This is a genomic window from Paenarthrobacter sp. JL.01a (genome assembly GCF_025452095.1).
In the GTDB taxonomy this organism is placed as follows: domain Bacteria; phylum Actinomycetota; class Actinomycetes; order Actinomycetales; family Micrococcaceae; genus Arthrobacter.
In genome coordinates this window covers 4,219,827-4,331,562 of sequence record NZ_CP104877.1, presented here as the reverse complement: position 1 = coordinate 4,331,562, position 111,736 = coordinate 4,219,827, and the positions used below count along the sequence as shown (strand labels likewise).

The 111,736-nt window shown below is 63.2% G+C and carries 117 protein-coding genes and 1 pseudogene (2 of these 118 only partly in view); 76 read left to right on the top strand and 42 right to left on the bottom strand.

Annotated features, from left to right (window positions below):
• On the bottom strand, positions 1 to 825 hold the 5' portion of the coding sequence (locus N5P29_RS20645; RefSeq protein ID WP_262276630.1) for a sugar phosphate isomerase/epimerase family protein. It extends 18 nt beyond the left edge of the window; 825 of the gene's 843 nt are visible here — the first part of the coding sequence; the start codon lies at positions 823 to 825; its stop codon lies off the left edge, out of view.
• A 204-nt stretch (positions 826 to 1,029) separates the two neighbouring features.
• Between N5P29_RS20645 and N5P29_RS20640 the strand changes: the two genes are divergently transcribed.
• The 5 genes from N5P29_RS20640 (at position 1,030) to N5P29_RS20620 (ending at position 5,957) form a co-directional block, all read left to right on the top strand.
• Positions 1,030 to 2,367: an MFS transporter gene (locus N5P29_RS20640; RefSeq protein WP_262276629.1), complete on the top strand. Its 1,338-nt coding sequence runs from the start codon at positions 1,030 to 1,032 to the stop codon at positions 2,365 to 2,367.
• Between the two features lie 63 nt (positions 2,368 to 2,430).
• Entirely contained in the window at positions 2,431 to 3,321 is an 891-nt protein-coding gene (locus N5P29_RS20635) for a transketolase (protein ID WP_262276628.1), read from the top strand.
• Positions 3,318 to 4,313 carry a transketolase family protein gene (locus N5P29_RS20630; RefSeq protein ID WP_144660415.1) on the top strand — a complete coding sequence of 332 codons (996 nt, stop codon included), beginning with the start codon at positions 3,318 to 3,320 and terminating at the stop codon, positions 4,311 to 4,313. The genes N5P29_RS20635 and N5P29_RS20630 overlap by 4 nt, the downstream gene beginning before the upstream one ends.
• A gap of 136 nt (positions 4,314 to 4,449) precedes the next feature.
• Entirely contained in the window at positions 4,450 to 5,106 is a 657-nt protein-coding gene (locus N5P29_RS20625; protein ID WP_262276627.1) for a GntR family transcriptional regulator, read from the top strand.
• A gap of 113 nt (positions 5,107 to 5,219) precedes the next feature.
• A complete protein-coding gene (locus N5P29_RS20620; RefSeq protein WP_262276626.1) occupies positions 5,220 to 5,957 on the top strand; it encodes a VOC family protein in 738 nt (245 codons plus the stop codon).
• 22 nt (positions 5,958 to 5,979) lie between these two features.
• Here the strand turns inward: N5P29_RS20620 and N5P29_RS20615 are convergent, their stop codons facing one another.
• Positions 5,980 to 6,954 (bottom strand): acyl-CoA thioesterase, encoded by a 975-nt coding sequence (locus N5P29_RS20615; protein ID WP_262276625.1) that lies wholly within the window; start codon positions 6,952 to 6,954, stop codon positions 5,980 to 5,982.
• Between the two features lie 110 nt (positions 6,955 to 7,064).
• Between N5P29_RS20615 and aztD the strand changes: the two genes are divergently transcribed.
• Positions 7,065 to 8,378 (top strand): zinc metallochaperone AztD, encoded by a 1,314-nt coding sequence (gene aztD, locus N5P29_RS20610; protein WP_262276624.1) that lies wholly within the window; start codon positions 7,065 to 7,067, stop codon positions 8,376 to 8,378.
• 8 nt (positions 8,379 to 8,386) lie between these two features.
• On the opposite strand, the gene N5P29_RS20605 is transcribed toward aztD, so the two are convergent.
• Complete coding sequence (locus N5P29_RS20605; RefSeq protein ID WP_262276623.1) at positions 8,387 to 9,328, bottom strand: sugar-binding transcriptional regulator; 942 nt, start codon at positions 9,326 to 9,328, stop codon at positions 8,387 to 8,389.
• A 145-nt stretch (positions 9,329 to 9,473) separates the two neighbouring features.
• On the opposite strand from N5P29_RS20605, the gene N5P29_RS20600 reads away from it, so the two are divergent.
• From N5P29_RS20600 to N5P29_RS20580, 5 genes are all read left to right on the top strand, one after another.
• Complete coding sequence (locus N5P29_RS20600) at positions 9,474 to 10,808, top strand: ABC transporter substrate-binding protein (protein WP_262276622.1); 1,335 nt, start codon at positions 9,474 to 9,476, stop codon at positions 10,806 to 10,808.
• Positions 10,809 to 10,889: 81 nt separating this feature from the next.
• Entirely contained in the window at positions 10,890 to 11,750 is an 861-nt protein-coding gene (locus N5P29_RS20595) for a carbohydrate ABC transporter permease (RefSeq protein ID WP_262276621.1), read from the top strand.
• Complete coding sequence (locus N5P29_RS20590) at positions 11,747 to 12,643, top strand: carbohydrate ABC transporter permease (protein ID WP_262276620.1); 897 nt, start codon at positions 11,747 to 11,749, stop codon at positions 12,641 to 12,643. Before N5P29_RS20595 ends, N5P29_RS20590 begins: the two co-directional genes overlap by 4 nt.
• A 28-nt stretch (positions 12,644 to 12,671) precedes the next feature.
• Positions 12,672 to 13,715, top strand: coding sequence for an NAD(P)-dependent alcohol dehydrogenase (locus N5P29_RS20585; RefSeq protein ID WP_262276619.1), 1,044 nt, complete (start codon positions 12,672 to 12,674; stop codon positions 13,713 to 13,715).
• Positions 13,716 to 13,728: 13 nt separating this feature from the next.
• A complete protein-coding gene (locus N5P29_RS20580) occupies positions 13,729 to 14,430 on the top strand; it encodes an HAD family hydrolase (RefSeq protein WP_262276618.1) in 702 nt (233 codons plus the stop codon).
• A 76-nt stretch (positions 14,431 to 14,506) separates the two neighbouring features.
• Here the strand turns inward: N5P29_RS20580 and N5P29_RS20575 are convergent, their stop codons facing one another.
• On the bottom strand, positions 14,507 to 14,941 hold the full coding sequence (locus N5P29_RS20575) for a DoxX family protein (protein WP_262276617.1): 435 nt from the start codon (positions 14,939 to 14,941) through the stop codon (positions 14,507 to 14,509).
• A 68-nt stretch (positions 14,942 to 15,009) separates the two neighbouring features.
• Positions 15,010 to 15,576, bottom strand: coding sequence for an antibiotic biosynthesis monooxygenase (locus N5P29_RS20570; protein ID WP_262276616.1), 567 nt, complete (start codon positions 15,574 to 15,576; stop codon positions 15,010 to 15,012).
• A gap of 41 nt (positions 15,577 to 15,617) precedes the next feature.
• Here N5P29_RS20570 and N5P29_RS20565 point away from each other — a divergent pair, with 41 nt between their 5' ends.
• The 3 genes from N5P29_RS20565 (at position 15,618) to N5P29_RS20555 (ending at position 17,956) form a co-directional block, all read left to right on the top strand.
• Positions 15,618 to 16,958, top strand: a complete 1,341-nt coding sequence (locus N5P29_RS20565) for an MATE family efflux transporter (RefSeq protein ID WP_262276615.1) — start codon at positions 15,618 to 15,620, stop codon at positions 16,956 to 16,958.
• A 9-nt stretch (positions 16,959 to 16,967) separates the two neighbouring features.
• On the top strand, positions 16,968 to 17,540 hold the full coding sequence (locus N5P29_RS20560) for a hypothetical protein (RefSeq protein ID WP_262276614.1): 573 nt from the start codon (positions 16,968 to 16,970) through the stop codon (positions 17,538 to 17,540).
• 68 nt (positions 17,541 to 17,608) lie between these two features.
• Positions 17,609 to 17,956, top strand: coding sequence for a hypothetical protein (locus tag N5P29_RS20555; RefSeq protein WP_144660441.1), 348 nt, complete (start codon positions 17,609 to 17,611; stop codon positions 17,954 to 17,956).
• On the opposite strand, the gene N5P29_RS20550 is transcribed toward N5P29_RS20555, so the two are convergent.
• From N5P29_RS20550 to N5P29_RS20535, 4 genes are all read right to left on the bottom strand, one after another.
• Positions 17,953 to 18,297: a hypothetical protein gene (locus tag N5P29_RS20550; protein WP_262276613.1), complete on the bottom strand. Its 345-nt coding sequence runs from the start codon at positions 18,295 to 18,297 to the stop codon at positions 17,953 to 17,955. The genes N5P29_RS20555 and N5P29_RS20550 overlap by 4 nt on opposite strands.
• A gap of 158 nt (positions 18,298 to 18,455) precedes the next feature.
• On the bottom strand, positions 18,456 to 19,097 hold the full coding sequence (locus N5P29_RS20545; protein ID WP_262276612.1) for a hypothetical protein: 642 nt from the start codon (positions 19,095 to 19,097) through the stop codon (positions 18,456 to 18,458).
• 144 nt (positions 19,098 to 19,241) lie between these two features.
• Positions 19,242 to 19,970: a DUF3592 domain-containing protein gene (locus tag N5P29_RS20540; RefSeq protein WP_262278625.1), complete on the bottom strand. Its 729-nt coding sequence runs from the start codon at positions 19,968 to 19,970 to the stop codon at positions 19,242 to 19,244.
• Positions 19,971 to 20,495: 525 nt separating this feature from the next.
• The gene (locus N5P29_RS20535) at positions 20,496 to 21,044 is read right to left on the bottom strand and encodes a CGNR zinc finger domain-containing protein (RefSeq protein WP_262276611.1); all 549 of its coding nucleotides are present in this window, start codon (positions 21,042 to 21,044) and stop codon (positions 20,496 to 20,498) included.
• A 71-nt stretch (positions 21,045 to 21,115) separates the two neighbouring features.
• On the opposite strand from N5P29_RS20535, the gene N5P29_RS20530 reads away from it, so the two are divergent.
• Entirely contained in the window at positions 21,116 to 22,141 is a 1,026-nt protein-coding gene (locus N5P29_RS20530) for an EamA family transporter (RefSeq protein WP_262276610.1), read from the top strand.
• Positions 22,142 to 22,208: 67 nt separating this feature from the next.
• Here the strand turns inward: N5P29_RS20530 and N5P29_RS20525 are convergent, their stop codons facing one another.
• Positions 22,209 to 22,472 carry a WXG100 family type VII secretion target gene (locus N5P29_RS20525; protein WP_144660457.1) on the bottom strand — a complete coding sequence of 88 codons (264 nt, stop codon included), beginning with the start codon at positions 22,470 to 22,472 and terminating at the stop codon, positions 22,209 to 22,211.
• 158 nt (positions 22,473 to 22,630) lie between these two features.
• On the opposite strand from N5P29_RS20525, the gene N5P29_RS20520 reads away from it, so the two are divergent.
• Positions 22,631 to 22,903, top strand: coding sequence for a DUF2277 domain-containing protein (locus N5P29_RS20520; RefSeq protein WP_262276609.1), 273 nt, complete (start codon positions 22,631 to 22,633; stop codon positions 22,901 to 22,903).
• 21 nt (positions 22,904 to 22,924) lie between these two features.
• Here N5P29_RS20520 and N5P29_RS20515 read toward each other — a convergent pair whose 3' ends face one another.
• The 3 genes from N5P29_RS20515 to N5P29_RS20505 are packed head-to-tail and all read right to left on the bottom strand — an operon-like array spanning position 22,925 to position 25,931.
• Positions 22,925 to 25,267 carry a heavy metal translocating P-type ATPase gene (locus N5P29_RS20515; protein ID WP_262276608.1) on the bottom strand — a complete coding sequence of 781 codons (2,343 nt, stop codon included), beginning with the start codon at positions 25,265 to 25,267 and terminating at the stop codon, positions 22,925 to 22,927.
• A 9-nt stretch (positions 25,268 to 25,276) separates the two neighbouring features.
• Positions 25,277 to 25,510, bottom strand: coding sequence for a heavy-metal-associated domain-containing protein (locus tag N5P29_RS20510; RefSeq protein WP_260842389.1), 234 nt, complete (start codon positions 25,508 to 25,510; stop codon positions 25,277 to 25,279).
• 55 nt (positions 25,511 to 25,565) lie between these two features.
• Positions 25,566 to 25,931: a metal-sensitive transcriptional regulator gene (locus tag N5P29_RS20505; RefSeq protein ID WP_262276607.1), complete on the bottom strand. Its 366-nt coding sequence runs from the start codon at positions 25,929 to 25,931 to the stop codon at positions 25,566 to 25,568.
• Positions 25,932 to 26,154: 223 nt separating this feature from the next.
• Between N5P29_RS20505 and N5P29_RS20500 the strand changes: the two genes are divergently transcribed.
• The 8 genes from N5P29_RS20500 to N5P29_RS20465 are packed head-to-tail and all read left to right on the top strand — an operon-like array spanning position 26,155 to position 33,932.
• Positions 26,155 to 27,447: an extracellular solute-binding protein gene (locus N5P29_RS20500; RefSeq protein WP_262276606.1), complete on the top strand. Its 1,293-nt coding sequence runs from the start codon at positions 26,155 to 26,157 to the stop codon at positions 27,445 to 27,447.
• Between the two features lie 34 nt (positions 27,448 to 27,481).
• Complete coding sequence (locus N5P29_RS20495; RefSeq protein ID WP_262276605.1) at positions 27,482 to 28,462, top strand: carbohydrate ABC transporter permease; 981 nt, start codon at positions 27,482 to 27,484, stop codon at positions 28,460 to 28,462.
• Positions 28,459 to 29,367 (top strand): carbohydrate ABC transporter permease, encoded by a 909-nt coding sequence (locus N5P29_RS20490; protein ID WP_262276604.1) that lies wholly within the window; start codon positions 28,459 to 28,461, stop codon positions 29,365 to 29,367. The genes N5P29_RS20495 and N5P29_RS20490 overlap by 4 nt, the downstream gene beginning before the upstream one ends.
• Entirely contained in the window at positions 29,364 to 30,980 is a 1,617-nt protein-coding gene (locus tag N5P29_RS20485; RefSeq protein WP_262276603.1) for a beta-N-acetylhexosaminidase, read from the top strand. The genes N5P29_RS20490 and N5P29_RS20485 overlap by 4 nt, the downstream gene beginning before the upstream one ends.
• On the top strand, positions 30,981 to 31,796 hold the full coding sequence (locus N5P29_RS20480) for an IclR family transcriptional regulator (protein ID WP_262276602.1): 816 nt from the start codon (positions 30,981 to 30,983) through the stop codon (positions 31,794 to 31,796).
• The gene (locus N5P29_RS20475; RefSeq protein ID WP_410007888.1) at positions 31,793 to 32,197 is read left to right on the top strand and encodes a rhodanese-like domain-containing protein; all 405 of its coding nucleotides are present in this window, start codon (positions 31,793 to 31,795) and stop codon (positions 32,195 to 32,197) included. Before N5P29_RS20480 ends, N5P29_RS20475 begins: the two co-directional genes overlap by 4 nt.
• Positions 32,198 to 32,212: 15 nt before the next feature.
• Positions 32,213 to 32,863 (top strand): alpha/beta fold hydrolase, encoded by a 651-nt coding sequence (locus N5P29_RS20470; protein ID WP_262276600.1) that lies wholly within the window; start codon positions 32,213 to 32,215, stop codon positions 32,861 to 32,863.
• A gap of 58 nt (positions 32,864 to 32,921) precedes the next feature.
• The gene (locus tag N5P29_RS20465; protein ID WP_262276599.1) at positions 32,922 to 33,932 is read left to right on the top strand and encodes a YdcF family protein; all 1,011 of its coding nucleotides are present in this window, start codon (positions 32,922 to 32,924) and stop codon (positions 33,930 to 33,932) included.
• A gap of 44 nt (positions 33,933 to 33,976) precedes the next feature.
• Here N5P29_RS20465 and N5P29_RS20460 read toward each other — a convergent pair whose 3' ends face one another.
• The 4 genes from N5P29_RS20460 to N5P29_RS20445 form a co-directional block, all read right to left on the bottom strand.
• Positions 33,977 to 35,155 carry an MFS transporter gene (locus tag N5P29_RS20460; RefSeq protein ID WP_262276598.1) on the bottom strand — a complete coding sequence of 393 codons (1,179 nt, stop codon included), beginning with the start codon at positions 35,153 to 35,155 and terminating at the stop codon, positions 33,977 to 33,979.
• Between the two features lie 46 nt (positions 35,156 to 35,201).
• Positions 35,202 to 35,747 carry a hypothetical protein gene (locus tag N5P29_RS20455; RefSeq protein ID WP_262276597.1) on the bottom strand — a complete coding sequence of 182 codons (546 nt, stop codon included), beginning with the start codon at positions 35,745 to 35,747 and terminating at the stop codon, positions 35,202 to 35,204.
• Between the two features lie 256 nt (positions 35,748 to 36,003).
• Positions 36,004 to 36,372 carry a hypothetical protein gene (locus N5P29_RS20450; RefSeq protein ID WP_262276596.1) on the bottom strand — a complete coding sequence of 123 codons (369 nt, stop codon included), beginning with the start codon at positions 36,370 to 36,372 and terminating at the stop codon, positions 36,004 to 36,006.
• A gap of 100 nt (positions 36,373 to 36,472) precedes the next feature.
• Positions 36,473 to 37,468 (bottom strand): TOMM precursor leader peptide-binding protein, encoded by a 996-nt coding sequence (locus N5P29_RS20445; protein WP_262276595.1) that lies wholly within the window; start codon positions 37,466 to 37,468, stop codon positions 36,473 to 36,475.
• A 307-nt stretch (positions 37,469 to 37,775) separates the two neighbouring features.
• On the opposite strand from N5P29_RS20445, the gene N5P29_RS20440 reads away from it, so the two are divergent.
• The 4 genes from N5P29_RS20440 to N5P29_RS20425 all read left to right on the top strand — a co-directional run bounded on the left by N5P29_RS20440 (position 37,776) and on the right by N5P29_RS20425 (position 40,662).
• The gene (locus N5P29_RS20440; RefSeq protein ID WP_262276594.1) at positions 37,776 to 38,312 is read left to right on the top strand and encodes a GNAT family N-acetyltransferase; all 537 of its coding nucleotides are present in this window, start codon (positions 37,776 to 37,778) and stop codon (positions 38,310 to 38,312) included.
• A 75-nt stretch (positions 38,313 to 38,387) separates the two neighbouring features.
• Positions 38,388 to 39,323, top strand: coding sequence for a polyphosphate kinase 2 (gene ppk2 / locus N5P29_RS20435; protein WP_144660491.1), 936 nt, complete (start codon positions 38,388 to 38,390; stop codon positions 39,321 to 39,323).
• 141 nt (positions 39,324 to 39,464) lie between these two features.
• Complete coding sequence (locus N5P29_RS20430) at positions 39,465 to 39,965, top strand: RNA polymerase sigma factor (protein ID WP_262276593.1); 501 nt, start codon at positions 39,465 to 39,467, stop codon at positions 39,963 to 39,965.
• Entirely contained in the window at positions 39,955 to 40,662 is a 708-nt protein-coding gene (locus tag N5P29_RS20425) for a hypothetical protein (RefSeq protein WP_262276592.1), read from the top strand. The genes N5P29_RS20430 and N5P29_RS20425 overlap by 11 nt, the downstream gene beginning before the upstream one ends.
• A 77-nt stretch (positions 40,663 to 40,739) precedes the next feature.
• Here the strand turns inward: N5P29_RS20425 and treS are convergent, their stop codons facing one another.
• Both treS and N5P29_RS20415 read right to left on the bottom strand, forming a co-directional pair.
• Positions 40,740 to 43,037, bottom strand: a complete 2,298-nt coding sequence (gene treS / locus N5P29_RS20420) for a maltose alpha-D-glucosyltransferase (protein ID WP_262276591.1) — start codon at positions 43,035 to 43,037, stop codon at positions 40,740 to 40,742.
• A gap of 172 nt (positions 43,038 to 43,209) precedes the next feature.
• On the bottom strand, positions 43,210 to 44,010 hold the full coding sequence (locus N5P29_RS20415; protein ID WP_262276590.1) for an IclR family transcriptional regulator: 801 nt from the start codon (positions 44,008 to 44,010) through the stop codon (positions 43,210 to 43,212).
• 137 nt (positions 44,011 to 44,147) lie between these two features.
• Between N5P29_RS20415 and N5P29_RS20410 the strand changes: the two genes are divergently transcribed.
• The 11 genes from N5P29_RS20410 (at position 44,148) to N5P29_RS20360 (ending at position 54,697) form a co-directional block, all read left to right on the top strand.
• Positions 44,148 to 44,651 (top strand): tripartite tricarboxylate transporter TctB family protein, encoded by a 504-nt coding sequence (locus tag N5P29_RS20410; protein WP_262276589.1) that lies wholly within the window; start codon positions 44,148 to 44,150, stop codon positions 44,649 to 44,651.
• A gap of 2 nt (positions 44,652 to 44,653) precedes the next feature.
• A complete protein-coding gene (locus tag N5P29_RS20405) occupies positions 44,654 to 46,156 on the top strand; it encodes a tripartite tricarboxylate transporter permease (protein ID WP_144660505.1) in 1,503 nt (500 codons plus the stop codon).
• A gap of 46 nt (positions 46,157 to 46,202) precedes the next feature.
• Complete coding sequence (locus tag N5P29_RS20400) at positions 46,203 to 47,204, top strand: tripartite tricarboxylate transporter substrate binding protein (RefSeq protein ID WP_262276588.1); 1,002 nt, start codon at positions 46,203 to 46,205, stop codon at positions 47,202 to 47,204.
• Between the two features lie 33 nt (positions 47,205 to 47,237).
• On the top strand, positions 47,238 to 47,870 hold the full coding sequence (locus N5P29_RS20395) for an RraA family protein (protein WP_262276587.1): 633 nt from the start codon (positions 47,238 to 47,240) through the stop codon (positions 47,868 to 47,870).
• A 108-nt stretch (positions 47,871 to 47,978) separates the two neighbouring features.
• Positions 47,979 to 48,770: an NAD(P)-dependent oxidoreductase gene (locus N5P29_RS20390; protein ID WP_262276586.1), complete on the top strand. Its 792-nt coding sequence runs from the start codon at positions 47,979 to 47,981 to the stop codon at positions 48,768 to 48,770.
• Positions 48,771 to 48,867: 97 nt separating this feature from the next.
• Positions 48,868 to 50,205 carry a TRAP transporter large permease subunit gene (locus N5P29_RS20385; RefSeq protein WP_262276585.1) on the top strand — a complete coding sequence of 446 codons (1,338 nt, stop codon included), beginning with the start codon at positions 48,868 to 48,870 and terminating at the stop codon, positions 50,203 to 50,205.
• Positions 50,206 to 50,215: 10 nt separating this feature from the next.
• Entirely contained in the window at positions 50,216 to 50,470 is a 255-nt protein-coding gene (locus tag N5P29_RS20380; protein WP_262276584.1) for a hypothetical protein, read from the top strand.
• Entirely contained in the window at positions 50,467 to 51,435 is a 969-nt protein-coding gene (locus tag N5P29_RS20375; protein ID WP_262276583.1) for a cyclase family protein, read from the top strand. Before N5P29_RS20380 ends, N5P29_RS20375 begins: the two co-directional genes overlap by 4 nt.
• A 58-nt stretch (positions 51,436 to 51,493) precedes the next feature.
• Entirely contained in the window at positions 51,494 to 52,462 is a 969-nt protein-coding gene (locus N5P29_RS20370) for an NAD-dependent epimerase/dehydratase family protein (protein WP_262276582.1), read from the top strand.
• Positions 52,463 to 52,466: 4 nt separating this feature from the next.
• Positions 52,467 to 53,780, top strand: a complete 1,314-nt coding sequence (locus N5P29_RS20365) for an LssY C-terminal domain-containing protein (protein WP_262276581.1) — start codon at positions 52,467 to 52,469, stop codon at positions 53,778 to 53,780.
• Between the two features lie 158 nt (positions 53,781 to 53,938).
• On the top strand, positions 53,939 to 54,697 hold the full coding sequence (locus N5P29_RS20360) for a polyprenol monophosphomannose synthase (protein ID WP_262276580.1): 759 nt from the start codon (positions 53,939 to 53,941) through the stop codon (positions 54,695 to 54,697).
• A 159-nt stretch (positions 54,698 to 54,856) separates the two neighbouring features.
• Here N5P29_RS20360 and N5P29_RS20355 read toward each other — a convergent pair whose 3' ends face one another.
• Genes N5P29_RS20355 through N5P29_RS20345 form a run of 3 tightly spaced genes read right to left on the bottom strand, consistent with a single transcriptional unit; the run spans position 54,857 to position 57,029 of the window.
• Positions 54,857 to 55,261: a RidA family protein gene (locus N5P29_RS20355; protein ID WP_262276579.1), complete on the bottom strand. Its 405-nt coding sequence runs from the start codon at positions 55,259 to 55,261 to the stop codon at positions 54,857 to 54,859.
• Positions 55,258 to 56,019, bottom strand: coding sequence for an IclR family transcriptional regulator (locus N5P29_RS20350; protein WP_262276578.1), 762 nt, complete (start codon positions 56,017 to 56,019; stop codon positions 55,258 to 55,260). Before N5P29_RS20350 ends, N5P29_RS20355 begins: the two co-directional genes overlap by 4 nt.
• On the bottom strand, positions 56,016 to 57,029 hold the full coding sequence (locus N5P29_RS20345) for a sugar kinase (RefSeq protein ID WP_262276577.1): 1,014 nt from the start codon (positions 57,027 to 57,029) through the stop codon (positions 56,016 to 56,018). Before N5P29_RS20345 ends, N5P29_RS20350 begins: the two co-directional genes overlap by 4 nt.
• 168 nt (positions 57,030 to 57,197) lie before the next feature.
• Here N5P29_RS20345 and N5P29_RS20340 point away from each other — a divergent pair, with 168 nt between their 5' ends.
• Genes N5P29_RS20340 through N5P29_RS20325 form a run of 4 tightly spaced genes read left to right on the top strand, consistent with a single transcriptional unit; the run spans position 57,198 to position 62,195 of the window.
• Positions 57,198 to 58,496 carry an alanine racemase gene (locus N5P29_RS20340; RefSeq protein WP_262276576.1) on the top strand — a complete coding sequence of 433 codons (1,299 nt, stop codon included), beginning with the start codon at positions 57,198 to 57,200 and terminating at the stop codon, positions 58,494 to 58,496.
• A gap of 8 nt (positions 58,497 to 58,504) precedes the next feature.
• On the top strand, positions 58,505 to 60,148 hold the full coding sequence (locus N5P29_RS20335; protein WP_262276575.1) for an N-acyl-D-amino-acid deacylase family protein: 1,644 nt from the start codon (positions 58,505 to 58,507) through the stop codon (positions 60,146 to 60,148).
• Positions 60,145 to 60,780 carry a bifunctional 4-hydroxy-2-oxoglutarate aldolase/2-dehydro-3-deoxy-phosphogluconate aldolase gene (locus N5P29_RS20330; RefSeq protein ID WP_262276574.1) on the top strand — a complete coding sequence of 212 codons (636 nt, stop codon included), beginning with the start codon at positions 60,145 to 60,147 and terminating at the stop codon, positions 60,778 to 60,780. The genes N5P29_RS20335 and N5P29_RS20330 overlap by 4 nt, the downstream gene beginning before the upstream one ends.
• Positions 60,781 to 60,803: 23 nt before the next feature.
• Positions 60,804 to 62,195, top strand: a complete 1,392-nt coding sequence (locus tag N5P29_RS20325; protein ID WP_262276573.1) for a GntP family permease — start codon at positions 60,804 to 60,806, stop codon at positions 62,193 to 62,195.
• A gap of 294 nt (positions 62,196 to 62,489) precedes the next feature.
• Here the strand turns inward: N5P29_RS20325 and N5P29_RS20320 are convergent, their stop codons facing one another.
• The 3 genes from N5P29_RS20320 to N5P29_RS20310 form a co-directional block, all read right to left on the bottom strand.
• The gene (locus tag N5P29_RS20320; RefSeq protein WP_262276572.1) at positions 62,490 to 62,996 is read right to left on the bottom strand and encodes a universal stress protein; all 507 of its coding nucleotides are present in this window, start codon (positions 62,994 to 62,996) and stop codon (positions 62,490 to 62,492) included.
• 104 nt (positions 62,997 to 63,100) lie between these two features.
• The gene (locus tag N5P29_RS20315; RefSeq protein WP_262276571.1) at positions 63,101 to 63,454 is read right to left on the bottom strand and encodes a CU044_2847 family protein; all 354 of its coding nucleotides are present in this window, start codon (positions 63,452 to 63,454) and stop codon (positions 63,101 to 63,103) included.
• Positions 63,451 to 65,931 (bottom strand): CHAT domain-containing protein, encoded by a 2,481-nt coding sequence (locus N5P29_RS20310; RefSeq protein WP_262276570.1) that lies wholly within the window; start codon positions 65,929 to 65,931, stop codon positions 63,451 to 63,453. The genes N5P29_RS20315 and N5P29_RS20310 overlap by 4 nt, the downstream gene beginning before the upstream one ends.
• A gap of 174 nt (positions 65,932 to 66,105) precedes the next feature.
• Here N5P29_RS20310 and N5P29_RS20305 point away from each other — a divergent pair, with 174 nt between their 5' ends.
• On the top strand, positions 66,106 to 66,306 hold the full coding sequence (locus tag N5P29_RS20305) for a hypothetical protein (RefSeq protein ID WP_144660559.1): 201 nt from the start codon (positions 66,106 to 66,108) through the stop codon (positions 66,304 to 66,306).
• A gap of 6 nt (positions 66,307 to 66,312) precedes the next feature.
• Here the strand turns inward: N5P29_RS20305 and N5P29_RS20300 are convergent, their stop codons facing one another.
• Both N5P29_RS20300 and N5P29_RS20295 read right to left on the bottom strand, forming a co-directional pair.
• Positions 66,313 to 67,347, bottom strand: a complete 1,035-nt coding sequence (locus N5P29_RS20300; protein WP_262276569.1) for an LLM class flavin-dependent oxidoreductase — start codon at positions 67,345 to 67,347, stop codon at positions 66,313 to 66,315.
• Between the two features lie 106 nt (positions 67,348 to 67,453).
• Entirely contained in the window at positions 67,454 to 67,801 is a 348-nt protein-coding gene (locus N5P29_RS20295; RefSeq protein ID WP_144660563.1) for a CBU_0592 family membrane protein, read from the bottom strand.
• A gap of 190 nt (positions 67,802 to 67,991) precedes the next feature.
• On the opposite strand from N5P29_RS20295, the gene N5P29_RS20290 reads away from it, so the two are divergent.
• Positions 67,992 to 68,915 carry a LysR family transcriptional regulator gene (locus tag N5P29_RS20290; RefSeq protein ID WP_262276568.1) on the top strand — a complete coding sequence of 308 codons (924 nt, stop codon included), beginning with the start codon at positions 67,992 to 67,994 and terminating at the stop codon, positions 68,913 to 68,915.
• Between the two features lie 396 nt (positions 68,916 to 69,311).
• Here N5P29_RS20290 and N5P29_RS20285 read toward each other — a convergent pair whose 3' ends face one another.
• Positions 69,312 to 70,091, bottom strand: a complete 780-nt coding sequence (locus tag N5P29_RS20285; RefSeq protein WP_262276567.1) for an isocitrate lyase/PEP mutase family protein — start codon at positions 70,089 to 70,091, stop codon at positions 69,312 to 69,314.
• An 11-nt stretch (positions 70,092 to 70,102) separates the two neighbouring features.
• The gene (locus N5P29_RS20280) at positions 70,103 to 71,335 is read right to left on the bottom strand and encodes an MFS transporter (protein WP_262276566.1); all 1,233 of its coding nucleotides are present in this window, start codon (positions 71,333 to 71,335) and stop codon (positions 70,103 to 70,105) included.
• 128 nt (positions 71,336 to 71,463) lie between these two features.
• On the opposite strand from N5P29_RS20280, the gene N5P29_RS20275 reads away from it, so the two are divergent.
• Genes N5P29_RS20275 through N5P29_RS20260 form a run of 4 tightly spaced genes read left to right on the top strand, consistent with a single transcriptional unit; the run spans position 71,464 to position 73,869 of the window.
• Positions 71,464 to 72,336 (top strand): helix-turn-helix transcriptional regulator, encoded by an 873-nt coding sequence (locus N5P29_RS20275; RefSeq protein ID WP_262276565.1) that lies wholly within the window; start codon positions 71,464 to 71,466, stop codon positions 72,334 to 72,336.
• A gap of 8 nt (positions 72,337 to 72,344) precedes the next feature.
• On the top strand, positions 72,345 to 72,740 hold the full coding sequence (locus N5P29_RS20270) for a (R)-mandelonitrile lyase (protein ID WP_262276564.1): 396 nt from the start codon (positions 72,345 to 72,347) through the stop codon (positions 72,738 to 72,740).
• A 45-nt stretch (positions 72,741 to 72,785) separates the two neighbouring features.
• Complete coding sequence (locus tag N5P29_RS20265) at positions 72,786 to 73,316, top strand: class IV adenylate cyclase (protein ID WP_262276563.1); 531 nt, start codon at positions 72,786 to 72,788, stop codon at positions 73,314 to 73,316.
• 52 nt (positions 73,317 to 73,368) lie between these two features.
• On the top strand, positions 73,369 to 73,869 hold the full coding sequence (locus N5P29_RS20260) for a GNAT family N-acetyltransferase (protein WP_262276562.1): 501 nt from the start codon (positions 73,369 to 73,371) through the stop codon (positions 73,867 to 73,869).
• A gap of 23 nt (positions 73,870 to 73,892) precedes the next feature.
• On the opposite strand, the gene N5P29_RS20255 is transcribed toward N5P29_RS20260, so the two are convergent.
• Positions 73,893 to 74,282, bottom strand: a complete 390-nt coding sequence (locus N5P29_RS20255; RefSeq protein WP_262276561.1) for a tautomerase family protein — start codon at positions 74,280 to 74,282, stop codon at positions 73,893 to 73,895.
• 163 nt (positions 74,283 to 74,445) lie between these two features.
• Between N5P29_RS20255 and N5P29_RS20250 the strand changes: the two genes are divergently transcribed.
• The gene (locus N5P29_RS20250; protein WP_262276560.1) at positions 74,446 to 75,612 is read left to right on the top strand and encodes a diguanylate cyclase; all 1,167 of its coding nucleotides are present in this window, start codon (positions 74,446 to 74,448) and stop codon (positions 75,610 to 75,612) included.
• 110 nt (positions 75,613 to 75,722) lie between these two features.
• Positions 75,723 to 76,928, top strand: a complete 1,206-nt coding sequence (locus tag N5P29_RS20245) for a multidrug effflux MFS transporter (RefSeq protein WP_262276559.1) — start codon at positions 75,723 to 75,725, stop codon at positions 76,926 to 76,928.
• Here the strand turns inward: N5P29_RS20245 and N5P29_RS20240 are convergent.
• From N5P29_RS20240 to N5P29_RS20230, 3 genes and pseudogenes are all read right to left on the bottom strand, one after another.
• Positions 76,864 to 77,646, bottom strand: a complete 783-nt coding sequence (locus N5P29_RS20240) for a LacI family DNA-binding transcriptional regulator (RefSeq protein ID WP_262276558.1) — start codon at positions 77,644 to 77,646, stop codon at positions 76,864 to 76,866. The two genes, N5P29_RS20245 and N5P29_RS20240, sit on opposite strands and share 65 nt — an antisense overlap.
• Positions 77,647 to 77,689: 43 nt before the next feature.
• Positions 77,690 to 78,430: pseudogene (locus tag N5P29_RS20235) on the bottom strand (L-serine ammonia-lyase); the annotation flags it as partial.
• 1 nt (position 78,431) lies between these two features.
• The gene (locus N5P29_RS20230) at positions 78,432 to 78,617 is read right to left on the bottom strand and encodes a LysR substrate-binding domain-containing protein (protein WP_262276557.1); all 186 of its coding nucleotides are present in this window, start codon (positions 78,615 to 78,617) and stop codon (positions 78,432 to 78,434) included.
• Here N5P29_RS20230 and N5P29_RS20225 point away from each other — a divergent pair.
• Positions 78,595 to 78,870: a hypothetical protein gene (locus N5P29_RS20225; protein WP_262276556.1), complete on the top strand. Its 276-nt coding sequence runs from the start codon at positions 78,595 to 78,597 to the stop codon at positions 78,868 to 78,870. The two genes, N5P29_RS20230 and N5P29_RS20225, sit on opposite strands and share 23 nt — an antisense overlap.
• 48 nt (positions 78,871 to 78,918) lie before the next feature.
• Here the strand turns inward: N5P29_RS20225 and N5P29_RS20220 are convergent, their stop codons facing one another.
• Both N5P29_RS20220 and N5P29_RS20215 read right to left on the bottom strand, forming a co-directional pair.
• A complete protein-coding gene (locus N5P29_RS20220; RefSeq protein WP_262276555.1) occupies positions 78,919 to 80,241 on the bottom strand; it encodes an MFS transporter in 1,323 nt (440 codons plus the stop codon).
• A 69-nt stretch (positions 80,242 to 80,310) separates the two neighbouring features.
• On the bottom strand, positions 80,311 to 81,057 hold the full coding sequence (locus N5P29_RS20215) for an aspartate dehydrogenase domain-containing protein (RefSeq protein ID WP_262276554.1): 747 nt from the start codon (positions 81,055 to 81,057) through the stop codon (positions 80,311 to 80,313).
• Between the two features lie 131 nt (positions 81,058 to 81,188).
• Between N5P29_RS20215 and N5P29_RS20210 the strand changes: the two genes are divergently transcribed.
• The 3 genes from N5P29_RS20210 (at position 81,189) to N5P29_RS20200 (ending at position 83,494) form a co-directional block, all read left to right on the top strand.
• The gene (locus N5P29_RS20210; RefSeq protein WP_262276553.1) at positions 81,189 to 81,956 is read left to right on the top strand and encodes an IclR family transcriptional regulator; all 768 of its coding nucleotides are present in this window, start codon (positions 81,189 to 81,191) and stop codon (positions 81,954 to 81,956) included.
• Between the two features lie 82 nt (positions 81,957 to 82,038).
• Complete coding sequence (locus N5P29_RS20205; RefSeq protein WP_262276552.1) at positions 82,039 to 83,199, top strand: WD40/YVTN/BNR-like repeat-containing protein; 1,161 nt, start codon at positions 82,039 to 82,041, stop codon at positions 83,197 to 83,199.
• Between the two features lie 7 nt (positions 83,200 to 83,206).
• A complete protein-coding gene (locus N5P29_RS20200) occupies positions 83,207 to 83,494 on the top strand; it encodes a MoaD/ThiS family protein (RefSeq protein ID WP_144660593.1) in 288 nt (95 codons plus the stop codon).
• Between the two features lie 41 nt (positions 83,495 to 83,535).
• Here the strand turns inward: N5P29_RS20200 and N5P29_RS20195 are convergent, their stop codons facing one another.
• Positions 83,536 to 83,772, bottom strand: coding sequence for a hypothetical protein (locus N5P29_RS20195; RefSeq protein ID WP_144660595.1), 237 nt, complete (start codon positions 83,770 to 83,772; stop codon positions 83,536 to 83,538).
• 234 nt (positions 83,773 to 84,006) lie between these two features.
• On the opposite strand from N5P29_RS20195, the gene N5P29_RS20190 reads away from it, so the two are divergent.
• Positions 84,007 to 86,730 carry an FG-GAP-like repeat-containing protein gene (locus N5P29_RS20190; RefSeq protein ID WP_262276551.1) on the top strand — a complete coding sequence of 908 codons (2,724 nt, stop codon included), beginning with the start codon at positions 84,007 to 84,009 and terminating at the stop codon, positions 86,728 to 86,730.
• A gap of 150 nt (positions 86,731 to 86,880) precedes the next feature.
• Here N5P29_RS20190 and N5P29_RS20185 read toward each other — a convergent pair whose 3' ends face one another.
• A complete protein-coding gene (locus N5P29_RS20185) occupies positions 86,881 to 88,203 on the bottom strand; it encodes an MFS transporter (RefSeq protein ID WP_262276550.1) in 1,323 nt (440 codons plus the stop codon).
• A gap of 200 nt (positions 88,204 to 88,403) precedes the next feature.
• Here N5P29_RS20185 and N5P29_RS20180 point away from each other — a divergent pair, with 200 nt between their 5' ends.
• The 12 genes from N5P29_RS20180 to N5P29_RS20125 all read left to right on the top strand — a co-directional run bounded on the left by N5P29_RS20180 (position 88,404) and on the right by N5P29_RS20125 (position 99,865).
• The gene (locus tag N5P29_RS20180) at positions 88,404 to 89,174 is read left to right on the top strand and encodes an IclR family transcriptional regulator (RefSeq protein ID WP_262276549.1); all 771 of its coding nucleotides are present in this window, start codon (positions 88,404 to 88,406) and stop codon (positions 89,172 to 89,174) included.
• A gap of 210 nt (positions 89,175 to 89,384) precedes the next feature.
• Positions 89,385 to 90,302 carry a shikimate dehydrogenase gene (locus N5P29_RS20175; RefSeq protein ID WP_262276548.1) on the top strand — a complete coding sequence of 306 codons (918 nt, stop codon included), beginning with the start codon at positions 89,385 to 89,387 and terminating at the stop codon, positions 90,300 to 90,302.
• Complete coding sequence (locus tag N5P29_RS20170; protein WP_262276547.1) at positions 90,302 to 92,173, top strand: bifunctional sugar phosphate isomerase/epimerase/4-hydroxyphenylpyruvate dioxygenase family protein; 1,872 nt, start codon at positions 90,302 to 90,304, stop codon at positions 92,171 to 92,173. The genes N5P29_RS20175 and N5P29_RS20170 overlap by 1 nt, the downstream gene beginning before the upstream one ends.
• A 41-nt stretch (positions 92,174 to 92,214) precedes the next feature.
• Positions 92,215 to 93,084: a protocatechuate 3,4-dioxygenase subunit beta gene (pcaH, locus tag N5P29_RS20165; protein WP_262276546.1), complete on the top strand. Its 870-nt coding sequence runs from the start codon at positions 92,215 to 92,217 to the stop codon at positions 93,082 to 93,084.
• Positions 93,085 to 93,088: 4 nt separating this feature from the next.
• Positions 93,089 to 93,688, top strand: a complete 600-nt coding sequence (gene pcaG, locus N5P29_RS20160; RefSeq protein WP_262276545.1) for a protocatechuate 3,4-dioxygenase subunit alpha — start codon at positions 93,089 to 93,091, stop codon at positions 93,686 to 93,688.
• A complete protein-coding gene (locus N5P29_RS20155; protein ID WP_262276544.1) occupies positions 93,685 to 95,103 on the top strand; it encodes a lyase family protein in 1,419 nt (472 codons plus the stop codon). Before pcaG ends, N5P29_RS20155 begins: the two co-directional genes overlap by 4 nt.
• The gene (locus N5P29_RS20150) at positions 95,096 to 95,899 is read left to right on the top strand and encodes an alpha/beta fold hydrolase (protein WP_262276543.1); all 804 of its coding nucleotides are present in this window, start codon (positions 95,096 to 95,098) and stop codon (positions 95,897 to 95,899) included. The genes N5P29_RS20155 and N5P29_RS20150 overlap by 8 nt, the downstream gene beginning before the upstream one ends.
• Positions 95,896 to 96,345 carry a 4-carboxymuconolactone decarboxylase gene (gene pcaC / locus N5P29_RS20145; RefSeq protein WP_262276542.1) on the top strand — a complete coding sequence of 150 codons (450 nt, stop codon included), beginning with the start codon at positions 95,896 to 95,898 and terminating at the stop codon, positions 96,343 to 96,345. Before N5P29_RS20150 ends, pcaC begins: the two co-directional genes overlap by 4 nt.
• A 99-nt stretch (positions 96,346 to 96,444) precedes the next feature.
• A complete protein-coding gene (locus N5P29_RS20140) occupies positions 96,445 to 97,662 on the top strand; it encodes a thiolase family protein (protein ID WP_262276541.1) in 1,218 nt (405 codons plus the stop codon).
• A gap of 5 nt (positions 97,663 to 97,667) precedes the next feature.
• Positions 97,668 to 98,372, top strand: coding sequence for a 3-oxoacid CoA-transferase subunit A (locus tag N5P29_RS20135; RefSeq protein WP_262276540.1), 705 nt, complete (start codon positions 97,668 to 97,670; stop codon positions 98,370 to 98,372).
• 2 nt (positions 98,373 to 98,374) lie between these two features.
• Entirely contained in the window at positions 98,375 to 99,043 is a 669-nt protein-coding gene (locus N5P29_RS20130) for a 3-oxoacid CoA-transferase subunit B (protein ID WP_262276539.1), read from the top strand.
• 24 nt (positions 99,044 to 99,067) lie between these two features.
• A complete protein-coding gene (locus tag N5P29_RS20125) occupies positions 99,068 to 99,865 on the top strand; it encodes an IclR family transcriptional regulator domain-containing protein (RefSeq protein ID WP_262276538.1) in 798 nt (265 codons plus the stop codon).
• A gap of 58 nt (positions 99,866 to 99,923) precedes the next feature.
• On the opposite strand, the gene N5P29_RS20120 is transcribed toward N5P29_RS20125, so the two are convergent.
• Positions 99,924 to 100,268, bottom strand: a complete 345-nt coding sequence (locus N5P29_RS20120) for an iron chaperone (RefSeq protein WP_262276537.1) — start codon at positions 100,266 to 100,268, stop codon at positions 99,924 to 99,926.
• A 101-nt stretch (positions 100,269 to 100,369) separates the two neighbouring features.
• On the bottom strand, positions 100,370 to 100,768 hold the full coding sequence (locus N5P29_RS20115) for a RidA family protein (RefSeq protein WP_144660636.1): 399 nt from the start codon (positions 100,766 to 100,768) through the stop codon (positions 100,370 to 100,372).
• A gap of 137 nt (positions 100,769 to 100,905) precedes the next feature.
• Here N5P29_RS20115 and N5P29_RS20110 point away from each other — a divergent pair, with 137 nt between their 5' ends.
• The 7 genes from N5P29_RS20110 to N5P29_RS20080 are packed head-to-tail and all read left to right on the top strand — an operon-like array spanning position 100,906 to position 109,026.
• On the top strand, positions 100,906 to 101,736 hold the full coding sequence (locus N5P29_RS20110) for a fumarylacetoacetate hydrolase family protein (RefSeq protein ID WP_262276536.1): 831 nt from the start codon (positions 100,906 to 100,908) through the stop codon (positions 101,734 to 101,736).
• 43 nt (positions 101,737 to 101,779) lie between these two features.
• The gene (locus N5P29_RS20105) at positions 101,780 to 102,262 is read left to right on the top strand and encodes a cupin domain-containing protein (protein WP_262276535.1); all 483 of its coding nucleotides are present in this window, start codon (positions 101,780 to 101,782) and stop codon (positions 102,260 to 102,262) included.
• Positions 102,263 to 102,264: 2 nt separating this feature from the next.
• Positions 102,265 to 103,131, top strand: coding sequence for an acyl-CoA thioesterase (locus N5P29_RS20100; RefSeq protein ID WP_262276534.1), 867 nt, complete (start codon positions 102,265 to 102,267; stop codon positions 103,129 to 103,131).
• Between the two features lie 46 nt (positions 103,132 to 103,177).
• Positions 103,178 to 104,848: an AMP-binding protein gene (locus N5P29_RS20095; RefSeq protein ID WP_262276533.1), complete on the top strand. Its 1,671-nt coding sequence runs from the start codon at positions 103,178 to 103,180 to the stop codon at positions 104,846 to 104,848.
• Between the two features lie 13 nt (positions 104,849 to 104,861).
• On the top strand, positions 104,862 to 107,258 hold the full coding sequence (locus N5P29_RS20090; protein ID WP_262276532.1) for a bifunctional salicylyl-CoA 5-hydroxylase/oxidoreductase: 2,397 nt from the start codon (positions 104,862 to 104,864) through the stop codon (positions 107,256 to 107,258).
• A gap of 2 nt (positions 107,259 to 107,260) precedes the next feature.
• On the top strand, positions 107,261 to 108,619 hold the full coding sequence (locus tag N5P29_RS20085; protein WP_262276531.1) for an MFS transporter: 1,359 nt from the start codon (positions 107,261 to 107,263) through the stop codon (positions 108,617 to 108,619).
• Between the two features lie 44 nt (positions 108,620 to 108,663).
• Positions 108,664 to 109,026 carry an acyl-CoA thioesterase gene (locus N5P29_RS20080; protein ID WP_262276530.1) on the top strand — a complete coding sequence of 121 codons (363 nt, stop codon included), beginning with the start codon at positions 108,664 to 108,666 and terminating at the stop codon, positions 109,024 to 109,026.
• A 57-nt stretch (positions 109,027 to 109,083) separates the two neighbouring features.
• Here N5P29_RS20080 and N5P29_RS20075 read toward each other — a convergent pair whose 3' ends face one another.
• Entirely contained in the window at positions 109,084 to 109,617 is a 534-nt protein-coding gene (locus tag N5P29_RS20075) for an ABC transporter permease family protein (protein ID WP_262276529.1), read from the bottom strand.
• Between the two features lie 189 nt (positions 109,618 to 109,806).
• Between N5P29_RS20075 and N5P29_RS20070 the strand changes: the two genes are divergently transcribed.
• Positions 109,807 to 110,706 (top strand): PaaX family transcriptional regulator, encoded by a 900-nt coding sequence (locus N5P29_RS20070; protein ID WP_262276528.1) that lies wholly within the window; start codon positions 109,807 to 109,809, stop codon positions 110,704 to 110,706.
• Between the two features lie 9 nt (positions 110,707 to 110,715).
• On the opposite strand, the gene N5P29_RS20065 is transcribed toward N5P29_RS20070, so the two are convergent.
• Positions 110,716 to 111,489, bottom strand: coding sequence for a VOC family protein (locus N5P29_RS20065; RefSeq protein WP_262276527.1), 774 nt, complete (start codon positions 111,487 to 111,489; stop codon positions 110,716 to 110,718).
• 116 nt (positions 111,490 to 111,605) lie between these two features.
• Positions 111,606 to 111,736 carry the 3' end of a phytoene desaturase family protein gene (locus N5P29_RS20060; protein WP_262276526.1) on the bottom strand. 1,447 nt of this gene lie beyond the right edge of the window, so 131 of the gene's 1,578 nt are visible here — the last part of the coding sequence; the start codon falls outside the window, past its right edge — the gene reads right to left on this strand; the stop codon is at positions 111,606 to 111,608.

Sequence of the window (111,736 nt, the reverse complement as noted above, 5' to 3'; positions counted from 1 at the left end):
GTAGCTGCCGGCTTTGGCGGCGGCGGCCGGTCGCTCGTCGTGGGTGACGTCGCGCGTTTCGAGTTCCAGTGAGAAGTGGCCGGTGTAGCCAAGGGCCCTCAGCGTCGAAAGCCCCGCGGCAAAGTCCGCCTGGCCGTTGCCGATGCTGAGGTTGATGGTGCCGGGCTGCGTGTCAGTGGCAGCGGTCGCATCGCGGAGGTGCACATGGGTGATGCGCTCGCCAAACCGCGAAACGAAGTCCTCGGGGTCGCCGCCGGAGGCAACGATGTGGCTGAAGTCCATGACGATTCCGACGTCGGAACCGGCCAGGCGGTCTGCGAGCAGCTGCGTGCGTTCGATGTTCCAGCAAAGCCGGAAGTAGTGGAGGGACTCGGTCCACAGCTCGACGCCGAACTCCTTGGCCCGCTCCGACGCGTGGATCAGCTGCGAAGCAACAGCGTCGATGTCTTCTTCCAAACTGCGCACAGGATCGTGGTCGATCGCTCCGCACGGAAGGACAAGCGCCTTAGCGCCGGTCTTCTCCGCCAAGCTGAGCAGCATCCCAAGGTGGCGTTCGCGCGCTTCCGCGGCACCGGCGTCGAGCGTTGCGTTCAGGTCGCCGACGTCGCCGTTTACCGAGCGGACGCGGAGTCCAGAGTCACGCACGACGGCGGCAACCGCCTCGACTGCCTTGGCGTCAAGTATGTAGGGCACGTGGTCGCAGACGCCGGGGAGGGCGCCCAGGTCAATCTCCTCGAAGCCGAGCCCGCGCATGGTGTGCAGGGCGGCGGCGAGGTCCTGGTGTCGAAAGCTGATGGAAGAACAGCCCAGTCGGTGATGAAACATCGTCGTTGATCCTCAAGTTGAGCCCCTCGACGGAGAAGGGCCTTAGTGATGGGCACCACGTTATCTTCGTTAACTGTCAACAGTCAACCTCTCAAGTTGACTGTTGACATTGCTGGTGGTCTCGGTCACAGTTGACGTATTATGTTGACTGTCGACAGTGGGGTTGCCGAAGAAGCGCCGCACTTTTGAAAGGGAAAGACACTCATGAGCAATGAAGCTCTGACCATGCGTGGTCCGGTTCATGGAACCAAGGAAGCAAAGCGCGTCGCCGTCGGCTCGGGCGTGGGCGCAGTCATCGAAACCTATGACTTCATCGGTTTCGGCACCGCCGCTGCGCTGTACTTCGGTACGGCCTTCTTCCCGGGCGCCGACCCGGTAACTGGCACCCTGGCCTCCTTCGCGACCCTGGGCGTCGGCTTCGCTGCCCGTCCGTTGGGCGGCATCATCGGTGGCCACCTTGGCGACAAACTCGGTCGCAAGCCGGTGCTGGTGGCTTCGCTGATTCTCATGGGCCTGGCGACTTTCGCTATCGGCTTGCTACCCACTTACCAGCAGGTTGGCCTTCTGGCTCCCGCGCTCCTGGTTCTTGTGCGCATCATCCAAGGCCTTGCCTTCGGTGCTGAATGGGGCGGCGCCATTTTGATGAGTTACGAGCACGCACCGTGGCGGAAGAAGGGCCAGTTCACGGGAATCGTGCAGGCCGGCTTCCCCGTTGGCTTGTTGCTCGCGAACCTCGTGTTCCTCTTCAGTGTTGGCCTCGGAAACGAATGGGCGTGGCGCGTGCCGTTCCTGGCGAGCATCCTGCTGGTGGCCGTTGGTTTGATCATCCGTTCCAAGGTTCCCGAGTCCCCGGTCTTTGAGGACGTCAAGACCAAGGGCGACATTGTGAAATCCCCCATCGTTGAGGTCATCAAGACCGACTGGCGCAACATCGTCCGCGGCATCGGCCTCCGCATCGCCGAAACCGCAGGCTACGCCGTCTCCGTGACCTACATGATTTCCTACCTGCACAGCACCAAGCTCGCAGACAAGACCCAGACCCTCGTTGCCCTGTGCATCGCGGCCGCCATCGGCATCTTCGCCACCTACGCCTGGGGTAAGTTGACCGACAAGGTAGGCCGCCGGCCCGTCTACATCTGGTCCACCGCGTTCGCCGTTGTCTTCGGCATCCCGATGTTCCTCTTGGTCAACACCGGTCTCTTCATCTTCATCATCGCCACGATCGTGATCGCCTACGCCGTGTGCCAGAACTCCCTCGCCGGTGCCCAAGGTGCTTGGTTCCCGGAACTCTTCCAGGCCAAGACCCGCTCCTCCGGCGCCTCACTGGCCTACCAGATCTCCGCCATGGTCTCCGGTTTTACGCCCTTCATCACCACACTGCTGTTTGTGAGCTTTGGTTGGGTTGGCCCTGCCGCCCTCTTCAGCATCTATGGCGCGATCGGTCTATGGGCCGCGCTGGTCACCAAGGAAACCTGGGGTAAGCGTGAGCGCCAGCTCGCCGAAGAAGCCGCCAGCAAAACTCCCCAGACGGTAAACGCCTAAGCAACCACTCGACGTCGGGCGCGTTCTCCCCATCGGTACGCGCCCGACACCGGAAGGAATCCAGTGTCTCTCTCATCAGTAGAAGCAGCGCCCGCTTTGCCGGCCGCCGAGCGCGTCGAGCGTATCCGCGCTGCTGCCTATCGCATCCGCCACCACGCCCTGAACATGGGCGAGGTCCAAGGCCAAGGCTACGTCGGTCAGGCACTGGGTGCCGCGGACATGTTCGCCGCCGTATACGCCGACCAGCTCAGCTACCAAGCCAAACACCCTCACTGGGAGGGTCGGGACCGGTTCCTGCTCTCCACGGGCCATTACGCGATTGGACACTACGCGGCGCTGGCTGAAGCCGGAATCGTCCCGGTTGCCGAGCTGGAAACCTACGGTTCGGATGATTCCCGTCTGCCGATGTCCGGGATGTCCACCTACACCCCGGGCATGGAAATCTCCGGCGGTTCGCTGGGGCACGGCCTCACGATTGCCGTGGGTATGGCATTGGGCCTGCGGGCGCAAGGTTCGGCTTCGCGGGTAATCAACTTCCTTTCCGACGGTGAGTTGGATGAAGGTTCGACCTGGGAGGCGGCCATGGGGGCGCACCACCACCAGCTGGGCAACCTCATCGCCATGGTGGACATCAACGCGCTCCAGGCCGACGGCGCCACCAACACGGTGCTGCGCACCGAGCCGGTGACGGAGAAGTGGGAATCGTTCGGTTGGTACACGCAGCGGGTGGACGGGAACGACGTCGGTGCGCTGCTGGCTGCGTTCGACAACATCGCCTCGGTTTCCGGTCCGGTCGGGAGGCCGTCCGTGGTCCTGTGCGACACCAAGGTGGGCCGTGGCGTGCCACTGCTTGAGACCCGCGAGAAGGCGCACTTCATGCGCATCGAAGAAAACGAATGGCAGATCTGCCGCGAACAGTTGACTGCAGGATACGAAGGGACGGTCTCAGCATGAGCACCACCACGGCAAAGCCGAAGCTGAAGACCTCGGCCATGATCGCCTCGTTCGCCGACCCCGGACAGAAGACCACGTCCGCCCCGTTCGGGCACGCTCTGGTGGCAGCCGCGGAAGCCAACCCTGCCATTGTCGGGTTGACCGCGGACCTGGGCAAGTACACGGACATGCACATCTTCGCGAAGGCCTTCCCGGAGAGATTCTTCCAAATGGGCATGGCCGAGCAGCTCCTCTTTGGTGCAGCCGCCGGCATGGCCGAGACCGGGCTGGTTCCTTTCGCGTCCACCTACTCCGTGTTCGCAGCCCGGCGTGCCTACGACTTCCTGTGCCTGGACATCGCCGAGCCCAACTTGAACGTCAACATCGTCGGCGGTCTGCCTGGCCTGACCACGGGCTACGGTCCCAGCCACCAGGCCACCGAAGACATGGCGATCTTCCGCGGCATGCCCAACCTGACCATCGTGGACCCGTGCGACTCCGTGGACATCGAGCAGGCCGTGCCGCAGCTCGCCGCCTCGGACGGCCCCACGTACCTGCGCCTCCTCCGCGGCAATGTGCCGACCGTCCTGGATGAGTACGACTACACATTCGAGCTGGGCAAAGCCAAGGTCCTGCGCGGCGGCAACGACGTCGTATTCGTTTCCTCAGGCCTGATGACCATGCGGGCCCTGCAGGCGGCAGACGCCCTGGCTGCCCACAACGTTGACGTGGCAGTGGTTCACACTCCGACGATCAAGCCCTTCGACTCGGCAACCGTGCTGGCTGAACTGAACACGGACCGCCTCGCCGTGACGCTTGAGAACCACACCGTTGTTGGCGGTTTGTTCGAAACTGTTGCCTCCGCCGTCGTAAGTGCCGGCTTGGGCAAGCGCGTGGTTCCCATCGCGCTCCCGGACCAATTCCTCGACGCAGGCGCGCTGCCGACACTGCACGAACGATACGGACTGTCCGTCGACCGGATCGTGGCAAAGGTGCTGGCGGAACTCGCCTAGCCCTCCGGGGTTTTGTACAGCTAATGCCCTTAAAGCCGCTTCCAAAGGTCATTAGCTGTACAAAAACCCGGGCGCCCGTAGTATCGACAGTTAACAACGGACTGTCAGCAGTTGCCAATAGAACCGAGGACACACCATGGCCGCCACAGCCTCCCTGCTGGGACTGGAGAAGAAGAGCCTTCGCGAACAGGCGCTCGCAGCCTTGCGCACTGCGATCACCAGTGGCGAGCTTGAGCCGGGACGACACCTGGTGGAGACCGAGCTCTCCGAAATGCTCCAGATCAGCCGGGGCACCCTGCGTGAAGCCCTCCGTCAGCTGGAACAGGAAGGTCTGATCTCGGCCGGACCGCGTGGGCGCATGTCCGTACGGCACTTGGACGTCAAGGAAATCCGGGACATCTTCGCTGTCCGTGGGGTGCTGGAGTCACTGGCCGCCCGGACCCTGAGCGACATGCCGGACAAGGAGCCCGCCCTCGCAGAGTTGCGTGCCGCCGTCGAAAATATGGACAAGGCCGCGAAATCCTCACTTGAGGAGCGCATCGAGTCCGACCTCGAATTTCACCGCACGCTATGCCGGCTTTCCGGAAACGAGACGCTGCTGCATTCGTGGGAATCCCTGGAAGGCTCCATCCGGATGTCCATCATGTTCGCCGGGTTGGAACGCGCCACGCGCAACATGAGTGTCGGGCGGCATCATGACATTGTTGCAGCGATCGAGACCGGGAATGCTGAGAAAGCGCGGGAAACGATCATCGAGCACATGAATGGCGCGGCCGAGAATTTGGTGGGGTAGTTCCTGCCCTAACCCAATTGCGCAACAGCCTGTTGCGCAATTGCCATGGGCGCGGAGACAGTGGTGGTGAGTTTAGCGAAGAGTAGTCCTCCCCGGGCATATGGTTGTGAACCATGGCACTGCGTTTGGTTCAAGTGAATTTCAAGGCCCGCGATGATTCAGCTCTCGGGCAATTCTGGGCTGACGCCCTCGGCTGGGGTGTTTCCAGCGAGGGGCCCGGTGTCACCAACGTGGAACCACTTGGCTTCACATGGCCCCATCCCACAGCCGTCTGCGTGGACGTGGTCACTGTTCCGGACCCTGAGAAGGTGAAATACCGCGTTCACCTGGACCTTGCCACCACCTCTGCAGCCCACCAGCACGAGCTTGTCGAGTGTCTGAAGGGACTGGGAGCGACGCTCGCCGACATCGGCCAGGGAGACGTGCCGTGGGTGGTGATGGCTGATCCTGAAGGCAACTTGTTCTGTGTCCTCGAGCCACGGTCGATCTACCGGGACACCGGTCCCATCGCCACGGTGGTAGTCAACTGCGAAGATCCCAGGGCCATGGCGGATTTCTGGAGCGAGGCCATGGACTGGACCTTGCACGAGGTTAACGATGAGCATGCGAGGTTGAGGTCGTCCAAAGGCGTGGGCCCATACCTCGAGCTCCTCAAAACTTCGGATCCGGGCGGGCTGCAGAGCCGTATCCACCTCGACCTGATGCCCTACCCTGGGGACGAGCAAACCACCGAGGTGAAGAGGCTGCACTCCCTTGGGGCCCATGACGCCGACGTTGGTCAAGGGGACGTTTCGTGGCGATGCCTTAGGGACCCTGAGGGAAACGACTTCTGCGTGCTGGCGCCCCGCTAGCGGCCCAGCGCAGCCAGGGCGACTAGCGCCCAGCCGCCTTCAACAAGTGGTCCGGAAGCCGGTTACCCGGTGCGCGCCCCCGGATTTCAAGTAGTTCGCGGGCATGTGCGTGCAGCTTCTTGTCTTCATCAGACACGGGAACCCACTCCGGAATCGGCACGGCCGTACCGGTTTCGTCGCGCGCCACCATCACGGTGAGGCAGTATGTGGTCAGGTTCATCTCGCGGGTCTTGGGGTCGCCTGAACGAACGTGGACCGCGATGTGCATGCCCTTCGCGCCGGTGTAAACGAGTCGGGCCTCAACCTCCACCACATGACCGATCAACAGCGGCCGGTAGAAACGAACGCCGCCGGAAAACACCGCCACGGTGTCCTTCCCGCAGTAACGGGACGCGCAAACGTACGCGGCCTCGTCGATCCACTTCATCACGATGCCACCGTGGACTTTGCCGCCCCAGTTCACATCAGTCGGGGACGCCATGAACCGCAGCGTAACGCGCTCGGCGGTCCCGGCGTCGGTATATTCCTGGGCGTTCATCGCATTGACGATCTGCTCGCGGACTTCGATGCGCGCCAACGCGTGATCGCGGGCTTCGATCTCGGCAGGCGTGGAAGGCTCGAACTGGGGGACAGGGATCGGCTTCCCGTCGGGCCCGACGGCAACAAAGATCACCATGCACTGGCTGTGCATCGTCTCGGGGCCGCCCTTGGGGTCGTGGGAGCTGACCACTGTGTGGATGTGCATGGAGGAGCGGCCGGTATAGACGATGGTGGACGTCACCTCCACCATGTCGCCGCTGTTCACGGGATCAGTGAAGTGGATGTTGCCCACGTAGGCAGTGACGCAATAGGACTTGGCCCATCCCACGGCCGCTGCATAGGCGGCTTTGTCGACCCACTCAAGGACGGTGCCGGCGTCAACGGATCCGCTATGGCCAACGTCAGTGGGGGCCGCGAGGAAGCGGAGGGTCACGGAATTCGCGGGGGACTCGCTCATGCTCGAAGTTTACTGGCGGCGTGTTTCTGTTACGTGACTAAGACTGAGCCCCCCGGAGGCCCGGACAGAAGCAATTTGCTCTATAAATGAGAATCAATATCATTTAACGCATGTCTCATCACCCGAACCCCACCCTTGCAACCTTGCCCGCCCGAAAGCGTCGCCTTCACGCAACGCCGCTTGCCGCCGTCGGGCTTTCCGCCCTTCTCCTTACCGCCTGCGCCGCACCCGGAGGTTCTGCCGGCAGCGCGACCGACGCGTCGCCGTCGTCCGCTTCGAAGCCGAGCCCCAAAGAGGCAGGCGCGCCGACTCCCCGCCTGGTTTACACGCACGACGGCGGCATCGGAGTCCTCGACGCCGCCTCCCTCGCCGACGTGGGGGGCGCCGAACTGGCGGGCTTCAACCGCCTCAACCCCGCTGGCGATGGTCGCCATGTGTTCGTCTCAACCGGCGACGCCTTCCGCCTCTTCGACGCCGGAGCCTGGTCGGAACCGCACGGGGACCACAGCCACCATTACGTCTCCGAGCCCGCGCTGACCGATTTTGCTTTCGAAGCCGACAAGGCCGGCCATGTGGTGCTGCACGCCGGCAAGACTGTGCTGTTCAGCGACGGATCCGGCAAGGTGGAGAGCTTCGAAAGTTCCGCACTGGGTGCCGCCGTGGAAGACGGAAAGTTGCCCGTCACCGACGTCTACACCACACCCGAAGCGCATCACGGAGTGGCGGTGGAGCTGGAGGACGGCAAGCTGCTGGTGACGCTCGGCAACGAGGAAAGCCGGTCGGGAATCGCTGTGCTTTCCGCAGGCAAGGGCCAGGATCGTCAGGAAATTGTCCGCAACGAGGACTGCCCCGGCGTCCACGGCGAGGCGGTCGCTGCCCGTGAAGCCGTGGTGGTCGGTTGCGAGAACGGCATGCTGATTTACAAGGACGGCGCCATCACCAAGGTAGCCAGCCCCGACGCCTACGGCCGCCTGGGCAACCAGGCCGGGTCGGAAAAATCGCCCGTAATCCTGGGCGACTACAAGGTGGACAAGGCCGCCAAGCCTGAACGGCCCACGCGGATCTCGTTGGTCAACACCGAAACGGCCGCCCTGCAGCTCGTGGACATCGGCACCAGCTATTCGTTCCGCTCGCTGGGCCGCGGCCCCGCAGGCGAAGCACTGGTACTCGGCACCGATGGAGGCCTCCGGGTGATCGATCCACTCACCGGCGCGGTCACGGCCACCATTCCAGTGGTGGCGCCCTGGGAAGAATCAGCCACCTGGCAGGACCCGCGGCCCACCCTTTTCGTGCAGGGCTCGACGGCGTATGTCACCGAGCCTGCGTCGCAGTCACTTCATGCTGTGGACCTGAAGGCGGGCAAGGTGTCGAAGTCGGCGAAGCTTGAGCACACCGCGAATGAACTCACGGGCGTGACTGGTTAGTTCCAGCCTCACTTCTTGACGGCCGCCAATGCAGCCTTTGCGGTGCCCACGTCGGTGACGAGGGTATCCACAAGACCTGATTTCAGTGCCGCGATCACAGCTCGTTCCTTGCCCGGCCCGCCTCCGAGGGCCACCTTGAGTGGTACGGATGCCAGCTGTTGCGTGGAGATTCCGATCATGCGGTCGTCAAGAAGGTGGAGCTCCTTGCCCTGGGCGTCGAGCAGGGTGGTGCCGATTTCAGCCGTGACGCCCTGTTCCATTAGTGCGCCGAGCTCTCCCGCCTCATCGAGAAGGCTGGCCAGGAGGGAGCTGTGGGGCCACCCACCCACGGTGAAAACGGCCTTGTCCAGTAAGTCCATCCGCTTCAAAGCCTGGCGAACCCCCGGCTGGCTCCGGATGACCTGCGCCGCCACGGGATCGGTCGCTATGACTGGCGAATGAAGCGGGTACATCCGTCCCCGTGCCACCCGTCGCAACTCCATGATGACCTCCAGATTGTCATCGTCCGTCGAAGCGACACCCGTTAGCTGCACCAAATCGCAATTTGGAGCGGTCTGGATTCGTGCGCAGGTTTCCAGAATGGTTCTACCCGGTCCCAGCCCGAGGATGTCATCCTCTTCGATGAGCTCCGAGAGAAGCTTTGAGGCGACGGCGGCGATGGCGGCGCGCGCCGCCTTGTCACCCTCAGCCGCGGGAACGCAGACAATTGCCGACTCCATGCCGTAGCGGGAAGCCAGGGCTTTGGAAAGCGTGGCGTCGATGGGATCGGGGAGGCGGGGCGTGACTTCCACCAGCCCTTGTTCCCGGGCATACTTCACCATCCGGCCAACGGCAAAGCGGGAAACCCCCAATTCCTCGGCTATGTCCACTGTTGGGCGTCCGAATTTCAGGTGCTGCATGGCCGCGTAGACGTGGCGCAGCTGCTCTTCCATGCTCAATTCCTTGCTCACCTGAGCATCATAGACCAGGTTGTGAGCGCTCTCATTAGTCTTTCATCTACACCAGGTGGCACCGACGCCGCCGGGTTGCCGCGAGTCCAAGGAGTAGATGATGGAAGTTCAGCGTTTCCGCCCCAGCCGTCGCACCGTTATGCAAATGGCAGTGACCGCAGTAGCCGCTACGGCTACTCTCGCCGCCTGCTCGCCCGGAGGCGGAGCGGATTCCACAGCCGATGTCGATTCATTCGGCTGGCGGAACTTCGAAGGAAAAAGCCTCAATCTTTTGATGAGCGAGCACCCGCTCTCCGCAGCGATCAAGCCGCAGCTGAATGACTTTGAGACGAAGACCGGAATCAAGGTGAACCTTGAAACCCTCAGTGAATCCGACTACATGGTGAAGATCCTGACTGAACTCCAGTCGGGCTCCGGTGCCTACGACGTCTTCATGACGTCCCAGCCCATGAACTACCAGTACGCAGCTGCCGGTTGGATCGAGGACCTGCAGCCCTGGGTGGACAACTCCAAGCACACCGCCCCGGATTACGACATCAACGACTTCTTTCCGGCTTTGTTGAGCGCTGAACGTTGGGACAAAACCAACTTCGGGGGCGCCGGAAAAGGCGGCCTGTGGGCGATCCCGGCGAACGAGGAAGGCTACGCGCTCTTCTATCGCAAGGACATTCTTGAGGCCAATAACGTTGAAGTGCCCCAAACCATCGACCAACTCATCGCCGCAGCCCAGAAGCTCAACGGAGTCGAATTCGGTGGGAAGAAGATCTCAGGCTTCGTCAGCCGCGGCGACAAGACCTACCCCACGCTGAACCCCTTCTCCACCTTCGCCGGCGCCTACGGGGTCAAGGACATCACCGATGGAAAAGCCACCGTCAACTCGCCGGAGGGCATTGAAGCAACCAGCAAGTGGGTGGAATTGATGAAGACAGCGCCCAAGGCGGCCAGCACCTACACCTGGTACGAGGCACAGCAGGACTTCCTGGCGGGTACTTCGGCGTTCTACATCGACGCCGACCACATGGCCCCGGACTTTGAGAAAAAGGGCAGTGCCATCGCCGGCAAGGTGGGATATGCCTTGCCACCTGAGGGTCCCAAGGGCCGCTCCTCGAGCATGTGGCTCTGGTCGCTGGGAATGAACTCATCGTCGAAAAACAAGGGTGCGGCCTGGCAATTCATGCAATGGGCCACCTCCAAGGAACTCCTGACCTCCGCCATAGCAGCTGGAAACATGAACCCAACGCGTATGTCAGTGGCCAACAGCCCGGAGATGGTCCAGGCCACTGCCGGCTGGGGCGACTACAACAAGACGTGGACTGAAATCCTGTCGAAATACGCGTCCTGGCCGTATTCGCCGTCGGCCAGTTGGACGAACGCAGGCGACATCTGGGCCACCGCAATCCAGTCCGCCATCTTGGGCCAGGCGTCCGTCGAGGACGCCCTCAATGACGCCGCAAAGAAGATCGACGCCGTTATCAAGTAACCCTGCCGACACTTCCCGCGGTCGTTGGAAGCGTACTGTCGCGCCGGCCGCAGGGCAGAGTTGCATCAACCAAGGGAACCCATGAAACACAAACCTTCTCTTCCCTACCTATTGCTCTTACCCGCCCTGGCGCTGCTGGTGGCGATTCTCTACCCGTTCCTCACCGGGGCGTGGTGGTCGTTCACCTCGTACCGGCTCAACCGGGGCGCGCCCGTGCCCAACTGGGGAGAGAACTTCCTCAATCTCTTCTCAAGCGGAGAGGGCCTCCACGCAATCGCCATAACGCTCGGCTATGCAGTCGTCGTCGTGGTTCTTGAATGCCTGTTCGGCGTAGGACTGGCCATGCTGCTCAACTACGTAGGCCGGATTGGAAACTCTTTCCGGTTATTGATAGTTCTTCCGCTGCTCCTGCCTCCGGTGGTCGCGGCTCTCATGTGGAAGGTCATGCTGACCGAAAACGGTGTTGTGAACTGGTTGCTGGAGTCAGTCGGGTCCCAGAAGCTGCTCTGGCTCAACGGACCGGACAGCGCTCTCTGGTCTGTGGTCCTCATCGATGTCTGGATCTTCACCCCCTTCGTCATGCTTCTGGCGCAAGCAGGTTTGAAGAGCGTTCCGAAAGAACTCAGCGAGGCTTCCGCGATGGATGGCGCGGGCCCTGTTCGAAACTTCATTTCCGTGACGCTGCCGATGCTCATGCCCGTCCTGGTGGTCATCGTCACCTTCCGGGGCATTGACTCGCTGAAGATGTTCGACATCATCTACACCACCACCAAGGGTGGCCCGGTGGATGCGACCACCAACCTGCACGTCATGGCCTATCTGGACGGCATACGCAACCTGAACTTCGGCGCGGCCATGGCGGCACTGATCGTCCTCTGGCTTCTTTGTTACCTCATCTCCTTTTTCCTGCTCAAGGCCCGTCGCAAGGAGGCATTTTCATGAGCAGCACTGACATGGAGTCAGCGGCGCGTGCCCCAGGGGCTCCTCCGGTTCCCGGCACTTCCCGCCGGGAAAGGTCCAAGAGACTTCGACGCGCGGCGGCGATCACCGTTCTGGTGCTCTGGACCGTGTTCGCGTTGGCGCCGATTGTCTGGATCCTGATGATGTCCTTCAAGACGCCAGGCGACATCGTGGTTTATCCGCCCAAATTCTTCTTTGCTCCAACGCTGGACAACTACGTGAAGGTGCTAAGTGGCAGCGCGTTCATGACACCGTTTGTGAACTCCCTGATAGTGACGCTGGGCTCGCTGGTGCTGACGCTGCTCATTGGTCTGCCGACGGCCTATGCCCTGGCGCGCTTCAAGTTCCGGGGCCGCGAGAACATTGCGTTCAGCATCCTGTCCCTCCGTTTTGCTCCGGAGCTGCTGATCATCCTTCCGCTGTACCTGATCTTCCAGAAGATCGGTTTGTACGACAACTATCTGGGCCTGATCCTGGCTTACCAGCTCGTGACACTGCCGATGCTTGTGTGGATGCTCCGATCCTTCATCGAGGATCTGCCAGTCGAGCTGGAAGAAGCGGTGGCCATGGACGGTGGCAACCGCTGGACGGCGTTCCGGCACGTGCTGTTCCGGTTGATCGCACCCGGTCTTGGCGCCAGTCTGATGCTTTCCTTCATCTGGGCCTGGAACAGCTACACCTTGCCCCTTGTTCTGAGCGGCAAAAACACTCAGGTGATCACCACCGGCATTCAGCAATACATCGCCTACCAATCCATTGACTGGGGCCCGATGGCGGCAGCCACTGTCGTCTCCATGGTCCCCGGCATCCTCTTTGCTCTCTTCTCCTTGCGCTGGATCGTCGGTGGTCTTACTGCCGGCACGGTCAAGGGCTGACCACACCCCACATCGAAAGGACATAAACATGTCAATCCCTGCAACCATGCGCGCCAGCGTCCTGACCTCGCCCAAGACCATAGAACTTCAGGAAGTCGCAGTTCCGGAACCGCAGCCGGGCCAGGTGCTGGTACGTGTGACGGCTGTTGGCGTTTGTGGTTCGGACACCCACTTTTACGAGACCGGCTCCATTGGTGACATTGTCGTCGAGGGCCCGATCGTGCTGGGGCACGAAACGGCGGGTGAGATTGTCGCCGTCGGGCCTGGCGTCGACAGCAGCCGCGTAGGAACACGGGTGGCAGTTGAACCGCAGACTCCTTGCCGGAAGTGCGATTACTGCAAGACGGGCCGCTATCACCTGTGCCGGGACATTTTGTTTTACGGGGCTTGGCCCGTGGACGGCTCTTTCGCGGAGTACGTAATTGTCGATGATGACTTTGCACATGCCGTTCCGGCGGAAATCACCGATGAGCAGGCAGCCCTTCTCGAGCCGCTGTCCGTGGCCGTCCACGCAGCCCGGCGGGCAGGTGTGAAGGCCGGAGACAAAGTTCTCATCACTGGTGCGGGTCCGATCGGGGTCATGAATGTCCAGGTCGCCAAGGCGTTGGGTGCCGGTGAGGTGGTCATCAGCGACCCGATCGCGCATCGGCGTGAGTTTGCCTTGGCGCACGGGGCGGACATTGCATTGGACCCCACCACGAGCGGTTTGGAGGAATACGCAGAGTACTTCGACGTTTACATCGATGCTTCGGGAAACGCACGGGCGATCTTGCCCGCCTTCCCCGCCGTCAAACGAGGTGGGACCGCATGCCTGGTGGGGATGGGAGGGGATGAACTCAACGTTCCCATCGCCATGATCCAGCACCGCGAGATCACTCTGACCGGGACGTTTCGGTATGTGAATACGTGGCCCACGGCAATTGCGCTGTTGGCCTCGGGAGCTGTGGATGTGGAAGGCATCGTCACAGGGCGCTTTGGGCTGGAGGACGTTGAAGAGTCACTGATGAAGGCCAAGAAGGACCCTATGGCGATCAAAACCATGGTCATCCCCGTCCCCCAGGCAAAGCGGTAGCAGGACGATCGCTTTGAACCGGATTGACAACAAAAGGGCCATCGAATGGGAAGTCAGCGAGTTTCTCTTCGATATGGATGGAACGCTTCTGGATTCCATCGCGGCGGTGGAGCAGGCGTGGCACGAATGGGCGGTAGAGGAAGGGGTGACCATTCCTGATGGGGAGTCGTTTCATGGACGTACGTCGCGGGACCTGGCCGCGGCCTTTGTCCCCGAAGAACGCATAACTGCTGCACTTCTCCGGCTCAGCGAAATTGAGCAGCATCCCCGGGCACCCGTAACGCCGCTGCCCGGGGCCTTGGAGTTGTTGGCTGCAGTACCCGGCGACAGGTGTGCGGTGGTGACCTCTGCCGCACGCCTGGTGGCCCAGGCCCGCTTGGCCGCCGGGGGAATCGCACCGCCGGCTCTGCTGATAACAGGTGACGATGTTACCCGTGGCAAGCCGGACCCGGAGCCTTACCGTACCGGCACGCGTTGGGCACGGAACGGCGTGCCGCCTGTTGCTTTTGAAGACACCGTCGCCGGGTTGCGTTCAGCCCGCAGTGCAGGCTGCCTGACGGTCGGCCTTCCGGGTACTGCGACGGCGGCGGAGCTCCAGGCCCATGCCGACGCCGTTGTCACCTCACTGGCCGACGTCGCCGTTATCGTGGGGACGGACGGCAGCCTTCGAGTTCGACTGCACGCGCTGGACCCTCTCTCACATCCCACCGTTTAAATGCCGACGCTCTATCGCTCCCTCCAAGGGAGTGATAGAGCGTCCAGGTGAAAGGGGCGGGATGTGAGAGAGGGTTCTACGCCAGGACGCGGAGCTTCGAGCCCGGGCGACCAAACAGTGCGGCGTCGGCCGAGAGGCGACCCGCGCCCGCGAGGGCCAGGGCAAGGGCCGCGCCGGCGAAGAGCAGCACGAGCTCGTAGCCCCCGTTGCCTACAAAGATGCCGGCCGGGGCGTGCACCAGGAACAGGGCCCCCAGCATGTCGACGGCAAGGAGTGCTGCGAAAACGCGGGTCAGCAGGCCGAGGATCAGGGCGATGCCACCCACGAGTTCCAGGGTTGCGACGATCGGGGCTACGACGGAAGCGCCCGGCACGCCCATCTGCGTGAAGGACGCCTGGGTTCCGGCAATGGTGAATTCGTTGAACTTCTGCCAACCGTGCGCGGCGAAGAGAAATCCTGCAATGACGCGCAGGATGGTCAGGGCTGTGGTGGTCAAGCTGGACTTGTTCATGCTTCAACCCTCGCAGGTGATTAGTTGAAGTGTCAACTAATCACAGCGCGCATCCAAGTAATTCCCAGCTATTTACGAGGTTTCGCTTGCAGCCACGGCTGAAGAAGCCGGGTGGTGACCGGCAGGAAGATGTACGTCATCAGGGGAGTCAGGATGACAATGTTGAGCAGCACAGCAAACACCAAAGGCCAGTTCTGCGTCACCGGGTGCAGCAGGAAGTTGGCCAGGAGGCTGAGCGGGAAGAATGGCAGGAAGATGCTGATGGCCTGCTTCCAGCGCGGCGGCACCACCGTCTCCGGGACCACCACCGAGACGTCCCCCGGCTGCGAGAACCATCCCTCAATCCCCGTGTGACGCTCCACGCGGGTGGTCTCCATCATGTCCCTGGCGCTGTCGATCCACCAGCGCCTCTCCTCGGAGTCCTCCCACGCCTGCAGCGATTCGGCGTCGGCGAAACGGTAGAGCATGTGCCACTCGGTGGAGTCGACGCCATTGCGCACCCACCCCGATCCCAAATAGCCCGGCCACTCGCGCGCAAGTTCCTGCCCGGCATGAGCCCAGGCATTTGCTTGGCGGGTGTACTCCGGAAGGATGGTGCGGGCAACGGAAACGGTGACGGGATGCTCATATGACACGGCCCAAATGTACCCGCCTCCCAGCAGACTAGGCTTGTTTAGTGCCTCAAACCACAACCGCCCCCGCCCGATCCAACGCGCGCGAAATCCTGCGCCTGGCCGTACCCGCTTTCGGTGCGCTCATCGCCGAGCCGCTGTTCCTCTTGGCGGACTCCGCAATTGTGGGGCACTTGGGGGTGGACCAACTCGCCGGTGTCGGGCTGGCGTCCACGATCCTGCACACCGCGGTCGGACTTATGGTCTTCCTGGCATATTCGACGACGCCGGCAGTCGCCCGCGCGATCGGCGACGGGAAGTTGGGGAAGGCTTTGGCGGCCGGGCGCGACGGCGTCTGGCTTGCGTTGTTGTTGGGCGGGCTGCTCGCTGTGGCCGGCTTTGTTGCAGCCGAACCCCTTGTTGGTTTGATGGGCGCAACCGGTGACGTGCAGGGCTTTGCCGTCGACTACCTCCGCTGGTCCATGCCCGGTCTGGCGGCGATGCTCCTGGTTTTCGCGGGCACTGGTGTCCTCCGCGGATTGCAGGACACGCGTACCCCACTGCTTGTGGCGACAGCCGGTTTCGCGGTCAACATAGCCCTCAACTGGTTCCTGGTTTATGGCCTGAACCTGTCCGTAGCGGGCTCCGCCATCGGCACGAGCATCGCCCAGTGGGCCATGGCGGCGGTCTACCTGCTGATGGTGGGCAGGAATGCGCGGCACCACGGGGTGTCCCTGAAGCCCAACTGGCATGGCATCCGGGCAATGACCAAGGTTGGTTCGTGGCTCATGCTCCGCACGCTGAGCCTTCGCCTGGCCATTCTCGCTACCGTCGTGGTGGTGACGGCCCAGGGCGCCGTCAACCTGGCGGCCCATCAGCTCGCCATGACCATCTTCTCGTTTCTCGCGTTTGCCCTGGACGCCTTGGCCATCGCCGCGCAGGCCTTGATCGGCAAGGAACTCGGTGCACGGAATGCGGCCAAGGCCCGCGAGCTCACGCGCACCATGATCCGCTGGGGTGTGGGATTCGGCGTGATCACGGGAGCGGTGCTGGCCGTCGCGGCTCCCTGGGCCGGGTACATCTTCACCTCCGACTCCGGTGTCCGCTCGGCCCTGACTGTGGCGCTGTGGGTCCTTGCGGTGGGGCAGCCCATTGCCGGGTACGTCTTCGTCCTGGACGGTGTCCTCATCGGCGCTGGCGACGCGCGCTATCTGGCGATTGCCGGCGTCGTAAATCTGGCTGTTTACTTGCCGCTGCTGGTGGCCGTCCACCAAATAAGGCCCGACGGCGAGGCGGGGCTCCTGTGGCTGTGGGCGGCGTTTGCGCTGGGCTACATGCTGGCGCGGGCGGTGACTCTGGGGCTGCGGGCGCGGACCGATCGCTGGATGGTGCTGGGTTCGCACTAAACTGGACGGGTGACTCTTCCATCGACTCCTGCCCAAACCCCTTCCGCCCTTCCGGCGGGGCCGTGGAAACCGGTCCTGATCCGCGCGACGGTTGCGGTGTTGTTCGGCCTGGTGACGATCTTCTGGAGTTCGCCGTCGGTGCATGTGCTGGCGTGGGCCGTCGGCCTGTATCTGCTGGGAACAGCGGCGGCGTTGTGGATCTCCCGTGCGCTGCCTGCGGCCGTGGCCGTGGTGGTGGCCTCGGGCGGCGTGGCCGCTTTAGTCACGCAGTCAGACGAAGGCGTGGCTCTTTCGGCAATGCTCGCGCTGCTGGTGCTCGGGCTCCTGGAATTCATGAAGGGCCTCAAAAAGCGCGATTCCCTGGCCCGCGACTGGCTTATCTCGGGGATCATCTCGGTGGGTACCGCCATTGCGTTGCCGTTCTTCACGTCACTGGGCGCGCATGCGCTTTTGGGCGTATCCGGTGGTGGCGCGATTCTCTCCGGGGTTCTGTGGATGCTCTCCGGCTTGTCGCTGCGGCATGATGCCCGAGTGGGTGCGCGGACCCCTGCGCCCGGCGCTTCTCCGGAGGCCGTAAACTAGTAGTTGGACTTTCTACTCGTTGTAGAACTTTTGCAGACCGGCGGGCACGTACCGCCATCATTGGAGGAATGACCGTGGCAGACCAGACACCAGGAGAACCGCGCAAGATGCGGACCTCGGTCAAGGGACCGCTCATGTTCTCCGCCTTCTTCGCAGTGCTGGCTTTCTTTGCCGTGCTGATCTTCGCTTCAGGCGGCAGCGCGCGGACTCCGCGGTTCGACCTCGCCTTCACCGGTGCCGGCATCGCGTTCATCGTGAGCCTGGTGGTGGCAGCCATGCTCTCCATGAGCTACAAGGAAAACGCCGACCACCTCGGCAAAGGTTCGGGGGTCAACCTCAGCTCGAAGCGTCCGCACGGCGGATCTGCGGCTCCGGAGTCGCCTGACGGGACTGAAACGCCCGACGCCGGCCGCTAACCTTCCAGCGCTTCCCCACCTTGGTTGGGGGAGCGCTTTTTGGTGGGCGGAGTTTGGGTGGCCCGCGAGTCTTCCGGAGCGGCCCGTCGTCGGCCCGCGTTGACGGCAAGGAAAGTCAGGACGAAGCAACCGCCGATGAGCATTCCGCCGTGACGCGTGACGACGTCGTAATGGTAGCCATCCATGACGCCCACGCGGTGCTCGGATGTAATGAATCCAGAGGCGATAAGGGCTGCGCCGCCAGCTGCTGTGAGGATGTATGCCTTGTAGTTACCCAGCCACCACCGGCTGAGCCAGCGGTTCAGTCGAAGCGGCAATCCGACTGCTACGGCAAAGGCCATTGTTAAGATGGGGAAAACAATGGCAGCTAACAAGATCCCAGGGAGCTCACCGCCAGAACTCGCGGCCATCCCGCACACTAACCACATCACGGCCAGAAAGGGGTAGGCGATGGCGAGTTGGTGGATCGGAGCGACTCCCGGCCGTGGCGAATGCGGGTTCACGGCTTCCTCAACGCCCGCCGTCGTGGGCTTGGAGCGGTGTTGGTCGCTCCCCGACGGCCGAACCAACGTAGAGGAATCCACGTATTGACGATGAAGAATCCAAACACGAGCCAGCCAGCAAAGAGCAATCCCATATCCGGGCTAAGTACGTCGTAAGGGACGCCGTCCACAACACCCGTCTCGCGATGTCTGCTGAAGCTTCCGGCGAGCACAAGTCCGTATCCGATGACGACGCCGGCCAGGCCGACTTCGCCATTGCTTGTCCACCACCGTCTTAGGGCTGGAATGAGCCGAATTGGAAGCCCAAAGAGCGCCGCTGCACAGACCGTAATCCAGGGAGCCAAGACGGTCATCACAGTGAAACCAATGAGGGTCAACACCCCGTCGTAGTCGTAAGGCATCGAGAAATAGATGCAGATCCAGAGGGGCGTCAGGATGATGAGCCCCACTACCATTTGTATGGGCAGGGCTAGCCAAACCCAAGGCAGTTGGGGGCGTGCAAGGTCATCACGGGTCTGAGCCTGCACTGGCAAAAAGTGCGTCGGGTGCGGCTGGTTGAGTCCCGGATAGTGCGTGGGGCCGCTGGACGGGTAGTTGGCCTGGCGGCGGTAGGCGCCTGTGTTCGGTTGTTCCCCCATGCGGCCATTATGCCGGTGTTTTTCCCCTTCGTAGATCCTTCGCGTCAACGTCCAGGACCTGTCGGCGCCTTCGGAGCAGCGCTAACCCGTCCTCGGATAAGGGTGGGTCGCGGAACTGGATGGTTACTGATTGACCAGCGCACGTCAGCCGATGGCCCGGAGCTGGAAGTCATTGGGAACGGAGAAGCTTACGAGGTGGATCTTGTTCTCGCCTTTGACGGACACTGCGCCGTGGGCCGCTCCATCGGTGAGGAGTGCAATGTCGAGCTTATCGCCAGTCTTTGGGCTCGGCCGCGGACCTCGGTCGGTGAAGTCCATGGTGAAGATACGGCTATTCCCCATAGTGTCCGGCGCTGACACGTACAGAGTTATGCCACTCTTGGAGCGAGTCCGACCGCGGACGGTGGCGACCATCTCGCACCACGATGCTTCTTGGGAGAGCAGGCGCTTTGTGTTGACATATCTCTGCACCCAAAGCAGCAGGCATATAACCAGTGCTGTGGCCAGGAAGGCCGCAACGCCGGCCACGCTTATCCAGGAGTTTTCTCGGGGGTATCCGTGGCTGAGAACTGCTATGTCACCTGGGTTGTCGGGATTGACTGCCAGCTGGACCTCAGTGCCGGGTTGGAGGGATGCCTTGCAGTCCTTCCCGGAGTCAACGGTGGCGTGCTGCGAATGGTTGCCCAAGATGTAGTCAATGCTGATATTGCAGACTTGCCGACTCTTGACCCTGTGGGGCTGTTGGCCAGTTACGGTGCCATTCGTACGGATTGACCCGGCCAGGAAGGGTGCCAATGTTGCGCTGAGTCCGAAGCAGGCGGCGATCACTACAGCGGAAAGGCAAAGGGCAAATGCAGCCACAGTAAGGCGCATCTTTCTACGTAGGGAACTTCCCATCCAGGCCTGGATGCGATGCGCGGGCTGCGGGCTGGCCTTGAGCTGGACACCGTCGGGCAAGGCGAAAGAGCAAGCCACTTGAGCGCCGGCTGTTTCGTGGGACGACGGTCCTCGTGACCTCTGAGGGCGGCTCGCCGCACCGCCTCCTACTGGTCCCCCTTGGGGTGCTGCTCGTACTTCTTGACCGTCCGCAGCAGCAGCGGCCCGGATAGCGACGGCTGCAGCCAGGACGAAGAGGGCGACGTCGCCCGCAATTCTGTACCAGAGTCCTTCGGTCATGCGGCCAAGTACCACCCCGTAAATGAGGCAAACGCAGGCGGCAACGACCTGAAACCTGATGGTCTTCATTCTGTCCATGTCCCTCGTCGGGCCGTGTGTCATACATATAGGTGCGGGGGGAACGTAAAACATGACGCGGGAGGATGCCTGGAACACGGTCCTCAAGGGTGCGCTCGAGCAGAGCCATGTGGTTCGCATCGAGATGGCTTGGCGGTGCCCGGCTTACTCGCCTTCGGCTGCCTTGCGTGCCCGGTACGCCGCGACGTGGGTTCGGTTGGCGCAGTTGCCCGTGTCGCAATACAGCTTCGAGCGGTTCCGGCTGAGGTCGAGGACCACGGCGTCACAGTCATCCGCGGCACATACCCGCATGCGTTCCATCTCTTTGCTGCGGATCACATCGATGATCGCCATCGCCGCTTCGGTGCCCATGCGGTCTGCCAGCGGCGCTTCAGGGGTGGTGGCGTGAAGGTGCCAATCCCAATGGTCGTGTTTGACCAGCTGTGGAAGTGCTTTCGCGTCGGTGAGCAGCTTGTTGACGGACTTGGCTGCGGTGTCTTCGTCTGAGCTCCAGAGCGTTGCGAGCTGGCCACGGAGACGCTTGATGCTGTTCAGCTCTTCCGAAGAATTGACGCGTGAACCGGTGAACTCCTCAGCGGCCAGAAAGGCGTTGAGGTCTTCCAGGGAGGTCAGCAGTTCCTGCCCATTGGCAGCCGTGTTGATCAGGTTGACCACGCTGCGGAGGGCAACCACGGTGTCAGGCGCAAAAAGCACTTTGACTCCTTACATGTTCCGGGAGTACCGTCATGACCATAAGCCCACTTTACTCCTGACAGGAGGCTGCTGTGTCAGCTCCAATGACGAAGGCTGATGCAAAGAATTTCCTGGCATCAGGACTCGGCATCGCACTCTTTTCTTCAGCCGTGTTCGGCACCTCAGGCTCCTTCGCCAAATCAATGCTGGAAACCGGCTGGTCACCCGGCGCCGCAGTCACTGTGCGCCTCACTGGTGCCGCACTGATACTGGCGATTCCCGCCGTCGTCGTTCTTCGCGGACGCTGGCACCAGCTCAAGGAAAACTGGCTCACCATCCTGCTTTTCGGCCTCATCGGAGTCGCCGGCTGCCAGCTCTTCTATTTCAACGCCGTAGCCCGTTTGTCCGTCGGCGTCGCGCTGCTGCTGGAGTACCTGGCCCCGGTGATGATCGTCCTATGGCTCTGGATCTCCACCCGCCGGAAGCCGCGCGCGCTGACCGCTGCCGGTGCGCTGCTTTCGCTCGGCGGCTTGGTGCTGGTGCTAGACCTGACCGGTGCCGTGAAGGTGGACTTTGTGGGCGTCCTGTGGGGTATGGCGGCGGCGGTGTGCCTGGTGATCTATTTCTTCATCACAGCCAAGGAGAATGACACCCTTCCTCCGCTGGTGCTGGCCTCGGGTGGATTGCTGGTGGGCGCCGTAGTGATGTGGCTCGTGGGCGGGTTGGGCTTGCTTCCCATGACGTTCAGTACCGCAGACACAACGCTGGGTCCGTGGACCGTGCCGTGGTGGGTGTCCGCCGTCGGCCTGATCATTCTGGCAACCGTCCTCGCGTACGTTTCCGGAATCATGGCTGCACGCAGCCTGGGCTCCAAGGTGGCTTCGTTCGTCTCGTTGACGGAGGTGCTGTTCGCTGTGATCTGGGCGTGGCTGTTGCTGGGTGAACTTCCCGGCCCGATCCAGCTCCTGGGCGGTCTCCTGATCGTGGGCGGCGTTGTCCTGGTCCGGGTGGATGAATTGCGCGGAGACCGCCGGGCCGCCGCCGCGGGCGCCCGGGCGCTGGATCATCCGAACGACGTCGAACCTGTCCCGTCAGGGCCGGTCGCCGAAGGTCGATGATCCAAAATTTCGAAAAGAACGCAAAAATGCCCGGACGCTTGTGCGTCCGGGCATTTTCCCAACTGTCCTAGTTGGAGGCCTGCTGCTGCTGCTCAGCGTTCTTCTGGGCACGGTCGCCGGCCTGGCGAAGAGCGTCGGCAACCTTCTTCAGGTTCGAAGTGTGCTCGCCGTCCCACTCGCTGCGGAACTTGTCAGCGTCCGGGCCCTTCCAGTCAGTGCCGTCAAGAGCGCCCTTGAGCTGCGAACGCTGCTGCTCGATCTGCTCAGCACCTGCCTTCAGCTTGTTACCGAGCTGACGAAGCTGATCAACATCTGCACCCCAAATAGCCATGAGATTCTCCTTCATTTGTTCGGACCCGAGCTCTTCGGCATCCCCAGCGGCCTCCGGCTCATCCGGAAGATCCAATAGCTAAAACCTATCCCGTGAATCGCAAACGCGTCGATGGGCACCCCTCCCCATGCAGCACTGCCCATGGTTAGCATGGGGCTATGTGCCGGAATATCAGGACTTTGCATAACTTCGAACCGCATGCCACCAGCGAGGAAGTGGAGGCCGCGGCCCTCCAATATGTGCGCAAGATCAGCGGATCAACCAAGCCGTCAAAGGCCAACGAAGAAGCTTTTGCCGAGGCTGTCCACGAGATCGCGCACATTACGCAGCATCTCTTGGACTCCTTGGTAAGCCACGGTCCCGCCAAGAACCGTGAAGAGGAAGCAGCCAAGGCGAAGGCCCGGGCCGCAGTCCGCTTCGGAACCGCCTGACCCGGGCCTCGTTCCAGCGCGCTACTTGCCGAACGAGCGCAGCCTCAGCGAATTGGCCACAACCAGGACTGAGCTGGCCGCCATTGCCGCGCCCGCGATCATCGGATTCAGCAGCCCAAGGGCAGCAACCGGAATGCCGATCGCGTTGTAGAAGAACGCCCAGAACAGGTTGGTCTTGATAGTGGAGAGCGTCTTCCTGGACAGTTCGATCGCCTGCACCAACTGACCCAAATCACTGCCCATCACGGTCAGGTCCGAGGCCTCGATGGCAACGTCCGTGCCGGAACCCATTGCGATTCCGAGGTCCGACTGGGCCAGGGCCGCGGCGTCGTTGACGCCGTCGCCGGCCATGGCGACCGTGGAACCCGATTCCTGAAGCTTCCGAACGGCATCCACCTTGCCTTCCGGCAATACCCCGGCGAACACATCTTCCGGCGCAATTCCGACGGCGGCAGCCACCTGGGCGGCCACTGCGGCGTTGTCTCCGGTCAGGAGGATGGGACGGATCCCGAGGTCCTTCAGTTTTGCGATCGCCGCCGCGGAGCCGGGTTTGATGGTGTCGCGGAGGCTCACAATGCCCGCCGGTTCGCCATCGACAGCCACCCAGATAGCGGTGGCACCCCCATTCTCCTGGGCAGCGAGGACATCGCGGTGTTCGGTTTCGAGGGAGATGCCGTTTTCCTCCAACCACCCCGAACGGCCCACAACGACGGTCTTCGTGCTGCCGTCCAGCGCTACGCTGCCCCGAACTCCGCCGCCTGGCGCGGAACTGAAGCTTCCAACGGCAGGCAGTGTTCCGGCGTCGTGCGCTGCTTCTTTGGCCGCCGCCGCAATGGCGTGGGCGATCGGGTGTTCCGATGCTGACTCGACGGCCCCGGCCAAGGTCAGCACAGCAGCGGGGGAGTGCCCGTTGAGGGCGACCGTGCGGTCCACGGCCAGCTTGCCACTGGTCACCGTGCCCGTCTTATCCAGCAAAATGGTGTCCACGTGCCGGGTATCTTCCAGCACCTGGGGGCCCTTGATGAGGATACCCAGCTGCGCACCACGGCCCGTTCCGGTCAGCAGGCCAACCGGGGTAGCCAGGCCCAGGGCGCATGGGCAAGCGATCACCAGGACCGCAACGGCAGCTGTGAAGGCAGCGTTGAGGTCCCCGGAGAAGAACAGCCAAAGAAGGAAAGTGACCACGGCGATGACCAGCACGATGGGAACGAAGACCGAACTGATCCGGTCCGCGAGCCGGGCGATGGGTGCTTTGCCGGTCTGGGCTTCGCTGACCAGGCGTCCCATCTGGGCGAGAGTCGTGTCGGAACCGACGCGCGTGGCCCGTACCAGCAATCGCCCGGAGGTGTTGATGGTGGCACCCGTTACTGTGCTGCCCGGTCCAACTTCGACAGGGACGGATTCCCCGGTCACCAGGGATGTGTCGACAGCTGATGCGCCATCGAGCACCACGCCATCGGTGGCGATCTTCTCACCGGGACGAACAACGAACACGTCGTCCACCAGGAGCTGGTCTGTGGGGATCTTCTTCTCCACGCCATCCACCAGGATGGTTGCATCCTTGGCGCCCAGATTGAGCAGGGCTTTGAGGGCGTTGCCTGCCTTGGCTTTGGCATTCGCTTCAAGATAGCGTCCCAGCAGCAGGAAGGTGGTAACCACGGCTGCGACTTCGAAGTACAGCCCGCCGCCCGCCATGCTTTCCATGCCGGGGTGCTCTGTCATGCGTGGATCCGCGAACAACTGCCAGGCCGAGTACGCGTAGGCCGCGATGACACCGATGGAGACCAGGGTGTCCATGGTGGAGGCGAAATGCCGGGCGTTGATGGCAGCGGCCCGGTGGAACGGCCAGGCGGCCCAGCTCACTACCGGAAGTGCCAGTACGCCGACAACCCAGCCCCAGTGGGGGAACTGGAGGGCCGGGATCATGGAGATTGCGAAAACGGGAACAGTCAGCACGGCGGCCAGGATCAACCGGGGCCGCAGCGTGGAAGCCGAAGGACCATGATCCATGTGGTTTTCGTGGCCGGCGTGTTCATCGTGTTCCTGGCGAGCCGGCCCGACCTCTTGATGCTCATGACTATGACCGTGATCATCCGCGGCAGGGCGGGAGTGGCGTGCAGGGGCTTGCCTCAGCGTTGCCTTGTATCCCGTTGCGTTCACGGTGTCCACGATTTGCTGGTCTGTAACGTTTGCGGGGACCGTGACGTGCGCCGATTCGAGCGGCAGGTTAACGCTTGCCTCGACCCCTTCGAGTTTGCCCAGTTTCCGTTCCACTCGATTGACGCATGAGGCGCAGGTCATGCCCTCAATGTCCAGCTCGATCACCCTTTGTGCGGGTTGGTTGAAGGTCTCCTGGTTACTCAAGAGAACCCCCTAGGCTTCGTTGGCTACCACCACGTAGCCGGCTTCTGCTACGGCCTCGCCAATTTCCGACGGTGAGAGCTCCTGGGTGGATGTGATGGTGACGGTGGACAAACCGCCGGGGTTGAGGTCCACTGCGACGTCCTTGACGCCGCTGAGCGCTTCAAGTTCTTCGCTCACGCTGGAGACACAGTGGCCGCAGGTCATGCCGGATACGTTGACGTTGGTCTGGATGGTCTGGCTCATGGAGTGCTCCTTGGTGGTGAGTTGGATGGTGTGGTGGGTGGTGGCTGAGTTACCGCTACCGCAGCAGGCGCCCGATGGCATCGGTGGCCTCCTTGACTTTGGCGTCGATGTGTTCGGCGCGTGTTTCGGGATCGGGCTCGGAGGCGGCACCCACGACGCAATGGCCAATATGCTCCTCAACGAGTCCCAGGCTGACGGCGTGGAGGGCCTTGGTGGCTGCCGCGACCTGCGTGAGGATGTCGATGCAGTATTTGTCCTCCTCCACCATGCGGGCGATGCCGCGAACCTGCCCTTCAATGCGTTTGAGACGTTTGAGGTACGCGTCCTTGTTGCCGGTGTACCCATGGGATGCAGAGGGCTCCAGGTCCACCTCGATGACTGGTGCATCCTGATGGCTCATGCTCAGGTCTGGCGTGTTCATGGCCCTAAGCTATACCCCAAGGGGGTATGACGTCAAGTACCCCCAGGGGGTATCAATATGACCACTTGGTATAGACCAAAACAGCAAAAAAACGGATTCTTGTTTTGCAATGCAAACCTTTGAGGAAATGTGCTTCCGCCCACACGCGCGCGTTCATAGTGTTTGGTCTCATAGCCGCGGAGGGGGAATCCCGCGGAACCCAACTTTTTTCCATGGAGGACATTTGAAACTCGCACGCTCCGCCGCGGCAATTGCCATCGCAGCGCTCGCATTGACCGCCTGCGCTCCGCCCACCTCGAACAATGCAGCCTCCAGCTCGGATGAGCAGACGGGCACTGTCCGCGTGTGGCTCTTCTCCGAGGTCAACCAGGACCCCAAGTCCGCAGTCGTCAAGGAAGCTGTTACTGAATTCGAGGCGGCACACAGTGGTGCCAAGATCGACGTCCAGTACATTCCCGTTGACAGCCGGGCCGAACGGTTCAAGGCCGCGTTCAATGATCCGTCCAGTGCGCCGGATGTGGCCGAGTTCGGCAACACGGACCTGGCCAGCTACGTGGCATCCGGCGGCCTGGCCGATGTTACCAGGGACATCAAGTCCTGGGACGAAGCAAAGGACCTTGACCCGAAAATCCTGGCCACCACTGAAATCGACGGCAAGAACTATGGGGTGCCGTGGTTCGTCGGCGTTCGCGCCCTCTACTACCGCACCGATCTCCTGCAGCAGTTGGGTCTTGCGGTCCCCAAGACCCTGGACGAGGTAGAGACTGTTGCCCGGGCCGTACGCTCAGCGAACCCCGACATGCTGGGAATCTCGGTGGGTGGAGCGGCGCAGTTCTCTGCCATGCCCTACCTGTGGGCCAACGGCGGGGAAATCGCCACCAAGGAAGGCGACAAGTTCGTTTCCGGTTTGGACTCGGCCCAGTCCCGTGAAGGCGTGGCAGCCTACACCCGTCTCCTCAAAGACGATATTTGCCCGGCCCAGACCTGTGCGGAATTCGGCGGAAACGCCAGTGTCCAGCAGTTCATCGCGGGAAAGTCGGCCATGACCATCGGCGGTGACTTCAACTACAAGGCCGTTGCTGCCAGTGCCATCAAGGACAAGTTCGCCGTGGTTCCGGTTCCCGGCAAGACTGCAGGTTCCATTGCGCCCGCATTCGCCGGGGGCAACAACCTGGGCGTCTTCAACAGCAGCGAACGCCGTACCCTCGCAGCGGACTTCGTGAAGCTGCTGGCCAGCAAGAAGTACCAGCAGAAGATGTTCGACTCCATGGGCAACCTCCCCACATTCACCGATGTCCAGAAGTCAGTGGCCGAAAACAACAAGCAGGTTGAGCCCTTCATCAACACCCTGGGCGCCGGAACCAAGTTTGTCCCGGTTACCGAAAACTGGTCCACCATCGATGCCCAGGGTGTCTTCACGGGCATGTACCAGAAGGTCGTCACGGGCAAGGCCGACGTGAACGCGGCAACCACCGAGGCCGCTGCCGCCATGAACGCCGCGTTCGGGTCCAAGTAATGCGCTGCAGCCCATCACCAACCGAAGGCGCATCATGACAGCCCTCACCCCGGTTCTGCCTGAAGCGCCCCATGAGGGCACCCCACGTAAAGGCACGACGACGGCGGCACGCGCCTCCCGCCGTCGGGGGCGTCTGGAGCCTTGGCTCTATCTGGCCCCGGCCTTCATTGTCCTGATTGCCTTGCTCGGCTACCCGATCTTCCAGCTGATCAACGTCTCCCTGTACGACTACCGCCAGGCCCAGGTCAGTGGGAAAGCACCCCTGAAATTCGTGGGTTTGGAGAACTACCAGAAGCTCTTCGCCGATCCGCAATTCTGGACCGTCCTGGGCAACACCGTGGTCTTCGCTACCGCCTGTGTGGTCTTCACGTTGTTAGTGGGCAGTTCACTTGCGGTGCTGGCAACCAGGCTCCGTCCGTGGGTCCGGTCCTTGCTGTTTGTGGTGTCGCTGGGTGCCTGGGCTACCCCCGCTGTCACGGGCAGTGCCGTGTGGCTGTTCCTTTTCGACCCCACCTTGGGCTTGGTCAACAAGACGCTGGTGGCCATCGGGCTGACGCAGTTCCAGGGCTACTCCTGGACCTACGACAAATGGTCTGCCTTCGGGCTGGTAGCCAGCGAAGTGGTGTGGTGCTCGTTCCCGTTCGTACTGGTTACCGTCTACGCGGGCATCCAGGCGATTCCGACGGAGGTCATCGAAGCCGCAAGGATCGACGGCGCATCCATGCCCCGCATCGCCCGCAGCATCATGCTGCCGATGCTCCGTCCGATCGTGATCGTGGTGACCATCCAGTCCATCATCTGGAACTTCAAGATCTTCTCGCAGATCTACATCATGACCAACGGAGGCGGCATCGCGGGCCAGAACCTGGTCCTGAACGTGTACGGCTACCAGCAGGCATTCGCCGCAAGCCTGTACGGACTCGGTTCAGCCCTTGGGGTCATCATGACCGCCCTGCTGATGGTCATCACGCTCGTCTACCTCCGCATCCTTAAGCGAACAGGAGAAGCCCTGTGACCGCCGTCGACGTTTCACCGCTCGCGCCGCAAGCAGCGGCAGAGAACCCGCAGAAGTTCCGCAAGAACGGCAAGCGACGCTTCGGCGCCGACGCCGCGGGGATCATCATCGCGCTGATTGTTGCCTTCCCGCTGTTCTGGATGGTGCTGTCCGCGCTGAAACCCAAAACAGCGCTCGACGCCGGTGACGCGGCCCCGTTCACGCTGGAACCGTCGCTGGACTCGTTCGGCAGGGTCCTCGGGGTCAACAATTTTGGCCAGTACTTCCTCAACAGCGTGATCGTGGCGCTGGTGGTTGTTGTGCTGTCCACGATCCTGGCGTTCCTCGCGGCGGTGGCACTGACCCGGTACAACTTCAAGATGCGCACCAAGCTGCTGATCATCATCCTGGTCTCGCAGATGGTGCCTGTTGAGGCGCTGACGATTCCACTGTTCTTCCTGCTCCGCAACGCCGGCGAAGCCATTCCGCTGGTCGGCCTGAACCAACTTGGCTCATTGGTTTTGGTCCACGTTGGTTTCAGCATTCCGTTTGCGATCTGGATGCTGCGCGGATTCGTGGCGGCCGTGCCGGTTGAGGTGGAGGAAGCTGCCCGTCTCGATGGCGCCGGCAGCTTCAGGTTTGTCCGTTCCATCCTGTTCCCGCTGGTGGCACCGGGTGTTGTGGCGTGTTCGGTTTTCTCGTTCATCTCGACGTGGAACGACTTCCTGTTCGCCAAGACCTTCATCATTTCCGCCCAGGAGAACCAAACGCTGCCCATGGCACTTCTGACGTTCTTCAAGCCCGACCAAAACGATTGGGGAGCCATCATGGCCGGCTCGGTCATCATGACCATTCCCGTGCTCATCTTCTTCGTCTCGGTCCAGCGCAAGCTCGTGTCCGGTCTCGCCGGGGCGGTGAAGGGATGAGCGCGCCCCACCAGTTGGTCCCGGCGCCGTGGTCCTTCTCCGCGGGGACAGGCGCGTTGACGCTCGACGCCGGTACGACCTTGGGTGCCGACCCTGAACTGAGCGGTCCCCGCCGCTGGTTGGCCCGTTCTTTGGGCGCGGCAACGGGCTGGGACCTGGCTCCCGCAGCCACCGCCGACGCGCACGTCCGCTTCCTGCTGGACCCGAAGCTCGACGCCGAGGCGTACCGCCTGGAGGTGGGTGACGCCGTCGTAATTTCTGCCGGTGGGCCCGCGGGCGCTTTCTACGCTGCGCAGACTCTCCTGCAGTTGCTGGGACCAAAAGCCTTCCGGCAGTCTGCTGTCGGTTCGGCCTGGTCGGTTCCTCGGGTTTCTGTGGAGGACAAGCCACGGTTTGGGTATCGCGGGACGATGCTGGACGTCGCACGGCACTTCATGCCCAAGGACAACCTGCTCCGGTTCATCGACGTCATGGCCATGCACAAACTCAACGTCCTGCACTTGCACCTGACCGACGATCAGGGTTGGCGGATCCAGATCAACCGCTACCCCAAGCTGACGGAGACCGGTGCGTGGCGCCGTGAATCGTCGCTTGGTTCCTGGCGTGCGGGGGTTTTCGACGGCCGGCCACACGGTGGTTTCTACACGCAGGATGACCTCAGGGAGATCGTGGCGTTCGCCGCTGAGCGGCTCATCACCGTCATCCCGGAGATCGATGTACCGGGCCACAGCCAGGCCGCCATCGCGGCGTACCCGGAGCTGGGCGAGGCACAAGCCGAGGGTGCGGAACCTGTGGAGGTATGGACGCGCTGGGGTATCAACGAGACGGTCCTTGCCGTCTCCGAAACCTCGCTGGAGTTCTACCGGAACGTCCTGGACGAGGTCGTGGAGATCTTCCCCTCCCCGTGGATAAGCCTGGGCGGCGACGAAGTTCCGCTCGCGCAGTGGCAGGCCAGTACCGCTGCGCGTGGGAAGGCGGAGTCGCTTGGCCTGGACGATGTCTCGGGCCTGCACAGCTGGTTCGTCGGGCAGCTGGCCGCGCACCTTCAGCGGCACGGCCGCGCCACCTCCGTATGGGACGAAATCGGCGACGGCGGACTGCCGGAGGGAGCGCTCGTGGCGTCCTGGCGTGGGTACGAGGGTGGCATTGATGCGCTCCGCAAGGGGTACGACGTTGTAATGTGCCCTGAACACAGGCTCTACCTCGACCACCGGCAAGCCGATGGCGACGATGAGCCGGTGCCCGTCGGGTTCGTGACCACCCTGCAGGCCGTCTACGAGTTCGATCCGCTGCCTGGCCTCTCCGCAGAGGGGTTGCCGGGACGTTTGCTCGGCGCCCAGGCGAACATCTGGACCGAGCACCTCGACTCGCCCCGCCGGGTACACTTTGCGGCCTTTCCGCGCCTCAGCGCCATCTCGGAAGTGTTCTGGTCCAACCCCGAGGACCGGGACTACGATGGGTTCCTGACCCGGCTGACAGGTGCACATCTGGCACGGCTCGAGGCCATAGGCGTGGAATACCGGCCGCTGTCCGGTCCCGCTCCGTGGCAGCAGCGGCCGGGGGTCGAGGGTTGGAAACGTGATTACGACGCCGAGCAGCTCGTGAGGAACTGAGTGACTACTGAAGGCAAGGACGCCCGCAATTCCTCGGCGTCACTTCGCAAAGCACTGGCTATATTGACGGTGGTGGCCGAGGAACCGGGCAATGGAGATGGGCTGGCGCTCGTAGAGCTAACCCGGCTCTCCGGATTGAACAAGAGCACCTTGTTGCGCCTGGCTGCGCCATTGCTCGAAGAAAACCTGCTGGAGCGTGACCACGAGACCGGAAAGTTCCGTCTGGGACACGGCTGCCTGAGGTTGGGGCAGTCCTACCTGGATCGTGTGGATCTGCGCAGCGTTGCCAACGGCGAGCTCCGGAGCCTCATGCGTGCTACGGAGAGCACCTGCCACCTTGTGGTGCTATCCGGGCAGGACGTCGTCTATCTGGACAAGGTGGAAGACGAGGCCACGGTGCGCATGGCCTCGCGGGTCGGCGCCACCATGCCCGCTTACTGCACGGCGGTGGGCAAGGCCATGTTGGCGTTCAGCCCGGAAGAAGTGGTGGGACCGATCCTGGCCGGCAACTTGGTGCCGCTCACTGACAAGACCATCACTGATCCGGCACTGTTGCGCGCCGACTTTGAAGCCATACGACGGCGGGGTTACTCCATCGACGATCGGGAGAACGAGCCGGAAGTGCGCTGCGTTGCGGCGCCCATCTTCGGGCATGACGATCACGTGGTGGCTGCCCTATCGGTATCTTCGCTGTCTTCCCGGATGACTGCCAAGCGGGTTCGGGAAGTGGGCCCGATGGCGGCGGAGACCAGCCTCCGGATTTCCGCCAAGCTCGGTTCGCGCCGGGCGTCTGCGAAGCTGGCGAAACTCGCGTGAGCATGAGCGCTGCAGAGTTCTTCCGCGCCAAGCTCCAATGCGAGATCGACGTCATGGAAGTGGCGGAGTCGAAACCCGGTTCATTGGTGGTCGTGGATACCCGACGTCAATCGTCGTGGGAGCACGGACATATTCCTGATGCCGTACATATCCCTACTGCCAGCATTCCGGAGCTTGCTCCCGGGCTGGTCCCGGCTGGTTCGCAGGTAGTGGTGTACTCCTGGGGTCCGGGCTGCAATGGGAGTACCTTCGCTGCGCTCGCCTTCGCGGAATTGGGCTACCCGGTCAAGGAAATGATCGGCGGCATCGAGTATTGGATCAGGAACGGGTTACCGGTGGAAACTTCCGCTGGTGTGGTCCAGCATGAGCCGGATGCGTTGGTGACAGCGCACAAGGCCTGATGTGAGGGGAGCGTCATGGCGGTTTTCGTACTGATTCACGGAGGCGGTTCCACCGCCTGGGACTGGCAACTGGTCAGCCCGCTCCTTGAAGCCTCCGAGCATCAGGTGGTGGCCGTCGATCTGCCCATCGAAGATCCCGATGCCGGGCTTGGGGACTACACCCGGACAGTAACGGAAGCGGTTGGCGATGCCAGGCACACCATCGTGGTGGGGCACTCGCTGGGCGGCTTCACCGCGCCCTTGGTTTGCGACGCTCTTCACTCGGATGGTTTGGTGTATCTCTCCGCGATGATTCCCCTGCCTGGCGAGACTTTCGGGGACTGGTGGACCAACACGGGGCATGACCGGGAAACCATTCCCGAGGAGCCATACTTCAACCTGGTCCCTGAGGACTTGGCCCGTCAGGCCATGGAAAAGGAGCGCGACCAGCAAGGTGCCTGGATGGCAGCGCCGTGGCCGGGACAGCGTCCGGACGTGCCAACTTTAGGGATTCTGTGCCGCGACGATCTGTTCTTCCCGGCGTCGTTCATGCGGAGCCTCATCCGCGACCGGCTGCGAGTCGAACCGGTTGAGATCCCGGGCGGTCACTATGCTCCGTTGAGTCACCCGGAGGCTGTTGCCGGAGCCCTGAACGACTTTGCCCGGCAGGTTGCAGAGGGCCGGTAGTTCCTCGGGGGCCACAGCCCTGCCATCGCCGCCCGGCCACACCGAATAGGCTTGAACCATGCTGAACCTGGTCCTTGGCCTTATCTTTGCGGGTTTTTTCCTGGCCTCCTACCAGTCGGATCGGCGACGGCTCCGCAACGGCGTCTTCCTTTTGGTAGCGGCCTGGTTCCTGCTGCAGGCGCTCCTTGATTTCCTGATTGACCTGAATCCGTGGTTCGAGTGGCTGAACCTGGTGGTCCTGGTGGTGCCCGTGGTGAGCATCTTTGTCTTCGCTGCCTTCCTTATTGCCAATGGCGTCACGATGGTCCGAAGGGAAGGGCCCGGGATCACCAGCTTCCTCCCGGTCGCCGTGGGTTTGACCGTGTTCCTGGCCCCTGCGGTCGCTTTCCTTTTCGTGCTCAGCGGGCAACCCATCCTGGCCGGCATCGCTGCCTTGGCCTTCTTCCTCTGCGCCTACCTGGGGTGCGCTTTCGTCGTCTTCCTGGGCTACGCGCTGGTGTATTCCAGGATGCGCCACAGCCCGAACCCTGCCGCCATCGTCGTCCTTGGGTCGGGCCTGATCGACGGCAACGTCCCGCCCTTGCTCGCCGCGCGTTTGAACAAGGCCTTGGAAATTTACGACGACGTCACACCGGTCAGGCCCGTTTTGGTACCTTCCGGGGGCCAAGGGCCGGATGAACCGCGGCCGGAGTCCTCTGCGATGAAGGAGTACTTGGTGGCGAAAGGGGCAGCGGCTGCAGATGTGTTGGAGGAGGACAAAGCCACTACCACCCGCGAGAACCTGGCCTATTCCGTGGCGCTGCTGGCAGAGAAAGGGATCCAGGGTCCGTTGCTGGTGTGCACCAACAACTACCACGTCCTCCGCGCCGCGCTCCTGTCGCGCAGGCAGAAGATCAGTGCTGAAGTGGTCGGTGCTCCAACAGCAAGGTACTTTGTCCCCAGCGCATTCCTTCGCGAATTCGTCGCCGTGATGCGGGACAACCGTCGGACCAATGTTGTCCTCTGCCTGCCGATGTTCGGTATTGCCCTGCTCATCACGGTTGCCCTGATGAACTCGCCGGTGGTGTAGCTTCATGGATTGGGCTACCTCGCGGTGAAACCGGAGATCGCCTCTTATCCCACAGGCTCGCTCTGCTTGGCCTCTGCCTCACGCCCCCGCGGACTCAGTATTGAATTGGAGTTGAGGGCCAGGAATCCTGAAAGGAGAGCCGCGATGAATATCGAGCTGAAGGCCATGAAGGGCGAGACTCCCATGAGGTAGGTGGTGACCGCCAAGCTCAGGGGGCTGGACACTGTTTCCAGGAATTGGACGGCTGTCATTGTCTTGCCAAGGTCGGACGCTGGTATTTGTTGGTGGATCAGCGAGGTGCGCCCCACAGTCCAGGCGATCCCCCCGGTGCAGACGAGAAAAAGTGCCGTGGCTACGGAGATCCATGAAGGGATGAAGAACAGGAGTGATCCTGCCGCCATGAGCCAGGATGACCGTTGCATGAGGAGGTTCGGACGCCAACTTGAGACCACGCCCGACAACAGCGATCCGCAGAACAAGCCGGCAGCAGCGGACGCCCCAACGATCCCCACTTCTGTTGTAGAGCCTCCCAGGCCAACAGAGGTCTGAAAGATTGCCAATGTAGACAACGGGGCGGACAAGAAGCCGATGAGGATTACAGTTCCGGCGAAGCGCCACCACCCGTTGACCTGGGAGAGTCTCCGGTACCCGGCCGTTAGATCCTTGAAGAAGGCCGGGCGGTCCGGCCGGTTGGCGGGACGGTCAGGCCATGGCAGGAAGTTCATGAACATCGCGATGACGGTGAAGGATACTGCGTCTACGGCCAGTAACCACCAGGGTCCCCATACCGCGCTGAGAGCCCCGCCGATCGCGGGGCCCACAATGGACGCCGAAGTCCACGCGGTGGAGACGGATGCGTTGAACTTGGCCGTGCCCTCTCCGTACATTTTCGGGATTGCCACGAACGTGGCTGTTCTTGCGAACATGTCCAGGCTGCCGCGCAGGAACGCGCCCAGCACCAGAACCCAGAAGGGTGTGTGCCACGGACCGATGAGCAGTGCCATCGCGGCCACGACCATTGCCTGGCCCCAATAGCCAATGTGGGTCATGGTACGGGGCGACATGCGATCGGCCAGGCCGCCGATCAGCACTCCCGGAAAGGCTTTGGGGAGCTGTGAAGCCACGGCGACTATGGACATTTGGGCGAGGCTGCCACTCGTCTGGAGGACGATGAGCGGCAGGGCGATGTTGTAGGCGCCCCCACCGAGCGAATTCACCCACATGCCTGTCAGATGGAGACGTCTCTGCCACGGCTTAGCTACTGACAATTTATTCACCTCGGGATGCGCGGAGAATGGTCGCAAGGTCGGCCTCTCGTTCCACTGAAATCATGAGCCACTGCAAGGCAGGGGCTTGCCAAAAACTGATGTTCCAAGTTCTGGAAATGGCCATATGGAACAAGGTTGTGCAGCATGGAAGCAAAAGTCGCCATTTACCGGGGAGAATGAGCGCAAGGGGAAGTGCGGCCAATTCAAGAAAGGGAATTGCTCGTGTCAGGGTGCGAACTGGAAACTCAAATTTCTCTTGGGCAAATGGGTGGTGATCCGATGCCTTCAAATGGGAATGGTAAATAAGGTTGGCGTCGCCGAGCCGTACCCAGGCATCGTAGCCGTGAATCAGCTTTGACAGCCCGGCCTGCGTGTAGGGCAAGTACAGCGCAAGGCGTGCGACGGAGAGCGGCAGGTCGGCGAGCTGGCTGTTTGCCGGATTGGGCAGTTGGCGCGTGATGAGCACGGCCTCGATAAACGTGTCGTAAGGCCAACGCCCTGGAAGCGAACGGGCATCCGCAGCACGGGTCGCCAGGAGCAGTCCCAACGCTGTTCGCCGAAGCCAGGGCAAGTGCGTTGCCCCCGGCTTGCCGTACAACTCACTTGCACCCGCGGCTGCCAGGAGGAGGCCAGCTGCCGCACGCCGGGTTATCCACGACCTGCGGTCCACAGGACCCGGCCCCGTGTCCGAACGCGTCGAAGCGACTGCCGCCCTGTAGTCCTGGGCGGCGGCAGGACCGGGACGAAGGGTCAGTGCCAATGCCGAGACCAACCACACTCCGGCTGATCGCAATTGCCGCTTCCTAGCAGGGCTGATGTAGCGCTTGCGGGACATAGGTGTACACCACCTCCCTTTCTTCAGGCATTCCCCGAACCGTGGTCTCTACCCACACCTCCATCCGGGATAGCGGAACGTCCGGTAGCTGAACGGGAGCGCGGACCTCGTCAAAGGCCCGCCAGCTGTTGCCCTGGAGCCGCCGGATGATCCTCATGCAAAGGACGTGCTTGGGACGTTCCTCCTCCGCCATGAAGATGCGGGCGAACACGGCCCCGGCCCGGAAGAACTGGGTTGGAAGGCAGTTTGCGGGTCCGGCGGCAACCATCGTTCCGTCTGAATGGTGAAATTCGACGGCGAAGCGTGAGACCCGGTCCTCGAAGTTCGCGTTGAACATATTGTTGGACGCGATTGGCCAGAAGTTCTTATTGGCTATGGTCGCAAGCAGAGAAGCCGCCGTATACGCACAGGCCAGGGCGGCGAACGCCCTGGTACTTCTAGCCGCACGCAGCACAGTGGACAATCTTGGCAAAATCCTCAAATTCAGACGACAACTCCAAGGAGTCAAACACCAGCCTTCTCCCATCAAGGTTGGTGGATCCGGTCAGCAGATAGCGGAACACCTCCATAGCGGCAACGGAGGCCACGATGGAGTTCAGGGGGCCGAAACTGGGAGCCTGGTAGGACGAATTGAGGTTGGTGGTGGAAAGCGACGCGGCAGAGTTTGTCCTCCCATCGTTGTCCGTCGCGGCGCAGAGGAGGCACGGAGTGGCGCCTGGCCTGACTACAGGTCCCACCACGCCGCGAGTGTCCTGGTATCCGGCGCATGTGAAGGGCGTGCCGGTGGCTATGGAGGCTTCGTTGGACCACTCAAGCACGTCCTGGGGAGTGTCCGCGGAAACGACCACGAAATCTGCCGCTTGGAATACAGGCAGGAGATCATCCACGCCCGAGATCATTGAGGCAATTTCGGTGGCTGTGATTCCGGGCGCCCGCAGACGAAGGTTTTCCGCCGCGGCCTGGATCTTTGGAGCCCCAATGTCAGCGGCTGTGAAGAGATATTGGCGCGTGAGGTTGCTTTCTTCGACGTCGTCACCATCGACAAGGATGATCGAACCTACCCCTGCTGTGGCCAGTTGCATGGCTACGTTGGTTCCGATGCCACCGACGCCAATGAGGGCCACTTTTCTGCCGTGCAGTTGTTCGCTGGCTCCGGCACCTGTGCCATGTGCCAGGTCAAAGTAGAGGTCGTGTCGGCTGTACCGGCCGGAAAGGTCGAAGCTGTAAGGTATCAGCACTTCAGCGTCGATGAGTTCATCGACGATTTGCCCGGCACTGTCGCCCATCAACAGTTGGGCTTCTTTACCCAAGTCTTCGAGGGTTCGTGGCTGCGAAGCAAAGCTCAGCAATTCGGCGAGTCCGGCTGGAGCATCTTCAATGTCGACGGCATTAGGGGGTGCCAATCCAATGTGCACGGTGGTATTAGTTGTCACAACGGGAAGTGACTGTTTTAGCGAGTAGGTTGCGACGTCCAATTCTTGCCTCCAATGATGAGTGGGGACCACGCATTGCGTGGTCCCCACTACTTATCTATCTCTTTAGTTGAACACGAAGTTCAGCTTGGAACGGCGCTTTGCCAGTCGCTTGATCTTAAGCACTCGAATCACTCCTTCGATTAATAAACTTGATTGACGGAATGAATCTACGACATGTGTCATCGATATGACAAGTTTGTCGATTGATTGACCGGCGTGTCGTCCTCCGCCGCTCCCAGCACGCTATGGCGTATAGGCTCGGTGCATGTTTACCCTCGTTGCTCCCGATGTCTCCTTCCACCAGTCGTTCCTTGAGTCACACGCTGAGTGGGAAGGAACCCACCAGGATGGCGCAGGAGTTTTCATGGCCGGGAACGTCACCACAGCTGAAGGGTTCGCTGCCTGGGTCCGGCAGCTGAGGGATGCGGAGCATGGGGAAGAGGATCGGGGCATCGTTCCTTGCACGTACCTCTGGATCACCGAGGGGTCGCGCTATGTGGGGGCCATCGCGTTCCGTCACCACCTCACTCCAGCGCTGCTGAATTCGGGGGGCCACATCGGTTACGGAGTACGGCCCTCGGATCGTGGCCGCGGCGCTGCATCGTGGGCTCTGCAGGAACTGTGTTCACAATTGGAGGGCCGGGATGAACCGGACCGTGTTCTACTGACCTGCGATGACGCGAACGTGGCCTCGGCCCGGACCATCGAGCGTGCGGGCGGTGTGCTCGAAGATAAGCGAACGGACGAGAAGGGACGCCTCTTTCGCCGCTACTGGATCGATGTTCCGGCCTCCCGGAGCTAAGGGCCGGCTTGTTCACCCTCCCGTCACCAAGCGTTGTTAGCGTTCTGCGAGAACATCGCTGAGCAGGAGGACCGCATGACGGAGGCAAATCCCCTGTCCACATCGTTGGACAACTGGTGGGTCAGGGACAACCTGCGCGAGACCATCGACCACTTGGTTGAACTGGGCTACACCATCAGCGGAGGCCAAGGGGAAGACCCTGAACTCATCGATCCCGGTGGATCGGCCGTGGAGACCTGGAGCGACGGATACCCCTACGAAGAGCGGATGACCCGTGACGAGTATGAGATCGAGAAGTACCGCCTCCAGATTGAGTTGCTGAAGTTCCAGTACTGGGGCCAGGATCTGGGCCTGAAGCACGTCATCGTGTTCGAGGGCAGGGACGCCGCGGGCAAGGGCGGAACCATCAAACGCTTCACGGAGCATCTGGATCCGCGCTCGGCCCGGACCGTTGCGCTGGCCAAGCCCTCCGACCGCGAGCAGGGCCAGTGGTATTTCCAGCGCTATATCCAGCACCTTCCCACTGCCGGCGAGATCGTGATGTTCGACCGCTCCTGGTACAACCGGGCCAACGTGGAACGCGTGATGGGTTTCTGCACCGAGGAGGAATACGACACCTTCATGGGTCAAGCGCCGGTGTTCGAAAAAATGCTGGTGGACGCCGGCATCCACGTGACCAAATTCTGGTTCTCGGTGACCCGTCAGGAGCAACGTACCCGCTTCGCAATCCGGCAGATCGACCCCGTTCGGCGCTGGAAACTCTCACCCATGGACCTGGCATCGCTGGATCGTTGGGACGAGTACACCGAGGCAAAAGAACAGACGTTCCTGCATACGGATTCAGACCACGCTCCGTGGATCACCATCAAGTCCAACGACAAGAAGCGCGGCCGCATCAATGCCATGCGTTTCTTCCTCAACCAGTTCGACTACGCCGACAAGGACACCACGGTGGTTTACGACGCCGATCCGCTGATCGTCCGCCGCGGACGCGACGCCGTAGGCGACTAACGCCAAAGCACGACGGCGGCCGGCCGCCTTGCGCAGGCGGCGAGTGTCGACGTCGTGCGCTTTTCTTGAAAGTTCCGTTACATTTCTCTGACTGCCGGACATTAACCGGGTATGAGCGTGAAGACGGAGCGAGGGGATCGCGTGGACCAAGCGAGGGAGCAGCGTTTCCTGGCGTCCCACGCGGCCGGTCACGACAAGATCTACCGCTACTTTCGGCGTCGCACCGAGGGAGCAACCGAGGCCGAGGACCTGTGTGCCGAGGTTTTCCGGATCGCCTGGGAAAAGTCCCGGGACCACGAACTATCCGTGCTGCTGCTGTTTGGCATAGCCCGGAATGTCCTCCGAAACCACAACCGCACCCACATTCGGTCCCTCAACCTCGCGCAGGAGCTTCAGCGGCAGAGGACCTCAACACCGGATTCCGGTGAGGGGGCCGTGCAGGAAGCGCTGGACAAGCTCAGGCCGCAGGACCGGGAAGTCCTCCTTCTGACGTATTGGGATGGCTTGTCATCAGCCGAAGTGGCGGAGCTGCTCCACGTCACTGCCACGGCAGTCCGGATGCGCCTGCACAGGGCCCGCAAGGAACTCGGCCAACTGCTTGCGGCGGACAACATTGTGGAAGGTGTTGGCAATGAGCACTAAGAAATCATTGGACCTGCAACGCCTGGCTGCAGCCGATCCCGCCGGCGCGGTTACGGAAGAGGAACTGGCCCGAAGCCGGGAAAAGAGCCTTGCCGTCATGTCCACGGATGCGGTGCAACTTACGGTTGGCGGGTCCAACGAACACCGGCCGGTATCCAGGCGCCGCTCCAGGGTGGTTGCTGGAGTTGCCGTGGCAGCTGCTGCCGTTGTCGCGGGTGTCGTCGTGCCCACGCTGCTCCCACAGCCGGCGCAACAGCCGATCCCGGCGGCCACCCAGCCTGAACAAGCGCCGGATACCAGCTCCCCGAGCAACGAACCGCTGCCCGAGCTCACCGGGCGAATGCCGACTTTCGACGCCGAAATCGTCACGGGCGGTAATGGCAACAAGGCTGCGATTGCGAAAGATGAGCCGGCGGATTTGCACATGGACGCCCTCAACGTGGGGACGCTTGGCCTGAACAGCGGAGGGTGCTTTGCCGGCGTCTACCCCGACGGGCACTCCGGCGGCCTGATCTTCCCGCACGGCACCAAGGTGACCGGATCCGGGGTGGTCTTGCCGGACGGAACGCCGATCAGCATTGGCCAGCAGTTCTCCTTCGGCGGAGGACTTTCCCCAGAGAACACAGACGTGGGCGAGTGCTCTCCCGACGGTTCGCCGTTTCTGGTCCAGAGCTGGGTAGGGCTCCCCTCAAAATAGACTCGCGAGTTGGCATTTGATGACAATGTTCTTGGGAAACATTGTCAGCAAATGCCAACTCGCGGAGCGTCAGGGCTCTACTCGGTGGCTTCGTCCTCCGCAACCGGGTCCTTCAACAGCAGCGCCGTGCCCTGGACGGGGCCGAGCTCCAGGAAGAAGCTGCCAAGATCGTCCACTTGGCCCACGTCCTCACCGCTGAACAGATCCTGGACTGTCGCGCCCGGTACCAGGTAGGCAGACTGGATGCTGCCGGCGATGTCCTGGTCGGAGAAGTTCAGGACCGTCACTTGCACAGCTCCGTCTGCAAGCTGGTTGACCAACACCAGCAGGCCGCGGTTGGACACGTCCGGGACATCCAGCAGGGTGCTGGTGGCGATCCCGGACTCTTCCCGGACCGTAAGGATCTTTTGGAGGCGGCGGGCGTAGGAGTTCTCGTCCTTGAGCTGCTCCGGCAAGGCGCCGTAGAGGCTGCGGGCCCGGGGCATGCCGGCCAAGGAGGTCTTTGCATCCGGGCTGGTGCCCATGAGGTCGTGGGCTCCGCGGTTGATCCAACGGGTATCGCCTTGGGAAGTCAGCTCGCCGACGGTCGCCCGGTCCAGGGCGGTGACTCCGGTGAGGTCCCAACCCGAAAGTGCAAAGACGCCCGGCTGCAGCGCGTTGTACATGGACAGGAGGACATGGGCGTCCAACACCTGGGCTTCCTGCTCGGGAGTCATGGCGTCCGGGTCCTTGATACCCAGCGCAGCCATGAGGAAGCTGACGGTGGTGCAGGCGATGCCGTTGGTGGTGAAGACGGCGTTGTAGGGGCCGTTTTCACCAGTGAGCCGTTCGCGCATGGTGTCCTGGACCTTTTCGGCCACTTCGGCGCCGGTGAGTTCCTCCCCTCCCAGTTCGAAGATGTCGTCCCGGTGGCCGGCTGCGAAGTGCAGGAGTTCGTAGGTCAGCTCATCGTGGTTTTGGAGCGCGTGGACCAAGGACGCCTGGTCTACCCCGATCTCCATGGCGAGCTTCAGGGTCAGGCGCAGGAACTCGGTATCACCGGTCACCAGGGCGTAGTGGTAAGCGGGCCTGGTAACAAAGTCGTAGGAAAGGTCCGCGCCCGACTCCGATTGTGCCTTGATGTCGTCAATGGTGAGGTTGAGTTCCTGGAAAGAGAACCCACCCACCTTACGGATCATGGACCCAATCAGCTGGTTGGCTGCCTCGGACAACGGGTGGCCCTCGGACCAGCCCGGTTCTTCCTCGGCGCTCTTTTCGACGCCAAGGAAGCCATTGGCGTCCAGCCTCAGCGCTCCCGTGCCCAGATCCAGCAGGGAGTGCAGGGCATCGCCGACCACCAGGCGCATGCCGGCGAAAGTGGGGTCAAGCCAGTTGATGGACGGCTGGCCTGCCTTGAAGTAGTGGAGATACACCCAGCGGCGTGCCTTGCCGGTGGTGTCGATGATCGCCTTGGTGGCGCTCCAGTTGGTTTCCTTGACACCGGGCTCGTAGAAGATCACACGTTGCAGCCGGCCGATGATGTAGCCCGCCTGCTGAAGGGCCCGTTCTGCCTCCGGGCTGATGTTGACCGAGTCCTCGTTCTCGGGGACGTCCGGCAACAAATGCCAGTCTTCCTCCGGGATGTCCACCATGTGGTAAATCCCGGGGTAGTCCCGGAAGTTCATTTCGGCCAACCTGAAGTCGGCGCCCTTGCCGGTGTGGCCGGGAACAATGTCATCGATGATCGTGCCACCGTGCTCCACGGCGACCTCGCACATCTGGCGGAACTCTTCCTCGGTACCGAAAGCGGGGTCGATCGCCATGCTGATGCGGTCAAAATGCCCGTCGACGCTGGGGGTTTGCGACCATCCACGGATACCGCCGGCGAGCTTCACCGGCCCAGTGTGAAGCCCGCGGATGCCAATCTGGCTGAACGCGTCCCACAGCTCAGGATCGCCCAGCGACGAGAGGAACGACTGCCCGTCCTTGGTGATGAAGGACAGGGGATACGCGGTGAACCACACTGGTGCGCGTTCCACGGCTGCCCGGGGATTGGGCCTGGCGTACGAGTTCTGCCACATGCTGGCCTGGCCCGAGAGCTGCCGCGCCATGGTGTTGGCGTCGCCGAGCATGGATTGGTTTCTCAGCCAGTCGACATAGGTCTTGTTGAGGCCGTCGAATTCCAGCGAGGGACGCGCGGCAAAAAACTGACGACGGCGGGCGATCGGCCGGAGCGCTTTGGGGCGGGCAGGGTAGAACTGCTCGTCAAACGTGATCTCAGGTGACTCTGTGGCCGTTTCCTCGGTTTCCTGGGGTTCATCCTGCGTTTCCACCTGTGTTTCGGCTGGACCAGCGCTGACTTCTGCCGCGCTCTCGTTGACTACAGGCTCCCGCACAGCATTCTCCTTTACGTGGCCGCCGCATCAGCGCCGACCGTCCGAGGGGTCATTCAACAGGTCACGTACCCGGGAGTACCCGGCGTAATCATGCTAAGCATCCTTGGCAGCTGTTTGTCGACCTCAAGGAGAAGTGAGTCATGCGTTCTCAGGCTTCATTGCCGCCAGCCTGCTAGTAGACAGAGCCTTCCAACACCTCTGACAGACGCCCTGCCGCCCGCCTGAGCTCCGGCACCGCGGCACGCAACGCCGGTTCCGTGGCCGACTCCACGGGGCTTGTCAGGGCAATGGACTCACTGGGCCGGCCACTCCGATGCGGAACGGCAACGGCTATGGAAAGGACGCCGGTGGCACGTTCGTCTTCGGAGTAGGCGTAGTCGCTGCCTTCTTCCGGCAACCGCCTGCGGAGTTCTTCAATGGTGAAGGTGTCCTTCTCGTGGCCCGCGCCGATTGCAGCTGCCGTCGCTTGCTCCAGTTCAGTCTCCGAGGCTGATGCCAGAAGGATCTTCCCTGCAGCGCCCACCGTCAGCGGGAGGCGTTTACCCAGGGGAAGGTCGTAGCGAAGCGGTGATTCGCCGTCGACGCGGGCTACAAGGATGCGTTCGAAGCCGAGCCGGGTGTACAGCGAGGCAGTAAGTCCAGTTTGCGAGGCAACCTGCTGGAGGATCGGACGGGCAGCGACCACCAAGGGATCGTTTTCCAGATAGCTGCGGGCCGCGGGAAGGACTGCCGGGCCAACACGGTACGACTTGTCGGTCTGGCTCACCATGCCGAAATCCTGAAGGACGCGCAGGATGCGGAGAGTGGTGGGCAGGCTCATGCCGCAGGTCCTGGCGAGATCGCTCAGCCTTTGGGGACGTTCGGCCCGCTGCAGCTCGGCAAAAACCTCCATGGCCCTGGAGAGGGAACGCATGTTGGCGGCCTTGGGGCTGTCCTCGGATGCGCTGGCTGAGTGCGTGGAGCTCAGGGTCATCCTTCCATTCTATGTAAGTTACTTGCGCTTGACAGGCAATGTGTCTCCTGTCACTATTTCTCCATACGCAATACTCTTTCATTCTGTGAAATCTAAATCCGCAGAATGTAAGCAACACCAATCGCAAGAAGGAAACCATGACAACGGAGTCACTTATTGCCGAGCCCCGGCTCAAGGGGCGCATAGCGAAGTCGGTGCTCGCGGGTATCGGCGCTTTCGTCGTAGTGGGCGTCTACGTACTCGTCAGCTCCATTGAGCTGGGCCTCTGGACAACTCTTGGCCCCGGGCCGGGAATGTTCCCCTTCGCCATGGGCGCACTGCTGGTGGCCATGTCTGTCCTGTGGCTCCTCCAGGAGCTCCGGAGCCCCAGCGAAACGCCGGAGGGTGTGGACGGACGTCTGGTGATCGCCGTCGTCGTAAGCCTTGCGGTCCTTGCCGCAGTGCTCGACCTGCTTGGATTCCAGCTGAGCATGTTCCTCTTCCTGCTCTACCACCTGAAGATTCGCGGACGCCGAGGCTGGGTTTCCTCGCTGATCATCGCGGTGGCCGGCAGTTTCGGAGCGTTCTATGCCTTCAACTACGGACTTAACGTCTCCCTGCCGACGGCGGGCATTCCCCTATTGAACTCGATCGGACTCTAGCCGTGGATACACTCAACGAACTCATGGGCGGCTTCGCTGCCGCCATGACGTGGCAGAACCTGATTTTTGCCTTCCTCGGATGCCTCCTGGGCACCATCATTGGCGTGCTGCCCGGAATCGGGCCGGTGGCCGGCGTCGCCCTCCTCATCCCGCTGACCATGAACCTGGACGCGACCGGCGCCATCATCATGCTCTGTGCCATCTTCTATGGGACGGCGTACGGCGGAACCATCACCAGCGTCCTGCTGAACACTCCCGGGGAAGCGGCCTCGGCGATCACCACGATCGACGGTTATGCGATGACCAAGATCGGCAAGGCCGGAGCGGCACTGACGATCGCCGCCGTCGGGTCCTTCGTGGGCGGAACCATAGCCACGCTGGGCCTCGTGGCCGCAGCCAAGCCACTGGGCGAGATGGGCCTGCTGGTCGGGCCGCCGGAGTTCTTCGCCCTCATGGTGGTGGGAATCTCGCTGCTCGTGGCGCTCGCCGGAAAGTCCATGGTCAAAGCGCTGATCTCCGGTGCCCTGGGCCTGCTGATCTCCATGATCGGCATCGACCCCGTGGCAGGCGCACCCCGCTTCACCTTCGGCTCGGACAACCTCTTGGACGGCGTCAGTTTCGTAGCCGTGATCGTCGGTGTCTTCGGCCTGTCCGAGATCCTTTCCTACCGCAAGGACACCAGCACGTCGGTGGTGCACGCTCCGGGGCTGCGCTCCTTGCTCCCGAACCGGACCGAGTGGCGCCGCAGCACACCATCGATGGCACGCGGAACCGGCATCGGATTCGGGCTGGGACTGATCCCGGGCATGACCGGCTCGGTGTCCTCCCTGCTGGCCTACGGTGCGGAAAAGAAGTTCTCCAAGTACCGCAACGAACTGGGCAAGGGTGCCATTGAGGGTGTCGCTGGCCCTGAGACCGCCAACAACGCCCACGCCAACGCGGCACTGATTCCCCTCTTTACCCTGGGTATCCCCGCTTCGCCGACCATCGCAGTTCTGATGGGCGCCTTCCTCCAGCAGGGACTGACTCCGGGGCCGACCCTCTTCACCGAGCACTCCGAGATCGCCTGGGCCATCATCGCCAGCCTCTTCATCGGCAACCTGTTGCTGCTGCTCCTGAACGTTCCGTTGGTAGGCCTGTGGACCTCGATCCTCCGGGTGCCTGCACCGATCCTGACCGCACTGATCCTGCTCTTCATGGTGATCGGCGCCTACACGATCAACTTCAACGTCTTCGATGTCTTTGTAATGATCGCCTTCGGCTTGCTCGGCCTTGCCCTGCGGCATCTCGACATCCCCCTGGCCCCCATGGTCCTGACGCTTGTCCTGGGTCCCCTTATGGAGCGCTCGCTGCGTGAGTCGCTGGAGATCTCCCAGGGCGACTTTGGAATCTTCCTCAACCGTCCCATCTCGGTGGTGCTCATCGGCATCGGGTTGCTGATCGTCCTGAGCCCGCTCCTGAAGCTGCGCAAGCCGAAGGCGCTTACCGAGGACCCGGAAACCTAAACCGCAACCACTCACCCCCCAACCCATACTTCAAAGGAGAAGAACCATGCCCCGTACGCGCATGATCGCAGCTTTCGCTGCCGTAACCCTGATGGCCCTCACGGGCTGTGGTGCCAACGCCGGTGCCGCGAACAACACAGCAGACGATTTCCCCAAGAAGGGAAAGTCGATCGACCTGATCGTTTCCTTCTCCTCCGGTGGAGCCGTGGACACTGCGGCCCGACTGGTCCAACCGATCCTTGAAAAGGAACTTGGTACCAACGTCGAGGTCATCAACAAGCCTGGTGCCGGTGGCCAGATCGGCTACACGCAGCTGACCAGTGCCAAGCCGGACGGCTACACCATCGGCGCCACCGGTTCCCCGTCCGTGGTTGTTTCCCCGTTGGACCCGGCCCGTGGTGCCAAGTACACCCGGGAAAGCTTCCAGCCGCTGGGCCGCCAGGTGATCGACCCCACCGTGATCGCGGTCCAGCCGGACAGCCCCTACAAAACGCTCAAGGAACTCCTTGACGCCGCGAAGGCAAAGCCCAAGTCCATGACGGCCAGCACTACGGGCCTGCAGACCGGCGAGCACTTCGCGCTCGCGCAGATGCAGGAAACCACGGGAGCCGAGTTCGCCCCCGTGCACTTCTCCGAGGGTGCGTCCCAGGCAACCACTGCCTTCCTGGGCAGGCACGTGGACATCCTGGTGGCCAACGTCAGCGATGTGACCGACCTGTCGAAGCAGGGCAAGGCCCGGGTGCTCGGCGTCATGACCGCGGAACGCGCTCCGTCCCTGCCGGACGTCCCCACGTTCAAGGAATCCGGCTACGAGATTGAAGCAGGCACGGTCCGTGGCTACTCCGCACCGGCAGGCCTGCCCGACGCCGTCGCCAAGAAGATCGAAGCAGCCCTGCAGAAGGCGATCGAGGATCCCACTGTGGTCCAAAAGATGAAGGACCTGGGCCTCGAGACGAGCTACCTGAACGGCGCGGACTACAAGCAGTTCTGGGCCTCCCAGGAAGACGGCTTCAAGAAGGTCCTGCCGATGGTCCAGAAGAAGGACTAGCCGGTTCCCGGCACCATTTAGAAAGAAGACACCATGTCCACTCCCGTCCTCGAAGACCTCGATACGAACTTCCCCCGCCCCGACCAGGACGTTCTTGGCCGCCTCGCGAAATTGCCTGCAGCCAACATCGGCGATGCCATGGACCGCCTGGGGGTCGCCGACTCGGCCATCCAGGCAATCTGGTCCGGCGCACGCCTGGCCGGACCGGCCTTCACCGTCTGGACCCGACCCGGAGACAACCAAGGCATCCACCGGGCCCTCCAGCTGGCCCAAGCCGGCGACGTCATTGTGGTTGCCGGTGGAGGAGATGAATCCAGGGCCCTTCTTGGCGAACTGATCGGCGAGCGGGCCATTAACCTGGGGATCGCAGGCTTTGCCATCGACGGCGCTGCAAGGGACGCCGAGGCCTTGGGCGAGATCGGGATGCCCGTCTTCGCCCGAGCGGTCACGCCGGCCGGCCCCTACAAGAACGGTCCTTCGAGACTTGGCACCCCTGTCTCCTTCGGCGGCGTTCCCGTGTTGCCCGGAGACATCATCATCGGCGACTCCGACGGCGTGGTGGTCATTCCCCGCGAGCAGGCAGCCGCCGTCGCCGATGCTGCCGAAGCCGTCTTCGCCGACGAAAGCAACCGCCGCGCCGCGATCATCGGTACCCGCCAAAAATAAGGCACCGCACCACGGCTTGACCTGCCTGGCCGACTACCCGGCCCGGCAGGTCCCTGTCGCCGTGCCCGCTGAAGCTCCAGCCCTGAACCCCGAACGAAAGACAAGATCATGACAGTTTGCACCGTTATTGGCCTCGGAGAAGCCGGAGCCACGTACGCATCGGCACTGGTCGCCGCCGGCCACCAGGTCAAGGGTTTCGACCCGGTGGCACCCACCACCCCCGCCGGAGTTGTCCGCGCGTCCACTGCCGCTGAAGCATGCCTGGGAGCCGACGTCGTCCTTGTCCTGACCGGAGCCGCGGCAGCCCCGGCGGTCGCAGCGGAATGCCTTCCGTTGCTGGCCAAGGGCAGTTGCTATGCGGACCTCACCTCCTCCTCGCCTCACGTGATGCAGGAATTGAGCCGGATCCCCTCGGAGGCGGACTTTGCCGACGTCGCGATTCTTGGCCCGGTGCCCACCCAGGGCGCCAGGACCCCGCTGATGGTCAGCGGCCCCGGTTCCGAGGCGGTTGCCGCGCTGCTCGCTCCGCTGGGTGCCGACGTCGAAATTGCCGACGGCGAACCGGGCGCTGCGATGGCGCATAAGCTTTTGCGGAGCGTACTGATGAAGGGGCTGGCTTCGGTGGTGGTCGAGGCCGTCACCGCAGGCCGGGCAGCCGGACTGGAAGAGTGGATTCGGGAGCAGATCGCGCGCCAGTTGGCCGGCGACGGCCAAGCCGTCATCGACCGCTTCCTGGTGGGCACCGCCAAGCACGCCCAGCGCCGGTCGAAGGAAATGCAGGACACCGCGGACTTCCTTGCGGACGACCTGAAAGTCCCGGCCGAGATGACGACGGCGGCGGCCGCGGCTTTGTCACGGATAGCCAGCGAAGCGGCAGAGCCGGCGGCAGCAGTGCGCTGAGCTGCAGTATTGCGCTCACGGATACAGCAGGAAGAATCGGGACTAGAGCAACAATGAAGTACTCAGCGCAAACGCGATCCCTGTCAGGAGCAGCATCATGATCGGCATCTGGGCCCTCGGAGCCTATCTCGCCGTGATCCTGCTCTGGACCACGCTGTTCAAGCGCAGCGTCGGTGAAGCCATGATCATCGGATTCCTGGTGGTGTTGCCGTTCACCGGCGCCGCTGCCGCACAGGTCGGCTGGACGTCGCTCTACTCGGCAATGACCGATGAGATCGTCTACGCCACCATGGCCTTCGTGTTCATGGGCTACCTGTTGGACAAAACGGGCGTCCTGGACAAGCTGATCGACCTGCTGAACTCACTGATCGGCGGGGTGAAGGGCGGCCCGGCCTGGGTGTCAACGGTCGCGTCTGCCGGGCTTGGCGGGGTGGTCCACAACCAGGCCGCCATCGCTGCCACCGTGGGTTCGGTAACCATTCCCTGGATGGAGAAGTCCAGGCTGGACAAGCCATCAGCAGCGACGCTTGTTGCAGGCAATGCCGGCATGGGCATCACCTTCCCGTTCAGTGCGTCCATGTTCGTGCTGGTGGGATCGGCCACGGTTGGACCTCTGCTGAACGTCAACGACCTCGTACTGCCCCTGTTGATTGGCGGCTTGTGGTGCTTCCTGCACCGGCTGATCGTCACTTGGCTGTTGGTTCGCAAGAGCGGAATGGCGCCCCTTGATCCTGCCCACCGCCTGGCTGTCCGCACGGCCTTCGGCCAAGGCTGGGCAACGCTGCTCCTCTTCGTGGTGGTGGCAATTCCCCTGATCATCACCTCCGGTGCCATAGCCTCGGCGTTGTCCGACTGGACAGGAGGGGATGTCACGAAATCCCTCAGCATCATCGTGTGGATTCCCGTGGTGCTCATCATTACCGGCGCCTTGTTGGGCCGGAAGTCACTGCCCCGGAACGCGCGGGCCTGGTGGAACCTCCTGCAGAATTCAGCGCCGCGGTTCGGCGTCGTGGGCATTACGGTGGTGTTCGCGTTTGCCGGCGCCAACGCCTTGGCCGCCACCGGGCTGCCGAAGCAGATGACGGCGTTGCTTGGCCAGATGAATCTGCCCTTGTGGCTCCTTGCCATCCTGATCGGGCTGATCGTCATCGCCGTCGCCGCGCCGCTGTCCGCGACGGCGACGATGGCCGCCGTCGGAACTGTCGGCGTCGCTACGCTTGTGGCCGCCGGTGTTCCGGCAACGACGGCGGCTGTGGCGGTACTGGTTTTCTCCTCCTGCGAAGCTGCGGTCCCGCCGGGCGGGGCACCTTTGTACGTGGCGTGCGGCATCGCGGACGTCAATCCCATCAAGACCTTCTCCAGGCTCCTCACACACTATGCCCTGCCTTTGTTGGGTATCGGTGTGCTGATCATCCTGGGCGTCCTTCCCATCTAAGGAAATTCCCATGCAACAGCTGCGACGAGCCGTCCAGGCAGTCTTCGTCATTACCCTCGGGCTGCTTCTGGCAGGAGGGGTGTTGTTCGTGGCCGGCCAGGCCCTCGGCCTGGTTGTGGGCCAGGGCAGTTGGTTGGCGTTCCTCAACGAGTTCTTCAAGCCCGGCATGTGCATCGCGGCTTCGGTGTGCGCCGTTGCCGGGTTCCTGCTCAGCTACACAAGCCCGCAGCGTGCGGACGTGAAACAGGAAGCGACCACGCGATGAACTACCCTTCATATGCCCAACTGCTCCAGCGGGAGGGGCAACTTGCCGGCACTTCCTGGAACCTGTTCCCCGACAAGGACCGCGGAACGCCGTCGTTCATCACCCCTGAGGCTGTGCTCTCGGCCAAGGACTGCATCCGCACCGGTGGGGTCTTTGGGCTGGACTACGCGGCAGATGCGTTCGACCCCGGCATGTCCCTCAAGCGCGGCGCTCCACGGCACATCATCTACTCGGCACATCCGGCCCACCGTGACGACTACCTGGACGGCTACTACCTGCAAGGTTCCACCCAGATCGACGGACTCAGGCACCGCCGGGCGGATGACGTGGGCTTCTACAACGGCACCCCGGACGGCTTGGTCTGCGAAGGTACTGCAGAGCTGGGCATCCAGGAGTGGGCGGAGCAACCCATCGTCGGCAGGGGTGTGCTGGTGGACCTTCAAGGCTACCGAACTGCTGCCGGGGCTCCCATCGACCACGAAGCCGGCGAACCCCTCGGCTTGGAACTGATCCAGGCCGCTGCGGAGGCGCAGTCGCTCGCGTTGGAACCGGGGGACATCCTCATGCTGCATACGGGCTGGTGCGAGTGGTTCCTCGGGCTGCCGGACTTTGGGAAGCAGGAGGTTCGGGCAAGCCGGAAAGCAACCGGAATTGCACAGAGCGAAGAGTTCGTGGCCTGGGCCTGGGACAACCGGCTCTCGGTTCTGGCTGCCGACAACTTCGCCTTCGAGTGCCTGCCGGCTGTGCCGGACAGCCCCTTCCTGGAATCGGCTCCCAATGACAACGGGATGATGCACCAGCAACTCCTGGCCAAACTGGGCATGCCGCTTGGCGAACTGTGGAAGCTCGGACCCTTGGCCCGGCACATGCGCACCACGGGCACGTGGGAAGCCTTCGTCAGCATCAAACCGCTCAACATCGTTGGGGGCACTGGTTCGCCGGCGAATGCCATGGCCCTGCTCTGAAACGGCAAGCCCGGCTACTCTGGAACTCCCAGCTCTACCCAGGAGATGAAGGGAAGCCATGAAAATCGTTGTCATCGGCGGCAGTGGCCACATCGGCTCGTTCCTTGTGCCCAGGCTTGTTCGTGGCGGGCATGAGGTGATCAACGTCAGTCGCGGGAGCAGGACGCCGTACACGGATACCCCCGAGTGGCAGAAGGCCCGCCAGGTAACAGCGGACCGCGGGCAGGAGGACCAGGCGGGCACCTTCGGCGACCGGATAGCGGGACTGGGCGCCGACGTCGTGGTTGACTTGCTGTGCTTCACGCTCGACTCGGCCACAGCGCTGGTGACCCGGCTCCGAGGCGAGGTGGGACATCTCCTGCACTGTGGATCCATTTGGCGCTACGGCGCCAGCATCAAGTTGCCAATAGCGGAAGGCTCCTCTTCCGCCGTCGAACCCCTTGACGAGTACGGCATCCAGAAACGCGACATCGCCCGCATGCTCAAGGACGAGACGGCTTCCGGCGGGCTGGTCACAACCTCGTTGCACCCTGGCCACATCGTGGGTCCCGGCTGGCATCCGGTGGGGCCTTTGGGGAATTTCGATCCCTCTGTCTGGCAGAAGATCTCCGCTGGGCAGACAGTGGAAATGCCCGGGAGCGGCACGGAATTGATGCACCACGTCCACGCCGACGACGTCGCCCAGGCGTTCGAGAAGGCGATCCAGCGTCGCGAAGCCGCAGCCGGCGAAGACTTCAACATCGTTGCCCCGACGGCTTTGAGCGTACGGGGCTTTGCGGGGATTGCTGCTTCCTGGTTCGGCCAGGAACCGCGGTTTGAATCGGTGGGGTGGGAGGAATTCCGGCGGATCACCCCTGACGAGCACGCGGAGGCGAGCTGGGCGCATCTGTCCCGCAACCACTGCCTGACCATAGAGAAAGCCAAGTCGCTGTTGGGCTATGCGCCGCGATATGAACCGGAGCAGGTTGTTCATGAGTCCGTCCAGTGGCTCATCGACAACAAGCACCTCAGCGTCGCCGGAAGTTAGTCCCGTGTACAAGGCACCGACCAGGGAAGTGACCGACACTTGGCTGGATCACGCCTTTTTCATCCTGGGCGGGGCCGCCTCGGTGTGGCTGGCTTTCCTGCTGGTGGGGGAGAGCTTCCACTTGGGCTGGGGCCAGTTGTGGTTCTACTTTTTCTTCTGGGCGTTCCTTGCCTACCTGCTCCTGCCCCGGCTGCACCGCATCCTCACCTCCATCTACGTTCCCGGCTACTTCATTGGACGGGCCCGGACCAGCGACGGACTCCTGGGCGACCCCGTGAACGTTGCGTTGCTCGGCCACGAACCGCAAATCCACGCCATTATGCGTGCCGCGGGGTGGACACAAGCGGACGACGTCACCCTCGGCAGCAGCCGCCGCATCATCAGCTCCACCATCTTCCGGCGCAGCTACTCCGAGGCTCCGGTCAGCCCGCTCTATCTCTTCGACCGGCAGCAGGACTTCGCCTACCAGCAGGAAGTGGACAACAATCCGGGCAAGCGCCACCACGTCCGCTTCTGGCGCTGCCCCGACGGCTGGTTGCTTCCCGGCGGACACAAGGTGGACTGGCTCGCCGCCGGAACCTACGACCGCAGCGTCGGATTCTCACTCTTCACCCTCCAGATCACGCACAAGATCGAGCAGAACACCGACGTCGAACGGGACCACATTGTGCGGACAGTGTCCGACGCCCAGCCTGTTGTGACGGTCCAGGTCATCAAGGACTTCTCCACCGGCTACCACTCACGCAACGGCGGCGGGGACTCGATTTCCACCGATGGCGACCTCCCCATCATCGACGCACGCCGGGTACTGGTCCCGGCGAACCAGCCTTCCCGCCCTACGGACAGCCGCGACCGCCGGCCGGGCCCCACCATGATGGGCGCGGCTTTGGTGGTCGCCAGGTCCGTCGCGGCCTTCGTCCTCGCGCTGACGCTTTTGACCTCTTCCGAAGTGTTCACGGAACTCACCACCGACGGCGACCCCCTTGACCCGCAAACCACGACGGCGGTGGTCACCTTTATTGCCGTGGTGGTCCTGCTGTTCGGGCTGGGAGAGATTTTCCTGGCTTGGCGGATTTTCCTCGGCAGCAACGGGGCGCGCGTGATCGCGATGGGGTTGAGTTCCATCTCCGTGGTGGTGCAGGCCATCGACTACTTCACTGGAAGCGCCAACATCACCCTGGAAGCCGGCCTCTCCGGCCTGGCTACTGACATCCTCGTCCTCCTGGCACTGTCCAGCCAGCGGGCCAGGGTGTACGCCAAACGGCAGCGGGTTCCGGCGGTTCCCGCGTCCGTGGTGGGCCGGCGCGTTCCTTCCTGACCTTCTTTGAGGCCGTGCCGCATGAGACACGCCGTTGTTTGCGGCGTGTCGGGGCAGTTTCCCCTTCAAAGTAGGTGGTGACGGTACGGGTTATGAGCTCCCTCAGCTGGGCTCAATAGACTGGGCAATTATCGAATTCCGAATTGGGGACCCAAGTCTTGACTGCTGTACATCCGAAAATAACTGTTGTTGTGCCCACCTACAACGAGCGGGAGAACCTGCCGGTGCTCGTCGCGCAACTCCAAGCTCTGGCCATGCCACAACTCCACGTGCTTGTTGTTGACGACAATTCACCCGACGGAACAGGGACGGTGGCGGACCAGCTGGCAGCAGATTCCCAGGGCGCAGTGTCCGTCCTGCACCGAAAGGAAAAGAACGGGCTGGGACGGGCGTACGTGGCCGGAATGACCCAAGCACTGGAGGTGGACGCCGACATCATCATCCAAATGGACGCCGACTTGTCCCACCCGGTGTCCACTATTCCCGTCATGCTCGACCGGATCAGTACGTCCGACGCCGCGCTCGTCATCGGTTCGCGCTACGTCCACGGCGGGTCCACGGCTGCGGAGTGGCCGTGGCACCGGAAGGCGCTCTCGGCCTGGGCTAACTTCTACGTGAGCGTGATCCTGGGCTTGAAAGTCAAAGATGCGACGGCGGGATACAAGGCCTGGACGGCGTCCGCCCTGCGCCAAATAGATGTGGCGTCGATCCATAGTGACGGCTACTCATTCCAGGTCGAGATGAACTACCGGGCAGCCCGGCATGGCCTCACCATCGTGGAGGTTCCAATCCACTTTGAGGAGCGGGTGGAAGGGGCCTCCAAAATGAATCTCCGCGAGCAGCTTGAGTCGGCGCTCACCCCGTGGAAGCTCCGCTTCCGGAAGGCAGAAGCACCTGACCGGGTGACCACCTCTTAACGGCTCGACGGCGGCACTCCTGGTGAGTGCCGCCGTCGGGCGTGTTTTCCACTTGAGCGAGCGTCCCCGTCAACTGGGTGGGATGTGCGTGAGCGTTCGGCTCAAGCGGGTGGGATGTGCGTGAGCGTTCGGCTCAAGCGGGTGGGATGTGAGCGGGCGTTAGGCGGTGACGGCCAGTGCGTCGATTTCCACCAGCATGACCTCGTGTGGGAGGTCCACGAACACCGTGGTGCGGCTGGGCAGCAGACCGCTGGGGACGTTTTCCTTGATGAATTCGCCGTAGACCTCGTTCATGGCGGCGAAGTCGTCGCGGGTGGTGAGGTAGACACGGAACATCAGCACGTCTTCAACGGATGAGCCGCCTGCTTCGAGGATGGCCTTGACGTTTTCCAAGGTGCGGCGGGTCTGGACGCGGACGTCGCCTTCGCCGATGTACTGGTTGGTGGCCGGGTCCATGGGGCCCTGGCCGGACACCTGGAACATGCCGCCCTTCTTGATGCCCTGGGAAAATACGTGGGCCGGGGCGGGGGCGTTTTCGGTAAGTACTACGGTCTTTTCACTCATGCTGAGTTCCTTTCGTGGCTGATCCAGCCGAGGTCGTTTGAGATGGCCTCGGTGCTGGCTTTGAGGTCGGGCAGCAGCTCCAGCAATCCTTCATAGCTGAGCATCACTACCGGTACCGAACAAGAGGCTGCGGCCACGACGGCGCCGCTGGCATCGCGGATGGGGGCCGCGATGCAGTGCACGAAGGCTTCGTGCTCGGCGTTGTCGTGCGCCCAGCCTTGTTCCTTGACCAGCTCCAGCTCCGCCAGGAGGGCAGAGGGCGAGGTCAGGGTGTTTTCGGTGACTTTGACGTAGTCCAACCCCGCGGCGATCTTTTCCTGCCGGCTCCGCGGCATGTCGGCGAGGAGGACTTTGGACACAGCGGCCGAGTGCAGCGATGCAGTGAGGCCGATGCGCGAGTACATGCGGACGGGGTGGTGGGACTCGAACTTGTCGATGTAGACCACCTCGTTCCCTTCAAAGGCGGCAAGGTGGATGGTGTGTCCGGTCTTGCCGTTGAGATCGGCGAGATGCGGGTGTGCCACCTTGCGGATGTCGCGTTGTTCGAGCGCGAGCGAGGACAGTTCGAACAGCTTGGAGCCGAGCATGAACCGCTGGTCCTCGTCCCGCACCACCAGGCGCTTTTCCTCGAGGGCGTGCAGGAGCCGCATCACGGTGGTCTTGTGCACGGAGGCCTTGGACGAGAGTTCGTCCAGGGTTGCTGGTTTGGCGGCGAGTTCGCCAAGCAGGTCGATGGCCCGCATCAGGCTCTGGCTCAAGGTGTCACGCTCCGGGTGGTGTTGAAATGTCCGTCTTCAACATGGATAGCAGCCCAAGCGTCATCGGAGGAATCGAGGATGGCTGCAAGTTCATCCGCCGGAGGCAGCGGCCCCCGATCGCCGTGGACCGTCAGTGTGCAGGCGGCGGCAACGTGGCCGCGGCGGAGGCTCTCCTTTTGGCCCAGCCCGTAGAGGAGTCCGCTGAGGTAACCGGCGGCGAAGGAGTCACCGGCGCCAACAGGTTCGACGACGGCGACGGACAGCGCGGGGACCTCTTCCCGGGTGCCGGCTTTGTCCAGCGCAATGGCACTGATGGCTTCGTTCTTGATCACCAGCACACCGGGCTCCGGCATGAGCCTGCGGAGTTCGGCTTCGTCGGTGGTTCCGAAGGCGTGCTCGGCCTCGTCTTTGCCAACCAGCACGACGTCGGCCAGGTTCGCCAGCCGCTGCAGGACGCCGCGATCCTGTCCTGCCCAAAGGGCTGCCCGCCAGTTGACGTCGAAACTGATGATGCGTCCATCGCGGGGCGCGGTGAGCAAGGCTTCGAGCAGGGAAAGGCAATCGGGGGACAGCGCGGCGGTGATCCCGCTCAAGTGGATCAGCGAAGCGTTGTCCAGCAGCGAGGAGACTGCAGGGTTCGAAAGAGTGTCCCGTCCCATGGCCGAAGCCGCTGATCCCTGCCGGTAGTACAGCACCGAACTGCCGCCGTCGGGGTCTGACTCCTGGGCCGGCACCTTGACGTAGAGGCCGGTAGGGCGCTCAGCGTCGACCTCCACTCCGGAGACTCCTACGCCGTGGTCGCGGAGGTCGTTGAGGATGCGGGTGCCGAAGCCGTCGTGCCCGACGCGGCTGACCCAGTGGGTCTCCAGGCCCATGGCGGCAAGGCCCATGGCGACGTTGGATTCCGCACCGCCGATCCCGCAGTGAAGCTCGGAGGCCATGTGCAGGGGAACGGCTTGGGCGGGGGTCAGCATCGCCATCGTTTCGCCGACACATACAGCTGAAAGCACTCGTTCTCCCATGGTTCGCGCGCTTCGCAGCGGCCTTGACTCTCGATCCGCCACCATGTTAGACATATCACCATCAGGTTTGCAACCAGCGTTGCAAAATACGCAACGCAAGCATAAGCAGCCCACAACGCAGCTTCAACGCCGCAGCACCGCGAAGGGAATCAACGCGTGGACACTTCCAAAGCCATCTCGGCAACCGCCGTGGCAACCTTGGCCGACCGCCGGCTCGACTGGCATCACAAGGCCATTCCCGCCAACGCCAACGGGACCACGCACGCAGAATTCCTCCGCGAAAAGCACACGCTCGCGGACCTCCAGACTCCGCTGCTCACACTCGATGCGCGGGCGCTCGCCGCCAATGCGGATCGGCTGGCGCAGTGGTGCGCCGCAAAGGGTGTGTTGCTCGCTCCCCACGGCAAGACCACGATGTCGCCGCAACTCTGGACGGAGCAGCTCAACCGCGGGGCGTGGGGCATCACCCTGGCCAACTTCGCGCAACTCCGGGTGGCCCGGGAGTTCGGCGTTCAGAACCTGCAGCTCGCCAACAGCCTCACCGATCCGCAGGCGATCCAGTGGGTCGCGGAGCAGGACTCCACCATCCTGTCCTGGGTGGACTCGGTGGAGACTGTCGCCCTGATCGAGCGGACGCTGGCGGGAACCGGGGCGGTGCTGGATGTCCTGGTGGAACTCGGAGCGCACGGTGGCCGGACCGGGGCCCGCGGTGTGGAGGCCGCACTCGAGGTTGCCCGGGCCGTTGATGCCGCGCAGCACCTTCGCTTGGTGGGCGTTGCCGGCTATGAAGGCTCGCTCGCGCACACAGCGGACGACGCCGGCCTGGCCGCCGTCCGGGGCTACCTCGCCGACATGCGGCTGCTCCACGAGGAACTCCTCGCGGCTGGGCTGTACGGCGCGGTGTCGGTGTTTATTACCGCCGGCGGCAGTGCCTACTTCGACGATGTGGTGACGGTTCTCTCCCCGGCCATCAGCACCGGCGCAGAAACCGGAGGGCCGTCGGTTGATTTGATGATCCGCAGCGGCGCCTACATCATCCACGACGACGGCTTCTACCGCGGGATCTCGCCATTCTCCCGGGTTGGCGATCAGCCGTTCCACGCAGGAATGTACGGTTGGGCGCGCGTCGTTTCGCAGCCTGAGCCGGGACTGGCGATCCTCGACGCCGGCAAGCGCGACCTCCCCTTCGACGAAGGCCTTCCCGAGCCGCAACTCATCGGCCCTGTGCTCGGCGGAGCCATGGAAGCGTTGGCCGGCGGGGAGATCACCTCCGTCAATGACCAGCACTCCTTCATGACCTTCGACCCCCAAACCACCACTGTCCGCCCCGGCGACGTGGTCCGGCTGGGCCTGTCCCACCCGTGCACGGCGTTCGATAAGTGGACCGTCATCCCGGTCCTGGCCGACACCAACAGTGACCAGACCGTCGTCGACGTCATCCATGCCTTCTTCTAGGACTCCCCATGAAGACCCTCATCAGCAACGCCACCCTGGTGGACGGAACCGGAGCGGACCGCCGTGCCGCCGACGTCCTGTTGGACGGCGCGGTGATTGCCGCCGTCGTCGGCGCCGGTAGCCTCACCGCAGCCGAAACCGGCGCGGACCGCGTCATCGATGCCACAGGCTTTGTCCTGAGCCCGGGGTTCATCGACATGCACGCCCACTCGGACCTGCAGTTGTTGGTCAACAAAGACCACTACGCCAAACTCAGCCAGGGCGTCACCACGGAATTGCTCGGGCAGGACGGGCTTTCCTACGCCCCCGTGGACGATGCGACGTTGGCCGGCGTCCGGGAGAAGATCGCGGGTTGGAACGACAATCCGGCCGGCTTTGACTGGAACTGGCGGACCGTGGGGGAGTACCTCGATCGACTGGACACCGAGGACGAGGCCGGTCGTATCGCCACCAACGCCGCCTACCTGGTGCCGCAGGGAACCGTCCGCGCGATGGTGATGGGCTTCGCCGAGGGTGACCCGACGCCGGAGCAACAGCAGCAGATGCAGGACGTCATCCGGACCGCCATGGAGGAAGGCGCCGTGGGCATGAGTTCGGGGCTGACCTACACGCCGGGAATGTACGCGCAGACCGAGGAACTCGCCGGACTGTGCCGCGTCGTTGGTGAACTTGGCGGCTTCTACGCACCCCACCACCGTTCCTACGGCAAGGGCGCCCTGGGTGCGTACGCCGAGATGATCTCCTTGAGCCGCGATACCGGCTGCGCCCTGCACTTGTCCCACGCCACCATGAACTTCGCCGAAAACAAGGGCCGCGCCGGGGAACTCCTGGACCTCATCGACGAAGCGCTGGAGCAGGGCGTCGACATCACCCTGGACACCTACCCCTACCTTCCCGGCGCCACCACCCTTTCGGCGATCCTCCCGAGCTGGGCGTCATCCGGCGGAACCGAAGCCACCCTGGCCCGCCTGGCCGACCCCGAAACCCGCGCCCGCGTCCGGGAAGCCGTCGAGATCTACGGCTCCGACGGCTGCCACGGCGTAGCGGCCGAATGGGACACCCTGGAAATCAGTGGCGTCCAGAACCCGGCGCTTACGGGATTCGTGGGCAAGACCATCAAGGATATTGCGGCTGAAAGCGGCCAAGAGGCGTTTGATGTCTTCACGCAGATCCTCACCGAAGACCGCCTCGGCACAGGCATCCTGCAGCACGTTGGCCATGAGGAAAACGTTCAGGCCATCATGAAGCACCGCACCCACACGGGTGGCAGCGACGGGCTCCTGGTCGGTGCCAAGCCGCACCCCCGCGCCTGGGGCACGTTCCCGCGCTACCTCGGCCACTACTCGCGCGACCTCGGGCTCCTCAGCCTCGAAGAGATGGTCCATCATCTCAGTGGCAGGCCTGCCGCCCGACTCAAACTCCACAACAGGGGACTGGTCCGCGAGGGGTTCGCCGCCGACGTCGTACTTTTCGATCCCGAAACCGTCCGCGATACCGCCACGTTCCAGAATCCCCGCCAGGCCGCCAGCGGCATCCAGTACGTGTTCGTCAACGGCACGGCAGCGATCGACGGCGGCCAGCCCACCGGAGCGCGCGCCGGCCGCGCCCTCCGCCGCCACAGCGACGGCCTCACCAGAGAAGGACAACAATGACCCCCGAAGAATTCGTCCAGCAGCTCGAAACCGACCGCACGCTCGCCGTGGTCCGGGCGCCCTCCATCACGGACGCGGCAGACCTCTGCCGGGCGCTGGCCCAGGGCGGCATCCGCAGCGTCGAGCTGACCTTCACCACGCCGGATGCGCTCAAGCACGTCAAGCGCGCGGCGGAGACCGCAGCCGACCATGGTGCCGCCGTCGGAATCGGTACGGTGATGACTGCGGACCAAGCCCGCGCAGCCATCGACGCTGGTGCCCAGTTCCTGGTGACGCCCGGACTCCGGCCTGAAGTCGCGGCCGTTGCCGCGGCGGCGGGCATCCCGTTCAGCCTCGGCGCCATGACGCCCACGGAAGTGGCTCAGGCGCTGGACCTCGGCTCGGACGTCGTCAAGATTTTCCCCGCCCGACAGCTCGGACCGGCGTATCTGAAGGATCTGCAGGGGCCCTACCCGGGCATCCGCTTGCTTCCTTCCGGGGGCATCGACGCCTCCAACGCAAAGAGCTACCTCGACGCCGGTGCTGCCGCAGTCTGCTGCGGCACCAGCGTGGTCCCGCCCGCGGCAGTCGCTGCCGGCGACTGGGCAGACATCGCGGCGCGTGCCGCAGCCTTCACCAGCACCCTCAAGTAGGACTCACCAAGAAAGAAACGCCCATGAATGAATTCCTTGAATGGCTGCGGCACGACACCGCCGGCCTGCTCCTCCTGGCAGGCGCGGGCATCGCGTTGCTGCTGTTCCTGATCATCAAGGTCAAGCTCGAGCCGTTCATCGCCCTGGTGGGAACCGGTGTGATCGTGGCACTGGTAGGCGGTATCTCGGTGGAGGCCCTGGTGGGTTCGGCCACCAAGAGCAGCGACGCCCTGATTGAGAAGGGCTTCGCCGGAATCCTTGGCCACATCACCGTGATCATCGGCCTTGGTACTGTCCTCGGAGCCATCCTCGAGCGGTCCGGTGGTGCCGAAGTGCTTCTTGGCAGGCTGGTGAAGATCTTCGGCGAGAAGGGCACTCCGCTCGCGATGGGCATCACCGGCTTCGTGCTGGGTATCCCGGTGTTCTTCGACATCGGCATCTTCGTGCTGGCGCCCCTGGTCTATGTCGCTGCCATCCGTGGCGGCAAGTCGCTTGCCCTGTACGCCCTGCCGTTGCTCGCCGGTTTGTCCGTGACGCACGCTTTCCTTCCCCCGCACCCCGGTCCGGTTGCTGCCGCAGGTTTGTTCCACGTGGACCTCGGCTGGATCATCCTCATGGGCCTCATCTGCGGTATTCCGGCCTGGTTCGCGTCCGGTATTTTGTGGGGCACGTACATCGGCAAGCGCGTAATGGTGTCCGTTCCGGAAGACCGGATTGTGGCCGAAGCCGACACTGCGCGTGGTCATGAGCCCTCCATCGGCCTGGTGCTGCTGGCGATCGGCCTGCCCATGATCCTCATCCTCGGCGGCACGTTCGGTAACATCTTCGCGCCGGCTGGAACCTTCCGGGACATCCTCCAGTTCTTCGGCAACCCGGCCATTGCCCTGACCGTGGCCGTACTGCTGGCCATGTGGCTGCTGGGCATCCGGCGCGGCATGACCTCGGCTGAACTGAGCGAAATCACCGGTTCCTCGCTGCGTCCTGTGGGCATGATCCTGTTGGTGGTTGGTGCAGGTGCATTCTTCGGAGCAGTCCTGTCCGCCACGGGTGTTGGCAAGGCCGTTGCTGACTCGCTGTCCCAGGCGGGCCTGCCCATCATCCTGTCCGCCTTCGTGATCAGTGCCGGCATGCGTATTGCCCAGGGTTCGGCCACTGTGGCGATCGTGACTACGGGCGGCATCCTCGCGCCCAGCCTGGCCTCCGGTTACTCCCAGCCGCAGCTCGCGTTGATAGTGGTGGCCATTTCCTCCGGCTCCATCATCGCCAGCCACGTCAACGATGGCGGATTCTGGATCATCTCCAAGTACTTCAACATGTCGGTCAAGGACACCCTGAAGACCTGGACGGTCCTGGAAACGGTCCTGTCCCTGGTGGGCTTCGGAATGGCGGCTTTGCTGTACACCTTCGTCAGGTGACCCGCCGGCACCCAAGCCGGGTGCCGGCGTCGTGAGCTTGTACCGTCACGACCCACTTCGGAATCCAAAACGGCCCCGACACGCCTGTAACAAGGCGTGTCGGGGCCGTTTTTGCGTCCAAGAAGATGAGGGCGGCGCGGGCCAAAACCGAGGTTAAAACAAAGAGCTCCGGAGTGCGTTATTGGGGGATACGCACTCCGGAGCGGTCTTTGGACAGGCGCTTTCGCTTCCTGCACTCATCACTCTACGTGGCATCGGAGCCCATTGCCACCACCTTGAATAAGTACTTTCGCTTTAGTTTTTCCGGGCCGCTTCGTGGCGCTTTTTCTGGGGCACAATCAGGACCGGTCGGCGCTGGTGATGACTGAGCCAGGCGGCCACCGAACCATTGAGGGCCTCGGAAATGCGGTGTCCCAAGCCAGGTTCCGGTGAGCCCACAATGATCATGGAGGCGTTGATGTCCGAGGCCAGCCGGCCCAAGGCACGGGCGGGGTCGCCGGCAAGCAACCGCAGGGTCCAATCGGCCGTACCGCCGTCCATGGCTTCGGCGATGACCTTCCCCAGATCTTCCCGGACGGCGTCCACCTCGGCGTCGTCCTTTTCCGGGTGCAGCGACATCCGGTGGGTATCGCGGGCCGGGTCCCACTCCACCAGGTAGCTGGCCTCGTCCACGTAGGCGCACACCAGTGGCACGCCGAGCTGCTCGGCGAGGGTCCGGGCAGTCTGCAGCACCTCCACGTGCTGGTCCGGAAGGACGCCCACCACGAGGGGGATGGGGCCGCTGAACGCCTCTTCAGCCATACCCTTATTGTTGCGCCGCAGGGGGCTGTTGAACAGGCTGTTGGCTACCCAACTGGGGGACAGATAACGCTCCACCCAAGCCTCATTGGGACGTTTGCTGTCCCCTAGTTGGGCGGCGCGGTTGGGGCGGGCTTGTTCCACGTCAGCCGCACCTTGAAGTTGGATGCAGTGCTGGCGGAGGCTATGAAGGCCCCGGCCTCGGCATGCAAATCGATCCCGAACTCCACACTGAGCTCATCCGGACGGTTTTCGAGGCTCAGGAGTTCGTCGATCACGCCCTGCACCGCCGGCCGGACATGCGCCAAGGCCCGTTCGAAGGTCTGCTGGGCCCTCGCGAAAACCCCCGAATGATCGGCCGCGTGGACGCCACCCCTGGTCACCAGGCTCCCGGCCCCGCTGGCCACCTCGACAACTACCGTGCCGCCGTCGTCGGTGCTGAATTCAACCAGCCTGCTCATTTCCCGGTCCTTTCTGCCGAACCTGCACCCAGTCGGCGGGCGGCCAGCACAAACCCCACGCCGGCCGCACACAACACCAGAAGCTGTATCAAGGCAAAGTACGCGTGGGTCCGGTACCAGGACTCAAGGAAAACTCCCTTGTCCTGAACCCAGACCAGCGGCACTGAAACAGTGGCGCACAGCAGGAGCCATCCCATCAGCCTGGATTCCCCGGCGCGCAGGGCCAGGATTCCAGCCCACAAACCGAAGCCCGCGTGCACGAAACTGAACACCACGCTTGTCAGTTCCACGGCGTAATTCAGGCCCGACAACCCAAAGACTGCCCCGGAGACGACCACGCCAGCCATCACCAACCGGCCCATGACGGTGCGATCGGGAAGGCCCGCGACGGCCAGCAGCAGGTATCCCAAGGGCGCGACCAGGCCGTAGACGATCCGGAGGGAGGCGTCGCCGCCGCTCTCGTACCAGTAGTTGTCATCCAGCCACAGGAAATAGACGGCAAAGCCCACACCCAGGCCGCCCGCCACCGCCAGCGCGGCTCCGCCCCAGGCGAGGGGAACGGGATTGGGCGGCTGCGCCTTCGAGGCCGCCGGTCGCGGTTGGGTGACGGCGGGACCGGAACTGCCAACGTTCGACGCCGGGACTCCAGTCAGGGGCACGGCGCGCGGTGGCGTGGGGCTTGGGCTGGGCGTCGGTCGTGTGCCCGAAGGGGGAGTCCGGGGCGGCGCCGGGGGCTGGTAGACAGCAGTGTATGAACCCCTGACTTCAGGGTTGTCTGATCCGGAGTTCGCCGGCGCGGGGGCTTCTTTTGGCTTGGTCTTCTCGATTTCGGCCCGTGCTGCAGTTGCCAGCCCACCGGGATCGGCCGCAGCCGGGTCCAGCGAAGCCAGCTCACGGGACACATCGAGCACTGCCTCCCACGAGCCTTGGGAGGAGTGGTACCGCAGTTCGCCCTCCAGATCGGCGAGGCGTTGCTTTCTTTCGCAGTCCTGTTTCCGGGACGCGGCATCGGGATACTCGGGATCGTCCAAGACCAGGGCGAAACCGTCCGCAGCCGCCAACCAGTCGGCGGATTCTTCCGCCTGGCGGGCCTCGCGGTAAATGCGGGCAAGTTCCAGGCGTTTGCGGGCAGCGTCTCGTTGGTTTGCTGCGTCCCGGTAGCCGGGTTCCAATGTCAGTAGGTCCTCAAACAGTTCCACGGCCTGGTCGAATCGCCGCGCACGCAGTTCCGCAGTTGCCTGCACATACAACGCCCTCAACTGGGCGCGTTTCATGGCTTGGTCTGTGTTCGCTTGTGTACCTGCAGCAGCCTGACCGCCCGAGGCCGCGGCCGCCGTCGTACCTTCAACCGAAGCCGGGACGCGCGGGGAGCCCTTCAACGTGAAAAGTTGCGTGGATCCGCCCCGGACGTAGAGGGCCGGGGTGACCCATTCGAGTGTGCCGTCCGGGCTGGCCATCACTGAGATCCGGCCGATGCGGGCGGCCTCGTCAACCGTGCGGCCGTTGGCGATCGCGGCGTAGAAGCCGTGGGAGAACGCGATTGCGGCGGAATCACTGATGGCGAATTGCATCGCGGCGACCGCACCGATTCCGCTGCGGACCAAGGCCGAGGCGGTACCGGAAAAGAGATCGGTCTGGCCCATTTCGCCCGAGGAGCACGAGTTCAGCACCACGAGCCGCGGGCGGGGGGCGGCTACGCTCAGCAACGCCATCAAACGCACGGCGCGGACCATTGCGGCGCGGCCGTCCTGCCCCACCAGGGCGATGCGGCCCTCGTCCGTCCGGGAGTCATAGTCGCCGTGGCCAACGAAGTGGACTACGTGCCAAGGGCCTGCGAGGAGCATCGATTGCACGTCATCCCACGTGCCGCTCCTGGTCCACACCAGTTCAACACGTCCCTCCGACGCCGGTCCTGCAAGTGCCCTGCCCAGATGTTCCTTTTCGGCCGCGACATCCAAGGCCGGCAGATCCCGGGGTGAGGCCACGATGCCCAGGATGCGCAACGGCGGGGCCACATCCAAGGGATTGAGGTTGTAGTCGGGGGCGGGCACATGCCGCAGCAAGGGCTCGGTCTGGCAAAGGTAGGTCTCGGTTTCGGGGTCGAACAGGGTTTCCCACGGCATGGTCGCCAACTCGGGAGCCGCCAGCCGGAGGACAACCCTGAGCTGCTGGCCCGCGTGCTGGGCAGCACCCAAACTGGCTCGGTAGGTCCCGTAAACCTCGCGGGTGAAGAGCGCTTGGAACAGTTCCTGGCCGACTTCGCGGACTGCCACTTCCGCTACCGGCAGCGTGCGGCGGGCAGCGACGGCGGACGCCAGGACTGTCGCTTCAAGCTGTGGAAGCCGGACGATGATCCCGTCCACGTCCAGGGCGAAGATGCCGGACGCGTGCCCGCCCGCCGGTGCGCGAACCACGTGCACCGTATATTCGCCGCGTGCAGAGCCGGTATCGATTTCCAGCTCGATGTCACAGTCCATCGCGGGTCCCTTGTGCGACGGGCGGCCGGCAGCCGGAAAGGGCGTGCCGGAGTGCCCTTAGGACTAGATTGGCCCTACATCCGGCTGCATACAAGCCTTATCCGTGGACCCTTGAAGACGCCACGGCCCCGGCCTACCGTTAATTCGACGGATCCGACGGAAGGTGGTCCCGCGGTGGAAATCTACATGTGGTGGCTTGATCTGCACCTGGACAGCAAGGAATGGCTGCGCGAGAACCTGAGGGTGGAAGAACTGCCACTGCAGGTCCTGCAACACATCGCCGAGGCCGGCGGACCCCACCCGGACAAAGTGAGCGGCGTATTGACCTCGGCCGATTGGGACTTCATCCAGACCCAGTCGGAGTTCGTGGACTGACTGTTCTTACGTCGCGGGTGTCCACCCCAGCGCCGGCCCCAACTTTTCTGCGATGTCCGTGAGGATCTGTACGTAGTCCTCGTGCTCAAAGCTGAACGGCAACGCGAACGCCACCTCGTCAACCTCCTGGAAGCCCAGGTGCGCGTACAGCTGTTCGGCGATCTCTTCGCTGCTGCCGATGAGGTCCTGCGCGAACATCATGCGCTTTGGTCCCTGGGGCGCGCTGGTGCGGGGTGTTCGCTCGTCAACGTAACGCTGGTACTTTTCCCGCTGGGCGCTTGATGCCGAATCCGTGGGAATCACCACCAGGCCCTGTGAAACCCGGGCCGGGCTGCGGCCGGCCGTTGCTGCGGCGTCCCTGAACGCCCGGATCTGGCGTTGCTGTACGGCGGCGAAGTCCGGTACTTCATCCGGTCCGGGGAAGACGACGCTGCTGGAGAGCAGGTTGAAGCCGTTCTCTCCGGCCCACGTTGCAGACTTCAGGCTCGCTGCTCCGTACCAGAGCCGTTCCCGCAACCCGGCAGAGTGCGGTTCCACGCGGTTTGAGAACTCCTCCACAACGCCCTGTTTACCCGAAAACTCCCGAACTTTTTCGCCCGCGACCAGCCGGGCAAAGCGGTCCACGCGGGTGTAACTGAAGTCCTCGGTATCTGCCGAATCCGGATACAGCTCGTGTTTGACGGTGTCATAGTGCATCGGTTCACCTACGCTGACGCCCGGGTTGATCCGACCCCCACTGAGCAGGTCCACCGTGGCCAGGTCTTCGGCAAGCCGCAAAGGGTTTTCCCAGCCCAGCGGCGTTACTGCCGTGCCCAGTTCAATCCGGGACGTCCGCTGGCTGGCCGCCGCCATCACCGCGACGGGCGACGAGATGCCGAACTGCAGGTGGCGGTGGCGCAACCAGGCACTGTCGAATCCCAGGCGCTCGCCGAGTTCAATAATGTCCAAGGTTGAGCGGTGGCCCGCAGCAGGATCCGCCGGGTCAAACAGCCCGATGGTAAGGAATCCAAGCTTGCGGAGCGGGCGGTCTGGGTTGGGCATGGCTTCCTTCTCTGTCGGGCGGCGCTTAAGGCCCAGCCTATGCGCTGGTTCTTACGACGACGGCGGGAGGTTACCTTGTGTGTTCGCCGCGCCCTGGACGAGCAGGTTACGCGCAGTTGGCGACAGGAGCGGGGTGCGGGATAACAGGCTGCGTGCCCGTATCCGTGGTGACGTAGGCCGGGACGACGATCGGTTCCGCCTCGACGACTGCGTCAGGTTGCTGGTTGCGCATCCTCAGCAGGGCGACCGCCGAGATGAGGAACCACGCCACGTTGGTGGCCACCGAGGGCCAGGCTCCGTGGAGCGTGCCGTTGATGATGAAGGCGCAGGAGCCAAAAAGGTTCGCGGCCTGGAACGTCGTGCCCGGCTTGATCCAGCCCATGGACACCGTCATGTAGGCGCAAAGCATCGCTGCAGCGCCGGCCCAACCGGTAATTTCCCAGAGCAGCTCCATCGGGTGTCCTCTCTCATGTCCAGGCAGCCGGCACGGAGGCAGGCCGAATGACGAATATCTTCAGGGGTGTTTTCTGCTGTTTACAGAGACCGTATCCTCAGAGCGAAGAGCGGCTATGCCTAAATTCTGAGGGAAAGCTACCTTTAGTTCAATTGCATTATTCTGAAGGCCGTATTTAGAATCGCTGAACATGGAAATGGACCCTCGTCGCCTGCTGGTTCTCCTCGCCGTAGCCCGTACCGGAGGGGTCCTCGCCGCTGCCGATGAGCTGCGCATTACGCCGTCGGCGGTGTCGCAGCAACTCACCAAATTGGAGAGCGAAGCGGGCCAGGCGCTGCTCCTCCGAACGCCCAAAGGCTCGGTCCTGACGCCCGCCGGGCTGGCGATGGCGGAGGCAGGGGAGGAGATAGAGCGCGCACTGAATGTGGCGCGGTCCCGCGTGCAGGGACAGGCTGAGGTTGCCGGCGTGGTGCGGGTGGGCGGCTTCACCAGCTTCATGCGGACTGTGGTGATCCCGCGGCTTCCCGAATGGCGTATCCAGTACCCCCAGCTCCAGATCCAGCTGGTTGAGGACGCCTTCCCGGCGCTTATGCGGCTGTTCCGTCAACGCCAGCTGGATGCAGTGGTGGTCGAACACGATTCCACCACCTCGAACCAGCGTCCCCTTGCCGCTGGAATGGTGGAAGAACCCCTGCTGGATGAGCCATGGAAGCTGGTGGTTCCGGCAGGGTCGCTGCTGACCACCGACAACCTGGACCTCAGCCGTTTGCCCCTCCCGTGGCTGGGGGTCGAGCCATCAGCGGCCAACATTGCCGTCCTCGGGCGCCTGCGCCATTCCACAGGAGCCCAGATCGAGACGATTCACCAGTACCAGGACACGCTTACTGCCCTCGCCTTGGTGGCGGCGGGGGAGGGTGTTGCAATCGTGCCCACTTTGGCTCTGACAGGCGTGGTCCATGATCAGGTGGACATCCTGGATGTGCCGGGTTTGGGGACCAGGCACATCGCCTTGCGTCGGTTCGACCGACGGCGGCCAACGAGCCTTCCCTTGGACACCGTGGCCCGCCTCCTGCGGGAATCGGCGGCGGCTTTTGATACGCGGTCGACTTCGTGACGGGGCTCCTGGGACTGTCAGCCGACTGGGTGTCCATGGGAGCAATGCGTTTCCCCCGGCGCGATCTCATGCCCCTGGATGCATGTGCGTTCCGGCGGGTGGTGATCATCATGCCGGCGGATGAAAATACTGCTGGCGGTTCCCTCCACGCCTGAGTCTTCGCGCCTCAGCCACTCGCCGAAGCGGGTTCTGTGTTCTTTGCTTTCGCTTTGGTGATCCGGTTTGTCGTGCCGGAATGGACCCTTGGTCATGGCAACCATGCCCCTTCCGCCAGGTTCTGCTGCCATCAGCACACTAATTTTAGGATCACGCACCACTCACTGAAAGAGCTGATCGTAAAGGCCGGCCCCGGGCAGTCCCGGCCCACCCGCTGCGAGCGGGCCGGGACGCTTTGCCCTAGTTCAGCGCAGGGGTGTCCTTCGGGATGACGCCGGAACCGTACAGGTTGGTGGCGAGGTCCTGGAGGGCGCGCAGGGCGACCCGCTGCGTGAACGGCCCGTAGGACACACGCGCTACGCCGAGTTCTTGAAGTTCGGCGGCCGGCAACGCTCCGGGAGCGCCGATCACGGAGAGCTTGCCGCGGCCGAGGCCTTCAACGAGGGGCTCGATGGTCTCACGGTTCAGTGCGCCGGGGACGAAAACCAGAGCGGCACCGGCGTCGAGGAAGGCCCGGCCCCGCGCGATGGCGTCGTCGATGCTTTCCCTGACCGGACGGTCACCGCCGCGGACGATGGCGTCAGTCCGTGCGTTCAGCTGGAAGGCAATGCCCTCGGCGTTGGCGGCGTCAATGATCGCCTTCACGCGGGCAACTGCTTCGTCGAACGGCCGCAGGCGGTCCTCGACATTGGCGCCCACCACTCCGATGCCAATAGCGCGACGGATGGTTTCGGCCGGGTCCTCATATCCGTCGTCGAGATCTGCAGTGACCGGGAGGTCAACAGCGTTGACGATCCTCTCCACACCGCTCAGCGCCACATCCAACGGCATGGTTCCGTCCTTGTATCCAAAGGCGGCAGCGATGGAGTGTCCTGCCGTGGCAATGGTCTTTGTCTGCGGGAGCGCGGCCACGGCGGTTGCACTGACGGCGTCCCAAACATTAACGACACTCAGGATCTCAGGTGCCTCATGAAGGGCCTTCAGTTGTTCCGCGCGGGCTTCGATGCTTGCTTCTGTCATGGTTGTCTCCGTCATCCTCGGTTGGGAGTTGGTGCCATGTTCAGCCTAGACGCAAGGAACGCCGCCACCACCAGCACCACGGCACTGGCAAGGAATGTGCTTTCAAAGCCGAGCGAGTCGAACAGGACCCCGCCAAGAGTGGAACCCAGGGCGATGCAGGTCTGGACCACGGCCACCATGAGCCCGCCGCCTTGTTCGGCGTTGTGGGGCATCGCTTGCGCTACCCAGCTCCACCAGCCCACCGGAGCCGAGGTCCCCAACAGGCCCCAAAGGGCCAGCAAAAGAACGACGACGGCGAAAACCGCACCGACGGGAACGAGGGCAACCGCAATGAGGGCCATGACGGCGGGAATCACCATGAGCGTCCGCTGCAAGCCGGGTCCCAGGAAACGGCCGATGAGGAGTGTCCCGGCAAATCCGGACACACCCATGACGAGGAGAACAATGGAAACAAAGGCCACTTCCACATGGGTGACGGTTTCCAGGAAGGGCCTGATGTAGGTGAACAGGATGAACTGCCCCATGAAGAAAGTCCCGCAGGCGGCCATGCCCCACGCGACAGTCCGGTTCTTGAAAGCGTTGAAGATCGCGAGGATGTCGCGGGCGTTGGTCCTGGTGGTCGGTGCTTCCAGGGACGGCAGGGACATCCAGAGCCACACCACACATGCCGCGGAGACTGGCACGAGACAGAGAAACGCTCCCCGCCATCCGATGAAGGAACCCAAGTAGCTGCCAAGAGGCGCTGCCAGAACGGTGGCCAGGGCGTTGCCTCCGTTGACTATCGCCAGAGCACGGGGGACCCGCGACGGAGCCACCAGCCGTATCGCCGTGGCTGCGGACATTGACCAGAATCCGCCGATGACCACCCCAATGGCTGCCCGGCCCACCATGAAGGGCAAGTAACCTGGCGCCAGCGCTATCAGGGCTCCCGAGGCACCCATCAGGGCGGCGAGGCCGATCAGCAGCGTGCGCCGGTTCGTCCTTCCGGTCAGCGTGGAAATCGAAAGACTTGTGAGGACGGCGAACAGGCCCGATATCGCAATTCCCTGTCCCACCAGCCCTTCGGAAACCTGTAGGTCGCGGGCCATGGGAGTCAGGAGGCTGACGGGCATGAATTCAGAGGCTACGACGGCGAAAGCCCCGAAGGACATGGCGAACACACCTCCCCAACGGCTCACCGGGTTATTGCTTAGAGGGTTCCCGGGCACCGCTACGGGCACCACCGTGGGTGTATCTGCTGACATGGATTGGCCTCTCAGGTGAATGACTGGATTTATCGGACCACGGCCTTGGGGACAGGTGGGAGGCTCCGGTTATACAGGTTCCAACAGAACCTCTCACCACGGGTCGGCGAAGTCGTAACGTGGTGGGCATGGACAATCGGTCGGAAGTGCGGGAGTTCCTGATGTCCCGCCGCGCACGCATCACCCCTGAGCAGGCAGGCATCGAAGTTTTCGGGATCCGGCGCCGGGTCACGGGCCTTCGCCGTGATGAAGCGGCACGTCTGGCTGGCGTCAGCGTCGACTACTACATCCGCCTGGAACGGGGAAACCTCTCCGGTGTTTCGGACAGCGTGTTGGATGCCATCGCCGGGGCGTTGCAGCTGGACCGCGCGGAGACCGAGCACCTTTATGACCTTGCCCGGACAGCGAACAGGGGAGTCCGGACCAAGGTGAAGAAGGCCGTCTACACTGTCGATCCTGCGCTGCAGTACTTTTTGGACTCCATCACGGGCGCGCCGGCTCTTATTTCGAACCACCGTATGGATGTGGTTGCGGCGAACGCCTTGGGTTATGCCATGTACTTCGACCTTTTCCGGAGCAGTGCCGGTCCGGCGAACCATTCCCGGTTCATCTTCCTGGATCCCAGGGGGCGGGAGTTCTACCCGGATTGGAACCGCGCAGCCAACACCAATGTGGAGATCCTGCGCCGCCACGCAGGCCGCTTCCCACACGACAAAGCCATCGCCGAGCTCGTGGGCGAATTGTCCATGCGGAGCGAGGAGTTCCGCACTTTGTGGGCCGCGCACAACGTCAGGCGCCACAGATCGGGGATGAAGAATTTCCACCACCCTGTGGTCGGTCCCCTGGAACTGACGTATCAACAACTTGAACTCGACGAGGACACCGGCCTTCACGTCACCGTCTACCCGGCAGTTCCCGGAAGTGCCAGCGAAGAAGGCCTGAAGCTGCTGGCGTCATGGGCAGCCACGGAGAATGTCGTCGAAAAAGCCAGCACCCGCTAAGGAGCAACATGAGATACACGAAAAGCGGTGGCCAGACAGCCGCTGGACCCGGGGAATGGTTCACCGGAACGGTACAGGTTGATTCCATCCGCACCCCGGACGAGCAATCCGCCGTCGGGTGCGCCCACGTGCGGTTCGCTCCGGGCGCCCGGACTGCCTGGCATCATCACCCCAAAGGCCAGACGCTGTACGTCACCGACGGCATAGGGCTGGTGGCTACGCGGGACGGCGGGATTCAGGAGATCCGTCCCGGTGATGTGGTCTACATCGAACCCGGCGAGGAGCACTGGCACGGTGCCACCCCTGACCGGTTCATGGCACACGTCGCGATGCAGGAAGCGGACAGGAACGGCGACGTCGTCACCTGGCTCGAGCACGTCTCTGATGAGGACTACATGGGCTGAGCGGATTTTGCCTCGTCCTCGTTGACCACATGGTTTAGTGAATTCATGCCGACGAACATCGAAATTAAGGCGCGAGTGGAAAGTCTCGAAACGTTGCTGCCATTCGTGGCGCCTCTCGCAGATTCGGGCCCCGAGTGCGTCGCCCAAGACGACACCTTCTTCCCTTGCCCGAACGGTCGGCTCAAGCTTCGGGTTCTCGACGTGACGCGCGGTGTGCTGATCTTTTACCGCAGGGAAGATGAAGCTGGCCCCAAACCCTCGTTCTATGTCCATTCAGAAACCACGGACCCGGACGGGCTCCGGTCAGTCCTCGCGGATGCCTACGGCGAACTAGGGCGCGTCCGAAAAAGCCGCACCGTTTTTCGTATCGGTGAGACCAGGATTCATCTCGACCGTGTCGATGGATTGGGTGATTTCTTGGAGCTGGAGGTACCACTTGGAGGCACATTGGGGCCTGATGCCGCTGTGTCGGAAGCGCGCCGGCTCCTCGCAGCATTCGGAGTCCAGGAAGGCGCACTCGTGACGGGCGCTTACCTGGATCTACTCAACGCGGCAAGCCGTACGGACGCTATCTAAGGACTAGCCTGGGTGCCGCGCGTCTGATCCATGTACGTGATGTACTCGATGCATGCACTTCGTGGAGATCATTCGCCGTCAGGACCCCGAAGCTGTGGATCGGATCCTTCGCACCCTGCCAGCATGGTTCTCCGTTGAGGAAGCCATCGTCAACTACGTCGAGAGTGCTTCACTGCGGGACTCATTCCTTGCCGTCATCCAGGGCCACGTCATCGGCGTTGCGTTGGTGATCCGCCATTTTCCACAATCCGCTGAATTGAGTCTCATTGCCGTAGACGCTAATCACCGCGGCAATGGAGTCGGTTCAGCTCTGGTCAACGCTATCTCGGCGTCACTTTTTACTGATGGTTGCAAGCTGCTTCAAGTCCGCACCGTGGGTCCCTCATTCGAGGACGACGCCTACTCGGAGAGCCGGGCTTTCTACCGTCGAGCTGGATTTTTGCCACTACAAGAGTTTGAACGCATCGACTGGGATGGCCCGTCCCTTGTCCTGGTGAAGCCGCTCCAAAAGCCTCAGCAAATGGCGAACCCGAAGCACAAAAGCGCGACTTAGGCCGGTACCCCGCGGAGGGCCTGCTAAACGTTGACCTGATAATTGAGTGCCAGGTCCGCGGCGTTGACACCTCGGATCCCCCAGTTCACCCGTGGAGTTCCCGTGATGGTGATCTCCACGCTGTGCGGCTTGATTCCTGCTTCGGATTCGATCCGTGCGAACAGGTCCGCGATGAGGTTGCGTTTTGACTGCTCTGTTCTGCCCTCGAACATGGAGATCTCGATGATTGTGTAGTCTCCGCCCCGGTCGTCCGGGTGGATGAAGTCCGCGCTGTCCAAGGGAATGAAACGTTGAAATTTCTTTTCCGGCGGGTAGTCGAGCGTTGCCACTATTGCTCCGTGGATCGCCGAGGAAAGGACCTCGCGGCGTTGTTCGATTGAGCTTCTGTGTCCATAGACAATGACCTGTGCCATGGGCGCATTCTACTCAAGCGGCAACTCCACGAGCGCAAGGGCGGTCGTCCGGGTCCGGTTATCGTGTCGTTCAAAAGGCAAACGATTGGTCCGACTTTCCGCCGCGTCGTGTTTCGCCCATTCTCCACTTGGCCTTTAGGCTGGCCGATGAATGGGGGGATCCATGTTGGATTTATTTAGCTTGAAATTGGCGTTGGCCGTGGTCACGCTGACATTGTGGGTGCTTTTCCTGGGGTCGTACCGGAGAACCCGCTCTCTTTACAGTTCCTACTGGTCCGCGGCCCTCGGATGTTGGCTGGCCGGCATTGGGGCGTACTTGTTAAAGGAAACCGAATGGAGCAGGGCGGCCGTCCCTTTCGGCAACGCATTGTTGGTGGCGGGAGCATTCGGTGTGTGGGCGGGGTTCCGATCCCTCAGAAGTTTGAAGACGCCGTTGTGGCTGCTTTTGGCCGCCCCGGCGATCACCGCCGTCGCAGCTTTCTCTGAGGTGACCCCCGACGGCGAGTGGCGGGGCGTGCTGGTCTACTTCGCCCTGATGGGGGTCGGGATGGCGCTGGCCGCGCGCGAACTCGCGCTGTTGAAGTCACAGGCCTCCCAGGCCCACAAACCATTGTTGGTCGTCGCGGTCGCCCTTGTGGCTTACTTCGGTTGCCGGATTGTGGCATACGCCGTTGAGGGGCCGGACAGCGAAATCCTCAACACGCTCTTTGCCCCGGCGGTGACGTGCTTGCTGCTGATCATGCTGTTGGTCCTGGTTTCATTCAGCATGACTGCGCTCAATAACCATCAGCTAATTACGGTGCTTAACGAGCGGGCAATGCGCGACGGAATGACCGGTTTGCTGAATCGCCAAGCGTTCATGGAGTTGGCCGAGCGGGAACTCGCAGGGCTGCACAGGGCAGGGTTGTCCGCCGCCGTAATCCTGGCTGATCTTGATCATTTCAAGGCGGTCAACGATACCCACGGCCACGCCGCGGGGGACGCGGCAATCAGGGCCTTCGCGGCTGCGTGCAAGGGGACCCTGCGCAAGACCGATTTGGTGGCCAGATACGGCGGGGAGGAATTTGTCATCTTCCTTCCCGGCGCCGACGAAGTCAGCGCCGAGGCCATCACCACCGAGATCAGCACTCGGCTGGCAGCTGCGCAAGCCCCGGATGGGCTTGCCTTCCCCACCGTCAGTTACGGAATCTCATCCACCCCGATTGCGGGACATGCGCTGGCACAGCTGATTTACACCGCTGACGGCGCTCTGTACCAAGCCAAGGCAGCCGGACGGAACCGCGCGTTTGTTGCAGCAAGCCCCCTGGATCCGGAGGCGGCACACGCCTGAACCGTCCCGGACCGGAGGAAATATATCCCCACTACACCAGCGTAAGCGTTTTGCCGGTGTAATCTGAACCTGCCGCTACTCCTTTCAGTGCCGGTGGGATGGGGAACAAAATGCGCGACCGAATCAATTTCCGCTTGCTGGTGGTCATTCTGGGCTTGCTTGACGCGCTCGGCCCTCTGTCGATCGATCTGTACCTTCCCGGGTTTCCTGAGCTGAAGGCGTCGTTGGACCTGAACGATGCCGCCGTGCAGTTCACCCTTGCGGCCATGACGGGCGGACTCGCCGCAGGACAGGCAGTGGTTGGTGCATGGAGTGACAGAGTAGGCCGTCGCGGACCGCTGCTTCTGGCGGCAGCGATCTACACCGCGGCTTCCATGGGCTGCGCCGTCTCCCCGAACCTGATGGCAATGGTTGTTTTCCGATTCCTGCAGGGCGTCAGTGCTGGCGGCTGTGCCGTACTGGTGTTGGCGATCGTGCGCGATCTTTCCTCCGGCGAAGCCTTCGTTACCTTACTCTCACGCATCACCCTCCTGACCACTGGCGCGCCCCTTGTAGCACCCGTGCTCGGCGCAATGCTCATGCCCGTCGTGGGTTGGCGTGGCCTGTTCTTCGTCCTCGCGGTCGTCGCCGCGATACTCACTGTCGCGGTGGTGCTCGTCTTCCCGGAGTCGCATACGCATTCCCGTGGAGCCTCGGGGAGCCGGCTCCGCCGAGTGCTGCGGGACCGGTCCTTTCTTCATGGTTTGTTGCTTGGTGTCGGGACCTATGCCGGCGTCTATACCTACGTTGCGTGTGCGCCACTTCTGCTCCGCGGGGTGTACGGCCTATCCGCGGCCGCGTTCGCCGGGTTCTTTTTCTGCACAACGCTCGGTCTGTTCATCGGGGTACGGGTAGCCAGCCGTATGGTGAGGCGGTTCGGAACAAGCCGGGTACTGATGCTCTCCGTCAGTGCCGCCGTCACCGCCGCTCTTGCCCTATTTATTGCGGGCCCATTGGGACTTCCCGCGACCTTGGCGTCACTGTGGCTCTTCGTGACGGCTTGTGGCGGCATCTTTCCCTGCGCGGCAACAATTGCCCTTGCGAAGCAGGGCGATCAGGCGGGGACTGCAACGTCCGCATACGGCTTCACGACGTTCACAGCCGCAGCATTGATATCTCCTATTCCCGGCATCATTGGAGTGTCCGGAACAACACCACTCGGTGCGACCCTCATGGGGACCTCATCGCTGCTTGTCCTGGCTACGGCTTTCATCATCGTGAGACATCGTCATGACATTTCCGCCGGGCGCTTGCGGCAGGGTTCGGAGAGTAATTGAGTTCGCGGATCGCGTCCTCAACTTTCAGCCGGGTAGCCTGGGCGACGTTACCGGTTGCGTTGATGACGTTGGAGACTGTCTTCATCGAAACGCCGGCTTTGGCCGCCACATCGAGAAGGCGGGCCGGACGGTATTCACCTCTCCCGGGAGACAGTTCGTCCGGAGCGAGGGGCTTGCCGCTGCGCGTCCGCATTTTGGCGTAGTTGCCGCACCATGCCATGGAGCACCAACGGCCGGATCCGTTACGGGACTCGTCCCAGTAGGCCCACCTGCATGAGTCGCGGGCGCAGACCTTCAGCCGTTCCCACGTCCCTCCAACGCGGCACGAGTCCACAGCGGAGAGGACGTAGCCCAGGGGGTCTACCAGGTCGTCGTCTCCGCCGATAGTAAGCTCACCGCCGTCACCCACATGAAAACGAAGTGAGATCTGCCCCAGGGCTTCATTGAGTTCCGTGGCCGCCCCGGCAACCGGCTCATGACCTGCGTGCTGCAACAGCACATTCCGCAGACCTTCCCGCAAGCGCCGGGCCTGTGCAAGATCGTCTTCAGTCTGCGTCCGTACGGCTATGTCTGCACGTTCCGAATACCAGCGCTCAAGGTCTTGGGGGCTGGACCAGCTGTCCGCATCTTCTTGCCATTCGACCGTGTTTACGAAATCACGGACCAGCAGCATGGCGGCAGGGGCCGGGATTGAGGCAATTTCGCTGCTTTTACGCATGACACCAGCATAGCCAGTTCGCTGGTGTCGTCGCCGGGCTGCCTCAGCACGCGATGACGTTGACCGCCAGGCCGCCGCGGGAGGTTTCCTTGTACTTGCTCTTCATGTCAGCGCCGGTCTCCCGCATGGTCTTGATGGCGGTGTCCAACGAGACGTGATGGATTCCGTCTCCGCGAAGGCTGATCCGTGCGGCGTTGATGGCCTTGTTGCTGGCCATGGCGTTGCGTTCGATGCAGGGGATTTGAACCAGTCCGCCCACGGGGTCGCACGTCAGGCCGAGGTTGTGCTCGATCCCGATTTCGGCGGCGTTTTCAACCTGCTGCGGGGTTCCGCCCAGGATTTCGCACAGTGCCCCGGCGGCCATGGAGCACGCGGACCCGACCTCACCCTGGCAGCCGACCTCGGCACCCGAGATCGAGGCGTTCGTCTTGAAGAGGACGCCGATGGCTGCCGCCGTCAGCAGGAACCGGACGACCTGCTCTTCAGAGGCGCCCGGCGTGAACTTCATGTAGTAGTGAAGGACCGCGGGGATGATTCCGGCAGCACCGTTGGTGGGTGCGGTGACAACGCGCCCGCCCGTGGCGTTCTCTTCGTTCACGGCCAACGCGAACAGATTCACCCAGTCCACGGCGCGCAAAGGATCGTTCGCGTCGTCTTTGGTTTGCAGGGCGGCATACAGGCGGGGAGCACGACGGCGGACCATCAGGTTGCCGGGCAGGTGCTCTTCCGTGCGGCTGCAGCCGCGCGAGACGCACTCCTTCATGGTTTCCCAAATGCGCAGGAGCTCAGATGACCTTGGGGGTGAAGCCCGCCTCCTGGCAGGTTTGGAGCACTAACCGTTCAAAGACACTGCCTTCCTGGTCCAGGAGCCAGCTCTCATGGGCGTAGCCGGCGAGCTTCACCGGGGTGCCGGGTTCCGGCGCTGCACGGTCGCGGGGGAGGACCAAAATGATCTCGTCGCGCGCGGACATGGGCAATGTTTCGCAGGTGCTCCCTTCCGTGCACGGCATGGTGGTGGTCCGCAACAGCACCGCCGTCCCGCACCACCCGGACTTCACGGCCGACGCCATAACGCCGGAAGCCGACGACGCCGTGGTGGACGGAGCCACGGTGATTGCTTTGACCGTCCTGGACGCAGCCCTCGATCCGCAGCTCCGGACTGAACTGCTGGAACTGCAGGGCGCCCGCGAACCGGGAGCCACAACCGTGACGCTGGAGGCGTAAGGCCTGCTGCATCCGCGGCACCGGACGGCGGTGCCGCGGATGCGCTCCTTAACCGGGGAATGATGTCAGCTTTTCCTTCCGACCTGTGTTGGGGAGGGCCAGAAGACAAAGGATGCTGATCGCGGCCGTCACGGCGAGGTAGATAGCAACGGGATCCGTGCTTCGTCCGCTGGAGGCAAAGAGCGCGGTGGCAATCACCGGGGCAAGCCCGCCGCCCAGGACGTTGCCCAATTGGTAGCCCAGGGAGATCCCGCTGTAGCGGACTCCGGTGCCGAAGAGCTCCGCGAAGAAGGCCCCCATGGGGGCATGGATCGCAGCGGACCCGCTGTAGGCCACCACGACGGCGGCGAGGATGACCCCGGGTTCTTGTGTGCGGACCAAGGGGAACAGGGCGAAGGCAAAGAGGAAGAGGAAAGCCCCGCCCACAAGCATGACGGGCTTACGGCCGATCCGATCGGAGAGAGCCGCCCACGCAGGGACGGTCACCACCTGCAACAGCAATCCAAGCATCGAGGCGTTGAGCAGCAACGTCCGGGGCAAGGCCAACTCCTGCGTGCCGTAACTGAGGAGGAATGTGAAGACGATATAGATGAACGTGGAGTACCCGATCAGTGCCCCGGTAGAGAGCAGGATGGTTTTGGGCTGGTTGCGGATGACCTGCAGGATCGGAAGCCTCGATGCTCCGGACCCGCGCTTGGATTCAAGGAAGGCGGGCGTCTCGTCGATGCCGAACCTGACCAGAAGGCCGATGGCGCCGATCACGATGCTGGCAAGGAATGGCAGGCGCCACCCCCATGAAATGAAATCATCCTTCGGCAGACCGCCAAGGAGTGCGAAGGCTCCGGTGGCAAGAAGGGCTCCGATCGACACGCCAAGGATTGTCCAACTGCCATAGAAGCCGCGCTTGTGCGCGGGGGCGTGTTCGATGGCTATCAGCGCCGCGCCGGCAAATTCGCCGCCGGCCGCAAATCCTTGGACAAGACGCAGAAGCACCAAGCAGATGGGAGCCCACACTCCGATTTGGGCGTAGGTCGGCAGGGCTCCGATCAGGACTGTGCAGGCTCCCATGACAAGGAGGGTCAGAAGCAGCATCCTTTTCCGGCCCAGACGGTCACCGAAATGCCCTATGACGATTCCGCCCAGGGGCCGCGCAACGAAACCCGTGGCAAATGTCCCAAGAGACAGGAGGGTGCCGATGATCGGGTCGGTTGCGGAAAAGAAGACCACGTTGAATACCGTGGATGCCGCAATGGCGTAGGCCAGGAAGTCGTAGTATTCGATCGCCGTTCCGGCGCACGACGCCGTTGCCAGCTTGATAAGTGACGGGCGGGGTGCCGTACCTGGTGTCGGGGCGGCCTCGTTTGACGTCATTTCCTTCACAGTTCACCTCGTTTGATTGATCAGCTGCGGCGTCTTTGCCGCGGCGCATTGGGGTTGTGGTTATCCGAAGACCAGCCCGGGTTGCTGTTCCATGGCTTTCTGCAGGCTGCCGAGCACGGAACCGGCCATCTCGGTGCCGGAGACGCCGTTCATCGGCTGCTCTTTGATGATGTGGAGGCGTGACCCATCGGCGCCTGTGGCCACGGTTTCCAGACGTCCGAGCGTGGCGTCGGGATCGCTGACCAGTCGGGCCCGGCAGTTGTCCAGGCCTACGGTTGCCAGCGCGTAGGTCACCATGGCGTTGACGTTCCTCGGGTACAGCGCGGCGATTCCGCGCACCGGACCGTCGTAGAGGACCGTCCGCCGGTCTGTGTGGTCGGGAGCCGGTTCCAGGCTGGAGGGGGACTTGACGAACTCGATGGCCGCCGTTTCCCACAGTTGGGAAACGTGGCTGTCAACGCCCACCAATGCCCCGTGCGGCAGGATCAAGCGGGTCCCGTGCTTCTTGGCCGTTTCCGCCAAGGTGACGCGGACGTCGTCGTCCACCAATGCCCCGCACGACAGGACCATCAGGTCCGACGTCGTCAGAATCCGGGCGCCATGTTTCCTGATCACTTCCGGGTGGGCGGCTTCGACCACCAGGTCGGTTCCGCGGAGCTCCTTGCCGGTGGCCATGGTGGTGGTCGTTATGCCGGCGCCCACGGTGCGTCCCTGAACGAAGGCCAGGTTGTGGCTTTTTGCTTGCAGTACGTACGAGGCGATGCTGGTTGCTATTCCGCCGCTGCCGATCACGCCTATACGTGCCACAACCACTCCTGATCTTCCATGGGGACTCGCCGCTCCCAGGGAGGGCTGATGGTCATAAATGTAGGCGTCCTGCCCGCATGAAGGAATAGTTTGCCTTATGATTCCTTTATGTGGAATTTGGTGAAGAGTGTATGAGCGACACGTTGCAATCAGTCCAGCAGGCTCTCCGGATCCTCGACTCGCTGCAGAGAAAGCCGGAATTGGGCATCACCGAGGTGGCGAATGAGTTGGGCTGCGCCATGTCCACGGCCCACAGGCTGGTTACCACCTTGGCTGAGGCAGGCTACGTACAGCGATCCACTGCGGGCCGGAAGTACCGGCTTGGGCCAGCGATGCTGGGGGCGAACGATGCCGCCGCCATCGAGCACTGCATCGAAAAAGCGCAGCCTTACATGGAAAGCCTTCGCGACCTGTCGGGAGAAACCGTCCAGCTGGCCATTTTGCAGAAGTCTTCGATCCGTTTTGTAGCCGGTGTAGAGTCCCGCAACATCATGCGCGTTACCAGCCGCGTCGGGACACTGATGCCCGCGCACGCTACCGCCTCCGGGAAGTTGCTGCTGTCACTGCGGGAGGACGCCGAGCTCGCCCGCCTGTACCAGGACGGCTTGGGCGAACCGCTGACGACGGCGGGCAAGACTTCCGTGGCCCGGTTCCTGGAGGAGGTACACCGGGTCCGGGAGGAGGGCTTCGGACAGAGCCTGAACGAGGTGGAAATGGGGGTAGCGGCGCTTGCCGTCGCAGTGAACCGTCCAAAGGGCCGGGTCCTCTGCGCGCTCACGGTCAGCGGGCCGTCGTCGCGCTTTGGTGCCGATGATCCTGCCGGCGACCCAATCCGCGCGGCGCTTTTGAAAGAACTCCGTATCCACGCGGACAGGATCTCCGATGGGTTGACGTTCTAACGTCGCTGTGTAGGACTACTGGCCCGCCAGCTTTCCACATAGCTCCAAGAACCCATTGCCCTCCCTATCCCACGATGGTTCGATGGGACTCATGGCTACCGAAGAAAGTTATGTCCTGGCGATCGGAACCAAGAAAGGCCTGTGGCTGGCAACCAGCCCGGACCGAAAAGAATGGTCCCTCTCCGGTCCGCACTTCCTGATGAGCGAGATACCCAGCATCGGGATAGACACGCGGGACGGCAAAACACGAATCATGGTGGGGGTGCGCTCAGAGCACTGGGGGCCCACTGTGGCCCATTCAGACGACCTCGGTGCCACATGGACCGAGCCCGAGCAAGGCGCCATCAAATTCCCGGACGGCACCGATGCCGCCCTGGAACGGGTCTGGCAGATCCATCCCGACGCCGAGTCCCGCCCCGGTGTGGTTTGGGCAGGCTGCGAGCCCATTTCTGTCTGGAAATCGACCGACGGCGGCGAGCACTTTGAGTTGAACCGCGGATTGTGGGACCACCCCCACCGCAGTGAGTGGGGTGCCGGCTATGGCGGCGCGGCGGCGCACTCGATCGTGGTGGACCCGTCCGGAGAGAAGGTCCACATCGCCATGAGCACGGGCGGCGTCTACAGATCCCTCGACGGCGGGACCTCCTGGGAGCCCCGCAACAAGGGCATTTCTGCCTACTTCATGCCCGATCCCAACCCGGAGTTCGGCCAGTGCGTCCACAAGATCGCGGCCGATGCCGCCGTCGAAGGCCGTTTGTACGCGCAGAACCATCACGGCGTGTACCGTACGGACGATGACGGGGAGAACTGGGATTCCATCGCGGAGGGTCTGCCTGCCGATTTCGGGTTCGTCATGCTGACCCATCCGCGCCGTGAAGGGACGGCTTGGGTCATTCCGTTGAAAGCTGACGGTGAACGCATCCCTCCGGGCAGCCGACTGAGCGTCCACCGGACCGGTGACGCCGGAAATAGCTGGACGGAACTGCACGCGGGCCTGCCGGATCACGAATACAACGCCGTTCTCCGGGATGCAGCATCCGTAGATACTGCCGAGCCGGTGGGGGTGTACTTCGGAACCCGCAGCGGTTCCGTCTACGCCAGCGCCGACGAAGGCGGGACCTTCACCGAAGTGGCCTCGCATTTGCCGGACGTGCTCTGCGTACGCGCCGCCGTCGTGGTTGGCAGCGTGGGCGGAAGCGCGACCGCAGAGCCCGCGGCAGCCAGCGCCCCGGTACCTGGTTAGGCCCGTTGTGGCTGACTTTACGGTCCTGTTGCCTGGTGTCCTGCAGCCGCTCGTCGGCGGACAGTCCTATCTGACTGCGTCCGCCGACGGCGCTGTGACCGTTGGACAGTTGTTGGACTCGGTGACCGGAGATTATCCGGTGCTGGCCAGGCGTTTGCGTGATGAAACCGGAGCACTCCGCCGTTTCGTGAATATTTACGTGAACGGCGACGAGGTCCGGCGTTTGAATGGTCTTGATACGGAGGTTGCAGCGGGCCAGGAGGTTTTGATTGTCCAGTCCGTAGCCGGCGGCTGAGGGGCGGCGGGCGTCCAGCCGTGATCCAGGGAAATCCTGCTTCAGGCGACGCGCCACACAGTGCATTCGTCGGTATTGATGGCTTTTCTCATCCCGGAGGCGTAATCCATGATCCAGACGACACCGATACCCGGGGCCGTTTCCTGGACGCGTCCGCGGCGTATCACCACGTCGTCGTAGGCGGGTCCCACTGAGAGGCGGGCTTCGATTTCGTCTCCGCGGTGGAGCTGGCTGATCGCGCGTATTCGTGTGGTGTGAGTGGTAACTTCCTTCAACATTGTGTCCTCCTGGCTGGAGCTGGTGCCTGCACTTGCCGGCTATTCCAGTGTGGCGCGGCAATGTTGCCACGGTATTTCGCAGTGGTTAGGGTCCGGTTAGCATTCCGGGATGCTTGCGTTTCTTCCATGGGCGCTGTGTCGCGTGTTTCCGTAGGCCAGTGCCCTCACGGCTGTAGCCTGATCTCGGTTGTTGAGAGCCCAGCGACCATAGGCTCCGTCCTCCCAGGAGATCCAATGGGTGTATTGCAGCGATCCGTTGCGCTGTCCACAGGCTTGGTGGTCTTCGCCACCGGCCTGTTTTTTGTCCAAGCCCCGGCAACAGCCGTACCCCTTCCCGGGCCCGATAATCCGAACGTCCAATTCGTTGAGGGCACTCCGCACTCGGAGCATGTCTTCGAGACACCCCTTCCGGAAGCCAAGCAACCCACCAAGGGTGAGGCCGGCGTCGATTCCCTGCTCCGTGACGGGGCTGCGGCAGCCGGCCCCGGCGGCAATATCAGCGTCCGGTTGGTCACTGCGAAGCTGGCGGACAATACCAACCCGGTTTCCATGACGGACGCCGAGAAAGCTGTAGCGTCCACCAGCAACTACTGGAACGCGATGACGGCCGGCAAGCTGTCCATGACCGTGACCAGCGAAGTCGCCGGGCACCAGTCGAAAGCCCGCTCCTCGGACAGCTACAGCACCATCATCTCCACCATCACGAGCGAGCTGAACTGGTCAGCCAGCCCGTACACGGCGTTGGTCATCTTCATTCCGACGTCCACCCTGTCGGGCAACGCGCTCGGCGCGGGATACAGCAGCGGCAGCTACAGCGGTCGCGTCCTCCTGCCGCAGGTCAGCAACTTCACGAACAACGTGATGGCCCACGAGTTCGGCCACGTCATCGGCCTGATGCACGCGGATGCGCTTCAGTGCGGCAGCGGGGTGTCCGACGTCGGGGTCAACAGCAACGGTCAGTTCACCGATCCGTCCTGCTATATCCGCGAGTACGGCGACACCACCGACATCATGGGTGCTGCCCAGTATTCCTTGCCGGTTGTCAGCTCCACATTCTGGGACTACGCGGGATTGGGCCGGGGCGATGAGATCCGTGATGTCGGTGTCGCGACAGGCTCCAAGAGCTACACACTCAAGCCGTGGGGCGGCACTGAAGCGCAGCGGGCGATCAAATTCACCGATCCCGTCAGCAAAGAGGTCTACTACCTGGAGCTGCGGGAACCGGCCGGCTACGACAATTACCTTGGCACTGCCGGCAAGCCGGGCAACATGGGAGTCAAGATCGCCCAGCGCGGCGGTGCCACCATTGCTTCTTCCTTGATCCTGATGCCGTCGACCAAGCCATTCCCGGAGCCGTGGTACGCCAGCAACCACGCGTGGCAGGCAGGCAGCACCTTCACCACCTACACCGGCACGCAGGTGACCATGAATGCGGTCTCGTCGACGTCGGCCACCGTCACCATTACTGCTGACGCACGGCTCACAGCCAAGATCCGTTTTTCGGCGGGCGACTTCGACGGCGACGGGCTCGCCGACGTCCTCTCCCGTGAACCCGACGGCTCCTTGATGCTGTACTCCGGTTTGCCGGGCAACAGGCTCGACAACCCCCGCCAGGTGGGCTCCGGCTGGAATATCTTCGACGCCATCACCGGCTTTTCGGACTTCGATGGAGACGGACGAAGCGATATCTTGGCCCGCACCAGCGACGGCGTCCTGTGGCTGTACCCGGGCGACGGCAACGGCGGTTTCCTCGCCAAACGGCAAATCGGATCCGGCTGGCAGGGCTTCACGAATATCATCGCCGTCGGCGATTTCGACGGCGACGCGCGACTCGACGTCATGGCGACCAAGTCCGATGGCAGCCTCTGGCTGTACCCGGGCGATGGCCAGGGCGGCTTCCGTGCATGGTCGCAGATCGGCTCGGGGTGGAACGGCTTCACCAGCATCACGTCCGATGGCTCCTTCGGGCTCCTTGCGCGGACAAGCGACGGCACCCTCTACCAGTACCCCGGCAATGGTTGGGGTGGCTTCGTGCCTCGCACCACACTCGGAAGCGGTTGGAATACGGTGGGCGACATCGTCAGCGGACAAGACTTCACGGGCGACAAGAAACCCGACGTCCTGACAGTGACGTCGACCGGAACCATGCGCCTCTACCCAGGTAGCGGCTCCGGCTTTGCCGACCGCTTGGCCATCGGCGCCGGCTGGAACCAGTTCAGCCAGGTCTGGGAAGCAGGGGATTTCGACGGCGATGCTGTCGCGGACATTCTGGCCCGTGGCACCGATGGCGCGTTGTGGCTTTACCCGGGGAACGGTTCGGGCGGCTTCCGCCCGCGCGTTCTGGTCGGAACGGGCTGGAATGCCTTCAACAGCATCCTGAGCGCCGGAGATTTCGACGGCGATGGTCACCCGGATCTTGTCGCGAGGACAGCCGACGGGGTGCTGTGGATGTATCCGGCTGACGGCCACGGCCAGTTCCTGCCGCGGAAGCAGATCGGTGTGGGTTGGCAGGGGTTCAATGAGTTGCTCGCTCCGGGTGACTTCAATGGTGACGGGAAAGCCGACCTCGTGGCCCGGGCGGCCAATGGCAGCTTGTGGATCTATCCGGGTAACGGTTCGGGTGGTTTCCTTCCGTGGAAGCAGATCGGCACGGGCTGGGACATCTTTGATTCCGTTGTCCAGGGCGGGGACTTCAATGGCGACGGCCGGGAGGACATCATGGCCCGGGGAACTGACGGGACGTTGTGGCTCTACCCGGGCAACGGCAGTGGCGGCTTCCTGGCACGGGTGGCCCTGGGAAGCGGGTGGAACACCCTCAGCTCGTTCGCGGCTTTGGGCAATGCCTTCACTGGAACGGGCAATCCGTCGGTGGTGGGTGTTGCCGGCAACGGTTTGCTCTTCCTGTACACGGGAACGGGCCAGGGAAGTTTCCAGTCCGTGGTGCTGGATCCCCGGTAGGCAGCTACTGACCGGGTGAACCCCTGGGCAGCGGAAAGCCCGGCATGTCGGGGAACATGCCGGGCTTTCCGTTTGTCGTCACCAGGGTGCCCTGCGAAGGTGTGCGCTCCAGGAACCGGGAAGGAGCGGTCCTCTTCGTGAACCCCAGGCCTACTTGTGCAGGCCGAGCTCTGCCGTCGGGATCTTGGCTGATTCGCGTGCGGTCAGGGCAGAGATAGCCGCGATCACGCAGATCACTCCGCTGAAGATGGAGATCTGGACCCAGCCTCCGGCCTTCGTGCCACCCATTGCCGTGACGATGGCCGGTGCGAAGCCTGCCATCAGGAAGCCCAGCTGCGTGCCGATGGCCAGACCGGAGAAGCGGACCTTGGTGCTGAACATTTCACCGTAGAAGGAAGGCCAGACGGCGTTGGCCGCTGCGTAGCCGAAGGAGAAGAACACGACCGAGACCAGGAACATCAGCGGCACGTTGCCGCCTTCAAGGGTCAGCAGGAACACCGGTGTCATGATGGCGCTGGCCACGGCTCCGTAGATGAAGACGGGCTTGCGGCCAATCCTGTCCGCGAGCATGCCGAACAGGGGCTGGGTGCCGAGGGCCACAAGGTTGGCTGCAACGACCAACCACAGTGTGATGGTGCTGTTGACGTGTGCGACGTCCTGGGCGTACTTGATGGCCAGGGTGCCGAAGACGGTACTGACGGCGGCGATGAATGCACAGCAGACGACGCGGAGGACATCGCGCCAGTGCAGCCTGAGGAGGTCGGCGATGGGCAGCTTGGCGATCTGGTTGTTCTTCTTGGCTTCTTCGAAGGCCGGCGGCTCGTGCAGGGTGCGGCGGATGAAGTACGCCACCATGACCACTACCGCGCTCAGCCAGAACGGGATACGCCAGCCGATGCCGTACTTGATCTCATCGGGAAGTGCCACCACCGGAATGAAGACAAGCGCGGCCAGGATCTGACCGCCCTGGGTGCCGGTGAGCGTCCAGGAGGTGAAGAAGGAGCGGCGATTGTCCGGAGCGTGCTCCAGCGTCATCGAGGATGCGCCGGCTTGCTCGCCGGCGGCGGAGAGACCCTGCGCCAGGCGGGCGAGGACCAGCAGGACAGGAGCCCACCAGCCGATGGTCTTGAAGTCAGGCAGGCAGCCGATGACGAAGGTCGCTGCACCCATAAGGACCAGCGTGAACATGAGGACTTTTTGGCGTCCGATCCTGTCACCGAAGTGGCCCAGGATGATCGCTCCAACGGGACGGGCGACATAGGCGAAGCCGAAGGTCGCGAAGGACATGATGGCCGCATTGGCGTCGGCGTCCGGGAAGAAGACGTGCGGGAAGATCAGCGCTGCGGCGGATCCAAAGATGAAGAAGTCGTAGTACTCAACGGCGCTGCCAAGAAAGCTGGCGAGGGCTGCTTTCTTGGGAGTACCCGTTGTTGATGCAGTGCCGGGCGTCGCTGACGGCATTGTTTGGCTCATGGGAGGTTCCTTCTGTGACAACGGTGTCGCGGGTAAAGCTGGGGGAGTGGCGAGCGAGGTGCGGCTGGCCTTCTCCGGAAAGTAACCACATGGTGAGAGTTACTTGTGCAATACAGCAATAGTGTCTGTGAGAGGGGTCACTTGTCAATACTTATCGCCACCATCTAGAAATAGCTCTCACCATGTGAGAGCATCGAAGCATGAGTGTGAAAGAGGACACAAAGACCGACATGGTCGGCAAAGCCTTGAGTCTGTTGGTGCTGCTCGGCAACGAGCCAAAGGGGGCAAGCGCGGCCGACCTCGCCCGCAGCGCAAACCTGCCCTTCAGTACCACCTACCGCCTGTTGGGCTCACTGACGCGCGACGGCTTCGTCGACTATGAGCCGGATGGCCGCCGCTACCACCTTGGCCTGCGGGTCTTCCAATTGGGGCAGCGCGTGTCCAACCACCACGGTTTCGCTGCCACGGCGCTTCCGGTGTTGCAGCGGGTCACCGAGCGCACTCATGAGGCAACCATTCTCTCGGTCCGCGACGGCGACCATCACCTGACGGTCAACAAGGTGGATGGCCCCAAGACCTTCCGTGTGACCAGTGACCCCGGGCACCTTGGCGCCTTGCACACAACATCGGTGGGTAAGGCAATCGTGGCCTTCGAAACCGAGCTGGAGCGCAGGCGGCTCCTTGAAGAGCTTCCCCTTGAGGCGCTCACCGAGCACTCGATCACGGACCGTGACAAGTTCCGCGAGGAAATCGAGCAGGTCCGTCGGCAGGGTTACGCCGTGATGGACGAGGAGAACGAGATCGGGATGCGCGCCGTCGCCGTGCCGGTCCTCAACTCCCAGGGGCACGCCTTCGCCTCGCTCGCGACAGCGGTGCCGGTGTTCCGCCTGACCATGGAGGAACTCGTCGCCCACGTGCCCACGCTCCAGGAAGCCGCGGCTGAACTCGCGGCCCGCCTGCCCCAGCGCTGACCCAACTAGGGGACAGCAGGTGTCGCAATGAGCGCCCACTGGAGCGTTTGCTGTCCCCTAGTTGGGTAGGGGGGCGGGGGGCGTGCGCGAAAATGTTCGCGATAAGAACAAGCGTGCGGAATATGAACAACTGTAGTAATCTGGATAACACCGCAGGCGAAGCGTCCCTGAAACGCCACCCTGCGGGACTGAAGTAAAAGGAGCTTGAGGATGAGCAACCGAGCCGAATCCGTTCTGGTGGGCCTGATTGGTGAAGGCGTCATGCCCTCGCTCACTCCGCCCATGCATGAACGCGAGGCCGATGTGCAGGGCCTTCGCTTGCTGTACCGCCCCATCGACCTGCTGGAACTGGCATTGCCGGCCGCCGCCGTCGGCGATCTGCTCACAGCAGCCCAGCGGATGGGCTTCAACGGCCTCAACATCACGCACCCCTGCAAGCAGCTGGTGCTGGGTCACCTTGACGAGATTTCCGACGACGCCGCGCGCCTGGGTGCAGTGAATACGGTCCTGATCCAGGACGGCCGCTTCATCGGCCACAACACAGACTTTTCCGGCTTCGGTTCGGCGCTCGCCGACGGCCTGCCCGGAGCCAAACTCGATCGCGTCGTCCAGCTGGGTGCGGGAGGTGCCGGTTCCGCCGTCGCCTACGCTCTGCTCAAGGCGGGCACCAAACATCTCGACCTCGTTGACATGGACGCCGCCCGGGCGGCCGAGCGGGCCGCGGAACTCTCAAGTCTCTTCCCTCACGCTACCGTCACGCCGCGGGGCCTGGGCGAGTTGCCGGAGCTGATGCCCCTTGCCGACGGGCTGGTGCACTGCACGCCGGTCGGCATGGCCGCTCACCCTGGTCTCCCGCTCGATATTGGACTCCTGGAAACCCGCCATTGGGTAGCGGACATTGTCTACCGCCCGATCGAGACGCAACTGGTCCGCGAAGCGCGCGCCAAGGGTTGCGCAGTGCTCGACGGCGGCCGCATGGCGGTTGGGCAGGCGGCCGACGCCTTCAAGCTCTTCACCGGAAGGGACGCCGACAGGGACCGCATGCGCACGCACTTCCTGGAATTGATCGCCCTGGAAGACGCTGCAGCCTCGCTCGCCGCTGGCACCCTCGCAAAGGCGGCCCACTGATGCGTACCGGAATCGCCACCGTCTGCCTCTCGGGCACCCTGAAGGAGAAGATGCAGGCCTGCGCCATCGCGGGCTTCGACGGCATCGAGATCTTCGAGCAGGACCTCGTCACCTCGTCGCTCAGCCCCGAAGATATCCGCAAAATGGCCGCAGATCTCGGCTTGGGATTGGACCTCTACCAGCCGTTCCGGGATTTCGACGGCGTCACTCCGGACCTGCTGAAGGCAAACCTCAAGCGGGCGGAGGCCAAGTTCAAGCTGATGGCCCGCCTTGGCATGGACACCATCCTGGTCTGCTCCAACGTGGCCACAGCGACCATTGACGATGACCAGCTCCGCGCTTCCCAACTGGCCGAACTTGCCGGACTGGCAGGCGACCACGGGGTGAAGGTTGCCTACGAGGCCTTGGCCTGGGGCAAGTACGTCAACGACTACGAGCACGCCCACCGCCTGGTGGAGATGGTGGACCACCCCAATCTGGGCACGTGCCTTGACTCCTTCCACATCCTTTCCCGCGACTGGGACACCGCTCCGATCGAGGACATCAACGCGGAGAAGATCTTCTTCGTGCAGGTAGCGGATGCGCCCAAGCTCTCCATGGATGTGCTGTCCTGGAGCCGCCACTACCGGGTTTTCCCCGGGGAGGGCCAGTTCGAGCTCGCCAAGTTCATGGGACACGTGGTCCGCGCAGGCTACACCGGACCCGTCTCCCTGGAGGTCTTCAATGATGTGTTCCGCCAGTCGGACGTGGAGCGGACGGCCGTGGATGCCATGCGCTCCCTCATCTGGCTGGAGGAACAGAGCGCCAAGTGGCTGGCCAGCAGCCCGGCGGCAGGCGGAGCAGAGACCCAACAGAACTCCCGCCGTCGTTATCCCATGGAACTGGCCACGCTGCCCAAGGTGAACGAGCCCGCCGGGTTCAACTTCGCCGAGGTCAAGGCTGATGACACCGCCCAGCTGGAGAAACTCCTGGGCCAGCTCGGCTTCGAATTCGAAGGCCGGCACCGCACCAAGGACGTCCAACTGTGGACCATGGGCCAGGCACGCGTGATCATCAACGAGCAAGCGGCCTTGCACATGGAACCGGCTATTGCCGCTTTGGGGTTCGACGTCGACTCCCCGGTGATTGCCTCGGCCCGGGCCCAGCAGCTCAAGGCCCCCGTGGTCGCACGCAAGGTGCAGGCGGACGAGGAAGTGTTCCAGGGCATTTCCGCGCCGGACTCCACCGAGATTTTCCTCTGCCAGGGCAATCCGGACGGCACGGCTGCGTGGACCCACGAATTCGGCGAAGGGCTGGAGCACGTTTCGAGCGGCACATCAGCCGTGATCGACCATGTGAACCTCGCCCAGCCATGGCAGCATTTCGACGAGGCCGTCCTCTTCTACACCAGCGCGCTGGCCCTGGAACCCCAGCCTTTCGCCGAGGTGCCCAGCCCCAGCGGCCTGGTGCGCTCACAGGTGATGGAGACCAGTAACGGGGCTGTCCGGCTGGTGCTGAACCTGGCCCCGGCGCAGCAGGCCGAAAAGGCACGCAAAACGTACCAGGAACACATCGCGTTCGCCGTGGATGACCTCGTGGCAACAGCCCGGTCAGCGCGGGAGCGTGGCCTCGAGTTCCTGCAGATTCCGGCCAACTATTACGAGGACCTGGACGCGCGGTTCGATCTTGAACCAGGTTTCCTGGCCACCCTCCAGGAGCTCAACCTCCTGTATGACCGGGACGCCAACGGCGAATTCCTCCACTTCTACACCGCCACAGTGGGCAGTGTGTTCTTCGAAATGGTGGAGCGCCGCGGCAATTACGACGGCTACGGAGCCCCGAACGCACCCGTCCGCCACGCCGTCCAATACGACTCACTCCACCGGGCATAGCCGCCCGATCCAGAAGAAGAATCCATAGAAAGGAGCCGGTTGTGCCGCAAGACAACACCGCACAAGCTCTCGAATCCGAGGAACTCGTGCCGCCAGCTGAGCCGCACGCCGCGCATGAGTCCAAGAAAGTGGAAACGCAGGCGGACCTCAGCGCAGAGATCAAGGAGATCGGCGACCGTTATGCCGAGGCACTGAAGAACGGCAAGGCACCGGAAACCATGCCGCGCCTGGACTACGCGCCCTACCGCAGCTCCATCCTGCGCCACCCCACCAAGAGCCTGCACCACGCGGACCCGGAAACCATCGAGCTCTACTCGCCGGCATTCGGGCACCAGGACGTGCACGCGCTGGAATCGGACCTCACCATACAGCACAACGGCGAGCCCCAGGGTGAGCGCATCATCGTCTCCGGGCGCGTCCTCGACGGCGACGGTCGTCCGGTTGCGGGGCAGCTCGTGGAAATCTGGCAGGCAAACGCTTCCGGCCGGTACATCCACAAGCGCGACCAGCACCCCGCACCGCTCGACCCGAACTTCACCGGCGTCGGACGCTGCATCACGGGCGCCGACGGCTCCTACTCCTTCACCACCATCAAGCCCGGCGCGTATCCGTGGAAGAACCACCTCAACGCCTGGCGCCCGGCCCACATCCACTTCTCCATGTTCGGCTCGGAGTTCACCCAGCGCATCGTCACCCAGATGTACTTCCCGGGCGACCAGCTCTTCCCGCTGGACCCCATCTACCAGTCGATCGTGGACCAGGACGCCCGCGACCGCCTGGTGGCGCAGTACGACCACGAGCTGACCAGCCCCGAATGGGCCCTCGGCTACAAGTGGGACATCATCCTGACCGGTTCCAAGCGGACCTGGACCGAGAACGAAGCATTCGGCGACGCCGGGGACGAGGAGTAAGCACATGAGCAAGCTGACACCCACACCGGGCCAGACCGTCGGACCCTTCTACGGCTACGCCCTCCCCTTTAACAAGGACAACGAGCTCCTGGCGCCGGGCAGCCCCGGCAGCATCCGCCTCCAGGGCACGGTGTACGACGGCGCGGGCCACACCATCCCGGACGCGATCCTGGAAATCTGGCAGCCGGACTCCGAGGGCAACATCGTCCAGCGCACCGGCTCCCTGGTCCGCGATGGATACACCTTCACCGGTTGGGGCCGTGGCGCCGTTGGCAACTCGGGCGTCTACACCTTCACCACGGTGAACCCGGGACCGCTCAAGGCTGGAGCGGCGCCGTTCATCTCCGTGGCAGTCTTCGCCCGTGGCCTCATGAACCGCCTCTTCACCCGCGTGTACCTGCCCGAAAACGAGGAAGCGCTGGCCAACGATCCTTTGCTCAGCTCCCTCGACCCCGAGCGCCGCAAGACCCTGATCGCACGCCGCGATCCCGACGGCGGACTCACCTGGGACATCCGCCTCCAGGGTCAGGACGAGACCGTGTTCCTGGACTTCCAGCAGGACGGTTCGCTCGACCTTGCTTCCGAGGAGTCGGCAGCATCATGACCGACGGCGACTTCGGCCTCCTCAGCCCCGTTACTGCCTCACCTGCGGTGACCGCACTGACGGGCGACCGTGCCGTGATCGCGGCGATCCTCGACGTCGAAGCCGCCTGGGCAGCCGTCCTCGAGGAAGCCGGGCTGGCCCCCCAAGGGGCTGCCGCTGTGGTGGCCGAAGCCGCCGACCCCGGTCACTACGACCTCGCCGTCATCGCCGAACGCGCCCAAGGCGGCGCCAACCCGGTGATCCCGCTGCTCGTTGAACTCCGCGCCCGCGTCAAAGTCCTGGACATCACGGGCGGGGGCGCCGCGAAAGCCGTCCACACCTCCCTGACCAGCCAAGACGTGCTTGACTCCGCGCTCATGCTCCTGGCCAGCCGCACCCTTTCGGCGTTGCTCACTGAGGTAAAGGGCACGACGACGGCGCTCACCGGCTTGGCCGAACAGCATGCGGACACGCTGTGCGTGGGCAGGAGCCTGACGCAGCATGCCCTTCCGTACACCTTCGGGCTCAAGGCCGCGCAATGGTTCCAAGGAGTGGCTGCTTCTGCCGCGCGTCTGGAGTCAGTTGAGTTGCCGGTCCAGTTCGGCGGTGCCAGCGGAACGTTGGCCTCCGGGTCCAAACTGACTGCAGGCTCTGACTCCACGCCGTTCACGCTGGCGGATGCACTGGCCCTGAAGCTTGGCCTGACCCCCGCTCCGGCACCCTGGCACACCAACCGACTGGCCGTCACGTCCCTGGGCGATTCCCTGGCATCCCTGCTGGATGCCTTCGGCAAGATCGCCGCGGACCTGGTGTTCCTGAGCCGCCCGGAAGTTGGCGAACTCGGGGAACCCTTGGCTGTCGGACGCGGGGTTTCCTCGGCCATGCCGCAGAAGCAGAACCCCGTTCTGTCCGTGCTCATCCGCAGTGCGGCACTCCAGGCACCGGCTCTTGCTTCCCAGCTCCACTCGGCCGCCGGCACCTTCAACGACGAGCGGCCCGATGGTGCCTGGCACACGGAGTGGCCCGCATTGCGTCGGCTGCTGGCGTTGGCTCTGGGTGCCGCGCTCCAACTCCGGGAACTCAGCGAAGGCCTCCGGGTGTTCCCCGAAGCCATGCGCCGGAACCTGGAGATCTCGGGGCCGCTGCTCCTCAGCGAAGGTGTGTCGGCCGCCGTCACACCTCTCCTCGGTGAGGACGGAAAGCAGAAGCTGCAGGCCGTCGTCGACGAAACGTTCCAAGCTCCCGCAACCCAGCAGGCGGACACGTACCGAAAGCTCCTCCGGGAAGCTGTCCCCTCGGACAAGCTGACCGACGCGGCGCTGGACGCCCTGCTGGACCCCGCCAGCTACCTTGGTGAGGCCGCCGAAATCCGTCGCCGTATCCTCGCCGCGTACCCCGAATTCACCGCTTCAACGAAGGGAGCCCCTCGTGGCTAAGCCAACCGTCAAGGCTGTGCTGCTGTCCCCGCAGCGCGAACTCGGAGCCAAGCCGCTTCTGGTGGTGGGCCCGTCGCTGGGTACCTCCACGGTGCTCTGGACCGAAACCGCCGCCCTCCTCGGCGACGAGTACGACGTCATCGGCTGGGACCTGCCCGGCCACGGCATCTCGCCGGCCGCCACGGAAGGTTTCGATGTCGCGGAACTGGCGGACGCCGTCGTCGATCTTGTCGACTCCGTGGTCCCCGGCGCAAGATTCCATTACGCGGGCGTATCGCTGGGCGGGGCCACAGGCCTGCAGCTCGGCATCAAGCACGGCGACCGACTCCGCAGCCTGTCCGTGCAGTGCAGCGGCGCCAAGCTTGGCACCCCGGAAGGGTGGCTCGAGCGGGCGGAGACGGTGCGGAAGCTGGGCACGCCGGTGATGATCCAGGGTTCGGCCGAACGGTGGTTCGCGAAGGGGTTCATGGACCGTCAGCCCGAAATCAGCAGCCGCCTCCTGCACGCGCTCCGTGACGCCGACCGCTTCAGCTACTCGTTCTGCTGCGAGGCCCTCGCCGCGCTCGACGTCCGCGAGCAGCTCGGCAGTATCACCGTCCCCACACAGGCGATTGCCGGCGTCGAGGATACTGTTGCGCCGCCGTCGGTCGCCGAGAAGATTGTCTCGGGTGTCCGGGCGGGCGGCACGTTCGCGGTGGCGGAAGCGCTCGACGGCGTGGGCCACCTCGCGCCTGCCGAGGCACCCGCCGTCGTGGCTGGTTTGATGCGGAACTTCATGAAGGAGAACGGACTGTGAGCGTGTCTTCAGAGCGGAACTCATCCGAGCGGAACGGGGCTGTCCAGCCCGAGGCTACCGCGCAGGAAATCTACGACGCCGGCATGGTGGTCCGCCGCGAAGTGCTCGGCGACGCGCATGTGGACCGCGCCAACGCCGGAAAGGATTCCTTCACCGAGGACTACCAGGACATGATCACCAGGATCGCCTGGGGTGGAATTTGGACGCGGCCGGGGCTGAGCCGGCAGATGCGTTCTGCAGTGACGCTGACTGCGCTGGTGGCGCACGGTCACTGGGAGGAGCTGGCCATGCATGTCCGGGCTGCCCTCAACAACGGCCTGAGCAGGGACGAGATCAAGGAAATCCTGCTCCAGACCGCCATCTATTGCAGCGTCCCGTCGGCCAACTCGGCGTTCAAGACGGCCCAAAAGGTCTTCGCGGAAATCGACGCCAACTCACCCAACTAACCCCCGCTCACCCAACTAGGGGACAGCACCTGTCCCAATGAGGGCTCATAGCGACGTTTGCTGTCCCCTAGTTGGGTATCAAGAAACGAAGGAAATCTTATGAACCAGGCATTTGTGTACGATGCCGTGCGCACGCCGTTTGGCAAGTTCGGCTCAGGGCTTGCTGCTGTCCGCCCCGATGATCTCGCGGCTCACGTAGTGCGGGAGTCCGTTCGCCGGGCGCCCGGGCTGGATGTTGAGCGGATCGACGAGGTGGTGTTCGGCAACGCCAACGGCGCCGGCGAAGAAAACCGCAACGTCGCCCGCATGGCCACGCTGCTGGCTGGCCTGCCCGTGTCGATTCCGGGAACCACGGTGAACCGCCTCTGCGGTTCGTCCTTGGACGCGGCCATCATCGCATCGCGGCAGATCAACGCCGGCGACGCCGAGCTGATGCTGGTGGGCGGCGCCGAATCCATGTCTCGTGCGCCGTGGGTGCTGCCGAAGACCTCCAAGCCCTACCCCGCCGGCGACATGACCCTGGCTTCGACCACGCTGGGATGGCGTTTGGTGAACCCGGCGATGAACAAGGACTGGACCATCTCTTTGGGCGAGGCCACGGAGCGGCTACGGGAGAAGTACGGGATCACACGTGAGCGTCAGGATGCTTTTGCGGCGGATTCGCACAACCTGGCCGACGCCGCGTGGAACGAAGGCTTCTACGATTCTTTGGTTACGGCGGTTCCGGGGACGGAGCTGGTCCGCGACGAGGGAATCCGTGCCGGCTCTTCGGCTGGGAAGCTTGCCGGGTTGAAGACGGTCTTCCGTCCCGAAGGTTCAGGGCCCGACGGCGGTACGGTCACCGCCGGGAACGCCTCGCCTTTGTCCGACGGTGCTTCTGCGGCGTGGATCGGTTCCGAAGCTGCTTCCTCGATCCTTGGCCTGGAGCCGCTGGCCCGTATCGCCGGCCGCGGCGCGCACGGCAATGATCCCCAGTACTTCGGGTTCGCCCCGGTGGAGGCCGCGAACAAGGCCCTCGCGAAGGCGGGCATCGGCTGGGACCAGGTTGGCGCCGTCGAACTTAATGAAGCGTTCGCCGCGCAGTCGCTGGCATGCATTGATGCGTGGGGGATCGACCCGTCGATCGTGAACCGCCACGGCGGTGCGATCGCGATGGGCCACCCGCTCGGTGCCTCCGGTACCCGCATCCTGGGCACGCTGGCCCGTTCCTTGCAGGCCTCCGGGCAGCGCTGGGGTGTCGCCGCGATCTGCATCGGAGTGGGCCAGGGACTGGCCGTGGTGCTTGAAAACGTAACCTCTGGCATTGAAGGAGCGTAAGGGCGATGTTGAATTTCATTGACACTGTTGGCGAGGCCGTGGCCGGGATCAAGGACGGTTCCACGGTGATGATCGGCGGGTTCGGCAATGCCGGGCAGCCGTTCGAGCTGATCGATGCGCTCATGGATTGCGGCGCGAAGGACCTGACCGTGGTGAACAACAACGCCGGCCAGGGCGACCAGGGCTTGGCGTTGCTGATCAAGGAGGGCCGCGTGCGGAAGATGATCTGTTCCTTCCCGCGGCAGTCCGATTCCTGGCATTTTGATGCTAGGTACCACGCGGGGGAGATCGAGCTGGAGCTTGTTCCGCAGGGCAACCTGGCCGAACGGATCCGTGCTGCCGGGGCCGGTATTGGCGGGTTCTTCACGCCCACCGGGTACGGCACCACGCTGGCCGAGGGCAAGGAAACCCGGTTCCTCGACGGGAAATGGCAGGTGTTCGAGACGCCGATCCACGCCGACGTCGCGCTCATCAAGGCGCTGAAGGCCGACGGCAAGGGCAACCTCGTGTACCGCAAGACCGCCCGGAACTTCGGCCCGATCATGGCTGCCGCGGCAAAACACACCATTGTGCAGGTTTCCGAGATCGTGCCCACGGGTTCGTTGGATCCGGAGAACGTGGTGACTCCGGGGATTTACGTGAATTCGGTGGTCCGGGTTGGCACTGTTTCTGAAGCAACTGCTAATTCTTCGAACGGAAAGGTGGCCTGAGCATGGGCACGCAAACAAGCATCCAGACCTCGGAGACGCCGCTGGGCCGCGACGCACTCGCACAGCTGGTGGCCCGCGATATCGCCCCTGGCTCGTTCGTGAACCTGGGTATCGGGCAGCCGACCCTGGTGTCCAACTACCTCACCGAAGACCAGAACATCACCCTCCACACGGAGAACGGGATGCTCGGCATGGGCCCGGTGGCGGAAGGGGATGCCGTTGACGGCGACCTGATCAACGCCGGAAAGATCCCCGTCACCGAACTGCCCGGTGCCTCCTACTTCCACCACGCCGACTCGTTCGCGATCATGCGCGGCGGGCACCTGGACATCTGTGTGCTCGGCGCCTTCCAGGTATCCGCCACCGGCGACCTCGCGAACTGGCACACCGGCGCGCCCGACGCGATCCCCGCCGTCGGAGGTGCCATGGACCTGGCCACCGGCGCGAAGGACGTCTTCGTCATGATGACCCTGCTGACCCGTGACGGCGCCTCAAAGCTGGTGGAACAGTGCACCTACCCACTCACCGGCGTCGGCTGCGTCACCCGCGTGTACACCGACAAAGCCGTATTCCTCACCGGCCCCGAAGGCGTCACCGTCCGCGAGACGTTCGGCTGCACCTTCGAGGAAATCCAGGACCTGGTGCCGCTGCCCCTGAAGACCGGGGCCTAGCTCGCCAAACTAGGATTGGTAACCATGAGCGAATCCGCAACGACCCCGCAGGCCAGCGACCAGTACGTTCAGTCGTTGGCGCGGGGTCTTGCTGTGATCCGGGCGTTCGACGCGAACAACCCGGTGATGACCCTCAGCGAAGTCGCGGCCCGCACGGATCTGACGCGGGCCACGGCCAGGCGATTCCTGCACACGCTGGTGGAGCTCGGCTACGTCCGCACCGACGGCAAGACCTTTGCGCTCACGGCCAAGGTGCTGCAGCTGGGCTACTCGTACCTTTCGGCGCTGTCTTTGCCGCAGTTGGCTCAGCCGCACCTTGAGGAGCTGTCCCTGAAGCTGGGGGAGTCGACGTCGGCTGCGGTGTTGGACGGGCAGGACATCTTCTACGTTGCCCGGGTAGCCACCAAACGCATCATGAATGTCGGCATCACCGTGGGCACCCGTTTCCCCGCCTACTCCACCTCGATGGGCCGGGTCCTGCTGGCAGGCCTGCCGCCGGCCAAGCTCGATGCTTACCTCGAACGGGTCGAACTCAAGCCGCTTACCCCCCGGACTGTCACCAGCGCGCCCGACCTGAGGGCCGCCGTCGAACGTGTCCGGACGCAAGGCTGGTGCCTGCTGGACCAGGAGCTGGAGCTCGGGCTGATGTCCATTGCGGCGCCCGTGCACAACCGCAACAACGGCGACACCGTCGCGGCGATCAACGTGTCACTGCAGGCCCAGGCAGTGGCTGCGCAGCCGGAGGGTTACCTGGACTCGGTTCGCGCCGAAGTGGTGGCAACCGCGGACGCGATCTCCCAAGACGTCTCCGCCAAACACTGAGTTTTTGTACAGCTAATGACCTTAAGACCGCCTCATAAGAGCGTTAGCTGTACAAAAACTACTTCCGGATCTGCGTCAGCCGGGTCTCCAGGATCCGGCGCACCATGGAATCGGGCACGGGGTTGTCCACGGAGAACCGCAGGGTCCCCGGCGACCAGGAGTATCCGCCCAGCTCTTCGGACATTTCGGGCAGGATCTGGCCGCTGAACGGGTACAGGGCAAGGTGCTTCTTGGTTTCGAGCACGCTCACCAGGCCCTTGCCCTCGACCAGCAACGCAGGCATCCCGTAGCTGGTGCCTTCTTCGGCGTCAGGCGCCAGTTCCCGGGCAATCTCCACGATCCGCTCCAGGACGGGTCGGCTCGTGGCGCTGACATTCTCCAAGTACTCAGTGACGGTTCCCATAACCCAACGCTTCCCTAACTTGGGAGTTTTTGTACAGCTAATGCGCTTAAAAGGACTTCTTAAGGGCATTAGCTGTACAAAAACTCGGGGACGGGAGGGGGTTAGCGCTCCGGAATCACCGCGATGCCCTGGATTTCGATCATGGCTTCCTTCTGCCAGAGGCGCGTGACTCCGATGCCCGCCATGGCCGGGTACTGGGAGCCGGCCATCTCACGCCAGATACGCCCGATCTCGCGGCCATTGGCCATGTAGTCGTCCACGTCGGTGAGGTAGATGGTCACGTTGACCAGGTCCTCGGGTTGTCCGCCGGCTTCGCGCAGCGTGGTGAGGACGTTTGAAAACGCCTGCGTGAACTGCTCCACGATGCCGCCGGGAACGATGTTCATGTCCTTGTCCAGCGCTGTCTGTCCACCCAGGAACACGGTGTTTCCGGCGAGCATGCCGTGGGCAAATCCGGACGGCTTGGGCAGCGATTCCGGGTTGATGGTCTTGTGGCTCATGGTGGTCCTCCTCGGTTGTGACAGTTGCGAAAACTTTTGAAAAGCCCCTATGCAGATCATTCCCGCCCTGCTACGTTGAGCATATGTGACGATCGTAAAAAAGTCGACACATCGAATATCTCGAAGGGAACCCAGCGATGAAACTAGCCACCTTGCGCATCTCGGGCGGACGTACGACGGCGGCACTCGCCGCGGGCGACGGTACTTACGTCGCGCTTCCGGCCACTGATGTGGGCGCTTTCCTGAACCGGAAGAATTGGCGACTCATCGCCCTGGCGGCCGACGGGGAAACCATCAGCAACCCGGACTTCGCACCCCTGCTCCCCAGTGCGGGCAAGGTAATCTGCTGTGGCCTGAACTACGGAGACCACATCCAGGAGATGGGCCGGGATCTCCCCGAACACCCAACACTGTTCGCCAAGTACGCGGACACCTTGGTCGGCGCGAACGATCCTGTGGAAGTCCAGGGGAGTGGGCGCGTCGACTGGGAAGCCGAGCTGGCCGTCGTCGTGGGTTCCGAGCTGTACCAAGCGGACGACGACCAGGCGCGCGAGGCAATCGCCGGGTACACCGTGGCCAACGACGTCTCCATGCGCGACTGGCAAAACCGGACGCTGCAGTGGTTCCAGGGCAAAGCCTGGGACCGCACCACTCCGGTGGGCCCGGTTATGGTCACCGCGGACGAGGCCGGGGAGCACTTCCAGGTCAAGGGCTACGTCAACGGCGAGCTCGTGCAGAACGGAAACACCCGCACGCTCGTCTTTGGCCCGGCCCAACTGCTGTCCTACATTTCGCAGTTCACCATCCTGCGTCCTGGCGACCTCGTCCTCACGGGAACCCCCGGGGGAGTGGGCATGGGCATGAACCCGCCTCGCTTTCTGCAGGACGGCGACACGCTTGTTACCGAAATCGAGGGGATCGGCCGGCTGGAAAACCGGTTCGCGATCCACGCACCCGTCCACGCGTAAAAACGCTGCCTAAAGCAACTGCCTAAACAAGAGGAGAAACCCCATGAGCCAGGCTACTAGCGAATACCGCCTCGAAGGCGACAACTCCATCTACGCCCAGCCCGACGGCAAGGTAGTACCCGTCGTCACCCGTGCCGGCGCCGAGGACACGAATACGGCCCAGTCCGGCGACTGCATCCGCGTCTCCGGTGTCAGCATCCAGCACACCCCGGCAACCAAGATCTGGTTCGGCCAGGTGTCCAACACCCCCGGCTACCGTTCCCTCCCGCACCACCACGGCGAAGCAGAAACGGGCGGCTACGTCCTCCGCGGCCATGGACGCATCTACTTCGGCGAGAACTACAGCGAGTTCATCGACATGAAAGCCGGTGACTGGGTATTCGTTCCGCCGTTCATGCCGCACGTTGAAGCGAACATGTCCATCACCGAGGAACTCGTGTGGCTGACCGCCCGCACCCCGGAGAACCTCGTGGTCAACCTCGAGGACGTCCCTGACGAGACCCTCGCCGACTACCGCCGGGCATAGCCATGATCACGGGAACCCTGACGTCGGAGACCTTCCTCCGGGCCGTTGAACTGACGGAGACGGAAGCCCAGGTCTTCGACGAAGCCTATGAAGCCACCACCCAGTACGTTCCCTGGCCAAAAGCCTATGGTGGAGACATGGTGGCCCAGGCCGCAGCAGCGATGATGCGCTCAGTGGATGCTGACCGGCAACTCCACTCGATGCACAGCTATTTCATGCGCCCTGTGGATATCGGTTCAACGGTCCGCTACGAAGTCGAGCGCCTGCGCGATGGCCGCGGTTACTCCACGCGCACTGTCCGGGGTTTCCAGAACGGCAAGCCTGTATATGCCGCGATGGGTTCCTTCCAGGTTCCCGAAGACGGGCCGGACTTCCAGCCCGAGGCGCCGACCGCCGTCGAGCCTGAATCGCTGCGCTCCGCCGCCGAAGCCCTGTCCGAGAGTGAGGGCCCAGCCGCAGACTACTGGTCATCCGGCCGTAGTTTCGACATGCGGCATATTCCTGGCCCGGTATATGTCGAGCTGGAGGGTGGAACGGCCCCCCAGCAGGCAATCTGGGTCAAAGCCTTCGACACCCTGCCTGATGACGCCAACCTCCAGCGCACCGCACTGGCGTACGTGTGCGACTACACCATCCTTGAACCGCTCCTCCGGGTTAACGGCCTCAACTGGTCCAGCCCCGGACTCGCTACCGCCAGCCTTGACCACTCCATGTGGTTCCACCGGGAAGGCCGGGTGGACGACTGGGTGCTCTACGCCCAGGAAGCCATCTCCGGCCAGAGCAACCGCGGCCTCGCCATGGGCCGTTTCTTCGACCGTCAGGGACGACTCCTCGCGACCGTCGCCCAAGAAGGCATGATCCGCGCCTGACACCCCCATCCCCAGCCCCAACGACGCACCACTGAAAGGAACGGCCATGAGCATGTTGCCATCGGCCCACGTGGACACGTTCACCCGAGACCACCTGCCGTCCAGTGATACCTGGCCGGCGTTCGAATTCACCCTCCCCGAACTGAACTACCCGGACCGGCTCAATGCCGCCGCCGTGCTGATCGACGACGCTGTCGCACGGCACGGCACCGACCGCCCCGCCCTCCGCACCCCAGACGGCGTTGTCTGGACGTACGGCGAGCTCCAGACCCGCTCCAACCAGGTTGCCCAGGTACTCACCGAGGACCTTGGCGTCGTCCCGGGCAACCGCGTCCTGCTTCGCGGCCCGAACAACCCATGGATCGTGGCTGCCTGGCTCGGTGTCCTGAAAGCCGGCGCGGTGGTGGTCACCACCATGCCCATGCTTCGTTCCACGGAGGTCGCCACGATCATCCAGCTCACCAAGCCGGTTGTCGCGATTTCGGACCACCGCTTTGTGGACGAGCTCGCGGTCGCGGCCGGTGATGACGTGACGGTCCTGACGTACGGAAAGAACGACGACGGCGACCTCACCGCCCGCTGCTCGCGCAAGCGCGGGGAGTTCACGCCGGTGGACACGTCCTCGGACGACGTTGCCCTCCTGGGGCCGACGTCCGGAACGACGGGCGTGCCCAAGGTGACCATGCATTTCCACCGGGACATCCTGGCCAACGCGGACACCTTTGCCCGGTACATCCTGGAGCCCACGGCTGACGACGTCTTCGCGGGATCTCCTCCGCTGGCCTTCACCTTCGGACTCGGCGGACTGGTGGTCTTCCCCTTGCGGTTCGGTGCATCGGCGCTGCTGACGGAAAAGGCCGGTCCTGTGGAACTGGCTGAGAGGGCAGCAGAGGCCGGAGCCACGGTGCTCTTCACTGCACCCACCGCCTACCGGGCCATCCTTAAGGAGAAGCGCGGAGACCTGCTCAGCGGCCTCCGGGTTGCCGTCTCCGCGGGCGAGCACCTGTCCAAGGAAACGTGGGAAGCCGTCCACGAAGCTACCGGCCAGCGATTGGTCAACGGCATCGGTGCAACGGAAATGCTGCATGTGTTCATCTCGGCGGCCGGGGACGACATCCGTCCGGGTACCACCGGCAAGGCCGTGCCGGGCTACCGAGCCACGATTCTTGACGCCCAAGGCAACGAACTTGGGGCAGGACAAACCGGACGTCTGGCGATCATCGGACCCACGGGCTGCCGGTACCTCGACGATCCCCGCCAGGCGAACTATGTAGTGAACGGCTGGAACGTCACGGGGGACACGTTCTCCATGGACGAGGACGGCTACTTTACTTACCAGGCACGCTCGGACAACATGATCGTCTCCTCCGGGTACAACATCGGCGGGCCCGAGGTTGAAGCGGCCATCGACCAGCACCCGGACGTGGTGGAAAACGCGGTCATCGGCATCCCGGACGAGGAACGCGGCAGCATCGTGTGTGCGTTCGTGGTCCTGCGCGAGGGCGTCACCGGGGACGCTGCCAAGCGCAAGGAGATCCAGGACTTCGTGAAGCAAACCATCGCCCCGTACAAGTACCCCCGCGATGTCCGCTTCGTCACCGAACTTCCACGCAATCCCAGCGGCAAACTGCAGCACTTCAAGCTGCGCGACCGCGTCCTCGCGCAGGACATTTCCAGCACCAACGAACTTACCGCCGCAGGCCAGAGCCAGGCGTAGAAGGAGCAACCCCATGAAGATCGCAATCGTCGGAGGCGGCCCGGGCGGCCTGTACTTCGCAGCACTGATGAAGCAGCTCGATCCGTCCCACGACATCACCCTCTGGGAACGCAACGCTGCCAGCGATACCTTCGGGTTCGGCGTCGTGTTTTCCGATGAGACGCTCGGCGGCATCGGCAACGCGGACCCGGTGGTGGCCGAGTACATGAGCCGCCGCTTCGCCCGCTGGTCCGACATCGACATCCACTTCCGCGGGGAGACCATCACCGTGGGCGGCCAGGGCTTCGCTGCCATGAGCCGTAAGGAACTGCTGGAACTGCTGCAGCGCCGCTGCATCGAACTGAACGTTGACGTCCGGTTCAGCACCCTGGCCCCCGCCATCGAGGAGCTGGAAGCCAATTACGACCTTGTGCTTGCTGCGGACGGCATCAACTCCCAGATCCGTTCAAAATACGCCGACGCCTTCAGGCCCAGCCTGGACCCACGGACCAACAAGTTCATGTGGCTCGGCACCAACCAGGTCTTTGAAGCCTTCAAGTTCTTCGTGAAGGAAACCGAGTGGGGCGTCATGCAGATCCACGGCTACCCGTACTCGGACGAGGGATCCACGTTTATCGTGGAAATGCACCAGGACGTTTGGCATGCTGCAGGCTTCGACGAGACCGCGAATGAAGTCTTCCCTCCGGGCGTCTCCGACGAGAAGTCGATCGCCAAGATCCGTGAGATTTTCGCCGAGGAACTGGACGGCTACGAGGTCCTCACCAACAACTCCAAGTGGATCAACTTCACCACCGTCCGCAACCAGAGCTGGCGCAAGGGCAACGTGGTCCTGCTGGGCGACGCCGCCCACACCGCGCACTTCTCGATCGGCTCCGGCACCAAGCTGGCCATGGAGGATTCCCTGGCGCTGGCCGCCTGCTTGCACGAGCACGCCGATCTCCAGGAAGCTCTGGAAGCCTACGAGACCGAGCGGCGCCCTGTGGTCGCGTCCACCCAGCGCGCCGCCCAGGCCTCGCTGGAGTGGTTCGAGCGGATCGGCCAGTACAAGGACCAGGACCCCACTCAGTTCGCGTTCAACCTGCTCACCCGCAGCCGCCGGATCACCCAGGAGAACCTGCGCCTGCGTGACCCCGAATTCGCCGACGCCGTGGACAGGAACTTTGCAGAATCCCAGGGCCTCACCGAGGTTGCGCCGGCCATGTTCCAGCCCTTCAGCATCGGCGAACTCGAGCTCAAGAACCGCATCATCGTCTCCCCGATGGACATGTACTCCGCCACGGACGGCATCCCCGGTGATTTCCACAAGGTCCACCTCGGCTCCAAAGCACTTGGCGGTGCCGGGCTGGTCATGACGGAAATGGTCTGCGTCTCTGAAACGGGCCGCATCACCCCCGGTTGCAGCGGCCTCTACACCGACGAGCAGCGGGACAGCTGGAAGGAGATCGTCGACTTCGTCCACTCCCGCTCCACCGCGAAGATCGGTGCCCAGCTGGGCCACTCCGGCCGCAAGGGCTCCACCAAGCTCATGTGGGAAGGCATCGACCAGCCCCTCGACTCCGGCAACTGGACCGCCGTCGGGCCCTCCGCCCTGCCGTACAGCGCCGAAAACCAGACCCCTGTGGAACTGGACCGGGCGGGCATGGATGCCATCAAGGCCGAGTTTGTCGCAGCGACCAAGCGCGCCGACGAAGCAGGCTTCGACCTCCTCGAGATCCACGCTGCCCACGGCTACCTGCTCTCGTCCTTCCTGTCGCCGGTGTCCAACAAGCGGACAGACGAATACGGTGGCAGCTTGGAGAACCGGCTGCGGTTCCCGCTGGAAGTGTTCGACGCCGTCCGCGCCGCCTGGCCTGCCAACAAGCCGGTGACGGTACGCATCTCCGCGACAGACTGGATCGACGGCGGCAACACCTCCGATGATTCGGTCCAGATCGCGAAGGCGTTCGTGGAGCACGGCGCAGCTGGCCTGGACATCTCCACCGGCCAGGTCGCCAAGGAAGAAAAGCCCGCTTTCGGACGCAGCTACCAGACTCCGTTTGCCGACCGCATCCGCCAGGAAGTCGCCGCTCCGGCAGGCGTGGCCGTCATCGCCGTCGGCGCCATCTCAAGCTACGACGACGTGAACTCGATCCTCCTCGCTGGACGTGCCGACCTGATCGCCTTGGGCCGCACCCACCTGTACGATCCCCAGTGGACCCTCCACGCAGCAGCCGAGCAGGAATACCAAGGCCCGGGCGCCCAGTGGATTCCGCAATTCCGTGCCGGACGCCGCAAGCCACCAAGCTCACGCACCGACGCCATCCGCCCGCGCTTGTCCCTCTTGAAGGAGCCCGATGCCGAAGAAGCCACCAACCACCTGCGCTGGACCCCGGCCGCATCAGCCCGTTCAGCATCGGTCCTGGTGAAGTAGCCGTGGCCGCCGCACCCGTCAACACCTGGAACGTGCCCAAGCGCACCACAGGTGTGGTGCTCCTCTGTTGCTGGCTGGCGATCCTCGCCGAAGGTTACGACGTCGGCGTGCTGGGAGCCGTCCTTCCCGCACTGGCCGAGTACAAGGAATGGAACCTCTCGCCGCTCGCGTTGGGTGGCCTTGGCTCATATGCCCTGATCGGCATGCTTATAGGCGCCCTGTTTATCGGCACCCTGAGCGACCTCGTGGGCCGCAAGAAGATGCTTCTGACTTCGATGGTCATTTTCACCATCACCCAGGCCGGCGCGGCATGGGCTCCCACCCCGGAGCTTTTCGGCTTCTTCCGCCTGATCGGTGGGCTCGGCATGGGCGGTGTGATTCCGGTGGCGGCGGCCCTGACCATTGAATATTCCGCTCCCAACAAGCGCTCATATAACTACGGGCTCATGTATTCCGGCTACTCCCTGGGCATCGTTGCTGCGGCGCTTGCTGCCCTGTTCGTCCTGCCGCTGGGTGGGTGGCGTGCGGTGATTGCGATCGGTGCCGCTCCCGTGGTCCTGCTGCCAGTGATCTGGAAGTTCCTGCCCGAATCGCTGGAATACCTGGAGTCCAAGGGTCGGAGTGCCGAAGCCACGACGCTCGCGGCAAAGCTGGGAATCACGGACTACCGGCCGGTAGTTGTCGCGAAGCCGGCGGCTGGTGGCCCAGTGGATCCGTGGTGGAAGACCATCACCACCATGTTCTCCCTGCAGTACCTCCGCTCCACCGTGTTCTTCTGGATCTCGCTGTTCTGCGGCCTGCTCCTGGTCTACGGGCTGAACACCTGGTTGCCGAGCATCATGAAGAAGGCCGGCTACGACCTCGGCTCCTCGCTGACCTTCCTCCTGGTGTTCAGCCTCGCCTCGGCCATCGGCGGCCTGCTCCTGGGCCGCGCTGCCGACAAGTACGGCAAGAAGCTGATCCTGGTGGTCTTCTACATCCTGGGCGGCTTGGGCATCATGCTCCTGGTCTTCCCGAACACGATGGTGGTCAACCTGCTGTTCGTGGCCTTCGCCGGCGTCGGATCCATCTCCACTTCACTGGTCCTCACGGGCTACATCGCCGACTACTACCCGGCGAAGGTGCGCGGCACGGCGACGGGTTGGGCGCTCAGTTTCGCCCGGCTTGGCGCCATCTCGGGCCCGTTGATCGGTGGTTGGATCGCCGGTTCGAAGCTCCCGTTCGAGGCGAACTTCGGGATCTTCGCCGGTATCGCGGTTCTGGCCGCTGCCGCCGTCGCACTCATTCCGAAACCGCAACCAGAGGTGCCGGTGGCCGCCGTCGACGTTGATCCTGACGACGCCGCTATCGGCGCACGGTAGGAGCCGTGTACCCGGAGGCGTGCGTCGAGCGAACCGTCGAGTGGGTGGACACGGACGCATCCGGGCACCAGCACAACTCCGCGATCATGCGCTGGGTGGAGGCGGCGGAAGCTGAACTGTTCCGCCGCCTCGAACTGCCGGACTATTTTCCCAGCGCACCGCGGGTGCAGCAGGTCATCAACTACAAAGCGAAGCTCTGGTTCGGCCAGCGCATTACTGCCACCGTGAAGGTGCACGCGCTGGGCCGGACCTCGCTGACCCTGGCTTTCGAAATAACGTCCGATGCCGGTGAGGTCGCCGCATACGGGACGGTCACCACAGCCCACGTGCCCCAGGGGGCCAGCACAGCACAGCCCTGGCCCGAACATCTGGTCAGGGCTGTCTCGCCCCCGCGAGTTGGCACTTAATGACAATGCGGGACTCGGCGATTGTCATTAAGTGCCACCTCGGCGGAGGGTTTTTGTTTAGCGCAGGCCCTTCAGGACGTTCTTGGGGCGCTGCATCTCGCCGTGCTTGGCGCCGAGGATGATGACCCAGGCAGCGAAGGCGGGGATGGCCCACTGAAGGGCCTTCAGCTGGTTCTGGGCCGACTTCAACTCATCGGAAGCGCCCGGGCGAGGTTCCGTGGCTCCCTCCGCGCCCTCGCCTGAGAGCTGGTCAACCTTCTTGCCCACAATGCCTGCGTACAGGGTCACTGCGGCGCCGGCCACGGTGACCGCGGTCTTGTAGACCGTGTTGGCGGCGACGCTGTCCTGCTTGGCGATGCGGCCCTTGTTCTCCCAGGCGATGGCGAGGTCGGAGGCAAGGTGGCCTGCGAAGGCTGCTGTCTGGATCGGAGCCCACTTGCCCCAGCCCTTGCTGGACAAGCGGGTGCGCTCGGTGGGGTCCTTGGCTTCAGCCGCGGCACCGTTAAGCCCAATGGCCCCCATCAATGAGCCACCAAACCAAGCTGCAGCGGTAAGGTCGTGAATGGAACGGGCTACAAGATTTCCTGCCATGATGTGCTTCCTATCGTTGATGCGGAAAGTACTGGGTGTGGCTTCTTGATCCTGACGCGGAGTTCAAGGGTGCCTCCATAGTAAGCATCCTTAGTATGCGCTCGCCAGCTCACTTTGTTTCATTGAGGGGAGCCGTCCAGCGCCCACACCTATGATGAAGTGGACTGGCGCCTGATCAGTGGCGCGGAAATGAGGATGTTTTCGATGTTCGCCGTCCCGGCACCCCCGGTGCGCCACCAGCAACTCCTCGTCACCATCTTCGGCCTCTACGGGCGGAACGCGGGCGATGCGTTGCCGGTTTCGGCACTGATCTCCATGCTGGGTTCCCTGGGCTACGACGCTCCGGGCGTGCGGTCTTCCGTCTCCAGGCTCAAGGCCAAGGGCGTGTTGAAAAGCGTGCGTGAGGGCGGCATCGCCAAGTACAAGATTTCGGAATCCATCAGCGATGTGTTCCGTGAAGGTGACCGGCGGATCTTCGCTCCCGAACAGCCTGCACCGGTGGACACCTGGGTGCTGGCAGTGTTCTCGGTGCCGGAATCGCTGCGCAACCGCAGGCACCAGCTGCGGTCCGCATTGTCCGGTCTGGGGTTCGGCTCCGTGGCCAACGGTGTGTGGATCGCGCCCGCCCACAAGCTGGATCAGGCCCGGGACCGCCTAACTGCGGACGGGCTGATCGAATACGTGGACCTGTTCAGGAGCGACTACGTTTTCGACGGTCCCATGCGCCCGAAGATCTCCGAATGGTGGGACCTCAAGGAACTCGATGAGCAGTTCACCGAGTTCCTTGAGCTGTACTCAGGGGCGGAGCAGCAGTGGATAGAACGGGTGGGTGATGATCCCGACGTCGCCTTGGCTGAGTCCACGGAGGACTTGCGGCGCGACGCTTTCCGCTACTACATCCCCATGCTCACCATGTGGCGCAAGTTTCCGTACCGTGACCCGAACCTTCCAACGGATTACCTGCCGCCGGAATGGCATGGCCCTGCGGTCCGCCGGACCTTCCAAGCCGTTCACCGCTTGGCGGCACCCCTGGCCGCAGCGCACGCGCACGAGATTATCGCCGAGGCGCTGGATCCAGCTGTCGCCTAGCCCAGCCGCCTAGTCGCTGGTGCGGGGCGCGTCGATGATCCCGAAGGTTTCACCCTGGGGAGCCTGCACGATGGCCGTGCGGCCCAAGGGGCTTTCGGCGACAGGCTGGACCAGTGTGGCGCCAAGTTCCACTGCCCTCAAGGCAGTGCGGTGGACGTTGTCGCTGGCAAACCACGTCATCCAATAGCCCGTTGCTGCCTCGGTATCCGGGAGGACTCCGCCCACTTCCCTGCCGTCCAGTGGCCTGCTGATGGTGGCGTATGCCGCCCCGTCCGGGTCGATGTCCTGGAAGCTGACATCGAACACATCCGTGTAGAAGGACCGGGCCGCAACGTCATCCCGGGTATGGAGTTCGTTCCAGCAGAGGGCGCCGTGCTCGTTGACGCGTTCAGCGCCGATGTGGTTTCCCGCTTGCCAGATGCCGAACACGGCACCGGCACAGTCCGCGGCCAGCGCCATCCGGCCCGAATCCATGACGTCGAAGGGTGGCGCGATCACCTGGCCGCCGGAAGCAACCACTTTCTTCGCAGTGACATCGACGTCGTCCGAGGCGAGATAGGTGGTCCAAACGTTGGGAGCAGCGGGGTCCTGCTTGGATCCGATTCCGGCCACGGCGCGTCCCCCCATATGGGCCAGGAGATAGCCGCCTGAATCCTCGCCCCCGGAGAGATACTCCCAGCCGAAAAGCCCGGAATAGAAAGCCTTCGCGGCTTCGGGATCTTCCACTCCGAGATCAACCCACATGGGCGTTGCTGCGGGCCAGGCGGAGATTTTGGTGGACATGCGACTCCTTGGATAGGACTGATGGGCACAACTGCCTCCCCGGTTGCCCCATGCGCTGGGCTTCCGGGGAGGCAGCCACCCTTAAAGTGAGTCAGCTACCCAATTCGTGACACGGTTCAGGCTGCCAGGTCCTCCAGGACGGCCATCGCAGCATTGTGTCCACCGAGACCGCTTACGCCTCCGCCACGACGAGCGCCTGCGCCGCACAGGAAGACCCTGGGGTGCCCTGTAGCCACTCCCCACCGTT

Coding starts and splice junctions, on each gene's coding strand:
- N5P29_RS20135 (WP_262276540.1), top strand. CDS start 97,668: ATGTTGAATTTCATTGACACTGTTGGCGAGGCCGTGGCCGGGATCAAG.
- N5P29_RS20550 (WP_262276613.1), bottom strand. CDS start 18,297: ATGGCCTTTGCCGTAGCAGTCGGATTGCCGCTTCGACTGAACCGCTGG.
- N5P29_RS20105 (WP_262276535.1), top strand. CDS start 101,780: ATGAGCCAGGCTACTAGCGAATACCGCCTCGAAGGCGACAACTCCATC.
- N5P29_RS20415 (WP_262276590.1), bottom strand. CDS start 44,010: ATGACCCTGAGCTCCACGCACTCAGCCAGCGCATCCGAGGACAGCCCC.
- N5P29_RS20400 (WP_262276588.1), top strand. CDS start 46,203: ATGCCCCGTACGCGCATGATCGCAGCTTTCGCTGCCGTAACCCTGATG.
- N5P29_RS20245 (WP_262276559.1), top strand. CDS start 75,723: ATGCGCGACCGAATCAATTTCCGCTTGCTGGTGGTCATTCTGGGCTTG.
- N5P29_RS20065 (WP_262276527.1), bottom strand. CDS start 111,489: ATGTCCACCAAAATCTCCGCCTGGCCCGCAGCAACGCCCATGTGGGTT.
- N5P29_RS20220 (WP_262276555.1), bottom strand. CDS start 80,241: ATGACGTCAAACGAGGCCGCCCCGACACCAGGTACGGCACCCCGCCCG.
- N5P29_RS20115 (WP_144660636.1), bottom strand. CDS start 100,768: ATGAGCCACAAGACCATCAACCCGGAATCGCTGCCCAAGCCGTCCGGA.
- N5P29_RS20380 (WP_262276584.1), top strand. CDS start 50,216: ATGCAACAGCTGCGACGAGCCGTCCAGGCAGTCTTCGTCATTACCCTC.
- N5P29_RS20180 (WP_262276549.1), top strand. CDS start 88,404: ATGAGTGTGAAAGAGGACACAAAGACCGACATGGTCGGCAAAGCCTTG.
- N5P29_RS20505 (WP_262276607.1), bottom strand. CDS start 25,931: ATGAACACGCCAGACCTGAGCATGAGCCATCAGGATGCACCAGTCATC.
- N5P29_RS20485 (WP_262276603.1), top strand. CDS start 29,364: ATGAGCGCGCCCCACCAGTTGGTCCCGGCGCCGTGGTCCTTCTCCGCG.
- N5P29_RS20460 (WP_262276598.1), bottom strand. CDS start 35,155: ATGTGGGTGAATTCGCTCGGTGGGGGCGCCTACAACATCGCCCTGCCG.
- ppk2 (WP_144660491.1), top strand. CDS start 38,388: ATGACGGAGGCAAATCCCCTGTCCACATCGTTGGACAACTGGTGGGTC.
- N5P29_RS20615 (WP_262276625.1), bottom strand. CDS start 6,954: ATGAGCGAGTCCCCCGCGAATTCCGTGACCCTCCGCTTCCTCGCGGCC.
- N5P29_RS20575 (WP_262276617.1), bottom strand. CDS start 14,941: ATGAACAAGTCCAGCTTGACCACCACAGCCCTGACCATCCTGCGCGTC.
- N5P29_RS20280 (WP_262276566.1), bottom strand. CDS start 71,335: ATGTCAGCAGATACACCCACGGTGGTGCCCGTAGCGGTGCCCGGGAAC.
- N5P29_RS20170 (WP_262276547.1), top strand. CDS start 90,302: ATGCGTACCGGAATCGCCACCGTCTGCCTCTCGGGCACCCTGAAGGAG.
- N5P29_RS20495 (WP_262276605.1), top strand. CDS start 27,482: ATGACAGCCCTCACCCCGGTTCTGCCTGAAGCGCCCCATGAGGGCACC.
- N5P29_RS20270 (WP_262276564.1), top strand. CDS start 72,345: ATGAGATACACGAAAAGCGGTGGCCAGACAGCCGCTGGACCCGGGGAA.
- N5P29_RS20185 (WP_262276550.1), bottom strand. CDS start 88,203: ATGAGCCAAACAATGCCGTCAGCGACGCCCGGCACTGCATCAACAACG.
- N5P29_RS20095 (WP_262276533.1), top strand. CDS start 103,178: ATGAGCATGTTGCCATCGGCCCACGTGGACACGTTCACCCGAGACCAC.
- N5P29_RS20295 (WP_144660563.1), bottom strand. CDS start 67,801: ATGGAGCTGCTCTGGGAAATTACCGGTTGGGCCGGCGCTGCAGCGATG.
- N5P29_RS20510 (WP_260842389.1), bottom strand. CDS start 25,510: ATGAGCCAGACCATCCAGACCAACGTCAACGTATCCGGCATGACCTGC.
- N5P29_RS20290 (WP_262276568.1), top strand. CDS start 67,992: ATGGAAATGGACCCTCGTCGCCTGCTGGTTCTCCTCGCCGTAGCCCGT.
- N5P29_RS20155 (WP_262276544.1), top strand. CDS start 93,685: ATGACCGACGGCGACTTCGGCCTCCTCAGCCCCGTTACTGCCTCACCT.
- N5P29_RS20440 (WP_262276594.1), top strand. CDS start 37,776: ATGTTTACCCTCGTTGCTCCCGATGTCTCCTTCCACCAGTCGTTCCTT.
- N5P29_RS20250 (WP_262276560.1), top strand. CDS start 74,446: ATGTTGGATTTATTTAGCTTGAAATTGGCGTTGGCCGTGGTCACGCTG.
- N5P29_RS20325 (WP_262276573.1), top strand. CDS start 60,804: ATGAATGAATTCCTTGAATGGCTGCGGCACGACACCGCCGGCCTGCTC.
- N5P29_RS20520 (WP_262276609.1), top strand. CDS start 22,631: ATGTGCCGGAATATCAGGACTTTGCATAACTTCGAACCGCATGCCACC.
- N5P29_RS20620 (WP_262276626.1), top strand. CDS start 5,220: ATGGCACTGCGTTTGGTTCAAGTGAATTTCAAGGCCCGCGATGATTCA.
- N5P29_RS20410 (WP_262276589.1), top strand. CDS start 44,148: ATGACAACGGAGTCACTTATTGCCGAGCCCCGGCTCAAGGGGCGCATA.
- N5P29_RS20075 (WP_262276529.1), bottom strand. CDS start 109,617: ATGGCAGGAAATCTTGTAGCCCGTTCCATTCACGACCTTACCGCTGCA.
- N5P29_RS20210 (WP_262276553.1), top strand. CDS start 81,189: ATGAGCGACACGTTGCAATCAGTCCAGCAGGCTCTCCGGATCCTCGAC.
- N5P29_RS20240 (WP_262276558.1), bottom strand. CDS start 77,646: ATGCGTAAAAGCAGCGAAATTGCCTCAATCCCGGCCCCTGCCGCCATG.
- N5P29_RS20470 (WP_262276600.1), top strand. CDS start 32,213: ATGGCGGTTTTCGTACTGATTCACGGAGGCGGTTCCACCGCCTGGGAC.
- N5P29_RS20465 (WP_262276599.1), top strand. CDS start 32,922: ATGCTGAACCTGGTCCTTGGCCTTATCTTTGCGGGTTTTTTCCTGGCC.
- N5P29_RS20090 (WP_262276532.1), top strand. CDS start 104,862: ATGAAGATCGCAATCGTCGGAGGCGGCCCGGGCGGCCTGTACTTCGCA.
- N5P29_RS20625 (WP_262276627.1), top strand. CDS start 4,450: ATGGCCGCCACAGCCTCCCTGCTGGGACTGGAGAAGAAGAGCCTTCGC.
- N5P29_RS20640 (WP_262276629.1), top strand. CDS start 1,030: ATGAGCAATGAAGCTCTGACCATGCGTGGTCCGGTTCATGGAACCAAG.
- N5P29_RS20555 (WP_144660441.1), top strand. CDS start 17,609: ATGACCGTGGCAGACCAGACACCAGGAGAACCGCGCAAGATGCGGACC.
- N5P29_RS20125 (WP_262276538.1), top strand. CDS start 99,068: ATGAGCGAATCCGCAACGACCCCGCAGGCCAGCGACCAGTACGTTCAG.
- N5P29_RS20100 (WP_262276534.1), top strand. CDS start 102,265: ATGATCACGGGAACCCTGACGTCGGAGACCTTCCTCCGGGCCGTTGAA.
- N5P29_RS20450 (WP_262276596.1), bottom strand. CDS start 36,372: ATGTTCAACGCGAACTTCGAGGACCGGGTCTCACGCTTCGCCGTCGAA.
- N5P29_RS20390 (WP_262276586.1), top strand. CDS start 47,979: ATGACAGTTTGCACCGTTATTGGCCTCGGAGAAGCCGGAGCCACGTAC.
- N5P29_RS20525 (WP_144660457.1), bottom strand. CDS start 22,472: ATGGCTATTTGGGGTGCAGATGTTGATCAGCTTCGTCAGCTCGGTAAC.
- N5P29_RS20300 (WP_262276569.1), bottom strand. CDS start 67,347: ATGCCCAACCCAGACCGCCCGCTCCGCAAGCTTGGATTCCTTACCATC.
- N5P29_RS20335 (WP_262276575.1), top strand. CDS start 58,505: ATGAAGACCCTCATCAGCAACGCCACCCTGGTGGACGGAACCGGAGCG.
- N5P29_RS20545 (WP_262276612.1), bottom strand. CDS start 19,097: ATGGGGGAACAACCGAACACAGGCGCCTACCGCCGCCAGGCCAACTAC.
- N5P29_RS20585 (WP_262276619.1), top strand. CDS start 12,672: ATGTCAATCCCTGCAACCATGCGCGCCAGCGTCCTGACCTCGCCCAAG.
- N5P29_RS20595 (WP_262276621.1), top strand. CDS start 10,890: ATGAAACACAAACCTTCTCTTCCCTACCTATTGCTCTTACCCGCCCTG.
- N5P29_RS20315 (WP_262276571.1), bottom strand. CDS start 63,454: ATGAGCAGGCTGGTTGAATTCAGCACCGACGACGGCGGCACGGTAGTT.
- pcaG (WP_262276545.1), top strand. CDS start 93,089: ATGAGCAAGCTGACACCCACACCGGGCCAGACCGTCGGACCCTTCTAC.
- N5P29_RS20375 (WP_262276583.1), top strand. CDS start 50,467: ATGAACTACCCTTCATATGCCCAACTGCTCCAGCGGGAGGGGCAACTT.
- N5P29_RS20275 (WP_262276565.1), top strand. CDS start 71,464: ATGGACAATCGGTCGGAAGTGCGGGAGTTCCTGATGTCCCGCCGCGCA.
- N5P29_RS20130 (WP_262276539.1), top strand. CDS start 98,375: ATGGGCACGCAAACAAGCATCCAGACCTCGGAGACGCCGCTGGGCCGC.
- N5P29_RS20140 (WP_262276541.1), top strand. CDS start 96,445: ATGAACCAGGCATTTGTGTACGATGCCGTGCGCACGCCGTTTGGCAAG.
- N5P29_RS20070 (WP_262276528.1), top strand. CDS start 109,807: ATGAGGATGTTTTCGATGTTCGCCGTCCCGGCACCCCCGGTGCGCCAC.
- N5P29_RS20195 (WP_144660595.1), bottom strand. CDS start 83,772: ATGTTGAAGGAAGTTACCACTCACACCACACGAATACGCGCGATCAGC.
- aztD (WP_262276624.1), top strand. CDS start 7,065: ATGTCTCATCACCCGAACCCCACCCTTGCAACCTTGCCCGCCCGAAAG.
- N5P29_RS20285 (WP_262276567.1), bottom strand. CDS start 70,091: ATGACAGAAGCAAGCATCGAAGCCCGCGCGGAACAACTGAAGGCCCTT.
- N5P29_RS20110 (WP_262276536.1), top strand. CDS start 100,906: ATGAAACTAGCCACCTTGCGCATCTCGGGCGGACGTACGACGGCGGCA.
- N5P29_RS20205 (WP_262276552.1), top strand. CDS start 82,039: ATGGGACTCATGGCTACCGAAGAAAGTTATGTCCTGGCGATCGGAACC.
- N5P29_RS20395 (WP_262276587.1), top strand. CDS start 47,238: ATGTCCACTCCCGTCCTCGAAGACCTCGATACGAACTTCCCCCGCCCC.
- N5P29_RS20425 (WP_262276592.1), top strand. CDS start 39,955: ATGAGCACTAAGAAATCATTGGACCTGCAACGCCTGGCTGCAGCCGAT.
- N5P29_RS20370 (WP_262276582.1), top strand. CDS start 51,494: ATGAAAATCGTTGTCATCGGCGGCAGTGGCCACATCGGCTCGTTCCTT.
- N5P29_RS20540 (WP_262278625.1), bottom strand. CDS start 19,970: ATGCGCCTTACTGTGGCTGCATTTGCCCTTTGCCTTTCCGCTGTAGTG.
- N5P29_RS20255 (WP_262276561.1), bottom strand. CDS start 74,282: ATGGCACAGGTCATTGTCTATGGACACAGAAGCTCAATCGAACAACGC.
- N5P29_RS20630 (WP_144660415.1), top strand. CDS start 3,318: ATGAGCACCACCACGGCAAAGCCGAAGCTGAAGACCTCGGCCATGATC.
- N5P29_RS20225 (WP_262276556.1), top strand. CDS start 78,595: ATGATCTCGTCGCGCGCGGACATGGGCAATGTTTCGCAGGTGCTCCCT.
- N5P29_RS20190 (WP_262276551.1), top strand. CDS start 84,007: ATGGGTGTATTGCAGCGATCCGTTGCGCTGTCCACAGGCTTGGTGGTC.
- N5P29_RS20355 (WP_262276579.1), bottom strand. CDS start 55,261: ATGAGTGAAAAGACCGTAGTACTTACCGAAAACGCCCCCGCCCCGGCC.
- N5P29_RS20265 (WP_262276563.1), top strand. CDS start 72,786: ATGCCGACGAACATCGAAATTAAGGCGCGAGTGGAAAGTCTCGAAACG.
- N5P29_RS20310 (WP_262276570.1), bottom strand. CDS start 65,931: ATGGACTGTGACATCGAGCTGGAAATCGATACCGGCTCTGCACGCGGC.
- N5P29_RS20120 (WP_262276537.1), bottom strand. CDS start 100,268: ATGGGAACCGTCACTGAGTACTTGGAGAATGTCAGCGCCACGAGCCGA.
- N5P29_RS20590 (WP_262276620.1), top strand. CDS start 11,747: ATGAGCAGCACTGACATGGAGTCAGCGGCGCGTGCCCCAGGGGCTCCT.
- N5P29_RS20230 (WP_262276557.1), bottom strand. CDS start 78,617: ATGTCCGCGCGCGACGAGATCATTTTGGTCCTCCCCCGCGACCGTGCA.
- N5P29_RS20260 (WP_262276562.1), top strand. CDS start 73,369: ATGCACTTCGTGGAGATCATTCGCCGTCAGGACCCCGAAGCTGTGGAT.
- N5P29_RS20175 (WP_262276548.1), top strand. CDS start 89,385: ATGAGCAACCGAGCCGAATCCGTTCTGGTGGGCCTGATTGGTGAAGGC.
- N5P29_RS20600 (WP_262276622.1), top strand. CDS start 9,474: ATGGCAGTGACCGCAGTAGCCGCTACGGCTACTCTCGCCGCCTGCTCG.
- N5P29_RS20385 (WP_262276585.1), top strand. CDS start 48,868: ATGATCGGCATCTGGGCCCTCGGAGCCTATCTCGCCGTGATCCTGCTC.
- N5P29_RS20330 (WP_262276574.1), top strand. CDS start 60,145: ATGACCCCCGAAGAATTCGTCCAGCAGCTCGAAACCGACCGCACGCTC.
- N5P29_RS20320 (WP_262276572.1), bottom strand. CDS start 62,996: ATGGCTGAAGAGGCGTTCAGCGGCCCCATCCCCCTCGTGGTGGGCGTC.